Origin of the sequence: Marivita lacus, from assembly GCF_014637725.1 — a bacterium.
In the GTDB taxonomy this organism is placed as follows: Bacteria; Pseudomonadota; Alphaproteobacteria; order Rhodobacterales; family Rhodobacteraceae; genus Marivita; species Marivita lacus.
This window is the reverse complement of sequence record NZ_BMFC01000006.1, coordinates 55,842-171,184: the sequence shown is the minus strand read 5'-3', so window position 1 is coordinate 171,184 and position 115,343 is coordinate 55,842. Positions and strand designations below refer to the sequence as shown.

Sequence of the window (115,343 nt, the reverse complement as noted above, 5' to 3'; positions counted from 1 at the left end):
GGGCCTTGGACATGGTGCTCCAGGCGGTTTTCACGGCAGCCAACAGATCATAATGCCCCGCGAATTGATCCAGCAGCGCCCGGTGTCCCTTGGAGTCCAGCAGACCCCGATCATCGTGCTGGCCGTGCAATTCGACCAAAGTGTCTGACAAGGCGCGCAGCATCTCTCCCGTCACGCGCCGGTCATTGACCCAGCCGGTCTTGCGCCCGTCCACCGTGTTCACCCGCCGCAGGATCAACTCGTCCGCGTCTTCGAACCCGGCTTCGGCCAGCACCTCATGCGCAGGATGGCCGCGCGGCAGGTCGAACACCGCCGTGACCTCGCCTTGATCGGCACCGCTTCGCACCAGTTCCGCCCGACCGCGCCAGCCCAGCACGAAGCCCAGAGAATCGAGGAGGATCGACTTGCCCGCGCCGGTTTCGCCGGTCAACACGTTGAGGCCGGGCTGGAACTCAAGCTCCAGCCGGTCAATGATCAGCATGTCCCGTATTTCAAGTGCGCGCAGCATTCTGTGCAACCGGGTGCGTGGTCAGACGCACCGCCCCCCGATCAAAGCCACTGGCCACGAACCATCTGTCGATAGACCTGCGCCAGCCAGTTGTCGCCGGTGGCCTTCAGCTCGAGTCCGCGCCCGGTCAGCAGTTTGAAGCTGTCCTCGTACCAATCGGTGGACTGGAAATTATAGCCCAGAATGGCACCTGCGGTCTGCGCCTCGTCGGTCAGACCCAGCGACAGGTAGGATTCGACCAGACGGTGCAGCGCTTCGGCGGTGTGGGTGGTGGTCTGGAAATCCTCGACCACGACGCGGAACCGGTTGATCGCCGCAGGATAGTGATTGCGCTTGAGATAGAAGCGCCCGATCTCCATTTCCTTGGCCGCCAGATGGTCGAAGGCCAGATCGAACTTGAGCACCGACGACCGCGCATATTCGCTGTCCGGATAGCGTTCGATCACCGTGCGCAACGCCTGCAACGCCTGGAAGGTCAGGCCCTGGTCGCGGCCCACATCCTCGATCTGGTCATAATAGCTGAGCGCAAGGAGATACTGCGCGTAAGCGGCATCTTCGTCGGTTGGAAAAAAGTCGATATACCGCTGCGCGGCGGACCGGCTGTTCTCGTAATCCTTGTTCTGGTGATGCGCAAACGCCTGCATGATCACCGCCCGCTTGGCCAATTCCGAATAGGGGTACAAGCGCTCGACTTCAGAGAAATAGAACGCGGCATCCTCTGGATCACGACGATCCAGCTCGAACTCGCCACGTTCGAAGATTTGCTCTGCGGTAAAATTCTCGATCGGGACGCCGTCGGGGCCGAATCCCGGACGTTCGCCGCCGCCGCAAGCGGCCAGCGTCACCATCAAGAGCCCCGCTCCGATCACAGCTCTTGCGCTTCTGCCCGCTGCCATGCCCGTCACCTTCGTTAAACCGCTGTGGCTATGTGTGCCACTTGTCTGATGTTGGTCCTAGCACATTAAATCGGAAGGCAAAACGCCTTTAGACACACAAGAGTTTCGTGTGTCTGCGCACCCAATGTCCAGATCGTGTTCCGTGAAAGGCGTTGCCCGGTCAGGCAACCGCCGGAATCTCGTGTGCGCCGACACCGGCACCGGGCAGACGTGCCGCAAGCATGGTGTCGCACTCGCGAACGCGGTAGCCGTCGGGCGTCGCGAAAAGCTCACGCAAGAGCATGTTGGTCAGGGTGTGCCCGGCCTTGTGACCCTCGTAATGGCCCAGCAACGGCGCCCCGGCCAGCGCCAGGTCCCCGAGTGCATCCAGCATCTTGTGCCGCACCGCTTCGTCGCTGTGACGCAGGCCACCGGGGCTGAGCACCTTGTCGCCATCGACGACAACGGCGTTTTCCATCGTGCCGCCCAGTGCCTTGCCGACCGCGCGCATCGCTTTGACATCGGAGGCGCGGCAGAAGGTGCGGCTGTCGCACAATTCCCGCACGAAAGCACCGTTGGCAAGGTCCAGGGACTTGCTTTGCCGACCGATCGCCCTGTCGGCGAAGTCGATGTGGAAATCCATCGTCAGGCCCGCGCCCGGTCCAAGCCGTGCCCAGCCCTGCGCGGTGTGCACTTCGACCGTGCTCAAGACCTCGATTACCCGGATCGGGCTGCGCAACTGCTTGACCCCGGCAGACAGGATGCGGCGCACGAAGGGTGCGGCGCTGCCATCGAGAATCGGCGCTTCGGGGCCGTCGATCCTCACCAGCGCATTGTGCACGCCGCAGCCTGCAAGTGCCGCCATGATGTGTTCGATCGTCGAGACCGACACGCCGGAATGATTGACGATCTTCGTGCACAGGGGCGATTGTTCGACACGGTCGAAAAGCGCCGCGATCCGCGCATTGCCCAACCGGATATCGGTGCGCTCGAACACGATGCCATGATCGGCAGGTGCCGGGCAAATGGCCATGTTCACCGGAACCCCGGTGTGCAGGCCAATGCCCGAAAAACGAACGATAGATTGAACGGTTGTCTGCAAAACACCCTCGCACAAATGCGCCCACAGCCCCCTGCGGCGTTTCGAGATGGGTGATACGCCCTGACCTATCCAGTCTCAAATCAAAGATTGTAACGGCTTGAAACACGGGCCTGATACAGATCGGCGGAATCCCGCCATAAGCCTCAAGGCTCTGATTTCAAACGCAAAACGCCCCCAAAATCGGGGGCGTTTCACAAGCGGTTAACCGCGTTTTCAGTTTGCCTGACGCCGCAGAAAGGCCGGAATCTCGATCCGTTCCTGGTCTTCATCCGCCTCTGGGGCGGGTGCACGGGCCGGAGAAGCACCGCTCGACTGCACGGGCGGCGGCGCTGTGCGACGGACTGGAGCCTCGGGCTGCTGGCCTTGACCGGTCATGCGATTGATCAGGGAATTGATGCCGAAACGGGGGCGTTCGCTGTCCGCCGGTTCCGGTTCGACCTGCATGTTCGGACGTGCTCCGGGGGCCGGACGGGCCCGCGATGCCGCCGCCTGCAACCGTGCAAGAGCCTCGGCGCTGGGTGTGCCCGGTGCCGGGGCACGCGGCGCCACGAACTGCTCGGGATCGGCTTCGATGCTGTCTTCGCGCGGATTGAATTCCGCGACCTGCGGACGGTAGGCCGGGGCCGGAAGCCCGTCTTCCTCGATCAGTTGCTGCCGGGTGGCGGTGCGCTGTTCGAAGATGGTTTCCATCTGCTCTTCAGCCGCTTCGCGCTCGGCATCAAAGAGTGACGGCTCCTGCGCCCTGCGGGCTGCAACCGGCTCATGCACCGGCGCGGCCTTCTCAGCCTGCTGCGCGTCTTCCACGCGTGTGGTCTGCGTCAGCGGTGTGGCCAGCGACCGGCGCGGCACCGGCACTTCGGTGTGCACGTCGACCGCGTCGATGCCGGTTGCGACAACGCTCACGCGCATCATGCCCTGCATGCTGTCATCGAGCGTCGAGCCGACGATGATGTTCGCGTCTGCATCGACCTCTTCGCGAATGCGGTTGGCCGCCTCGTCGAGTTCGAACAGGGTCAGGTCGTGACCGCCAGTGATGTTGATGAGAACACCCTTCGCGCCGCGCAGGCTGATTTCGTCCAGAAGCGGGTTCGCGATGGCCTTCTCGGCGGCCTGGATGGCGCGATCTTCGCCCTCGGCCTCGCCGGTGCCCATCATCGCCTTGCCCATCTCGTCCATCACCGCGCGCACGTCAGCGAAGTCGAGGTTGATCAGCCCCGGACGCACCATCAGGTCGGTCACACCCTTCACGCCTTGATAGAGCACATCGTCAGCCATGCTGAACGCTTCGGTGAAGGTGGTCTTTTCGTTGGCCAGACGGAAGAGGTTCTGGTTCGGAATGATGATCAGCGTATCGACGACCTTCTGCAGCGCCTCGATACCCTCATCGGCCTGCTTCATCCGCTTGTTGCCTTCGAACTGGAACGGCTTGGTGACAACTCCCACCGTCAGAACGCCCAGTTCGCGCGCGGCCTGCGCGATGATCGGCGCGGCCCCTGTCCCGGTGCCGCCGCCCATGCCTGCAGTGATGAAGCACATATGCGCGCCGGCAAGGTGATCCACGATCTGCTCGATGCTTTCCTCGGCTGCGGCTGCACCGACGGAGGCCCGTGCGCCTGCACCCAGACCTTCGGTGACCTTCACACCGAGTTGGATCCGGCTTGTCGATCGGCTTTGCTGCAACGCCTGCGCGTCGGTGTTGGCCACCACGAAATCGACGCCATCCAGCGACTTGTCGATCATGTTGTTGACCGCGTTGCCGCCTGCGCCGCCCACACCGAACACGGTGATGCGGGGTTTCAATTCTTCCTGTCCGGGCACCGAAAGGTTCAATGTCATTTGTTTGTCCGCCTGCTGTCTCAGCCCCGTTCGGAGCATTTTTTTCGCCAATTCTACTAAATATTATCGGGCAATCGCCCAAACGTCACGAAAAATCCGTACTTTAGCACAAAATGTGCTGTTAACTGCCGACCCCCTACGCGGGATTTTGCCGAAACGTCAACATCTTGCGATCACCAGTTATCACGGAACCATTTCACCGCGCGCTTCAAGGAACGCGCCGGATAACGGTCCACGGGAATTTCAAAGTCCCACCATTCGTCCTGCGGATTGGCTGCGAACAGGCACAAACCGACCGCACTGGCGAATCCCGGCCCGGTTGCAGCCTGTGGCAACCCGTGGACCCGCATGGGCCGTCCAAGTCGCACCTGCTGGCCGAGAATCTTGGTCGCAAGCCCGTCCAGACCGGGGATCTGGCTGGCCCCACCCGTCAGCACGATCTGCTGGCTGGGCAGATGCTCGAACCCCGCGGCATCGAGACGTTCGCGCGCCTCTTCGAGGATCTCCTCGACACGCGGGCGCATGATCCCGATCAGTTCTGCCCGGCTGACGGTGCGCCGGTCGTGATGCCAGTCGCCGGTATCGCCACCGATTTCGATCATGTCGCGGTCATCCATGCCCGTGGCCACGACACCGCCGTGGAACGTCTTGATCCGCTCGGCCACGGCCATCGGCACCTGCAGCCCCATCGAGATGTCACTGGTCACGTGATCCCCGCCCATGCGCACGGCATCGGCGTAAATCATGTGCTTTTTCATGAAGATGGAGAGCCCGGTTGATCCACCGCCCATGTCGATGCAGGCCGCACCCAACTCTTGTTCGTCCTCGACCAGGGCCGACACGCCCGACACGTAGGACGAGCTGGCGATGCCCGCCAATTCGAGATCGCAGCGCTTCATGCAATGCGCGAGGTTCTGGATCGCCATCGCATCGACGGTGAGCATGTGCATGTCCACCGCAAGGTCCTGCCCGATCTGGCCGCGTGGGTCGATCAACCCACTGCGATGATCCAGCGCAAAGTTCACCGGTTGCGCGTGCAGCACCTCGCGCCCGTGCCCGAAATCGGGAACGTCGCAGGCCGACAACACGCGCGCCACGTCCTGTTCATCGACCGTCGTGCCCGCCACGTCGACCTTGCCCGCGAGGCCATAGCTGCGCGGATCGGCACCGGCGAAACAGGCGATCACGTGATCGACCCGGATCTGCGCCATCTTCTGCGCAGCCTGAACAGCGGTCCGGATGGCGCGCTCGGTCTCGCCCATCGAATCGATCTCACCAAAGCGCACGCCGCGCGAGCGGGTGGTGGCCGCACCGATCACCCGAAAGCCGGACTGACCGGCCAGCGACCCGATACTGTCACTCTCGACCGCGCGATCGGTCCCGTCGAAACGCAGCACGAGGCAGGCGATCTTGGAGCTGCCGATATCGAGTACCGCGATCACCCCTCTCTGCATCGCCGCCTTGCGCATGTTGCGCATCGCCCGCTGTGACTCGTAAAGCTCGATCATTCTTATTGTTCCCCTGCCTCGATCGCCCGGATGCGGATCAATTCCTGCACCGCTCCGTCTGTCATTCTGAGAGTTGGCCGGTTCGGAAGCCGCAGGTCGACCGCGACCAGATCCCGTTCCAGCATGTTCACCGCGTGATCCATCGCGATCACCCGTTCAAGCGCCCGCACCGCCTCGGTTTCAGGCAGCAGGATGCGCTGATCCCGGTCCAGAACAACGTCCCAGCGCCGCTCGCCCATGCGCACCATACCGCGCAAACGCGCGGCAAGCGGCTCTGCAGCCGCCACAAGTTCCAGGGCTTCGGTCACGAGACCATTCGCGCCATCCCCCACGATCAGCGGCAATTCCGGCCAATCCGACCGCAGGAAGGCCGGGCCGACCAACACGCCCTCGTCATCCAGAAGCTGCAGCCCCTGCTCGTTGCGCCACAGCACCACGGGCAGGCGTTCCACCACCTCCACCTGCAGCACATTGCCCTGCCGCACGTAAAGCCGCGCCGATTTCACCGGATCGAGCGAGACCACCGTTTCGCGCATCGCTTCGAGATCCAGATCGAAGGAGCTGATCGGAAAATCCAGCGGCAGAATCTGGCGGATGCCCTCGGCCACTAGATCGCTGGCGCCATCGACGGCCATCATGTTGACCATGAATTCCGGACGGCTTTCCACCTGTGACCGCAGATCGGCATAGGTGTCGATGATCTTCATCCGGTTATCGTCGTAGGACAGCCACCAGGTTGCGATGCTGAACGTCAAAAGGCAGGGCAACCCGAAGCGCAGCAGCAACCGGAAAAGCGGCGTCAGCATGAGCCGCTCCATCCGGTATTTCAGGCGCGACGGCGCGGGATCGGGACGCAGGCTCATCTGTGACATGATGCGTCCTCGATGATCCAGCGGCACAGTGCGCCAAAGCTCATGCCCACATGCGCTGCCTGTTCGGGTGTCAGGGAGGTCGGTGTCATGCCGGGCTGGGTGTTGGTTTCGAGCAGGATCAACCCGTCCAGCCCGCGGCGTTCGTCCCAGCGAAAATCGGTGCGGCTCACGCCCCGGCAGCCCAGCGCTTGATGCGCCCGAACCGCGTAGTCGAGACAGGCCGCCGTGATCTCGTCGGGCACATCCGCAGGCAACACATGCCGCGACCCGCCCGGTTTGTACTTGGCGTCGTAATCGTACCAGCCGTCGGTCAGGATGTCGGTGACGCACAAAGCCCGGTCCCCCACCACGGTCGTGGTCAGTTCGCGTCCCGGTGCAAAGGCTTCGACCATCACGGTCTCGGGCATGTCATCCGACAGGTGCGGCGGGCCGTTGGCGTCCTCGTTCACGAGGTAGACGCCCACTGACGATCCTTCGTTGAAGGGCTTGACCACGTAAGGCGGCAGCATCACGTGACGCGCGCGCACCTCGTCCCGCGAGGCCAGAACGCTGTCCACAACCGGCAGGCCGTGGCGGCGATACACGTCCTTGCTGCGTTCCTTGTCCATCGCCAGCGCCGAGGCCAGAACGCCCGAATGGGTGTAGGGGATGCCCAGCCATTCCAGCAGGCCCTGCACGCAACCATCCTCGCCCCAGCGACCGTGGAGTGCGTTGAAACAGACATCGGGAGAGAGAGCGGTCAATACGGATGCGAGATCACGGCCTGCATCGACCTCGTGAACCTCAAATCCTTCGTCCCGCAAAGCGGCGGCGCATTCACGCCCCGTCGACAGGGACACCTCGCGTTCGGCCGAGGGGCCACCCATCAATACTGCCACTTTCGGGTTTGCCCTGCTCGACATACCCAAAACCGCCTCAATTCATGGGGTTTGCCCCCATTTCTGCCTGGGGCTATGCCCCTTATTATGTTGTGCAACCTGCCCGGCGCACCGCGTTTACCTGCAGGGGTTCGTCCCCTGTCCGGTCGCGTCGTTTGAACCTATGGTTCACCGACCCGTTTGATTTCCCATTCTAACTCTATTCCAGAGTGTTGGAAAACCTTTTTTCTCACCTCTTCGCCCAATCCTTCGAGGTCGGCTGCAGTGGCGGTGCCGGTATTGACCAGGAAGTTGGGATGCTTGGGCGACATCTGAGCCCCCCCGCGCATCGCCCCGCGCAGCCCGGCGTCGTCAATCACCTTCCACGCCTTGAGGTCATGCACGTCATCCGCCTGCCCGGTCGAGGAAAACCCCGCCGGGTTGCGGAACGTGCTGCCCGCCGTGCGGTCCTTGGTGGGCTGTGTCGCGTCGCGCTTGGCCAGTTGGTCTTCCATCCGGGCATGCAGGTCCGACGGATCGCCGGGTTGGCCATCGAACACAGCCTCGACCACCACCGCACCCTCGGGCACCTCGCTGGAGCGGTAGGTCAACCGCAGGTCCGCCGCTGGCAGCGTGACCAGTTGACCCGAGCGCAGCACCGCACGCGCCTCGACCAGATGATCGGCCACGTAAGTGCCATAGCAGCCCGCGTTCATGCAGACCGCTCCACCGATGGCGCCGGGAATGGTGCGCAAAAAGGTCAGGTCAACTCCCGCATCGGCCGCCTTGCGTGCCACATGCGCATCCAGCGCCGCCGCCCCTGCCGTCACGCGCGTGCCGTCGATGGAGATACCGTTGAACCCGCGCCCCAATCGGATCACAACTGCCCTCAATCCGCCATCCCGCACGATCAGGTTCGACCCGACGCCCATCGGAAAAACGGCGACCTCGCTGGACAGCCCCTGCAAAAACTTCTGCAGATCGGCAAGGTCCGCCGGTTGGAACAGCCAGTCGGCCGGCCCGCCCACGCGCAGCCATGTCAGGTCGGACAAGGGTCGGTCGGGCGTCAATGTGCCCCGGACATCAGGAAAGGTGTTCATGCCCCGCGTTTTGCCCAAAGGTCCGCCGCGCGGCAAGTCTCATTCGGTGCGGCGCGTCACCGTTCGCACAATCCACGCAACGAGATAGCGCAACGGCCAGCGGAACACGCTGATCACGGCGACGGTAAAGGCCAGCCCCCAATAGAGCCCGTCGGACAGGTAGACCCAGACAAGGATCGGCGCGCCCACAGCCATCAGCAGATAGGCCCGGCGCCAATGGTTGTCCTTTGACGGGATCGCCGCGAGGATCGCGGCAAGGATGATCCAGCAACAGGCCGCGCTGAGGGAATAGCTCATCATTGGGGGATCTCCACCATTTGCCCGGTCAGGCGCTTCCAGAAATATCGCAACGGGTTGCGAAACATCGACCCGAAGGCCAACAGCGCGCCGAACGCCGCCCAGACCCCGACCGCAAGCGCGATGTGCGAGATCAGCACAGGCGCCACGCACAGCAGCGCCACGCCCGGCACGTAGTGCCACCGCATCGGCAGCAACGCGACAAGGGCCGAGGCGAAGACCCATCCGATACAGAGCCAGAGAAGCATCAACGCGCATCCCGTCTTGTTGCACACCCTGCGCGGGTATGGGTCGTTTCGGGCCAAATCACGACCCCAAATGGGTAAAGCCAAGGAATTTGACCGCCGAGCGCGTGTTTCGGTCACCCGAAACTCTGGATGCGTTGACGCATCCGCACCCCCCTCAACCCCCGTTCAGCACCCAGAGCGCCGCCTCTTCTGCCGCGGCCAGCGCTCCTTCGAGGTAGCCGCCCATCTCGGGGGCCAGTTCGCTCGAGGCAAAGAAGACGCGGCTGTCCGGCGCACCCTGCAACGCGGCGGGGCGTCCATAGACCGGATGATGCCTGAGCGGCGCGTGATCCGCTGCCACCGCCGTGCCGACCTCCTCGGCCCAATCGGTATAGAAGACCGCGACGGGAGATGCGGCACGCGGACCGAACACCCGCTCCAACTGCGCCAGAGATGCGGCGATCACCGCGTCGCGCTGCCCGGCACGGGCGGCCGCGGGCACGCCGAGAAATCCGAACAAAGCACCGCCGGTACCCGCGCTGGCATCGTGGATTTCCACCAGCGGGCCAAGCTGGCTCGACGCATCGCCGGACAGACCGTCCTCGCGCCAGAACGGCTGGTCATAGACCGCGACGAACTTGGCATGGCCTGCCATCCATGTCGGAATACCGCGCAGCGCGGCCTGTACCAAGGGCGGCAAATCCGGTGCAAAGCGCAGATCGGACGCCACGCGCGGTGGCAACGCCAGCACGACGCGGTCGAACTCGCGCTGAACGCCGTCTGCGAACGCGATCACACCTGTACCCGAGACCGACCGAACCGCGCGCCCGGTGACGACGCTGCCCTCCGGCAGACCCGCCGCGAGCGCGTTGACAATCGCGCCCATGCCGCCGCGCAGACGCAAGGAGCCCTGCATGGACGCAAAGCCGCGATCCCGGATGACCTCGCCCTGTGCAGTCTCGTAAAGCTGCGCGCCATCGGCGAATTGCGGGATCACTTCCAACCCCAGCCGTTGCACCAAAGTGGCCATGCGGGGCTGGCCGGGCCAGAACCACGAAGGGCCCAGATCGAACCATTGCGCATCAACGCGCGCGGTGCTGATCCGCCCCCCCAGCCGGTCCCGCGCCTCGAAAAGCCGAAACCCGACACCCGCCGCGCGCAGCGCATCCGCAAGTGCCAGCCCGGTCAGGCCCCCGCCGATAATGGCGACGTTTCGGGTCACGCTGTCACCGCCGCGTGTAGAGCACGTCCAACCGCTTCCAAACCTATTTCGCCAACCGTTCGGGCAGCCCGTTGGCCCAGGCGCTGATCGTCCCGGCCCCAAGGCAGACCACGATATCGCCGGGGCGGGCCTGTTCGCGGACCAGCCGCTCCAGATCGTCCTCGTTCAGAATGGCCCGCGCGTGGCGGTGGCCGTGGCGAATGAGCCCTGCCACCAGATCGTCGCGCGATGCCCCTGCGATGGGATCTTCGCCCGCCGCGAACACCTCGGCAATCGCCACCACATCCGCCTCGTTGAAGCAGGCGCAGAAATCGTCAAAGAGGCTCGACAGGCGGGTGTAGCGGTGCGGTTGGTGCACCGCGATCACGCGACCGTCCGACGCCTGACGCGCGGCCCGCAGGACGGCGGCAATCTCGACCGGGTGATGGCCGTAATCGTCGATGATGGTCACGTCGTTCCATTCGCCGACCTTGGTGAAGCGCCGGTTCACGCCACCAAAGGCTGCCAGAGCTTCGCGGATCTCGGATTTCTTCATCCCCAGATGCCGCGAGACCGCAACCGCTGACAGAGCGTTCGACACGTTGTGATCGCCGGGCATCGGCAGGGTGCAGCCCTCGATCACATCGCCTTCAGCCTGCAGGGCAATGTCGAAATGCGCCACGCCCTTTTCGTAGGTCAGGTTCACCGCCCGCACATCCGCCTGCGCGTTGAAACCATAGGTGACGACCCGCCGGTCCGTGACCTTGCCCACGAGCCGTTGCACCTCTTCGTGGTCGGTGCAGCACACGGCAATGCCGTAGAAGGGGATGTTGGACACGAAGTCCTGAAACCCCTGCCGCAGCCGGTCGAAATCACCCCAATGCTCCATATGCTCGGGGTCGATATTGGTGACGATCCCGATGGTCGCGGGCAGACGGTTGAATGATCCGTCACTTTCGTCGGCCTCGACGACCATCCATTCGCCCTGCCCCATCCGCGCGTTGGAGCCATAAGCATGGATGACGCCGCCATTGATGACGGTCGGATCAAAGCCCCCGGCCACCATCAGTTCGGCCATCATCGTCGTCGTGGTCGTCTTGCCATGGGTGCCCGCGATGGCGATGTTCGACTTGAGCCGCATCAACTCGGCCAGCATGTCGGCGCGGCGCACCACCGGAAGGCCGCGCAGTCGCGCCTCGTCCAGTTCGGGATTGCCCGGTTTGATCGCGGTCGAGACAACGACAACCTCGGCCCCGTCCAGGTTCTCGGCCTTCTGACCCTCGAAGATGCGCGCGCCCAGATCGGCCAGACGGTTGGTGATCTTGCTGGCCTTCAGGTCAGAGCCCTGCACCGTGTAGCCAAGATTCACCAGCACCTCGGCAATGCCCGACATGCCGATACCGCCGATGCCGACGAAATGGATGGCACCGATATCGACGGGCAACTTGGTGGCGGCGTTCATTCGGTCTGTCCTTCTTGGGTCTGGGTCTGGGATGTGTGGCCGGCCAACTTTTCGACCAGCGCGGCGAGGTCCTGCGCGGCATCGGGCTTGGCCTGCGACAAGGCGGCTTGCGACATTTGCAAAGCTCCTTGGGAATCTTGCAAAACTGCAAAGATCTGCTCGGCGAGCGTATCGACGGTCAGCTTGCTTTCGGGAATGCGGATCGCGGCCCCCGCCTCGACCAGCCCTCGCGCATTGGCAGTCTGGTGATCCGCGGTGGCAGCGGCATAGGGCACAAGGATCGACGGACGCCCGATCGCCGAAATATCCGCCACGCTTGACGCGCCCGAGCGCGAGATCACCAGCTGCGCCTCGGTCATGCGGGTCGGCAGATCGGTGAAAAAGGGCTGCACCTCGGCAGTGACACCCTGTTCCTCGTAATAGGCCGCCACCCGTTCGCCGTCTTCGTCGCGCGCCTGATGGCTGACCCGCAAATGTTGCATCGTCTCCAGCGGCAGGGAGGCGATCGCGGGCGGCACCACATCCGACAGGATGCGCGCGCCCTGGCTGCCACCGATCACAAGGATCGACATGGGGTAATCGCCGGGCGGGATATAGGACGCCCCCGCGCGGTCCTTGACCGCCAGCCGCACCGGGTTGCCGACATGCACGCCCTCGACGCCCTCGGGCAGAACGGTTGGCCATGTGCCGCAGGCCACGCACTGCACCCGCTTGGCAAAGATCGCGTTGACCCGGCCCAGCACGCCGTTCTGTTCGTGGATCATCCGCGGCCGCCGCAGCAGCCACGCGGCACCCAGTGCTGGAATCGACGGGTAACCGCCAAAGCCCACGACCACGTCCGGCCGGTCGCGCAGCATGCGGCCGGACATCGACAGCACACCGCCCAGGACCCGCAGCGGCACCAACAGCTTGGAGAGCACCCCACCCCGCGCGAAGGTCGCACTGACCACCTGTTCGATCTCTATCGAATGGGGAAAGCCACCGGTGTAGCGCGCGCCGCGCGCATCGGTGGACAGTTTTACCCGCCAGCCCCGACGCAGCATGACCTCGGCCAGCGCCTGTGCCGGAAACATGTGACCGCCGGTCCCCCCGGCTGCGATGATCAAGTATGGTTTTTGCATTGTCGCCCCGCGCAACGGTTGCAGGACAGAGACCTGTCCCTGCGCCGTTTGTCAACAAAACCGGACGCATTTGCCCCAGATGATGGCTCTAGCGCAGCCGTCCTCGCAAGATATCGCCGATTTCGCCCTGCGGGCGTGTCCGCGTGAAGGCCAGAAGCATGCCCACCGCGATGCCCCCCGCGATCAGGGATGATCCGCCATAACTGACGAAGGGCAAGGTCATGCCTTTTGCGGGCAGAAGCCGCACCGCGACGCCCATGTTGATCATCGCCTGCACGCCGAACATACAGGCCAGACCTGCGCCCGCCAGCCGGATGAACGGATCGCGCTCGCGCATCAGCCGCAGCAGCGACCGCACCACGATGGTGGTGTAGAGCGCGATAATAATGAGCACGAGCACCAGCCCGTATTCCTCGGCGGCGACAGCGATGATGAAATCGGTATGGGCATCGGGCAGCGACCATTTCACCTGCCCCTCACCGACGCCGACACCCAGAAACCCGCCCTCGCGGATGGCGTTGGTGGCATAGCCAAGCTGTGTGGTCGGATCGACCTCGGGGCTGAGAAAGCCGTCGATGCGGCGGGCGAAGTGTTGGGAATTCTGATAGGCGAGAGTGCCCGCAAAGACGACAAGCCCCGCAACGCCGAAGAGCAGCAGCATCGGCGCACCGGCGATGAAATACATCACGCCCCAGCCGAAGAGCACAAGACAGGCCTGACCGAAATCAGGCTGAAGCGCCAGCATCAGGACGATGCTGATGGTGATCGCAAAGGATAGAATCCGTCCGGGAGGGCCACCCAGATCCTGACTTGCGGCCAGAAACCACGCCGTCACGATCACAAAGGTCGGCTTTAGAAATTCGGATGGCTGCACCGACGCAAAGCCCAACGAGTACCAGCGCACGGCTCCCTTGCCGAAATCGGTGCCGAAAAACGGCAACATCGCCAGGGCGATGAAAGCGGCAATGAACCCCAGAACCGCCAATCGGCGCACGACGACCGGGGCCAGCATGGAGACAAACACCATCACGCCCAGCGCCAGCCCGCCGAACACCGCCTGCCGCTGCACGTAATGGAAGGCGGCAAAGCCGTTGCGCTCCGCCAGGGGCGGCGATGCCGCAAGGCCCAGCAGGATGCCGATGCCGAACAGGATCAGGATGCAGGACAAAGACCATTTGTCGATCGTGCGCCACCACTTGGGCAACACAGGTTCGCCTGCGCGGCTGGGGACCGCGCCATAGACCATTTCCGTCATGGGTTCACCGCTATTTCTGCCTCGATCACCCGTGTTTGCCCGGGCCATTTTGGAAACTCTAACCGATATGATTCGAGCGATCCAGTGGAATGATTCTCGCAACCGCCCTTGAACGCGCCCGCATTCCGTGATGGGTGCGCGTCATGCAGGTGGATTCATTGATCTTGGGCGCTGGCGCAGCCGGCATGATGTGCGCGGCGCAGGCCGGGCCATCGACGCTGATCATCGACCATGCCAAGGCACCGGGTGAGAAGATCCGCATCTCGGGTGGCGGGCGGTGCAACTTCACCAACCTTCACACCGATCCGGCGCGCTTTCTTGGGCAGAACGTGCATTTCCACAAATCCGCGCTCAGCCGCTACACCCAGTGGGATTTTCTGGACCTCGTGACCCGTCACAAGATCGCGTGGCACGAAAAGACGCTGGGTCAGCTTTTCTGTGACGACAAGGCGACGCAGATCGTGGACATGCTGCGCGCCGAGATGGCGCAGGCGGGCGCGCAGCTCTGGCTGCAGACCTCGCTTGTGGACCTGAGCCACGATGGCACGCGGTTCACAGCGCAGATCGAACGCGAGGGCAAACGCCACAGCGTCAGTGCCCGCACCCTCGTTCTGGCCACGGGCGGCAAGTCGATCCCCAAGATGGGCGCGACGGGGCTGGCCTATGATATCGCGCGCCAGTTCGGCCATAGCCTCACCGAAACCCGCCCTGCCCTTGTGCCGCTGACCTTTTCCGACCAGCGCTTCGCGGCCATTTCCGGCGTGTCGGCCCCTGTCGTGGCCACGGCCAATGGCACCGCGTTCGAAGAGGCGCTGCTGTTCACCCATCGCGGACTGAGCGGCCCTGCGGTGCTGCAGGTCTCGAGCTACTGGGCCGAAGGCGATCCGATCACGGTTGATCTGCTGCCCGCGCATGATCTGGCCGAAACGCTCAAGACCGCGCGTCAGACCCACGGCAAACGCAATGTCACAACCACCCTGGCCGAGGTGCTGCCGGAACGGCTGGTCGATCACCTGTCGACCGAGCTGTCGCTGGCGGGCAATGTCGGCGACCTGTCGGACAAGCGCATCGACGAGATCACCACCCGCCTGCGCCACTGGACCCTGACCCCGACCGGCAGCGAAGGCTACCGCACCGCCGAGGTGACGCTGGGCGGGATTTCGACCGACCGGATCGACAGCAAGACGATGATGTCCCGCGATGTGCCCGGCCTCTACATGATCGGCGAAGCGGTGGACGTGACCGGCTGGCTGGGCGGCTACAATTTCCAGTGGGCCTGGAGTTCGGGCGTCGCCGCAGGCCGCGCCATTTGCGGCGCCACTTGAAACCGTCATGAATCCGTTACATTTTGTTCGGCATGTCAGATGCCGCCTATCCTGTTCCGAAAGCTCCGTTCGTCCTGCTGCGTGGTGCGCTGCGGGACGCGCTGAACATCGTGATCAAGGGCGGTGCGGCCCCGCGTGCGCAGGAACGGATCTGGATCGACCCGACCCGGCTGACACGTATCTACACCCGCAACCCGGCGCAGACCCCTGATTACAGGCGACGGCATTCCGCCATGGTTCTGGGCGGAGACTGGGACACGCGCACCGAAGCGATCGATGCATCGTGGAAAATCGCCGCCTGCATCGCGCATTTCCGGGACGGGGTGCCGTGGGAGGAGACCGGCATCTATGACCGCATGGCGCAGATGGTCGCAAAGCGGGGTGCCTTCGACAGTTGCCGCAACATGTCCGACATTATCGCGCGATACCGACAGATCGACGCGCTTTATTCGGATATTCGCGATAATGGCTTTCAGGACCGGTCCGTGCGGAAATTCGGCACGCTGCGCCTGCCCGAAGGTGTCTATGTGCACATCGACCGCCACGGCGCGCCGATCTTCGGGGCCATCGGAAATCACCGCATCGGCATCGCCCGCGCCCTCGGCCTGACCCGCATCCCCGCGCAGCTTGGGGTCGTGCATCCCGGTGCCGTTGCGCGGAATGCGCTTGCCACGCTCCGCTCCATCCCGACATGAGCGCCATTGCACGGGCATTTGCCGCCGGGCTTCCGGCGAAGGTGGCTCGTGACGTGGCCAACCGGCTGCGCTTCGGGCCGGATGCGCCCCAAAGTGACGAGCTGATCTGGATCAGCCCCCGCGACGTGACCCATTGGTACAAAGCCGATCCGCAAGTTGGCGCGCCGCGCTTCCGGCGGCGGCATTCCGGGCGTGTGCTCGGTGGAGACTGGGACCTTTCGCGCAAACCCTTTGGCAGCCAGCTCAAGTTGGACAGCATCCGCGACCATTTCGAACGCGGTGTGCCGTGGCAGCAGACCAGCCTGTTCGGCTGGATGGTGAAACAGCTCGACGACAAGGGTTTGGTCGACGAGTGCACCAGCCGCGAGGAGTTGATCGCACGTTATGAACAGCTTGACCGGATCTACGCAGAGGCGCAGCGCACCGGCACCCTGCGCCCACATGGCGCGGTCAACAAGACCCGCCGCGAACATGGCGGCATTCTTGTCCATATCGCGCGCGATGGCACGCCGCTGCGCGATGGCGGCGGGATGCACCGCTTTGCGATCGCCTACATCCTCGATCTTGAAAAGATCCCCGCACAGCTTGGGGTGATCCATAAAGACGCGGTGGCCTCAGGCCTGCTCAGCACGCTCCGCACGCCACCGCAGCACATTCAAAACGCGCTTCAACCGGCCTGAGCCGCCAGCAGATCGGCGACCCGCTCGGCGAAATCCTCGCCGCGTTTCTCGAAACTGTCATACTGGTCGAAACTCGCCGCAGCAGGTGCCAGCAGCACAACGTCGCCCGGTTCGGCCTCTGCCGCAGCGCGGGCCACCGCGACCTCCATCGTGCCGCAGGCTTCGGTCTCGACCCCAGTCAGTTGCACCGCAAAGGCGTCGGCCTCGCGCCCGATGACATAGGCTTTGCGCACATGCTCGAAACCGGGAATCAACCCGTCCAGCCCACCGTCCTTTTGCAACCCGCCGCAAATCCAGCGGATGTTCTGGAACGCCAGCAGCGCCTTGAGCGCGGAATCGACGTTTGTCGCCTTGCTGTCGTTCACGTAAGTGACGCCGCCCTGTTCGGCGATGATCTGGCTGCGATGCGGCAACCCTCCAAAGCTGCGCATCGCCGCTTCGATCTGACGTGGTGCCACGCCCAGCGCGCGGGTCGCGGCATAGGCGGCGCAGGCGTTCTGGTGGTTGTGCGCACCGGGCAGGCCCTTGATCTCGCGCAGGTCGATCGACGCGACCTGCTTGGCCTTGCGCCATTCCGTCAGAAAGCCCTTGCGCGCATAGACCATCCAGCCGGGACCACTCAGCTTCTGCCCCGAGGACACCCGGATCACCCGATCATCGCCCGGTCCTTCGGCCAGCTGGTTGGCGATATAGAGCCCCTCGTTTTCATCCACGCCGATCACCGCGCGGTCCGGCCCGCCTTCTGCGAACAGACGGCGTTTCGCTGCGAAATACCCACCCAATCCCGCGTGCCGGTCAAGGTGATCCGGCGACAGGTTGGTGAAGACCGCCACATCCGGCGTCAGCGCGCGGGCAAGATCGGTCTGATAGCTGGACAGCTCCAGCACCACCACATCGCCCTCGCCCGGCGGGTCGATGTCCAGCACCCCGCGCCCGATATTGCCAGCCAACTGGCTGTTGCGACCCACGGTTTCGAGGATGTGGTGTATCAGCGCCGAGGTGGTGGATTTGCCGTTCGACCCGGTCACGGCAATGACACGCGGCGCGGTGTCGAACTCGTCCCACTCGTCCGTCGCCAGAGAGCGGAAGAAGAGGCCGATGTCGTTGTCCACCGGCACACCGGCGGCCCATGCCTTGGCGATCACCGGATTGGGTGCGGGGTAGAGATGCGGAATGCCGGGGCTGACGATCAGGGTCGCCACCGCCTCGAACGCTCCGTCGCACGACAGGTCGCGGATCTCGAACCCTTCGGCCTCGGCGGTCTCGCGAGCCTTGGGGTTGTCGTCCCAACAGATTGCCGTTGCACCGCCCTCGCGCAGCGCACGCGCCGCCGAAAGGCCCGACCGGCCCAAACCCAACACGGCCACCTGATGGCCTTCAAAACCCTGAACCGGGATCATTGCGCACCTCTTGATAAGTCAACCAATCGCTAGCGCATCTGCACGCCGCTTGAAAGGTCAGCCGTTGAGCTTGCGCAGACGCGCGGTGACGGACAGGCCGTGTGCCTCGAGCGATTCGGACCGCGCCAACGTTTCCGCCGCAGGACCAATCGCGCGCAACGCTTCGGGTGACATGCGGGCAAGCGTCGTGCGCTTGACGAAATCCAGCACCGACAGCCCGGACGAGAATCGCGCAGAGCGGGCGGTAGGCAGAACGTGGTTCGGCCCGCCGACATAGTCGCCGATGGCCTCGGGCGTCCATTGGCCAAGGAAAATCGCCCCGGCATGGGTGATCCGGGCCGACAGCGCCTCGGGGTCGGCCACGCACAGCTCCAGATGCTCCGGGGCAATGCGGTCACACAGCGTCACCGCCTCGTCCAGATCGCGCACGGTGATGATGGCCCCAAAATCGCGCCAGCTTGTCCCGGCAATCGCGCGGCGTTCCAGTGTTTCAAGCCGCTTTTCCACCGCGTCGGCCACCGCCTGCCCGAAGGCAGCATCGGTGGTGATGAGCAGCGATTGCGCGGATTCGTCGTGTTCCGCCTGTGACATGAGATCCAGCGCGATCCAGTCCGGGTCGTTGTCGCCGTCGGCGATCACGAGGATCTCGGACGGTCCCGCGATCATGTCGATGCCGACCTTGCCGAAGACCCGGCGCTTGGCGGCGGCCACAAAAGCGTTGCCCGGCCCGGTGATCTTGTCCACCGGCGCGATGGTTTCCGTGCCATAAGCCAGCGCCGCAATCGCCTGCGCGCCGCCGATGCGGTAGACCTCGTCCACCCCGGCGATGCGGCACGCCATCATCACCAGCGGATTGATGATGCCATCGGGCGTCGGCACCGTCACGGCCAACCGCCCGACCCCGGCCACCTTGGCCGGAAGCGCGTTCATCAGGACAGAGGACGGATAGCTGGCAAGCCCGCCGGGCACGTATAGCCCCGCCGCCGACACCGGCGTCCAGCGCCAGCCCAGCGTCGCGCCCTGTTCGTCGGTCCACATCTCGTCCTGGGGCAATTGCCGCGCATGATAGGCGCGGATGCGCTCGGCGGCGGTTTCCAAAGCGATGCGCTCGGCCTCGGGCACCCTGGCGATCTCGGCGTCGATCTCGGCCTCGGAGACGCGCAATTGCGCCGCGGTCAGGTCCAGCCGGTCGAATTTCGCGGTCAGCTCCAGCACCGCCGCATCGCCGCGTTTGCGCACATCGGCGATGATGCCCGCGACCACGTCATCCACATCCGGGCTGTCCTCGCGCTTGGCGTTCAGGATCGCGGTAAAGCGCGCGTCGAAATCGGCATCTGTCGTGGACAGGAATTGTGGCATCACGCCCTCCGGATCAGCTTTGCCGGGTACTTAGACCGCGATGCCCGAACCCTCAAGCGCCGCGCGTCAGGTCGGTGCCATCCAGCGCCTTGATCATCAGCAGATCGTCGCGCCCCGTCCCCTCGATCAGTACCGCGCGCGGGCGCTTGCCGAAGGCATGAAAGCCCAACGCACGGTAGAGCTTTTGCGCGCCGGTGTTTTCGACATCGACCACCAGTTCGGCCTGCTGCACACCCGCGTCGATCAACTGTTGCAAAACGGCCTCCATCAGCGCGCGGCCAAACCCCCGACCTTGCGCGTCGGCGCGCACATAAAGCGGGCCGATATCGGCCATGTGCCGCATCCGCTGAGGCCCACCGCGCCGGGCCGAGACAAACCCGACCAGCCGTTTCGCATCGTCGAACGCGCCCAGAGTCATGTTGACCTCGAGCCCGCGCTCCACGTCCCGGTTGGGAATCGCGCGAACCTCTTCCGCGCTGAACAGAAACGCCGTTGGTACGCGCATCAGCCCATCGGCCCAGAGCGCGCGAAACGCGGACAGGTCCTTGGGCGTCAATCGCCGGATGATCATGCGGGGTGATCCGGCACCTTGCCCGACACCGCCGCGTAGGGCCGCGTCACGTCACGCAGCGCAACCTCCAGCTCGGACACCGAAAGGCGGATCGCGCCATCTCCCGCCAGCGTCAGCAGAACCGCGCCGCCGCCCGCCTCGTCCGGCTCGTACGTGACCGACAGCACGGACAGGATCGTGTCGGCATCGCCTTGCGTCACGCCCTGGCTGGCAACGCGCTGCACAGTTTCGACCGCCAGCACGCATTGCACCCGTTCCGGTGTTCTCCTGCCCCGGTCCGCGACGGGAATATCCTCCCAGCGGAATCGGTTGAGCAGGATGCCGAAGCGCTGCCTGCCGCGCTGCCATTGCATTTCGCTGGCCGGAAACACCGCGTCCTGACAAAGCGCCGACAGAACTTGCAGGTCTTCGTCGTCCATCGCCACCAACCGCAGGGGCCTGGCCGCGCCGTCTTCGAATGTCGCGTCCTGCGTCACTGTCCCGATACCCTTTCGATCTTGGCCCCAACGCTTTCCAGCTTGCGGACAACGTGTTCATAGCCTCGATCCAGATGGTACACGCGACTGACGATGGTGTCTCCCTCCGCGGCCAGACCGGCAAGGATCAGCGACACCGAGGCGCGCAGGTCGGTCGCCATCACGGGCGCGCCGCGCAGATGATCCACGCCGGTCACCGTCGCCGTGCCGCCATGCACATCGATCTTTGCGCCCATCCGGATCAGTTCGGGCGCATGCATGAAACGATTCTCGAAGATCTTTTCCTCGAGCACGCTGGTGCCTCCGGCAGTACAGAGCAGAGCCATCATCTGCGCCTGCAAATCGGTCGGAAAACCGGGGAAGGGTTCGGTCGTCACATCGACCGCCGACACCCGCCCGTTCTTGCGCGCCACCTTGAGGCCGTTGGGCGTTTCCTCGACCGAGATGCCCGCCGCGTCCAGCTTTTCACAGAACGCCGCCAACAGGTCGATCCGACCGCCAAGGCATTCGACCTCACCGCCGCAGATCGCGGGGGCCAGCATGTAGGTGCCCAATTCGATCCGGTCGGTGACGACGCGGTGTGTCGCACCACCCAAAGTGTCGACGCCCTGAATGGTGATCTCGGACGTGCCTTCGCCGTCGATCTGCGCGCCCATCTTGCGCAGGCACTGCGCCAGATCGACGATCTCGGGCTCGCGTGCGGCGTTCTTCAGCACGGTTGTGCCCTTGGCCAGCGTCGCCGCCATCAGGGCGTTTTCCGTGGCACCCACGGACACGAACGGAAACTCCACGATGCCGCCACGCAGACCACCGGCAGGCGCCTTCGCGTGCACGTAGCCCTCGCGCAGGTCGAGCTCCGCTCCCATCGCCTCGAACGCCTTGAGATGCAGATCGACCGGGCGCGCGCCGATGGCACAGCCACCGGGCAAGGACACCTCGGCATGCCCGAACCGCGCGAGCAAAGGCCCCAGAACAAGGATCGACGCCCGCATCTTGCGCACGATGTCATAGTCCGCGCGCACCGAGGTGAGGTCATGGCTCGACATGGCCAGTACCTGACCGTCCTGCAGTGCCTGCACCTCGGCCCCCAGCGACTGCAACAGCGTCGTCATGGTGCGGATGTCGCTGAGGCGCGGCGCATTGGTCAGCGTCAGCGGTTCCTCGCTCAATAGCGTGGCCGGCATCAGGGTGAGACAGGCGTTCTTTGCGCCCGCGATGGGAATCTGGCCACTCAGAGGGCCGTTCCCCGTTACGATAATCTGGTCCATCGGTGTTAACTGCCCTTGCTCGTACTCTTGTTGTCCTTGGACTCACCCGAATTGTCCCCTGACCGCGCGCGCGCCTGTGCCTTGCGCTTGGCCATATTCGCCTTGAGCGCGGCCTTGAGCCTGTCGTCGCGCGCTGTTTGGGTCGATTTTCCGGATGAGGGTTTCTTCGTCATGAACACTTCCTATCCCAGAGGCAAAAAAGGGTCCAGATTGCGCTTGCACCGATTTCCGTTTGCGTCTAATCACCCGCCACGTCGCGTGTGACACCCCGGCGCTGTGGTAGCTCAGTGGCAGAGCACACCCTTGGTAAGGGTGAGGTCGAGAGTTCAATCCTCTCTCACAGCACCATCCTCCTCCCTGATATCCACGACTTGCCAATTGGCAGTTGGACGGTGCCCTTCAGACCCGCAGGTCTTTCATCTGCGCGACCACTTCGCGCCTGGAGCCCGTCGCCGCCACGTCCAGCCTTGCTGGTGTCATGATGCGCTGTTACCTAAGACTACGGTTTTCCACGGGACCCCGCTTCATGCGCGCAGCCATCGCAACTGGCGAATATCACCTTGGCGGTGAGACCTTCATCAACCGCCACATCGAGCATCTGTTCGGTGGGGATACGGTTGTGGTCTGTGGCCGGTTCCGGGGCGACAACCCGTATGGCAAGCCATACTTTGTCCGCCGCGACGGGCTTTCTGGCCGCGACATCATGGTGGCCCCGTGGTGGCTCTTGAGCAATCGCGTCCGACACGGCACCTCGCGCCTGCCTTTTGGCGAGGCGAAAGACGCGCTGACCCGCTTCCTGCGGGACGAACAGGTCGAGGTGTTCCTGGCCGAGTTCGGCACGCAGGCATTGGCGCTTGCTCCACTGGCGAACACGCTGGGCATTCCGATCTTCACCTATTTCCGCGGCACCGACGCCTCAAAGGCGATCCGCACCGAACGGATGCGCTCGGCCTATCGCAAGATGATGCCGCGGCTGGCCGGGGTGTTCTCGGTCTCGCGCTTCCTGCTCGACAACCTTGCCAAGCACGGCATCTCGCATCCCAACAGCACGGTCATCCCCTCGGGGGTCGACATCCGCCGGTTCGCACCGCAAGCAAAGGCGCCGCACAGCTTCCTTGCTGTTGGCCGATTTGTCGAGAAAAAGGCCCCCATGACCACCCTGCGCGCCTTTGCAGAAGCCACTGCCGACCTGCCCGGCGCGCGGCTGGATTTCATAGGCGACGGCCCGCTGCTCGAGCCGACCCGTGCCCTCGCGCAGGAACTGGGTGTCGCGGACAAGCTGCGCTTTCACGGCGCGCAACCGCATCACACCGTGCGCGACCGCCTGATGAGCACGCAGTTTTTCCTGCAGCACTCCGTCACCGCCCGCGACGGCAACACCGAAGGCCTGCCCACCGCCATCCAGGAGGCGATGGCCTGCGGTTGCATCACGGTCTCGACCCGGCACGCGGGCATCCCCGAGGCCATCGACGAGGGCGAAACCGGCTTTCTGGTGGCGGAACATGACGCGGACGGTTTCGCCAAGGCCATCGCCGCCGCGATCAATGTGCCGGACCTGCCCGCCATGTCGGCCCGCGCGCGGCAGGTCGCGGAACAGCGGTTCGACAACCATGTGCTGCTCAAGCTTCTGGAGCGTCACATCCAGGAGGCGCTGCTGAACGCGTCGCGCGGTGCGGGTGGCCAGCCCGACCATGCCCCCGCCTAGACGTGTGATGCATCTGCACCGGATTCTGTCGTGCTGACGTATCGCCTTCTCGTGACGCTCCTTGCCGGCGCCGAACTGGCCAAGCGGCTCTGGGCGCGGGACGGTCAGGCGCTGCGCGCGCGGCTTGGTCTGCTGAGGCCAGATCACGCGGCGGGTCGCATCTGGCTGCACGCAGCCTCGAACGGTGAACTGGCCTCTGTGCGTCCGGTGATCGACGCGCTTCTGGCCGATGGGCGGCACCTGCTCATCACCGTCAACACCGACAGCGCGCTGCAGATGGCCAATGGCTGGGGTCTGACGAAGACCGACGTGCATCTTGCCCCGGTCGATCTGCCGGGACCGACCCGGCGCACCCTGCGCAACTGGCGGATCACGGCGCATGTCACGCTCGAATCCGATCTCTGGCCGCAGCGCATCCTCGACACACCCGGCCTCGTTCTTGTGCTGGGTGGGCGGTTGACCGCCCGGTCGGCAAAGGGCTGGGCGCGGTTCGACAGCCTGGTGCGCCGCGTGATGGCACGGATCACCTACCTTTCGGCACAGGATGCCGCCTCGGCCAAACGCTTTGTTGAAGCCGGGTTGCCACAATCGGCGCTGGGTCCGGTTTTCGACCTCAAGGCACTTTACGCGCCACCACCGGACCAGCCCGACACCACCCTGACCAAGGCCTTTGACCGCACGGAGACATGGCTCGCCGCCTCGACCCATGAGGGTGAGGACGACATCCTGCTGACCGCGCACAAGACGGCACTGGTGCAGCGTCCCGCGTTGAAACTGATCCTTGCCCCGCGCCACCCCAGACGCGCCGATGACGTGGCGCGGAGGATCGAGGCCCACGGGCTGACCGGCGCCCGGCGCAGCAGCGGCGACGACCCGGCATCGGCGCAAGTCTACCTGGCCGACACGCTGGGCGAGATGCATCTGTGGTACGCTCTGGCCGGTGTCACCTTTGTCGCCGGATCCCTGACCGACCGGGGCGGCCACACGCCCTACGAGCCCGCAGCGTTCAAGTCGGCCATCCTGCACGGCCCCGACACGGGCAATTTCCGCGCCGCCTATGACCGGCTGGCCGAGGCCGACGCAGCCCTCTGCACACCCGACGCCGCAGCGATCGCAGACGCGCTCATCACGCTCGACAAGGCGGAACAACAGGCGAGGCTGGGACAGGCGGCGCAGGACGCGCTGGATCAGGACACCGACCTCAAGGGGCTGATGCGCGACATCACCCGTGCGCTTGGCGCTTGATGTCCCCCGCCAGACGCTTATCTTTCCACAACTTGAAACACGCAGACAGCACAGCATACGTCGCAGGCATCGCAATGATCCACTTCACACTGAAATGCGCCAATGACCACCAGTTCGACAGCTGGTTCCAGTCCGGAACCGCCTATGACACGCTGCACGCGGCGGGCATGGTCGGCTGTTCGGTCTGTGGCAGCACGGATGTGACCAAGGCGATGATGGCCCCCCGCGTCAGCACCACCGACAAGGCCGAGACACCGACCGCCCGACCCAAGCTGACAGAACCTGCGAATCCGGCAGAAAAGGCGCTGGCCGAGTTCAAGAAATATGTCGAGAAGCACTCGGATTACGTCGGCACCAGTTTCGCCGATGAAGCCCGCGCGATCCATTCCGGCGATGCGCCGCAGCGCCCGATCTGGGGCGAGACGCGCGGGGACGAGGCGAAAAAGCTGATCGACGACGGCGTTCCCATCGCACCCCTGCCCTTTACTCCCACGCGAAAGTCGAACTGATGGACATCCTGATCACCGGCGCCAATCGCGGCATCGGAGCCGCCCTTCTGTCGGCGGCCCAAGACCGGGGCGACACAGCGCTTGGCACCAGCCGCAGCGCCGATCACGGCACGCTCCTGCCGCTGGATGTGCGCGATCCTGCAAGTTGTGCAGCTTTGGCGGACCGCCTTGGGGATACATCGCTTGACCTGCTGGTCTGCAATGCCGGTGTCTTTCTGGAACGGGGGATGGCGGCGGATCGGCTGACCGACCCACAACTTTGGGCTGACACTTTTGCCACAAATGTCACCGGGGTCTACCTGACTGTCATGGCATTCCTGCCACATCTCAAGCGCGCCAAGTCACCGAAAATCGCGATCATTTCGTCACAGATGGGGTCGAACACCCGCGCCAAGGGGCAAAGCTATATCTACAGGGCGTCGAAATCCGCAGCCCTGAACCTTGGCCGCAACATGGCGGTCGATCTGAAACCCCAGGGCATTCCCGTGGGCATCTACCATCCCGGCTGGGTCCGCACCGACATGGGCACCGACGCCGCCGATCTCGGCACGGACCAGTCCGCGCGCGGCCTGCTCGCGCGGTTCGACGCGCTGTCGCTCGACACCACGGGCTGTTTCGAGATGTGGAACGGCGACGCGATGCCGTTGTGACGGTCGCCGCCCCCGCGGATTTCCCATTGGCCTTTGCCGAGGCATGGCACAGCCGCGACGGTCATCGCATCGGGGTGCTGTTTGCCGAAGATGCGGATTTCGTGAATGTCACGGGGCTATGGTGGCGCGATCGCGACGCGATCTCCAGGGCACATGATTACGCGCTCAACTCGTTCTTTGCCGACAGCACGCTCAAACCCGGTGTGATCCGCACGCGCATGCTTGGCCCGGATCATGCCAGCGTCCAGTGCCGGTTCACCCTGACCGGCCAGACAGCCCCCGATGGCAGCACCGCTGGTCCTCGCCAGACGATCCTGTCTTTCACGCTCCAACGCACCTCCGAAGGCTGGCAGGCGGTCGCGGCGCAGAACACCGATGTGGTGCCCGGCAAGGAAACCCACCTGAACGACGGAACCCTCACGGCTGTTGACTATCGGGACACGTAAACCAACCGCATCACGCAGCACTCTTGCGCGGCATCGCCACCCAACGTAAAGCACGCGCTGAGTCTGACCCGGGAGGCACATATGCCCGTTCTCGTGATGAAATTCGGCGGAACCTCCGTCGCCACGCTCGACCGCATCCGTCGTGCGGCCAAACGCGTCGGCGTGGAAGTGGCCAAGGGCTATGACGTGATCGTCATCGTGTCCGCCATGTCCGGCGAGACGAACAAGCTTGTGGGCTATGTCAACGAGACCTCGCCTCTGTTCGATGCGCGCGAATACGATGCCGTCGTGTCCTCGGGCGAAAACGTCACCGCCGGGCTGATGGCGCTGACGCTGCAGGAAATGGATATTCCCGCGCGCAGCTGGCAGGGCTGGCAGGTGCCGGTCAAGACCACATCGGCGCATTCCTCGGCCCGGATCGAAGACATCCCGACCGACAACATCAACCGCAAGTTCGGCGAAGGCATGAAGGTGGCCGTGGTCGCGGGGTTCCAGGGCGTCAGCCCAGAGGGCCGCATCACCACGCTGGGCCGTGGCGGATCGGACACCACCGCCGTCGCCTTTGCCGCCGCATTTGCCGCCGAACGCTGCGACATCTACACCGATGTGGACGGCGTCTATACCACCGACCCCCGCATCTGCGACAAGGCCCGCAAGCTGGACAGGATCGCGTTCGAGGAAATGCTCGAACTGGCCTCATTGGGCGCAAAAGTGCTGCAAACCCGGTCGGTCGAACTTGCGATGCGCTACAAGGTGAAACTGCGCGTGCTCAGCAGTTTCGAGGAACAATCGGACGACGCAGGAACATTGGTCTGCGCCGAGGAGGACATCATGGAAAGCAATGTTGTAGCAGGCGTGGCCTATTCCCGCGACGAGGCCAAGATGACCCTCGTTTCCGTCGCCGACCGTCCCGGCATCGCCGCGGCGATCTTCACCCCGCTCTCCGAGGTGGGCGTGAATGTCGACATGATCGTGCAGAACATCTCGGACGAGGGACGCACGGACATGACCTTTTCCTGCCCCACCGACCAGGTGCGGCGCGCCGAAAAGGCCATGGTCGACGCCAAGGCGCGCGGCGACATCAACTTCCACGACATCGTGGCAGATACGGATGTGGCCAAGGTTTCCGTCGTCGGCATCGGCATGCGCAGCCACACCGGTGTTGCTGCCAAGATGTTCCGCGTGCTCGCCAAAGAGGGGATCAACATCCGGGTCATCACAACCTCCGAGATAAAGATTTCCGTTCTGATCGACCGGAAATACATGGAACTTGCCGTGCAGGCGCTGCATGATGCGTTTGAATTGGAAAAGGCCTCCTGACCACGTGACTCGCGCTGTCACGCAGGGCGGCATTCGAGGGGCAAAACATGGTTGAGCGCGCGGAAAGCGAAAGCCGCAAGCTGCTTGGACGGCTGCGCGACACGATGGCCAGCCAGGCCGCAGGACAGGAACGGCTGGATCAGATCACCCATCTGACCGCCGATTCCATGGGCACCGAAGTGTGCTCGATCTACCTCTTCCGCGACGACGAAACGCTCGAGCTTTGCGCGACCCAGGGTCTCAAGCCCGAATCCGTGCACGAAACGCGGATGAAGCTGGGCGAAGGCCTTGTCGGGCGCGTCGCCCGCACCGGCAAGGTGATCAACGCCGCCGACGCGCCCTCGGCCAAGGGCTTCCGCTACATGCCGGAAACCGGCGAGGAGATTTACTCCAGCTTCCTCGGCGTCCCGATCCAGCGGCTGGGCGAAAAGCTGGGCGTGCTGGTGGTACAATCCAAGGAAGCCCGCGAATTCAGCGCTGATGAAATCTATGCGCTCGAAGTTGTGGCGATGGTTCTGGCCGAAATGGCCGAACTGGGAGCCTTTGTCGGCGAAGGCGCAGCCCTGCAAGCGCGCCACACGCAGCCGGTGCTGATCCGGGGTGTGACCGCGCAGGAAGGCACTGCCGAAGGCTATATCTGGCTGCACGAACCGCGTGTGGTCGTCACGAACCTTGTCGGCGATGACCCCGCCAAGGAACACACCCGTCTCACCGAGGCAGTGGAAAACCTGCGCGTCAGCGTCGATCAGCTGATGGCGGTCGCATCCGGCGATACCGAACAGGTGCAGGTGCTCGAAGCCTATCGCATGTTCGCCAACTCCAAGGGCTGGCTGCGCCGGATGGAGGAAAACATCGACCGCGGGCTGAGCGCCGAAGCCGCTGTCGAGAAAGAACAATCCGACGTGCGCGCCCGCATGTTGCAGGCCACCGACGCGTACTTGCGCGAACGGCTGCAGGATCTCGACGACCTGTCGAACCGCCTGCTGCGCATCCTCACCGGGCAAGGCAACCAGACCGGCGCGGAGCTGCCCGAGAACCCGATCCTCGTTGCGCGCAACATCGGTCCCGGCGAACTGCTCGAATATGGTCGCCAATTGCGTGGCATCATCCTCGAGGAAGGGTCCGTCGGCAGCCACGCCGCCATCGTCGCGCGCGCGCTGGCCATCCCGCTGGTGATCAACGCCAAACGCATCCAGAACGAGGCGCTGAACGGCGATCACGTCATGGTTGACGGCGATCAGGGCATCGTTCACCTGCGCCCGGACGACACCGTGGTGGGTGCCTTCCGCGACAAGATGGCGATGCAGGCCAAGGCGCTCGAACGCTACGCCTCGATCCGCGACAAACAGGCGGTCACGCTCTGCGGCAAGATGATCCGCCTCGACATGAACGCGGGCCTGATGGCCGACCTGCCGTCGCTCGAAAACTCGGGCGCCGAAGGCGTGGGCCTCTTCCGCACCGAGTTGCAATTCCTCGTGCGCAGCCAGATGCCCAAGCGCACCGAGCTTGCCGCGCTCTATGCCCGCGTGCTGGATGCCGCAAAGGGCAAGCGCGTGGTCTTTCGCACGCTCGACATCGGATCGGACAAGGTGCTGCCCTACATGAAGGCGCAGGACGAACCGAACCCCGCCTTGGGCTGGCGCGCGATCCGCGTCGGACTGGACAAACCTGGTGTGATGCGGATGCAGTTGCAGGCGCTCCTGCGCGCCGCGAATGGCCGCCCCCTGTCGATCATGTTTCCCTTCGTCGCACAGTACGAGGAATACAGCGCCGCCCGCGCCGAGGTGGACAAGGCCATCGCCCGCGAGAAAAAGCTGGGGCACATTCTGCCCGAGAAACTCGAAATCGGCGCGATGCTGGAAACCCCGTCGCTCGCCTTTGCCTGCAAGAAATTTTACGAAGAGGTCGAATTCCTGTCGATCGGCGGCAATGACCTCAAGCAGTTCTTCTTTGCCGCCGACCGCGAAAACGAGCTGGTCCGCCGGCGCTATGACACGCTGAACGTCAGCTTCCTGACCTTCCTCGAAGACATCGTGAACCGCTGCAAAGCCACGGGCACGCCCCTGTCCTTCTGCGGCGAAGACGCCGGCCGCCCGGTCGAGGCGCTGTGCCTTGCCGCCATCGGCCTGACCTCGCTCTCCATGCGCCCCGCCTCGGTCGGCCCGGTCAAGCACCTGCTGCTGCGCTGCAACCTCGACGATGTGCGCAAGGTGATCCACGACGCCCGAGATGCCGGAGAGCAAAGCGTCCGCCCTGCGGTGATGGAGTACCTGCGCGGGTTGAGTTGAGATTTGAACGCGGTTGTGGAGAATGGGGGTGATGCGGTCTTTACGGCCGTTCGGCGCAGAACTTCCAAAGTCGGCTTTGTTTCTGCGCTATAGTTGCGTCGGCGGCACCAGTGAGAAGGCAGGAATGCAGCATGACCCAGTCTCTTGATCGGCTCGTGGAGAGACAAATCCAGAAAGCCCTCGCAGAGGGCAAGTTACGCGGCCTTGAAGGCGAGGGGAAACCGCTACCCGACCGCTCGGGCGAGGCGTTTACCGACATGGCGACAGCAGTGGCGGTCCGCATAATGGCCGAAGCAGGCACATTGCCCGAGGAATTCAAGATCAAGAAGCTGCTGGAGGCAGCGAAGCAAAGCTACAAGGAAGCAGAGGGCAATGACGCCAAACGCGTTGCAATGGCCCTGATCGCCGACCTTCAGCAACGCTACAACATAGCCGTAGAGGCAAGACGGCGGTTCATGGGAAGTTAGCCGGAAACGGCCACCCGTCTGCTGCGCAGCATCTGACGAAATGGACCCGCAGCCGACATTACCCGCCAAGGAAATGTCCCACACCACCCCAACAGCACGCCCCAGCCATTCTGGCTGATCAAGCCGGGTTTTCCGACCCGCGTGCTGTTGAAATGTGTGCGGGCGAACGGGTGCGCAATGGTCCGGTGCCGGATCATGAATGGATCACGACGCCCCGTCCGCTCTTGCCCCCGGCTTGACCGGGAACGAGATCAGATTGCGCCATTAACGTTAAGATAGAGTGAACCGCTCCGGCGATTTACGCCAAATTCAGACAGTTTTCACTGCGCGGCGCAATTGTTCGACCAGAAGGGTCTCGGAGGTGCCGCTGTCGATCGCCAGCCGCCGCAGCCCGAAATGCACATGCGCCATTTCCTGGTAGTAGCTGGTATAGGCGTAATTGGTCGCCGCCCCCGCTGCGGCCCCCAGAATCGGCACGGTCTGCGCCGCAAGTTTCTGGCCCAGCACGGTCGCCAGCTTCGGGGCAACCGATTTCAGGATGCCATGCACCGCCGCCCCGTTCAGCGTCACCCGTGTCGTCAGGAAAGCCATGTTGGCCCCGTCATCATCCGCCAGTGGCCCCGCGCTGGCAAAGACGGTCAGGCAATCGGACAGCACATCAGGGTCGTTCGGGTCAAAGCCGTATTCCGCCGCGATGCCCTGAATGGCACGCAAAAGCACGGTTGTCGTGACCGGCAATTCCGCGAGGGCCGTCGGCAACCCGCCTGCCCCGCCAACCGCACCCATCGCCGTCGTCATCGCGGTGTTGAGCCAGCCCTTCTGGTCCGGCACCACGCTGCGCGATTGGCGGGCAGCCTGCAAGGCCACCCGCAACGCGCGCTCGGTCGCGCCTTCGAGCGCCTGCTTCACGCTGTCGGGCAGCCGCTCCAGAAGGTTCTCCGCGCGGCCCCCGATCATGTTCAGCACCTGCAAGCCCACGCCTCCGGCAGCCTTGTGGCGACGGGCAAGAGTGGCGATGGCGGTTTGGGTGTCGAGGGTCACAAGGTATGTTCCGGTCATGACGTACAATTGGGGATGTTTACCGTACGGTTCAAGCGTCCCGCTCCACACGCCCCGTCACACCGTCCCACGCACCCGGCGCAAGCTCCAGCCCCAAAACGCGATCCGGGTTGGTCGGCGGCGGCATCTCGACCCCGTCGAGCCGGGCAAATCCGAACCGCTTGTAATAAGGCGCATCGCCCACCAGCAGCACCCGTGCCCAGCCTTCGGCCGTTGCCTGATCCAGACTGTCGCGGATGAGCGCACCGCCCAGACCCTCGCCCTGCGCCGTCGGGTGAACCGCAACCGGGCCAAGCAGCAAAACCCTTTGATCGCAGACCCTTACCGGCCAATAGCGAATCGCACCGCCAAGCATGCCCTGATCGTCCCGCGCCACCCGCGACAGGCTTGCCACAGGTGGCACCCCGTCCCGCAGGCGGTAGGACGACAGCGCCTCGCGACCCGGCGCGAAACACAGGTCATAGAGGGCTTCGACCTCCCACCAATCGTCTTTGGATTCCGGGCTCAGGGTGAACATGACACCGCTCTTCGTTGACGCGTGCACACCCCCGTGCATTTCGCTGAGAAACCGCCTATCACGCATGAAAACATTCGGCAAACACGGAGCCCGCCCCAGATGTTCTACCGCCCCGAAGACGGCCACGGCCTGCCCCACAACCCGTTCAACGCCATCGTGACTCCCCGCCCCATCGGCTGGATCTCGACGCGCGGAAGCGACGGGCAGGACAATCTTGCCCCCTACTCGTTCTTCAACGCCGTGGCCTATGTGCCGCCGCAGGTGATGTTCGCCTCCACCTCGGCCAAGCCAGATCGCGGCGACACCAAGGATTCTGTGGCACAAATCCGCGACAGCGGCGTGTTTGCCGTCAACATCGTCGAATACGCGATGCGCGATGCGATGAACCTGACCTCGGGCGCATGGGACCGCGACGTGGACGAGTTTGCCCATGCCGGCATCGACAAGGCAGAGTGCGACACCATCAACTGCCCCCGCGTGGCAGCCGCCCCGGCCACGCTGGAGTGCAAGGTGACGCAGATCGTGCAACTGCCCGGAGAGGCGAATTTCGCAGTCTTCGGCGAAGTCACCGGCATCCACATGCGCGACGATTGCATCAAGGACGGCGAGTTCGACGTGCTCAGCTTCAACCCGCTCACCCGCATGGGGTATCGCGACTATTCGGTGATCCGCGACAAGTTCAGCCTCAGCCGTCCCGGCGAATAGGTCACCCCTTGCGCCCTGTTGTTTCGCGCGCGAAACATTGGGGCCGTTCCGGTCCTTTAACAAAAGGTTAACGCGCCATGCCCGTCAAACGTCTGCTCACCGAATTCGGCATGGGATCCTCCCTGCGCCGTCAGGATTACACCGAAACGGCGTCGCGCGCGGTCAAGGACGCGCTGTGGCACAATTCGATCAACCTCGCCGAGCTTTACGGCAAGGACAAATCCGACATGCAGATCACGGTCGAAGTGGGCGTTCAGAACCCCGACGCGGTGGACACCGACGCCATCGCGGCGATCTTCCCTTACGGCCAGGTCACCGTTAGCGCCCGCAAAGGTGGCCTCGACGTGCCGCGCGCCGACGGTGGCAAGCCGACGGTGATCGCCAATGTCGCGATCTCGGTAGCGCTCGATCTGGAGGGTGCGGCATGAATGACCAGCGTTTCATCATCGAAATGGGCATGGGCAACGACCAATACGGCATGGATTACACCAAGGCCGCCGCCCGTGCGATCGAGGACGCGATCCGCCATTCCTCGATCCCGCTGTTCGAGGCCACAGGCCTGCCGCATGACCAGATGCGGGTTCAGGTGACCGTCGGTGTGGCCGAGCCCGACAAGGTGGATTGCGCCGAACTCGCCAAGGGACTGCCGCGCGGCCGGGCCACGGTCACGGCGGTAGAAGGTGGCCTGAACGTCACCAACCCCGACAGCGGTGCGACACTGGTTATTGCGACCGCCGCGGTCGAGGCATTCTTGCCACGACAGGTCGGCTAGGCAGATCACCCGTCACTCGGCGCTGCTTTGTTCTGCGGCAAAGGCCAATTCGCGGGCACTGGGGTGCTCTGACGGGCGGAACGGCACATCGCAGACCTCTGCCACCACGGCATGGCCCGAATCTTCGCTGTAGGATTCCGGCAATTCCACCTTCAACGGCGTGCCGATGTCCGACAACGCGGGCGGCACCTGCACCAAGGCGATGTTGACGCCCAGTTCCGGGGACCACCAGGCCGAGGTCACGTAGCCCACCCGCTTGCCGTCCTTGTCCTGCACCAGCCAGAAATCCGGCGCATAATCGATGATCGGCAGCCCGCCCAGCTTGATCCCTGCCAATTTCAGCTTGAACGGAAACTCGCCCTCCTCGATCACCGCGCGTTGGCGCTCGAGCTCGGTCTTGCCGATGTAATCCGCCGGCTTCTTCTTTGGCACCTGGTAGGCCAGGTTGACCTGAAACGGTGAGGTTTCGTTGTCCATGTCCTGCCCCCAGGACAGGATGCCCGCCGCGATCCTGCGGTGGTGCCCCGGCGCGATGATGCGCAGCCCGTAAGGTGCGCCCTTGCCACGGATCGCGTACCAGACCGCCTCGGCGTTTTTCGACGCGTCCCGAACATAGACCTCGTAGCCCTTTTCACCGGAAAACCCGGTCTGGCTGATGACCACCGGCGCGCCGCCGATGGTGGCCTGCATCATGCCGTAATAGGGCAGATCGCGCAGTTCGGGCCCGACGATGTCGACCATGAGGTCTTCCGACAACGGCCCCTGCACCTGCAACGGGGCAACATCGATCTCGTCGATCTCGACCTGCCAATCGCCCCGGATGTTGACCCCGTTGAGCCAGAGCAGCATGTCGGAATCCGAAATCGAGAACCAGAATTCGTCCTCGTCCAGACGCAACAGGACCGGATCGTTCAGGATCCGGCCCTTCTGGTCACACAGGATGCAGTATTTTCCATGCATCGGTTCGATCCGCGTGGCATCGCGGGTGATGACGAAATTCACGAAATCCTCGGCATCCGGACCGCGCACCCGGATCTGACGCTCCACGGCCACATCCCAGAGCGTGACCCGGTGCACGAGGCTGCGGTATTCGGCCATCGTGCCGCCATCCTTGTCCCTGATGTAGCCGCGCGGGTGATACATGCGGTTGTAGACCGTCGCCCGCCACGCGCCTGCCTCGACCGAAAGATGCCAGAACGGCGATTTGCGCACTCGCGTCGAAATCAGCATCTCGACGGGTGTGGGGCCGGTCTGGCGCAGGTTGATCGGCACAAGACGGTCACTCTGGTCGATATCGGGCACATTCGGGTGGCTGTAGCTTTGTGCGGATGGGGTATGTTTCGGCATTTTCTCCTCCTCTGGACGCAGAAAACCAACGCGATACCGCAGGTGGTGTTCCATCCGGGATGGCTTGAAGCGGCGCGCCCCTGCTGCCAGACTGACCCCGGCGGCAAGGACGGAGCAGACATCATGACAAGCCGGAAACTGGGCGTGATCGGCGGGTCGGGGCTTTATGCCGTGGACGGCGTGCAGGACGCCCGATGGCAGAGCGTCGAGACCCCGTGGGGCGCGCCGTCGGATCAGGTCTTTTGCGGAACGCTGGACGGGCTCGAGATCGTGTTCCTGCCCCGCCACGGGCGCGGACATGTGCACAGCCCCTCGGATGTGCCCTACCGCGCCAATATCGACGCGCTGAAGCGGCTGGGCGTGACGGATGTGATCAGCGTCAGCGCCTGCGGGTCGTTTCGGCAAGAGATGGCGCCGGGCGATTTCGTCATCGTGGACCAGTTCATCGACCGCACCTCTGCGCGCCCCAAGAGCTTTTTCGGTTCGGGCTGTGTGGCGCATGTGTCAATGGCCCATCCGGTCTGCGGCGGCTTGGGTGCAGTCTGCGCCGAAGCGGCGCGTGCGGCCGGTGTCACGGTGCATGAGGGTGGCACCTATCTGGCGATGGAAGGGCCGCAATTCTCCAGCTTTGCCGAATCGACGCTTTACCGCGACCAATGGGGCTGTTCGGTGATCGGGATGACCAACATGCCCGAGGCCAAACTCGCACGAGAGGCGGAGCTTTGCTATGCCAGCGTGGCGATGGTCACCGATTACGACTGCTGGCACCCGGCCCATGATGCGGTCGAAGTGACCGACATCCTGCGGGTTCTGACCGGCAATGCCGACGCCGCGCGCCGCATGATCCGCGGCCTTCCCGCGCTGCTGGGACCGGACCGCGCGCCCTGCCCCCAAGGCTGCGACACAGCACTTGAGCACGCAGTGATCACCGCACCTGCGGCCCGCGATGCCGCGCTTGTCAAAAAGCTGGACGCCGTCGCCGGGCGCGTGCTTTCTGGGTCAGCCGACACCCATCCGGGGTGATCGACCCTGGCTCCTCCCACCCCCACGAGGCTTTCATGACCCCGACCAAGACCGTCAAAGACTACATCCGCACCATCGTCGACTTCCCGCACGAAGGGATCATGTTCCGCGATGTGACCACGCTCTTTGCCGATGCGCGGGGGTTTCGCATGGCGATTGACCAGCTGCTGCACCCCTATGCCGGAGTCCGGTTCGACAAGGTTGTGGGGCTGGAAGCGCGCGGCTTCATCCTTGGCGGCGCGATCGCGCATCAACTCTCGGTCGGCTTTGTGCCGGTGCGCAAGAAGGGCAAACTGCCCGGTGCGGTGATCTCGGAAGAATACACGCTGGAATATGGCGAGGCGGTTGTGGAAATTCACGACGACGCCATTCAGGCGGGCGAAAAGGTTCTGCTGGTGGATGATCTGCTGGCCACGGGCGGCACCGCAGAGGCCGGTCTGAAACTGATCGAACGGCTGGGCGGAGAGGTGATCGGCTGCGCCTTCATCATCGACCTGCCCGATCTGGGAGGGCGCACGCGGCTCGAGGCGATGGGCATGGATGTGCATGCGCTCTGCGCGTTCGAGGGACTTTGACCGCGCCCCTGCTTCTTCTTTTTCCAAATATGCCGGGGGTTTGGGGGTGAAACCCCCAAGACATGACCCCCGCCGCGACAGGCTTGGACACAGGACGCATTCCGTCACCGGAATGCACCCGAATTTTCGAAAATTCGACCCCGCCTCAGACGATCGTGGCCTCGGTTGCGGCGCGCAGTTCGTCCTCGGTGACACCATCCGCCGTCTCGACGATCTTCAGACCACCCTCGACCACGTCCAGAACACCCAGATTGGTGATGATCCGGTCCACAACACCCGCACCGGTCAACGGCAGGGTGCATTCCTTGAGCAGCTTGCTCTCACCGTGCTTGTTGGTGTGGTCCATCACCACGATCACGCGGCCCACGCCCGCGACAAGGTCCATCGCGCCGCCCATGCCCTTGATCAGCTTGCCCGGAATCATCCAGTTCGCCAGATCGCCCTTTTCGTCCACTTCCATCGCACCGAGAATGGCCATGGCGATCTTGCCGCCGCGGATCATGCCAAAGGAGGTGGCGCTGTCGAAGTAGCTGGTATGGGCCAGTTCGGTGATGGTCTGCTTGCCCGCGTTGATCAGGTCGGGATCTTCCTCGCCCTCATAGGGGAAAGGGCCCATGCCCAGCATGCCGTTTTCCGACTGGAGGGTCACCGACACACCTTCGGGGATGTAGTTCGACACCAGTGTCGGGATGCCGATGCCCAGGTTGACATACATGCCGTCCTTGAGTTCCTGTCCCGCGCGTGCGGCCATCTGGTTGCGGTCCCATGCCATAATCGTCTTCCCCTCGTTTGTCGTACAGGCCGCGTGCTGCGGCGCTATCTCTTGAAATCCGTAAAACCGACCGGCACGTCGATCATGATCACCGTTCCGGCTGCGCCGCGCACCACGTTGAGCGTGGCATCCAGACCGTCGAGCAGGGTTTCCACAAGACGGCCCCCGACCGACTCGCCGGACGGAAAATTGAGTTTGCGCGGAATGCCCACACCATCATCCGAAATCGTCATGCGCAAGCCGCCCGCAGCCAGCCGGTTGACCCGCAATTCGAGATAGCCCTGATCCAGTCCGTCAAAGGCATGCTGAAACGCGTTCGACACCAATTCGAACGTGATCAGCGCCACCCGGATGGCAGTGTCGAGATTGACCTCGAGCGGTTCGACCAGCGACACGAAGCGTACGCCGGGGCGGCCTTCGTTATGCGCGATCGTGTGGGAAATGCGCGACAGCAGCGATCCGAGGTCGATGCCGTCGCGGTTCCATTGTGCATCAGCCAGCTTCATCTCTTCATAGACGAATTGCAGGCATTCCAGCCGTCCGGGCAGCACGTCGAGCATGCGCAGACGGCGCTTCAACGCGTCGTCCGAAACCGGTGCCGTGCCATCGGTTTCGCCCACCAGCGACGCGACGATCAACCCAAGATCCTGACCGACCCGCGAACAGACCAAATCCAGATGCCGGCGCGTCGTGTCCGAGGACCGATCCTTTTCGTCGTCGCGCAATTCCTTTTGGATGCCCAGGAAATAGATCGGCTTGCCCGTGTCGTCGATGATCGGTGAGATCAGAAGCCGATTCATGAACGCCTCGCCCGTGGCGCGGTAGTTCAGAATGTCGACACTGACGTTTTCGCCCGCCTCGATCGCGCTGCGGATCATCTGGAGCGCGCTCGGGTCGGTGTCGGCCCCTTGCAGGAAACGGCAGTTGCGACCGATCACACGGGACCGCTGATAGCCGGTGATGCGTTCGAACGCGTCGTTGATGTAGACAATCGGGTTGTCATCCGAATTCGGGTTGGTGATCACCATGGCGACGCTCAGCCGGGAAAACCCGGCAAAGGCCTGGCTATCGTCCAGAATGGAGGTCAGTTTCGGTTTCTCGATCGTGCGTTCCACGGCTTTTGGCTCGTTCCCTGTCCCAGGTCCCGTCTCAGGCTGCGGACCTTGGGCGTGTGGTCCGCTGTTCGATGCGCTTTTCATGTGCGCCCTGAATGATCCTGTGCACGTAGATGCCGGGCAGGTGGATATGGTCGGGATCAAGCTCGCCCGGCTGGACGATTTCCTCGACCTCCATGATGCAGACCTTGCCGCACATCGCGGCGGGCGGGTTGAAGTTGCGCGCCGTCTTGCGGAAGATCGCGTTCCCGGTGGTGTCGGCCTTCCATGCCTTCACGATGGAGAGATCGGCAAAGATGCCCTCTTCCATGATATAGGTCTGGCCGTTGAAATCCTTGTGGTCCTTGCCCTCGGCGATCACGGTGCCCACACCGGTCTTGGTGTAAAAACCCGGAATGCCCGCGCCACCAGCGCGCATCCGCTCGGCCAGCGTGCCCTGCGGGTTGAATTCCAGCTCGAGTTCGCCCGACAGATACTGCCGCATGAATTCGGCATTTTCACCCACATAGGAGCTGATCATCTTCTTGACCTGCCGGGTCTGGAGCAGGATGCCGATACCGAAATCGTCAACGCCCGCGTTGTTGGAGGCAAAGGTCAGGTCTTTCACACCGCTGTCGCGGATCGCGGCCAGAAGAAGTTCGGGAATGCCGCTTAGTCCAAAGCCGCCAGCCGCGATCAGCATGCCGTCCTTGATCACGCCCTCAAGCGCTTCGGTTGCCGAACCATAGACCTTCTGCATCGCGATATTCCCCCGTGTTCAACGCTTCGCTGTTTTGGCCCGTCCCAGCCCCCGAGTCAACGCCACGCAATCGCCTCACGGCCTGTGTCACCTGCGCGCATCGTGGGGTACCGCTCCTGGGCTGAGGCGGCCTTTTCCGTCCGACCCGCAGACCAATGTCGGGACGTCCCGGCGTCAGGATTTCTTGGCTGCGGTTTTTTTCTTCGCGGCAGGTTTCTTGGCCGCCGGTTTCTTGGCCGCCGGTTTCTTGGCCGGAGCCTTTTTCTTGGCACCCGTCTTGGTCGATTTCTCGGCGATCAGGGCCAGCGCCATGTCCATCGTGACGGCGTCGGGCTCGACATCCTTGGGCAGGGTCGCATTGACCTTTTCCCACTTCACGTAAGGCCCGTAGCGCCCTTCCATGACAGAAATCGCGCCACCGTCCTGCGGATGATCGCCCAATTCCTTGAGCGCCTTGGCCGCCGTGCCACGTCCCCGGCCGGGATTGGCGCGCTTCTCGGCCAGCAATTCCACCGCGCGGTTCATGCCGATCTCGAAAACGTCGGTGAAGTCCTTGAGGTTGACGTAGACCGGTTTGGCCTCGTCGGGGAGCTGGTGCATGATGAACGGCCCGAACCGACCGAGGTTCGACTTCACGTCGCCGCCCTCGGGGTGCATGCCGACAACGCGCGGCAGGGTCAGCAGCGTGATCGCCTTTTCCAGCGTCACGTCATCGGGTGACCAGCCGGGCAGGAAATCGCCCTTGGCCTTGGGCAGGCTGGCGCGCGGCGGCTTCTTGTTCTCGGGCGTCGGTTCACCGCGCTGAACATAGGGGCCGAAGCGGCCGGATTTCAGCCATATCTCCTCGCCTGCATCCTCGCCCAACAAACGTTCGTCACCTTCCGCACCCTCACCTGCAATGGGGCGGGTGTAGGTGCATTCGGGGTAATTGCCGCAGCCGACAAAGCCGCCGGTGCGCGAGGTCTTGAGGTGCAGCTTGCCCAGCCCGCATTTCGGACAGACGCGCGGATCGCTGCCATCCTCGCGCGGCGGATAAAGCTGCGGGGCCAGCGCCTCGTCCAGCACGTCGAGCACTTCGGTGATGCGCAGATCAGACGTTTCGGCGATCGCGACAGAGAAATCGCGCCAGAACCGGGCCAGCAATTCCTTGTAATCGCCCTCACCCGCGCTGACATGGTCAAGCTCGTCCTCGAGTGCTGCGGTGAAATCATATTCGACGTAGCGCTTGAAGAAATTGAGCAGGAAGATCGTGACGATCCGGCCTTTATCCTCTGGAATCAGACGGTTCTGTTCCTTGCGGACATATTCGCGATCCTGGATCGTGGTGATGATGCTGGCATAGGTCGACGGGCGGCCGATGCCCAGTTCTTCCATCTTCTTGACCAGCGTCGCCTCGGTGTAGCGCGGCGGCGGTTGGGTGAAATGCTGATCGGGCGTGATGCTGCGCTTCTGGGCCTTTTCGCCCTGCATGATCTGCGGCAGGCGGGCATCATCGTCATCGCCACCGGCATCGTCGCGGCCTTCTTCGTAGACCCGCAGGAAGCCGTCGAACAGCACAACCTGACCGTTGGCGCGCAGCACGACCTGACCATCTGCGCTGCCCACATCGACGGTGGTGCGTTCAAGCCGCGCCGATTCCATCTGGCAGGCAAGCGTGCGCTTCCAGATCAGATCGTAAAGCTTGCGCTGGTCCGCATCGCTGATCTTGAGGCTTTGGGCATCCTTGGCCATGTCGGTCGGGCGGATACATTCGTGAGCTTCCTGCGCGTTCTTGGCCTTGTTCTTGTAGATGCGCGGGCTGTTCGGGACGTAATCGTCGCCGAACCGGTCCTTGATCGCGGCGCGGGCCTCCTGCACGGCTTCGGGGGCCATGTCGATGCCGTCGGTCCGCATGTAGGTGATGTGCCCCGCCTCGTAGAGCCGCTGCGCCGCGTTCATCGTCTGGCGCGCACCCATGCCGAACTTGCGGCTGGCTTCCTGCTGGAGCGTCGAGGTCATGAAAGGTGCGGACGGGTTGCGAGATGCCGGTTTCGCCTCGACCGATTGCACGGTCAGGTCGCGGCTGGTGATCGCCTGCACCGCCAGTTCGGCCTGCGTTCCGTTCTCGAGATCGTAGCGATCAAGCTTCTTGCCCGCCAGAACCGTCAGGCGCGCCTCGTATTCCTGCCCGCGCGGCGTCGAGAGCAGCGCCTTGACCGACCAGTATTCGCGGGCCCGGAATGCCTCGATCTCCATCTCGCGCTCGACGATCAGCCGCAGGCAGACCGACTGCACCCGTCCCGCCGACCGCGCGCCCGGCAGCTTGCGCCAGAGCACCGGAGACAGGTTGAACCCCACGAGGTAATCCAGCGCGCGACGCGCCAGGTAGGCTTCGACCAGCGGCGCGTCGATGTCACGCGGATTGGCCATCGCTTCGGTCACGGCGGCCTTGGTGATGGCGTTGAAGGTCACGCGCTTGACATCGGTGCTGGCCTTGATCGACCGGCGCTTGGTCAGCGCCTCTTTCAGGTGCCACGAGATCGCTTCGCCTTCGCGGTCAGGGTCGGTTGCGAGGATCAGCGCATCGTCGGTTTTGAGCGCCTCGGCAATGGCCGCGACATGTTTGCGCGAGTCGGCCGCAATCTCCCATTTCATGTCAAAATCATTGTCCGTGTCGACCGATCCGTCTTTCGGCGGCAGGTCGCGCACGTGGCCGTAAGATGCCAGAACGGTGTAGTTGGATCCCAGGTACTTGTTGATCGTTTTGGCTTTTGCCGGGGATTCGACAACGACAACTGGCATGTAAAAAAGACCTTTCTGACCGTTCCAAGACCATCTTGGGTGTATCGCATATGGCGGCGTCACAGGTGGGGTGCAAGCGGGAATTGTCAATCGGACATACCGTGCACCCCGGTGTGCACTGGGTGCGGCTGGGTGTTGGAGAGGGTCGATCGGGGCGGGCTTTTCCATGAATGGAAAAGGTCAAAAATTCGGAAATTTTTGATCGCTTGTGTCAGCTGACGCGCGAAATGAGCCCGCCGGGTTGCCGGTTGATGCGGCCTTCAAGCTCAAGATCGGTGAGCGCCGGAGACACGATCCTCGAAGGCGCACCCAGATCGCGGATCAACTGGTCCTCGCCCATCGGAGAAGGGCCGAGCCGGTCCAGAATGGACTGGTGCAGCTTGGCGATGTCGGCAAATGGCCTCTCGCCGGTCGGCTCTGCCAGTGGCAGTTGGGGGCTGGGTGGCTCCTTCGTTTCGGCCAGCGGTGCCAGCGCCTCGATCACGTCTTCGGCATGGCGCACCAGCCGGGCGCCATCGCGGAGAAGCATGTTGCAGCCGCTGGCCCGCGCATCGAACGGGTGACCGGGCACCGCCATCACGTCGCGCCCCTGATCAAGGGCCGTGCGTGCCGTAATGAGTGACCCTGACCGCGCGGCAGCTTCGACGACAACAACAGCACGGGACATCCCCGAAATGATCCGGTTGCGGGCGGGGAAGTGGCGCGCCTGTGGTTGCAGACCCATCGGTTGTTCGCTGATGCGTGCGCCACCCTTCGCCACGATATCTTCGGCCAGTCGCGCGTTTTCCGCCGGGTAGAGCACATCCACGCCGCCCCCCAGAACCGCGATCGTCCCGGTATCGAGCGCGGCGACATGAGCCGCCGTGTCGATGCCGCGCGCCATGCCCGAGGTGACAGTAAAGCCAGCCTGCCCCAGACCGGTCGCCAAGGCCCGCGCCATGCGCCCGCCCAGCGACGAGGCATTGCGTGCGCCGACCAGCGCGACCTGCGGTTTCATCAGAATCCCGGTGCTGCCGATCACCCAGAGCATCGGTGGCGCGTCGTCCAGATCGGCAAGGCCGGAAGGATAGGACGCATCCCCCCGGCAGATCATGCTGGCACGTGCCGCCTGGGCCGCTTTCAGCTCGGCGTGAATCACGCCTTCGGGACAAATCTCGTAATTATCGACACCGGCGGCGCGGGCAATATCGGGAAGATGTTGCAACGCCGTTGCAGCATTGCCGTGGTCGCGCAACAGGCGGTAGAAGGTGCTGATCCCCACCCGACGCGAGCGCAAGAGACGAAGCCAGTCAAACCTTTGGTCTTCCGTGGTGGGTGGGAGTAGGGGGTGAGTGGAAGAGTTCTGTTCCAAGGTCATCCTGTCTCCGTCCGCTTGCAGAAACAGGGATAGTCGGTCAGTGGTTAATCAGTCGTGAACAAGGACAGACGGCAGGCAAGAAATTCACCCGCCGCCCCACAAGCCTCTGATTAAGAGGCAATCTTTCTCAGGTTTGCGCCCCGCCGACGGTCAAACCACCGATCATCACGGTGGGTTGCCCGACACCCACAGGCACCCATTGCCCCTGCTTGCCGCAATTGCCCATGCCCGGATCAAGCGACATGTCGTTGCCCAATGCACGAATCTGTTGCAGCGCGGTTGCGCCATCGCCGATCAGCGTGGCGCCCTTGACAGGCGCGCCGACCTTGCCATCCTTCACGCGATAGGCCTCGGTGCAGGAAAAGACGAACTTGCCATTGGTGATGTCCACCTGCCCGCCGCCGAATCCCACGGCCCAGATCCCGTCCTTGAGGTCGGCCACGATATCGCCCGGTGCGACATCGCCGCCCAGCATATAGGTGTTGGTCATGCGCGGCATCGGGATATGGGCATAGCTTTCACGGCGTCCGTTGCCGGTGGGGGCCACCCCCATCAGCCGCGCGTTCTGGCGGTCCTGCATGAAGCCCACCAGTTTGCCGTCCTCGATCAGCACGTTCTTGGCAGAAGGTGTGCCTTCGTCATCGACAGTGATCGACCCGCGCCGGTCGGGGATGGTGCCATCGTCCAGAACGGTGACACCCCTGGCGGCCACCTGTTGGCCCATCAGACCGGCAAAGGCCGAACTGCCCTTTCGGTTGAAATCGCCCTCGAGCCCGTGCCCCACCGCCTCGTGCAGCAGGATACCGGGCCATCCCGGCCCGAGCACGATGTCCATGACACCGGCGGGTGCAGGCACCGCATCGAGATTGACCAACGCGATGCGCAGCGCCTCGCGGGCCTTGTCCTGCCAATCGGACGGATCAAGCAGACCGTCCAGCAGCACGCGCCCTCCGCCCCCGGCGGTTCCGGCTTCGCGGCGGCCGTTTTCCTCGACGATCACGCTCACATTCACGCGGGTCATCGGGCGGGTGTCCGACACAAGCGTGCCTTCGGGGCGCAGGATCGCCACTTCTTGCAACGACGCGGCGATCGTCGCGCTCACCTGCACGACGCGGGGGTCCAGCGCCCGGGCATAGGCGTCGATCTCGCGCAGCGTGTCGACCTTGACCGGAAAGCTGTGTCCGGCAATCGGATCAGCATCGGTGTAAAGCTTGGTATTGGTGCCCGCAGGCTTATCGGCCAGCGTGCCGCCACCCTCGCCCACGGCAAGACGCGCGGTTTCCACCGCCCGCTTGATCGCCGATTCGGAGATGTCGGTGGAATGGGCATAGCCTGCCACCTCGCCGCAGACGGCGCGCAGGCCGAATCCCTCGGAGGCGTCATAGCTGGCGGTCTTGACCCGGCCATCGTCGAAGACCAGCACCTCGGACCGGCGACGTTCGAGGAACAATTCCCCGTCATCCGCCCCAGCCACAGCCTCTTTCAGCAGGGCCAGCGCGCGGTCCTGATCAAGATGTGTGTCGAATGGTTGGAAAGACGTATCGGTCATGAAACCCCCAGGGTGAAAATTGATCCAGATCAAGGAAAGCGCGTTTTTGCCGCAAGCAAGCTTCTTTCACTGCTGCCCAGAATATGGTTTTAACCGCTCCCAAGACAACGGGAGCTTCGGATTGGCTTATGCCACCCTTGGGCTACCTTGCAACATGACCATATACGCAACCGATCAGGGTAAGACATGCAACTCAAATCTTTGCTCCTGGGTCTGGCCACCACCTTCGCCGCCACCCCGACGTTTGCCCAGCAAACGCTCGAGACTATCGGCCGTCCGGTGGACCGGGGTACAGGCTTTCAACCCGCGGCAACCGAACTCGCGCGCGACCTTCAATGGCTCGACGGGATGATCAACATCATCATCATTGCCATCGTTCTGTTCGTGACGGCGCTGCTGGCCTACTGCATCGTGCGCTACAACCGGCGCTCGAACCCCAACCCCTCCAGCTTTACGCACAACACATCGATCGAGATCGCGTGGACCGTCGGTCCGATCCTGATCCTGGTGTTCATCGGTGCCTTCTCGCTCCCGGTGCTGTTCAAGCAGCAGGAAATCCCCGAAGGCGACCTGACCATCAAGGTCACCGGCTACCAGTGGTACTGGGGCTATGAATATGTGGGCGAAGACCTCGCCTATGACGGCTACATGATCGGCTCGCCTTTCACCGGTGGCGACAACCGCATGAGCCCCGACGTCGAGGCGCAGCTGATCGAAGCGGGTTACCAGAAAGAGGATTTCCTTCTGGCCACCGATACCGCCGTGATCGTGCCCGTCGGCAAGACCGTCGTGATGCAGGTCACGGGCGCGGACGTGATCCATTCCTGGACCATCCCGGCCTTCGGTGTGAAGCAGGACGCGATCCCCGGTCGTCTGGCGGAACTGTGGTTCACTGCCGAGAAGGAAGGCGTCTATTTCGGCCAGTGCTCCGAGCTTTGCGGCCAGGCGCATGCCTATATGCCGATCACCGTCAAGGTCGTGAGCGAAGCCACCTATGACGCGTGGCTCGAAGCCTCCAAGGCCGAGGGCGGGTATGTCGATGTCCGCACGCTTCTGACCAACTGACCACGTTTCGGCGCACGCGGAGTGACCGCGTGCGCCCTATCGACAGGCCAACCTGACCCAACGCAGGCAAGACACACGTGACCGATACAAGCATCAACACCACGGTACGCAGCGCCGAGAACGACGCGCAGTTCAGCGATTTCTTTGCGCTTCTCAAGCCGCGCGTGATGACGCTTGTCGTGTTCACGGCTTTTGTCGGACTGCTGGCGGCACCGACCCCGGTGCACCCGTTCATTGCATTCTGCGCGATCCTGTTCATCGCCATCGGAGGCGGCGCATCGGGCGCGCTGAACATGTGGTGGGATGCCGATATCGACGCCGTGATGAAGCGCACCCAGCACCGCCCGATCCCTGCGGGCAAGGTCACGGGCGAAGAAGCCTTTGCCATCGGTATGGCGCTGTCGGTGTTTTCGGTCGTGTTCCTTGGCCTGGCGACCAACTGGGTCGCGGCGGGGCTCCTGGCCTTCACCATCTTCTTCTACGTCGTGATCTACACGATGTGGCTCAAGCGCTGGACACCGCAGAACATCGTCATCGGCGGTGCTGCTGGCGCCTTCCCTCCGATGATCGGCTGGGCTGCGGCAACCGGCGGCGTGAGCGTCGAGTCGGTGCTGATGTTCTGCCTGACCTTCATGTGGACGCCGCCGCATTTCTGGGCACTGGCGCTGTTCATGCGCAAGGACTACGATAATGCCGACGTGCCGATGCTGACCGTGACCCACGGTCGCCGGGCGACGCGCAACCACATTCTGGTCTACACGGTGCTGCTGGCGATCCTTGCCGTGGCGGCAGGCTTCACCTCGATTGGCGGGCCGGTCTACATCGCCACGTCCGTCGTGCTCAACGCGATGTTCCTTCGCGGAGCGCTCCAGATCTGGCGCCGGGACGAGGACATGTCGGAAGAGGACAATTTTCTTGCAGAACGCAAGTTCTTCAAACTGTCGCTTCTCTATCTCTTCGCGCATTTCGGCGCGATCCTGATTGAAGCGGGTCTCGACAAATTCGGGGTATGGGCATGAGCCTGTCAAAACAACATGACCTGCATGAGCGCCGTTTCGGCCGCAACGTAGGTGTCGGTGTGGTCCTTGTGGGCCTGATCGCCATCGTGTTCGGTCTGACGGTTGTCAAAGTCACAAACGGGGATTTCGAAACCCCGGCAACCACAACGGTGAGTGAATGAAGGCGCTTGATCCGAAGAAGAAAACCGCCCTTCAGGGCATTGCCGTCGTTGTCTTCATGGGCGCGCTGGCCTGGGCCTCCGTCCCGCTATACGACTGGTTCTGCCGGGTCACCGGGTTTGGCGGTACCACCAATGTCGCCGAGGCAGGCAGCGTGGAGATTGTGGATCGTACCATCAAGGTCCGGTTCGACGCCTCCAAGGAACGCGGCATGCCGTGGGAATTCAAGCCGATGCAGTACGAGGTCGAACTGCGCCTTGGCGAAGAGGGTCTGGCCTTCTACGAAGCCTACAACCCCACCGACCGCCCGGTTGCGGGCACCGCAAGCTACAACGTCGCGCCCTATGGCGCTGGCCTCTATTTCTCGAAAATCGCGTGTTTCTGCTTTGAAGAGCAGATACTGATGCCGGGCGAACGGGTGGAGATGCCGGTAAGCTTCTTCATCGACCCCGAGATCATGAACGACACCGACGCGAAATTCGCAAAACACATCACCCTGTCCTACACGTTCCACGAGATCGACCTGCCTGAAGCAACGCAGGCGATGCTCGACGCGGAAACGACCGACAGCGGTTCTCTGAACTAACGCCTAGCCACGAGGGACCAAAATGGCGCACGCAAAAGATCATGACTATCACATCCTGAACCCGTCCGTCTGGCCGTTCCTCGGCGCGGTTGCCGGGTTCGTGATGCTGTTCGGAGCCGTCCTGTGGATGCACGGCAGCGGACCGTGGATGTTCCTTATCGGGCTTGTCGGCGTTCTTTACGTCATGTTCGGCTGGTGGGCCGATGTCGTGGCGGAAAGCCATGTGGGCGACCACACACCGGTGGTGCGGATCGGCCTGAAATACGGCTTCATCCTGTTCATCATGTCCGAAGTGATGTTCTTCGCCGCATGGTTCTGGAGCTTCTTCAAGCACGCGCTCTACCCGATGGGACCGGACAGCCCGGCCATAGACGGTGTCTGGCCACCGGTCGGGATCGAGACATTCGACCCCTGGCACCTGCCCCTGATCAACACGCTGATCCTGCTCTGCTCGGGTGCTGCGGCGACATGGGCACACCACGCGCTGGTGCACGAGGACAATCGCGAAGACATGAAGTGGGGCCTGATCCTCGCCATTGCACTTGGCGCGATCTTCACCGTGCTGCAGGTCTACGAATACACCCATGCGGGTTTCGGCTTTGCCGGTAATATCTACGGCGCCAACTTCTTCATGGCGACCGGCTTTCACGGTGCGCACGTCGTGATCGGGACGATCTTCCTGTTCGTCTGCCTGCTGCGCCTGATGCGCGGGCATTTCACTCAGGAAAAACATATCGGTTTCGAAGCAGCGGCCTGGTACTGGCACTTTGTCGACGTGGTGTGGCTGTTCCTTTTTGCCGCCATCTACGTCTGGGGCCAGTAACCTGACGCATCCGGGGCGTTCCGGCTTGAACGGGGCACCCCAACAAGGATAAAGCAAGGCGCGCCGGATCGGCGCGCCTTTGTCACTCTCAGGAGCCTCCCTTTGTCCCGTATCGCCCTGCCTCTTCTGACCGGTCTGATCGGCACTGCCATCCTTGTCTGGCTGGGTGCATGGCAATTGCAGCGGCTGGATTGGAAACAGGGCATCCTGAACCAGATCGAAAGCCGTATCGGCGGCGATCCGGCCCCCCTGCCCGCAATCGGCAATCCCGATGCCGACCGCTATCAGCCTGTGCAGTTGACCGGTACGGTTGAGGCGGACGAGTTGTACGTTCTGGTTTCTCAAAAGCGGATCGGCGCGGGCTACCGGGTGATTTCGCCCTTCGTGACAGACGAAGGCCGCCGCATCCTGCTGGATCGCGGGTTCATACCCGTGGCGGACCGCGACACCGCCCGCGACGGCGGCGAAAAGGACGTGACAGGCAACCTGCACTGGCCAGATGACCGAACCTCGTCGACCCCCGAAAATGACATCGCCGGAAACACATGGTTCGCCCGCGACATCGACCTGATGGCCGAGGCGCTGAACACCGAGCCGCTGTTGGTGATTGCCCGCAACATGTCGCCAGCCGATCCCGGCGTGACGCCTCTGCCAGTGGACACGAGCGGCATTCCGAACGATCACCTGCAATACGCGATCACGTGGTTCTCGCTGGCGGCGGTCTGGCTGATCGGAACCATCGCGCTGGTATGGCGCTTGCGAAAGACGAAGGAAGGCTGAAGCCCGATGCAGTATATCTCGACCCGTGGCAAAGCCCCGGCACTTGGTTTCGAAGACACGATGCTGTCGGGGCTGGCCCGTGATGGCGGGCTTTACGTGCCCGAAACCATCCCGACGCTCAGCACCGCCGACATCCGCGCCATGCACGGGCTGTCCTACGAAGAGATCGCGTTCCGCGTGATGCGCCCGTTCGTGGGAGATGCGTTTACCGATGAGGTCTTCGCGGACCTGATCACCAAGGCCTATGCGGGGTTTGGCCATGATGCCCGCGCACCCTTGGTGCAGCTGGGCAATGGCCATTTCCTGCTGGAACTGTTCCACGGCCCGACGCTGGCGTTCAAGGATTTCGCCATGCAGTTGATCGGCCAGATGTTCCAGGAGGCGCTCAGCCGCAGTGGCAAGCGCGTGACCATCGTGGGCGCGACGTCGGGCGACACCGGGTCCGCCGCGATCGAGGCGTTCCGGGGCCTGGATGCCGTGGATGTGTTCATTCTCTACCCGCATGACCGCATCTCGGAGGTTCAGCGCCGCCAGATGACGACGCCCACCGAGTCGAACGTTCACGCAATGGCGCTGGACGGCGATTTCGACGATTGTCAGGCGCGGCTCAAGGACATGTTCAACGATTTCGACTTCCGCGACGACGTGCGGCTGGCGGGGGTGAATTCAATCAACTGGGGTCGCGTGCTGGCGCAGGTGGTCTACTACTTCTCCTCCGCCGTGAGCCTCGGTGCACCGGATCGCAAGATCAGCTATTCCGTGCCCACCGGCAATTTCGGCGACATCTTCGCGGGCTACATCGCCAAGCGTATGGGCCTGCCGATCGACCGGCTGGTGGTTGCGACCAACCAGAACGACATCCTGCACCGCTGCCTCAGCACCGGAGGCTATGTCACCGATCGGGTGACACCGTCGATCAGCCCGTCGATGGACATTCAGGTGTCGTCGAACTTTGAACGCGCGCTGTTCGACGCCTATGACCGCGACGGCAACGCGGTGGCGCAGCTGATGAACGAGCTCAAGGCGGGCGGCTTTCATGTGAGCCAGGGCGCGATGGACGTGCTGCGCGACCATTATGACAGCGGGCGCGTGAGCGAGGACGAAACGCTGGCGACGATCCGACAAGCGCAAGACCACATGGGCGAATTGCTCTGTCCGCATTCGGCCATCGGTGTCGCCGTCGCCGAAGCGCAGCGCGATCCGAACGTGCCGATGATCACTCTGGCCACGGCACATCCCGCGAAATTCCCCGACGCCGTCGAAAAGGCCAGCGGCCTTCGCCCGCCCCTGCCCGACCGAATGGCAGACCTTTTCACTCGTGAGGAACGCGTGACGCGCGTACCCAACGACCTGACCCAACTTGAAACCTTCATCAAAGATCGGATCGCCTCTTGACCGTCCAGACCGCCACACTCTCCAACGGCTTTCGTATTGTGACCGAGCATATGCCCGGTCTGGAAAGCACAGCCATCGGCATCTGGATCACGGCAGGTGGGCGCCATGAACGACCCGAACAGAACGGCATCGCGCATTTCCTCGAACACATGGCGTTCAAGGGCACGGCCACGCGCAGCGCATTGCAGATCGCCGAGGCGATCGAAGATGTGGGCGGCTACATCAACGCCTATACCTCGCGCGAGGTGACCGCCTATTATGCGCGCGTGTTGCGCAATGACGTCAGCCTCGCACTGGATGTGGTGGCGGATATCCTGCGCAACCCGGTCTTCGACCCCAAGGAGATCGAGGTCGAACGCCACGTGATCCTGCAGGAAATCGGTCAGGCGGCGGACACGCCGGACGACATCATCTTCGACTGGTTGCAGGAAAAGGCCTATCCCGATCAGCCCATCGGCCGCACGATCCTTGGTGAAACCGACCGCGTGTCCGGGTTCACGAAAGACGATCTGGCAACCTTCGTGTCCGAACATTACGGCCCCGATCAGATGATCCTGTCGGCGGCGGGAGCTGTCGATCATGACGCCATCGTGGCACAGGCCGAGGCGCTGTTCGCCGACATGGTGCCCCGCCCGTTCCTGCTGGCGGATGCCGCAAGGTTCCAGGGCGGCGAAAGCCGCAAGGTCAAAGACCTCGAACAGGCGCATCTGGCACTGGCATTCGAGTCGCCGGGTTACCGCGATCCGAATTTCTACACCGCGCAGGTCTATTCCGTGGCGCTGGGTGGCGGCATGTCGAGCCGGCTGTTTCAGGAAATCCGCGAAAAGCGGGGGCTGTGCTATACGATCTTTGCCCAGACCGGTGCCTATTCGGACACCGGGATGACAACGATCTACGCAGGCACCAGCGGCGACGAGATCAAGGACCTGGCCAACCTGACCATCGACGAGATGAAACGCGCCGCAGACGACATGTCCCCCGCCGAGGTGGCCCGCGCCCGTGCACAGATGAAGGCCGGGCTGTTGATGGGGCTGGAAAGCCCGTCCTCGCGGACGGAACGGCTGGCCCGAATGATCCAGATCTGGGGCGAGGTGCCATCGCTGGAAGATACGGTTGCGCGCATCGACAGCGTGACCACAGGCGACGTGCGGACCTTTGGCGAACAGCTGGTGCGCGCGGCCCCGGCAGCGCTGGCGCTTTATGGTCCCGTCGGAGACGCCCCCGACCTGACCGCCCTGTCCCAACGCCGCGTGGCCTGATGCTCAGCCTGCGGCGCAAGCTTCGGCTCGACACCGAGCGGATGGTGCTGCGCCCGCCCATGCACAGCGACTTCACCCCCTGGAGCGCCCTGCGGCGCGACAGCGAGGCGTTCCTTGCCAAATGGGAGCCCAGCTGGGCCGAGGATCACCTGTCGCGCCGGGCCTTCACCAACCGCGTCTACTGGGCCAACCGCGCCATCGGCAACGGATCGGCGGTGCCGCTGTTCCTGCAGCGGCGCGGCGACGACATGCTGCTGGGGGCGATCACGCTCGACAACATCCGGCGCGGGCCTGCACAGGCCGGTACGTTGGGCTATTGGATCGGTCAGCCCTTTGCCCGGCAGGGCTACATGCGCGAGGCGATCGACGCTTTGGTGCATTACGCCTTTGACCGGCTGGACCTGAGCCGCATAGAGGCCGCCTGCCTGCCAGAGAACGCGGCATCGCGGGGTCTTCTGGAAAAAGCAGGCTTCAAGTACGAAGGCGTGGCGCAAAGTTACCTTCAGATCGACGGGCGCTGGCGCACCCATGTGCTCTACGCGGCGCTGCGGCGGGATCGGCGGGGGCGCACCGACGTCGGTTAGGGCAAGACCTTTCTAAAGGTCTTGCCGAAGCGGTTTCCCCGGCGTCACACTTTCACTAGACCGGCCGCCAGACTGCGCTATCTTTGCGTCAGGAGGTAGTTGGTATGCGTTTCAAACCACTCTGGATGGCGCTCGCCGTCGCGATCACGGGCAGCGCCGCGTTTGCGCAGGACAGCCGCAGGTCCAGCCATTGCCTCGCCATCGCCGACGCGACGCCCGGCATCGCCTATGTCCAGAAAGCGTCCTGGACTGCGCCGGTGCCCGAATTTTCGGTACGCATCAACTATGTCGCCCATGCCACCTTCCTGTTGCAGACCCCGGGCGGTCTGGATGTCGCCACGGATTTCACCGGGTTTCTGGGCAACACGCGCCTGATCCCTGACGTGGTGACCATGAACCACGCCCATGACACACATTGGACCGCAAATCCCGATCCGGCGATTCCGCATGTCCTGCCCGGCTGGGGGCCATTCGGCGAAGGCATCGACCATCATCTCGATCTGGGCGAAATGCTGGTGCGCAACGTGTCGACCGATATCCGGTCGCAATTCGGCGGGCAGGAAGACAATGGCAACTCGATCTTCATCTTCGAGGTCGAGGGACTGTGCATCGGACATCTGGGACACCTGCATCACGAACCCAACGATCAGCAATACGCGGCCATCGGCAGGCTCGATGTGGTGATGGTGCCGGTGGATGGCGGCTATACCCTGCCCCGCGAGATGATGGTGCGGATCGTCGACCGGCTCAAATCAAGCATCGTGATCCCGATGCACTGGTTCTCGGGCTTTGCGCTCGAGTCGTTCCTTGAGGAAGTGCAGGACAGTTTCGTGATCGACCGCCGCGACAGTTCTTTTATCGAACTGTCATTGCGCGATCTGCCGTCCCGTCCTACGGTCGTGGTCCTGCGTCCCGAATGGTTGCGTGACGCATCAGAGTAACCTTATCGGAGCCTTGTCATGCCTCGCGATTCTGCCGATAGCGGCTTTATTGATGCGCTGTCGCACCATTTTCCCGCGGATATGTTTGCGCACGCGGAACAATCCTATCTCGAAGAGCCCCGTGGCAGGTTCCAGGGCGCCCGCGGCTTCGTCGCCCGTCCCCGCAGCACCGAAGAGGTCTCGGCACTGGTCAAGGCCTGCGCCGAAGCCGGTGTGGGCATCGTGCCCTATGGCGGCGGCACCGGGCTTGTCGCCGGGCAGATCGCACCCGAGGGTGACGCGGACATGCCGTTGATCCTGTCGCTGGAACGCATGACGACGATCCGCGCGGTCTATCCTCAGGAAAACGTACTGATCGCGGATGCGGGCGTGATCCTCGCCAATATCCAGACGGCAGCGGAAGGGGTGGACAGGCTGTTCCCGCTGTCGCTGGCGTCCGAAGGCTCGGCGCGGATCGGCGGATTGCTGGGCACCAATGCGGGGGGCGTCAATGTCCTGCGCTATGGCAACACCCGCGACCTGTGTCTGGGGCTCGAGGCGGTCATGCCCGACGGGTCGATCTGGCACGGGCTGAAGCGTCTGCGCAAGGACAACACGGGCTATGACCTGCGCAACCTGCTGATCGGCTCCGAAGGCACGCTTGCGGTGATCACAGGCGCGTCGCTCAAGCTGTTCCCGCGTCCGGCCAGCATCGGCACGGCGGTGTTCGTCATCCGCGACGCCGAAGCGGCGCTGGATCTGCTGTCGCTGGCCAAATCCCAGCTGGGCGAAAGCATCAGTGCGTTCGAGTTGATGCACCGCACCGGCCTTGATTTCCTGTCCAAGACCATGCCCGAAGTGCGCAAGCCGTTTGGCGATCACCACCCCGAATGGATGATCCTGATGGATATCGGCCTGCCCAAGGGGCTCGAGCCGCAAGAGGCGCTTGAAACCCTGTTCATGTCCGCAGAGGCCGAGGGGATCGTGTCCGACGCGGTGATCGCCCAATCCGAGGCGCAGCGCACCGAATTCTGGGCGATACGCGAACTGATCCCCGAAGCGAACCGGCGCATCGGCGCTGTCTCCAGCCATGACATATCCGTGCCCTTGGGTGAATTGCCCAGCTTCATCGCACGGGTGCGCCAGTCCATTGCGCAGGTGGGGGATTTCCGGATCAACTGCTTTGGCCATGTCGGCGACGGCAACCTGCATTTCAACGTGTTCCCGCCGGATGGCAAGTCGCGCGACCTGTACCTTGACGAGACCAAGCAGATCAAACGGATGGTCCATGACATCGCCAATGAGCTGGGCGGCACGTTCAGCGCGGAACACGGTGTCGGCCGGGCCAAGAAGGCCGATCTGGCGCGTTATGGCGATCCGGCCAAGCTGGCCGCGATGCGGGCGATCAAGGACGCGCTCGATCCCAAGGGGATCATGAATCCCGGTGCTGTCCTATCGTGACGCGACGCGGAAGACGCATCCGTCGGTGACAAGCTGAGGCGGCGTGAGGCACAGCCCTTTCGCCGTCTGGAACGCCTGCAGCACCTTGGGCACATAGGCGCGGGTTTCGGCATAGTCGGGCACCCCCTTGGCGCGCACCACCGCATTCTCGCCGGCATTGTACCCGGCGAGCACGAGAATGACGTCATTGTCGAACTTCTCCATCAGGAAATCGAGGAACGCGACCCCGCCCTTGATGTTCTGTGTCGGCGACAGACTGTCAGCCACACCAAAGCGCTCGGCCGTGGCGGGCATCAATTGCATCAGCCCCTGCGCCCCCACCGAGCTTTGCGCATCGATGCGGCCCGACGATTCAACCGAGATCACGGCAAGCGCCAGTGCCGGAGACACCCGCGTGCCGACGGTGTGCAGCAGAATGTCCCTGCCGTGTCGTTCGGCGATGGTTTGAAGGTCTTGCAGGCGCGGTCCCGCGATGCCCTGCCCGGAGGGGGGATTGGACAGCCGGATCAATGCGGGCTCAAGCCGCCCCGGCCCCTGCGCGTCGATCGAGGGTGAAATATCGCTCCAGAACCAGGCAAGGGTCTCATCCCCTGGTGCGCGGGGTTGCGGCGCTGCTGCTGGCGGAGCTGCCGGCAGGCGCGGTTCTTGCGGAGCGATCTGGACGGTAATGCGTTTCTGAGCGCCCGAAGAGGGCGGTTTGACCCGCTTGGCCGAGAATTCCGGAAACGGCGGAGGCTCTGCCAAAGCACCACCCGTGCCAAGCCACATGGCGACCAGCGCCAGGACAACATACCGTTTCATGATCAGGCTCCTGCTCGATGCCCGTTTTTCTTAAGATAAGTTATGACACAATCCGGCTATCAATGCCATTTCGTTTCGAATGTGACATCAATTGGCTGGGGCTCTCATGCGAAAATACAGCGTTTTTCAACGAAATTAACTTTTATTGAAAAATTGTTTATAACAAAATCAGTTACTTAAATGATTTTTGATCGCTTTTGATCCAAGCTGCAAAATCGGTCCAATGAGGCCAAACTGCTGCCCCAATCCGGCGGGTATAAGTACTCATCCAAGACGGGATGGAGCGAAAGAGAGAGCGCTCAACATACAGTCCCGAGCTTGGCCAACGTGAGCAAACTAGGACAATGGAGATCAAAATGATCAATTTCATCAAAAACTTCCGTAACGACGAAGACGGTGCCGTGACAGTTGACTGGGTCGTTCTGACCGCCGCTGTTGTTGGCCTTGCGATTGCTGCTTACGGCGCGATCCAGACGAACACCGACGCCGTTCTGACATCCACCGGCGGCGCGGTTCTTGGCGCTCAGGCTTGGCTGCCTGCCGCACCGTAATTTCGGTTACATCCACCCAAAAAGGCGCGCCTCGGCGCGCCTTTTTTTTGTCGAGCCACGGAATGACACTCAATGATGCGGTTTCTCAAGACATTTGCCAAAAGCAACTCAGGCGCCGTTGCGATAGATTGGCTGCTTCTCACAGCGACCGCCGTTGGTCTTGCGATAGGCGCGCTATCGATGATGCAAGCAGACACTCGTACCGCTTCGCGGGACACAGCCGAGACTGTGCTTGAAACGTCCCCAAACCAGGATTGAAGCACCCGCTTCACGGCGCACCCAGCGCCAAAATGCAAACGCGTCCAAACGTGGATCCCGATTGTTTGGACGTATTGCTTTGATCCGCGCACTCACAATCGAGCACGCGCAGACATGACAACGCCTTCTCAATTTCGTCACAATCTGCCCAACAGGCAAACATAATTGTCCGGTATTCCAACATATGAACCATGTTTCCGCACGCGTCCGTGCAATCCCGAAGCATGTAAGGAGGCATTATGCGCATCGTTTTTGGACTTGTCCTTGTCGCGGGCCTGGCTTTGGCCGGTTTCGCTGTTTACATGGCACAGAACTATATCGGCGCCTACCAGACCGCACTTGAACAGGAACGCAACAAGGTCACCGAAAGCGTTCCGGTACAGGACATTTACGTGGCCACGCGGGCGCTGGATTACGGCGAACTCATCACGGATGACGATATCGCTCTGATGCCCTGGCCCAAGGCCACCCTGCCCGAGACTTTCTTTGATGCAACCAAACCGCTGAACGTCGAAGGCGCCGACCTGCGGGTCGCGCTGCGCCCGATCGAAAAGTTCGAAGCCATCATGGAAACCAAGGTCAGCGACCCGGGTGCGGATGCCGGTCTGACCTCGCGCCTCGAACGCGGCCAGCGCGCCTTTGCGATCAAGGTTGACGTGGCTTCGGGGGTATCGGGTTTCCTGCGTCCGACCGACCGGGTCGATGTCTACTGGACAGGCCGGGTCAGAAGCAACAATCCGAACATGCCCAACGGCGAAGTGACCAAGCTGATCGAAACAGGTGTCCGTTTGATCGCCATTGACCAGACCTCCGAGACCGAGACCGCGCAAACCACAATCGCCCGGACCGTGACCGTCGCCGCAAGCCCGCAACAGGTGGCGTCCTTGGCGCAAGCGCAGTCCACGGGACGGCTGTCGCTGTCCCTTTTGGGGCGCAACGATGACACGGTTGCCGAGGTGGTCGAAGTCGATCAACGGTCACTTCTGGGTATCGAAGAACGCGCAGAGGTCGAGATACCACGTTCGATCGAGATTTGTACCATCCGAACGCGCAGGGGTGGCGAAGTGGTCGAAGTGCCCATCCCTTGTACAAACTAAAGGGGTCCACACCCTATTTGGTGTAAAACCGAAAATCCAAATTGGATAAGGCGCAACATTATGTTGCGCCTTATCCACATCAAGCCCCCCTCTGAACTCATTGATTCTTGCAATAAAAGCCGACTTGGCGCAGCTTGTGTGCAATATCGGGCGAAAAGACCCATATCTGAGGCGTGATCGGAAAGGCAGGTCACATGTATACGAGCAGTCCCTTCAAGGCCGTCCTGTTGGGCGCGGTTCTTGCTATTTCTCCGATCGCGCAAACAGCTTTCGCCGAAACATTGCGTGTGATCCGGACCAATACTGAATCGACACTGAACGTTCCCATGAACCGTGCAGTCGTGGTCGAGAGCGAAGTTCCCTTTGCGGAACTCAGCATCGCGAACCCGTCGATCGCCGACATCTCGTCTTTGTCGGACAGGACAATCTACGTGCTGGGCAAAACCCCCGGCACCACGACACTCACCATTCTGGACGGCAACGGCCAGCTGATCACAAATGTGGATGTCCGGGTTGCCCCGGATCTTACCGAATTCAAGGAACGCCTGCGCCAGATCCTTCCGGACGAGAAGATCGAGGTGCGGACAGCGAATGACGGCATCGTGTTGTCGGGCACCGTGTCCAGCACCATCCGGATGCAGCGCGCGCTTGATCTTGCCGCACGCTACGCACCGGAACGGGTGTCGAACCTGATGACCGTCGGTGGCGTGCAGCAGGTGATGCTCAAGGTCCGGTTCGCGGAAATGCAGCGCTCCGTGTCCAAATCGCTCCAAGCCTCGCTGGCGACGGGCGGTTCAGTGCTTGATGGCGATCTGGGGCTAGAACTTGGCACCGGCAACGCATCATCGACGGCGGCCATAGACAGCGTGGCGGAAAAACTTCAGCCGACGGTCGGGCAGCAAGGGGCGATCCTGTTCGGGTTCAACGCCGGCGGGCTCGAGGTGGGCATCCTGCTTGAGGCACTTGAGGCCAAGGGCGTTGTCCGGACCCTTGCCGAACCGAACCTGACCTCGCTTTCGGGCCAGGAAGCGACGTTCCTTGCCGGTGGCGAATACCCTGTTCCGGTTTCCCAGGAAGACGGCGCGATCACCGTCGAGTTCAAACCCTTCGGTGTCGAGCTGAACTTCATTCCGCGCGTTCTGGACGGTGATCTGATCAACCTCGAACTCGAAGCCGCCGTGTCGTCGATCGACCCCAGCAGCGGGATCGATATCGGCGCGATCCGGATTGACGGCTTCACCCGCCGCGAAACCACCACGACGGTCGAGTTGCGCGACGGCGAAAGCTTTGCCATCGCGGGGCTTTTGCAGGATGACTTCCGCGACCTGAACAGCCAGGTTCCGTGGCTGGGCGATATCCCGATTCTGGGTGCCCTGTTCCGCAGCGCCGAATATCAGCGCGAACAGTCGGAACTGGTGATCATCATCACCCCGCATCTGGTGACACCGACCCGCGGCGAAGCGCTTGCTCTGCCGACAGACCGGGTGCGCCCGCCCAGCGAAAAAGACCTGTTCCTGTTCGGTCGCGTCGCCAGCGACTCGCGCAATCTGCGCGGTGCCGCGGGCGAAGTCGCCAAGCAGGATTTCAGCGGCTCCTACGGTTATGTGATGGATTGAGGCGATGACACTTGAAAAGACACTTCGCATCCCACTGGCCCTGACCGGCCTTGCCTTCGTCGCCGCCTGCGCGACCAGCGACCCGGTCTACAGCGCCTTCAACCGCGAGGCCGGGGCGCTTCTGGACACCGGCAATTTCGGCGTCGCGACCATGAACAACGTTCAGATCATGAACGGCGAAAAGCGCTATACTTACGATCTGTCGCAACGCTTTGCGAGCGAGGTCATGACCACGGTGAACTTCGCCTTCAACAGCGCGGTTCTCGACAGCGGCGCGCGGGACACCCTGCGGGAGCAGGCGCATTGGATCCGCCAGTTCCCCGAAGTCACGTTCCGCGTCTATGGCCATACCGACGCCGTGGGCAGCGAAGCCTACAACAAGCGGCTTGGCCTGAACCGGGCACATGCCGTTGTGAACTACCTCGCCACGCAAGGGATCAGCAAGGACCGGCTGGAGGCCGTTGTCTCCTTCGGCGAAACCCAACCGTTGATCGTGACCGAAGGACGCGAAGTTCGCAACCGTCGCACGGTGACCGAGGTTTCGGGCTTTGTCGGCTCGCATCCCTCTGTTCTCGAAGGCAAATATGCCGAGATCATTTACCGCGAATACATCACCAGCGCTGTGCCCAGAACCGGCCTTTCCGGCATCGAAGGCACCGATTTCCAAGCAACACAATAAAGGCACGGCCCCGCAAGGGGCCATGCCATCGGCCTGAAATACCGTACAATTTTGGTAATTCGGCCCCAATGTTGCCAAGTTTTCCAACGACTTTCTGACAGTAGCAGTCCTTCCCGACCGAGTCGGGATTGACGCTCTTGATCCGTGCAAAATGCCGGTCACGGGCGTCGCAAGTCAGAGGAAACGAGGCAAATGACGAGTATCCTTCCAAGCACCCCGCAGCCCGCGCCGCTTGTTGCGTGCACGATCAGTCGGGATGTTCAGGAATTCGATCTGCTGATTGAAGACATGGAAGCCGTTCTGGGCGAAGCCTGGGGCGATCTTGGCTTCGATGAGGCCATGCATTTCTTCACGCAGGTAGAAGGCGCCAATCTGGAATTCGTGGCACTGGCCATCGACGAAGACGACGAAGCGAATGTCGAACACCTGTCCGCCATCATTGCAGCAGCCAAGGCCCGCAACATCAAGGTCGTGCTGATCGCCCATGATGTCACGCCATCGGCGCTGCATCATCTCTTGCGCCAGGGCGCCGACGAATTCGTCCCCTACCCGCTTCCCGAAGGTGAGCTCGAAGCGGCCATCGGGCGGATGCGCGCGCCCGACTCTGCCGCCTCTTCCCGCAACGGGTCCAAGGTCAAGCTGTCCCATGACGGCGACGGCGTGATCATCGCGGTTCAGGGCATGGCCGGCGGATGCGGGGCAAGCACTTTTGCGACCAATCTCGCATGGGAACTGGCCACGGTCTCCAAGACCAAATCGCCCAAGGTCTGCATCATCGACCTCGGCCTGCAATTCGGCTCGGTTTCGACCTATCTCGACGTGCAGCGGCGCGAGGCGGTGCTGGAACTCCTCTCCGACATCGACTCGATGGACGAGGACAGCTTTGGACAGGCGCTTGTGACCTTCGAGGACAAGCTGCACGTCTTCACCTCACCCGCCGATCTGCCACCGCTCGACATCATTGGCCAGACCGAGGTGCAGGCGCTGCTGGACACCGCCGCGCGCCATTTCGACTTTGTCGTGATCGACATGCCACCCAGCCTTGTTCAGTGGTCCGAAACCGTGCTCTGCGCAGCGCAGGTCTATTTCGGCGTGATCGAACTCGACATGCGGTCGGCGCAGAACACCTACCGGCTCAAGCGCGCGCTTCAGGCCGAAGACCTGCCCTTCGACAAGATCCGCTTTGTGCTGAACCGGGGTCCGAAATTCACCGATCTCCAAGGCAAAAGCCGCCTGAAGAGGATGCAGGAAAGCCTTGAAATCTCGGTCGATCTGCATCTGCCGGATGGTGGCCGCGCGGTCTCGGAAGCGGGCGATCACGGTCAGCCACTGGGGCTTCAGCAGCCCAAGAACGCGTTGCGCAAGGAAATCGCAAAGCTGGCCCAGTCACTCTACGAAGTCGGCCGTTCCGATGCTGAAGCTGCCTGAGGAGGACAGACATGTTTTCTCGTTACAAGAAATCGACCGTCGAGGTCGTTCCCGCAGCCAAGGCCCCCGCGGTCAAGGCTGAAACTCCGGCGAATTCGTCCGGCCCGGCCAAGGCACTGCGCAAGGTGCTGCCGCAAAAGGCGGCCGTTGCGGAATCGGCGGACCGTGACAAGAAACGCAAGGAACGTCTGGGCGAGATCAAGCTGGAGCTGCACCGCGCGCTTCTGGACAACCTGAACCTCGCCGCGCTGGATCAGGCGACCGAAGCCCAGCTCAAGGAAGAAATCAACGCGATCACCAACGAAAGCCTGCAGGAAAGAGGCATGGTGCTCAACCGCGAAGAGCGGGTGGCGCTGAACCAGGAACTTTACGACGAGGTCAAGGGTCTCGGCCCGCTCGAGACCTTGCTGAAAGACGAAACCGTCAGCGATATTCTCGTCAACGGCCCGCATCAGATATTCGTCGAACGGTCGGGCAAGCTGCAACTCAGCGACGTGACCTTCAAGGATGAAAAGCACCTGATGCGGATCATCGACAAGATCGTGTCCGCCGTGGGCCGTCGTGTCGATGAATCCAACCCCTATGTGGACGCCCGTCTGCAGGACGGGTCGCGTTTCAACGCCATGGTGCCGCCGATTGCGGTGGACGGGTCACTGGTCTCGATCCGCAAGTTCAAGACCGACAAGCTGAGCATCGACGATCTGGTCAATTTCGGCGCCTTCACCGAGGAAATGGCCGTCTACCTGCAAGCCGCCGTGGCGACGCGTCTCAACATCATCGTGTCCGGCGGTACGGGTTCGGGTAAAACCACCACGCTCAACGCGCTGTCTTCGTTCATCGACGACAGCGAACGCATCCTGACAATCGAGGACACGGCGGAACTTCAGCTGCAACAGTCCCACGTGGGCCGCATGGAAAGCCGCCCGCCCAACGTCGAAGGCAAAGGTGCGGTCACACCGCGCGACTGTCTCAAGAACGCGCTGCGGATGCGCCCCGACCGCATCATCGTCGGGGAAACCCGTGGCGAGGAAGTGATCGACATGCTGCAGGCCATGAACACCGGCCATGACGGGTCGATGACCACGATCCACGCCAACTCTGCCCGCGACGGTGTGAGCCGTCTGGAAAACATGATCGCCATGGCTGGCATCGAAATGCCGCTCAAGGCGATGCGATCGCAGATTTCGTCGGCTGTGAACCTGATCGTGCAGGCCTCGCGCCTGCAGGACGGCTCGCGGCGGATGACGTCGATCACCGAGATCACCGGGATGGAAGGCGAGGTCATCTCGATGCAGGAACTCTTCCGCTTCCAGCGTGTCGGCCTGACCCCGGAGAACAAGATCATCGGCCATTTCACGGCCACGGGCGTGCGGTCCAACTATGCCGAACGCTTCAAGATGTGGGGCTACGACCTGCCCCCGTCGATCTATGAACCCTTCAACGGGAACCACTGACCATGACACTCAGCGCAGAACCCATCGTCTACGGCCTGATCTTCATCGCCGTGCTGGTCCTTGTCGAAGGCGTCTACCTTGTTGCCTTCGGCAAGACGATCAGCCTGAACAAGCGCGTCAATCGCCGCCTCGAGATGCTCGACAAGGGCACCAAGCGCGACGAAGTGCTGGCCAAACTCCGCAAGGAGATGGACCAGCACATGAGTTCGCGCGGTCTGCCGCTCTATTCGATTCTCGCGGACCGGGCCCAGAAGGCGGCAATCGCCTTTACGCCGCAACAACTGATCCTCGTGATGATCGGCGTCAGCGTCGTGGCCTTTGTCGGTCTGACGGTCGGAACCGAGGCGGGCTTTGCCGTGCGTGTCGTGATGGGTCTGGCGATGGGTGTCGGCGGCGTGTTCTTCTGGATCAACAGCAAGGCCAAGAAACGCATCAGCCTGATCGAGGAACAGCTTCCCGATGCCGTGGAACTGATGGTGCGCTCCTTGCGGGTCGGACATCCGTTTTCATCCGCGATTTCGATCGTCTCCAAGGAAATCAAGGACCCTCTTGCGACCGAGTTCGGCCTCATCGCCGACGAATCCAGCTACGGCCGCGATATCGGCGAGGCACTCAAGGCCATGGCCGAACGGCTCGACATGCAGGATTTGCGCTTCCTCGCGGTTGCGGTGGCGATCCAGCAGCAGTCGGGTGGTAACCTTGCCGAGATCCTCGAAGGTCTGGCCAAGGTGATCCGCGCGCGGTTCCGCCTGTTCCGCCGCGTGAAGGCCATCACCGCCGAGGCGCAATGGTCCGGCAAGTTCCTGTCCGGCTTCCCCGTGGGAGCGCTGATCGTCATCCAGGTGACCGATCCCAACTACTACGACGATGTGATCGACCACCCGTGGTTCATCCCTGCGTGTTTCGTTGTGGGTGCCTTCCTGATCGTCAACCTGATCGTGATGCGCGCGCTCGTGAATATCAAAGTCTGAGGTCCGAACCATGCAAGCTTTCAACCAATTCGCCTACAACCTGCTGGGACCCGCCGGTCCGATGATCCTCATCGCCGGTCTGGGCATGCTGTTGCTGGTTCTCGCGATCCCGATGTTCTTCATGTCGCGCGCCAACCCGATGGACCGACTGAACAACCAGTCCGGACGCCAGGAGGTCGATGCCGCCACCCGCGCGGTGCTGCGGGACAAGCAGAAGAACCAGAAGCTCAACAAATACGCGCAATTCCTCGAACCGCAGGACGCCAAGGAACTGTCCGATGTTCGTTTGAAGCTGTTGCAGGCGGGCTACCGGACCAAGGACGCCGTTCAGGTCTACTACTTTGCCCAGTTCGTTCTCGGGATCGGTGGTCTGATCATTGGTGTCGCGTATTTCTACCTCGCCCTTGATCCCACGACCGCGACCACCCAGCAGACCGTGATGTATACGCTTGGGCCGGGCGCTGCGGGCTACATGTTCCCGAAATACTGGATCACCAGCCGGGTGCAGAAACGCCAGGAGGAAATCGAAAGCGGTTTCCCCGACAGCCTCGACATGATGCTGGTCTGCGTCGAAGCCGGTCAGTCGATGGATCAGTCCATCGTGCGGGTCAGCAAGGAACTGCGCGCCTCCTATCCCAGCCTCGCGGATGAATTCGAACTGGTCAGCCACGAAATGAAGGCCGGCAAGGACAAGAGCGTGGTTCTGAACGACATGGGCGAACGCTGCGGCGTTCAGGACGTGATGTCCTTTGTCACCGTTCTGAACCAGAGCCAGAGCTTCGGCACCCCGATTTCCGACGCGCTGCGGGTCTATGCGTCCGAAATGCGCGACAAACGCGTTATGCGTGCCGAAGAGAAGGCAAACAAGTTGCCAACCAAAATGACATTGACCACAATGATGCTGACGGTGCCGCCGCTGTTGATCATCCTCGTTGGTCCTTCGGTCCTCGGCATCCAACAACTCGGCAGTCTCGGGAGTTCGGTGGGGCAATGACTTTAGGCCGATTATGGCCCGCCTTCATTCTGATCGGATTGGCCGCCTGTTCACCAGGCGGCTTTTCCACGTCTGACGACGCGGTGTTCGCGCCCAGCGTCGACCCGCGGGGCGCGGTTGTCGATCAGCTGACCGTGGGCCATCGCCTCATGGCGGCGCGAGAATACGAACTTGCGCTCAGCTCGTTCAGCCTTGCGGCGGCGGAACAGGGGCTGACCCCCGAAGTCCTGCTGTCCATGGGGTCTGCAAACCTTGCCCTCGGGCGGCTCAATCAGGCCGAAGACCTGCTCAGACGCGCCACCAAGGACGATCCCGAAAGCCCCGATGCGTGGAACAATCTTGGCGTTGTGCTGATCGAAACCGGCAAGACAGCCGAAGCCGCGCAGGTGTTTCGCAGGGCCTTCGCGCTCGACAATGGCGAAAGTGTTGCAATTCGGGACAATCTGCGCTTGGCTCTCGCAAAAATGGAAAATTCGCAGTACACTGCGGAAATAGAACAAGAATACAAACTTGTGCGGCGCGGCAGCAGTGATTTCCTAATCCGCCCGACACGGTAATGAGGCAGAGCAGTAAAGGACGCAAAAATGCGCCATCCCTTTATAGTAACCCTGTGTCTAACAGGGGCGGTCGTACTGTCCGGGTGCGAAAAAGGCATTGATACCGAAGCGGTTGACCGTGAATTCCAAGGCGTCAACGTCATCGACGGCACCAATCTGAACGAGGTGATGCTGTCTGTCTCGGACCCCAACGAAGCGGTGTCCTATTTCCAGCGCGCCAGCAGCGGCGACCCGGATCGGATCGACCTTGCGCGCGGTCTGGCCCTGTCGCTGATCCGCGCCAAACGCCACACCGAAGGTGTTGCAGCATGGGCACGTGTCGTAGATAACACAGCATCCACCGCCGATGACCGTGTCGAACTGGCCGATGCCCTGATCCGCAACAATGAATGGGAACGCGCGGAAACGGTCCTGAACGCCATTCCGCCCACCCACGAAACCTACAAGCGCTACCGGCTCGAAGCGATGATCGCCGACAGCAAGCAGCAGTGGGACAAGGCAGACAGCTTCTACGAAACGGCGGTGGGTCTCACGACGACACCGGCCTCGGTGATGAACAACTGGGGCTTCTCCAAGCTGACGCGCGGTGATTTTTCCGGTGCCGAACGGCTTTTCACCGAAGCGATCCGCAACGAGGAATCCCTGTTCACCGCCAAGAACAACCTTGTTCTGGCCCGAGGTTCGCAGGGCAATTACGTGCTGCCGGTCGTGCCCATGACCCAGATCGAACGCGCCGAGTTGTTGCACACGATGGGACTTGCAGCGGTCAAGCGAGGCGACGTGGTGACCGGCCAGGGCCTGCTGCGCGAAGCCATCGAAACCCATCCGCAACATTTCGAAGCTGCGGCCCGGAGCCTGAACGCGCTTGAAACCAATGTCGTGAACTGAGCCGCCGCATGGACATCTCGGCGTTCTCGGCTTTGGTTTTCCTGCCATTCGTTCTTCCGCTTTGCGTCTACGTGGCATTTTCGGACATGCGCGACATGCGCATTCCGAACGTGATCGTCGTGATCCTCTTCGTGATCTTTGCCGTAGTCGGCCTGATCGCCCTGCCCTTCGACGCCTACCTGTGGCGCTACCTGCACCTTGTCGTGGTGCTTGTGGCGGGTATCGCCCTGAACGCGGGTGGCGCGATGGGCGCAGGCGATGCCAAGTTCGCCGCCGCTGCTGCGCCGTTCATCCATGTCGGAGACCTGCGGCTGCTGATGGCGCTTTTCGCGGCCAACATCCTTGCCGCTTTCGTGGCGCACCGCATCGCCAAGCATTCGGCGCTGCGCACCATCGCACCTCATTGGAAAAGCTGGACAAACCCCAAGTTTCCGATGGGGCTGAGCCTTGGCGGCACTTTGGCGCTCTATCTCGCGCTCGGGGTGTGGTTCGGCAGGTAGATCGCCAACAACCTGTCCCGCCCCAGCCCTTGTGTTGCCACATTGGCCTGTCAGGGTCAGCCAGAGACGATAACTGGCTGAACCGATCCGGGGCTGATCATGAACATGCAAACAAGTGCCGTCATGGCGCCTCCTCCGCCCAAGCGGATGGAAGACATGAAGCTGCAGACGGTCATGATGCGCGACATCATGCTCAAGACGATGTTCCGCAAGAACGTCTCCACCGCGACCGCGATTGCCCAAGGCGTCTGCCTGCCCGTGCCGATCACGCAGGAACTCATCGATTATGCGCGCGGTCAATTGCTGCTTGAGGCGACGGGCACGCTGAACGCCAACAACGGCTCGGAAATGGGCTACCAGCTCACCGATGCAGGCAAGGCCCGCGCGCTGGATGCGCTGGCTCAATCGGAATATTACGGCGCGATGCCGGTGCCGCTGGCCGTCTATGCCGAACAGGTCAAGCGGCAGTCGATCCGCAACATCCACATCTCGCGCCAGCAACTGACCGACGCGATGGGCCACCTGATCCTGCCCCCGGACCTGCTGGGCAATCTGGGCCCGGCGGTGGGCGCAGGCCGATCGATCCTGATGTACGGTCCTCCGGGGAACGGGAAATCCTCGATCTCGAACGGCATCCGCGACGCGATGGGCGACAAGATCTACATCCCGCACGCGATCGAATATGCCGGACAGGTCATCACGGTCTACGACCCGATCGTGCACAGCGCCGCGGAATCCGCCGGTGCGTCGAGCGGGCTGCGCATCACCAACCGGTTCGACACGCGCTACGTGCTCTGTGCACGGCCCACGGTGATCACCGGCGGTGAACTGTCGCTCGACATGCTGGATCTGGTCTACAACCCGACCGCCCGCACCTACCAGGCGCCGCTTCAGCTCAAGTCCACCGGCGGCATCTTCATCGTCGACGACCTTGGCCGTCAGGCCGAACCGCCGCAGAAGCTGGTGAACCGCTGGATTGTTCCGCTGGAAGAGGCGCGCGACATTCTCGCGCTGCAATCGGGCGAAAAGTTCGAGGTGCCGTTCGACACGTTGGTGATTTTCTCGACCAACTTCCACCCGAACGAGATTTTCGACCAGGCCGCGCTGCGCCGGATCTTCTTCAAGATCAAGATCGACGGACCCGATCAGCAGAACTTCCTCAAGATTTTCTCGATGGTCGCGAAGAAGAAACAGATGGCGCTCTGTGAAAAGGCGCTGATCCACCTGCTGAAGAACAAGTATCCAACCATCAGGAACGTCTACGCGAACTACCAACCTGTCTTCCTGATCGACCAGATGATCGCGGTCTGCGACTTTGAAGGCTGGCCCTACAAGATGACGCCGGAACTGATCGACCGCGCCTGGGCGAACATGTTCGTGAAGGATGAAAAGATCGTCAAGTAAGCGCGACGGGTGGATTTTCAGTCAACTGAAAATCACGGACGCGTCAACGCGTCCGCACCGGCGCAGAACGGTTCGTCCGGCGCAGGTGTCCACGGCATCCCGCGCGGGGCAAAAAACGCAAGATTTGCCCTTGACGCCACCGGGTCACGCTCGTACTCACGCGACGGTTCGGCGCGGTAGCTCAGTTGGTTAGAGCGAACGACTCATAATCGTTAGGTCGGGGGTTCGAGTCCCCCCCACGCCACCAAATTTCCCTGATTACCGAATGGGTTGCGACGCCATGCTGCGCTCTGGCAGGCGCATGGCATGGCAAGCAAACGGCGGCAGCCGTCAGCCCGAGATCACCAACGAAAAGTCGCTCAGGTGGCGAACACCTCAGCGCCGACGGCACTCGTCTGCCAGAGCATCACTCCAAGGCACAGCAGGGCCGCCCACATTTGCGGCGGTCGAAGCCGTCGGAAATACAACGGCACGTCGCCCGCCCGCGCCGCCCTTGGATCGACAATCGCAAGGCTGAGATAGAGCAGGATCAGCAGGCCAAGACTCAGGCGCGGCGGCAGGACCACCGCGACGATCCCGCCGCAGAAGAGCCAGAGCATCATCGCGATCTGACGCGGCTGTGGCCCGCCCACCGTGCGAAAGCTCAAGCCGCGCCGAACCCCGGCCAGGAAGATCGAGATCGCAGCGGCCCAGAACCGGCCGGCCTCGATTGCCATGCCCGCCCAGTCGGAATGGAAGGCCGCCACCGCACAGACCAGCAGCGGCACCATGGCGATCCAGCCCAGCACGAACCCGTCCAGCGGGATCTCTGGATGTTCGGTGATCTCGAAGCGACGGGGCGGGCGCATGTTCGGATAACCGCAGGGCGCGGACCCGGTTCCGAAGGGGTCCGGTCTGCTCCCACCAGAAACGTGTTACCGAAAAAGAATATGATGCGCATCTACGTAACATCCCCATTGCCGGAAAGCCGGTCTTGGCGTAACGTGCGGCCATCACCCGTCCGCAGTCACCACCGAGGTCCGCATCATGTACGCGCAGATGATCACATCCGAAGCGACGCAGGACGATCCTGAAAAGCTCACCACGTTTCAGGCCCGCATCGACTCGGGCGAAAAGATCGAACCCAAGGACTGGATGCCCGAGGGCTACCGCAAGACGCTGATCCGCCAGATCGGCCAGCACGCCCATTCCGAAATCGTCGGCCAATTGCCCGAGGGCAACTGGATCACCCGCGCGCCGACGCTGGAACGCAAGGCGATCCTGCTGGCCAAGGTGCAGGACGAGGCGGGGCATGGGCTCTACCTCTACGGTGCGGCCGAAACGCTGGGGGTCAGCCGGGACGAACTGACCGAGATGTTGCTGGATGGCCGCATGAAATACAGCTCCATCTTCAACTACCCAACGCTGACATGGGCCGATATGGGCGCGGTCGGATTGCTGGTCGATGGCGCGGCGATCATGAACCAGGTGCCGCTTCAGCGCACCTCCTATGGCCCGTATTCCCGCGCGATGATCCGCATCTGCAAGGAAGAGTCGTTCCACCAGCGGCAGGGCTATCACATCATGATGAAGATGGCCCAAGGCACGACCGCGCAAAAGAAGATGGCACAGGATGCGCTCAACCGCTTCTGGTACCCGTCGCTGATGATGTTCGGCCCGTCCGACAAGGATTCGGTGCATTCGGCGCAGTCGATGGCGTGGAAGATCAAGATGAACACCAATGACGAGTTGCGTCAGAAGTTCGTCGACCAGACCGTACCGCAGGCGGAATTCCTTGGACTGACCGTGCCGGACAAGACCCTGCGCTGGAACGAGGACAAGGGCGGGTACGATTTCGCGGAACCTGACTGGTCCGAGTTTTTCGACGTGATCAAGGGCAATGGCCCCTGCAACACCGAACGGCTGGCTGCGCGCAACAAGGCCTGGGATGACGGCGCCTGGGTGCGCGACGGGCTGATGGCCCATGCGGCAAAGAAACGCGCAGCAAAGCTGGCGGCGGAATAGCGCATCAGCCCTCACGGGCATCTTCGCGAAGAGAGCCACAAGGCTCGACAAGCGCAGGGAGGAAAACACATGTCACAGGAATGGCCCCTCTGGGAGGTCTTCATCCGCGGACAGCACGGGCTGAACCACCGCCATGTCGGCAGCCTGCACGCAGCCGACGCCGAGATGGCGCTCAAGAACGCGCGCGATGTCTACACCCGCCGCAATGAAGGTGTGAGCATCTGGGTGGTCGAGGCCGCGCACATCACCGCCTCGTCCCCCTCGGACAAGGGCCCGCTGTACGAGCCGTCGGAAAGCAAGGTCTACCGCCACCCGACCTTTTTCGACATCCCCGACGATGCGGGTCACATGTGATGACCGACCAAGAGGCGCTCTTTGAATACCTCTTGCGTCTGGGCGACAGCACGCTGATCCTCGGGCACCGGATCAGCGAATGGTGCGGCCACGCGCCGGTGCTGGAAGAGGACATCGCGCTTGCCAACACCGCGCTGGACCTGATCGGACAGACGCAGATGTGGCTTGGCTTGGCCGCAGAGGTCGAAGGTGCCGGACGATCTGCCGATGAACTGGCGATGCTGCGCGATGTGTGGGACTTCCGCAACCTGCTGCTGGTGGAACAGCCCAATGGCGATTTCGGCCAGACGATGATGCGGCAATGCCTGTTCGACGCGTTTCACATCGAACTTCTGACCGCCCTGAGCCAGTCCGACGACAACCGGATTGCCGGGATTTCTGCCAAGGCGCTCAAGGAAGTCACCTATCATCTCGACCGCTCGTCCGAGACCGTGATCGGCCTGGGCGACGGGACAGAGGAGAGCCACCGCAGGATGCAGGCGGCGTTGGATCTGCTTTGGCCCTATGTCGGCGAGATGGTCACGCCCGACGCCGTCGACACGGCGATGCACGCGGCGGGCATCGCGCCCGACCTGACCGCCCTGCGCGCCCGGTTCGACACGCGGATCGACGCCATCCTGACCGACGCGACGCTGGTCAAACCCGACAGCACCTATGCCCAAACCGGCGGCAAGACCGGGTTCCGCCACTCCGAACATCTGGGCCACCTGCTGACCCAGATGCAATGGCTGCAGCGCGCCTATCCGGGCGCTGCGTGGTGACATGATCCCGGACGTGGCCACCATCTGGACCTGGCTCGATCAGGTGCCCGATCCCGAGATCCCCGTGATCTCGGTTGTCGATCTGGGCATCGTGCGGGACGTGGCGTGGCACGGCGACACGCTCGAAGTGGCGGTGACCCCCACCTATTCCGGCTGCCCGGCCACTTCCGTGATCGCGATGGACATCGAAACCGCTCTGTACGATCGGGGTGTGCGAAACGTACGGATCAGGACGCAGATCGCGCCTGCGTGGACCACCGACTGGCTGTCCGACACGGGCCGCGCCAAGCTACTGGCTTATGGAATCGCGCCCCCGTCCCCCGCTGGCGGACCCGAGGCCTGCCCGCAATGCGGCGGCACCGCACTCACGCGGATCAGCCAGTTCGGATCGACCCCCTGCAAGGCCCATTGGCGCTGCGACACCTGCCTTGAGCCGTTCGACTATTTCAAATGCATCTGATCCCAAGGCCCTGACATGGCGCGCTTTTACCCCCTGACCGTCACCGATGTGACCAAGACCACCCGCGATGCCGTGGCGATCACGCTCGAGGCGCGGGATGGTGGCGATTTCACCTTCACCCAAGGGCAGTACCTGACCTTCAAGCGCGATTTCGACGGCACCGAACTGCGCCGATCCTATTCGATCTGTTCGGGCATCCATGACGGCACCCTGCGCGTGGGCATCAAGAAGGTTGCCGATGGCGCGTTTTCCATCTGGGCCAATGACGACCTGACACCCGGCACGGTGATCGACGCGATGGAGCCGATGGGCACGTTCCACACCGCGCTTGAGCCGGACAAGGCCAAGACCTACCTCGCCTTTGCGGGTGGGTCCGGGATCACGCCGGTGCTGTCGATCCTGAAAACCGTACTGGTGGCCGAGCCACATGCACGGGCCACGCTGGTCTACGCCAATCGCAGCGTCAGCACGATCATGTTCCGCGAGGAACTGGAGGATCTCAAGAACCTCTACATGGGGCGCTTCACCATCCTGCATATCCTCGAGACCGATGCGCAGGACATCGACCTCTTTCAGGGACGTATCGACGCTGAGAAATGCGCGGCGCTGTTCACCCACTGGATCGACATTGCCAGCGTCGATACTGCCTTCATTTGCGGGCCTGAACCGATGATGAAAGCCATTGCGCAATCGCTTGGCGATCACGGGCTGACCAAGGATCAGATCAAGTTCGAGCTGTTCGCAAGCGCCCAGACCGGACGGCTGGCGCGGCGCACCAAACCTGTTGCCGTCACCACTCAGGCCAGCATCGCGGCCACGGTCACGCTGGACGGAATGACCCGCAGTTTCGACATGGGCCACGACATGACGGTGCTCGAAGCGGCGCTGGACAATGCGCTGGACGCACCCCATGCCTGCCGCGCCGGTGTCTGTTCCACCTGCAAATGCAAGCTGTTGGAGGGCGAAGTGGACATGGTCGCCAACCACGCGCTCGAGGATTACGAGGTGGAGCAGGGTTACATCCTGTCATGCCAATCCTACCCGGTCAGCCCGCGCATCGTGGTGGATTACGACCAGTAACGGTCAATCCGACCGACGTTTGTCCACAACCCGCACCGCCTTGCCCTGCGACCGTGCGACCGAGCCGGGATCACCGACATCGACCGTGACCGAAATGCCGACATGGTCCTTGATCCGTTCGGTCAGCATCGTGGCTGCCGCCTGCCGGGACAGGTCACTTGCGGCATTCGGCATCGCCTCGACCAGAACCCGCATCGCGTCCATACGACCGGCGCTGTAAAGCTCGATCTGGAAATAAGGTGCCAGCCCGCCGGTGGCCATGACCTCTTCCTCGATCTGGGTCGGAAAGACATTCACACCGCGCAGGATCATCATGTCGTCGCTGCGCCCCGTCACCTTTTCCATCCGCCGCATGCTGCGCGCCGTGCCGGGCATCAGGCGCGTCAGGTCGCGGGTGCGGTAGCGGATGACGGGCATGCCTTCCTTGGTCAGCGTGGTAAAGACCAGCTCGCCCTTTTCTCCATCGGGCAAGACTTCGCCGGTTTCTGGGTCGATGATCTCGGGATAGAAATGATCCTCCCAGATATGCAGCCCGTCCTTGGTCTCCACGCATTCATTGGCGACCCCCGGCCCGATCACCTCGGACAACCCGTAGATATCGACCGCGTGCATGTCGAACGCCTCTTCGATCTCCAGCCGCATCGCGTTGGTCCAGGGTTCGGCCCCGAACACGCCCACCTCCAATGACGAGGCGCGGGGATCAAGCCCCGCCTTGTGGAACGCCTCGAGGATGTTGAGGATGTAGGACGGCGTGACCATTATGCCCTTGGGCTGGAAATCGGTGATCAGGCCGACCTGTTTCTCGGTCTGCCCGCCGCCCATGGGCACCACCGTGCCGCCCAGCTTTTCCACCCCGTAATGCGCGCCCAGACCGCCGGTGAAGAGGCCATAGCCATAGGCCACGTGCACCATGTCGCCCGCCCGCAGACCCGACGCCCGTAGCGACCGCGCCACCACGTCGGCCCACATGTCGATGTCGTTCCTGGTGTAACCTACCACGGTCGGCTTGCCCGTGGTCCCCGAGGATGCATGCACGCGTGCGATCTGTTCGCGGGGCACCGCGAAAAGACCAAACGGGTAATTGTCGCGCAGATCGGACTTCTGGGTAAAGGGAAACTTCGCCAGATCGGACAAGTCGTTCAAGTCGTCCGGATGCACCCCCGCCGCATCAAATTTCGCGCGGTACATTGCGACGTTGTCATAGGCATGCCGCAGCGACCAGCGCAGGCGATCGCGTTGCAGGCTGCGGATCTCGTCGATCGAGGCCAGCTCGATCGGGTCCAGATCGGACGGTTTCGGTGACAGATCCTTCATGCGCGACGCCTCCCCTACGCCTCGTCGAACACGGTGCCCCGGATGGCGCGCGACAGCCCGCGAAACTCGGCGATCAGCACGCCGGATTGATTGGTCACCTGCACATCGGTGATGCCGCTGCGCCCGGTGAGAGAGATCTCGGTGGCCTCGGCGCGCAGCCGATCCCCCAACCGGCCCGAGGCGATATAGGTGATGGTGTTGTGTTGCGCGACAGTCACATGGTTGCGGCTGTTGCAGGCAAAGGCAAAGGCGCTGTCGGCCAGCGTAAAGATCACTCCACCGTGGCACATCCCGTGACCGTTGCAATGGTGTTTCTTCACGGTCAGTTCCATGACCGCCACGCCTTCGGCAATATGCACCAGTTCCATCCCCATCCATTGCGAGGCGTGGTCTTGATGCCACATTTTCTGCGCGGCTGTCTGGGCCCGTTCATCCGGTGTCATGGACGCGACGCTTGCATGAAGTTCGGGCCCGGTCAAATACTTAGGCAGGCAAAGGGGGATGAGAATGACAGTTCGGAACGTGGAGAGTTTCATTGCGGGCGCATGGCTTGCGCCGGACAGCAGCGCGCGCGAGATCCGCGATGCCGTGACGGGGTCGGTGATGGCGCGGGCAGGTCGGTCCAGCGTCGATGCGAGCGCGTTGATCGACCATGCCACCGGGGTCGGCGCGCCCGCCTTGCAGGCCATGACGTTCCACGACCGGGCGCGCATGCTCAAGGCGCTGGCGCTTTATCTGCAAGAGCGCAAAGAGGTGCTGTATGACCTCAGCTTCTCCACCGGGGCGACGCAGAAAGATCACCTGATCGACGTGGATGGGGGGATCGGGACGATGCTCGTGATCGCGTCAAAAGGGCGGCGCGAGATGCCGGACGGCCATGTCTATGTCGATGGCGGGGTGGAGCAATTGTCGCGCAGCGGCAGCTTTGTCGGACAGCATGTGTGCACCCCGTTGCAAGGCGTGGCCGTCCATATCAACGCGTTCAACTTTCCCGTCTGGGGGATGCTCGAGAAACTCGCGCCGACGCTGCTGGCCGGAATGCCCGCCATCGTGAAACCGGCGACGACCACCTGTTACGTCACCGAGGCCTGTGTGCGGATGCTGGTCGAGAGCGGAATCTTACCGGATGGTGCACTCCAACTCGTGACCGGCGGTCTGGGGGACCTGCTGGATCATCTTGGCCCGCAGGACGTGGTGAGTTTCACCGGCTCTGCCGAGACCGCCTTTGGCCTGCGCAGCGCACCGAACCTGCTGCGCAACTCGGTGCGGTTCGTGGCGGAACAGGACAGCCTGAACGCGTCGATCCTCGGGCCTGATGCGGTGGCCGGAACGCCGGAGTTCGATCTCTTCGTCACCGAAGTTCACCGCGAGATGACCACCAAGGCGGGGCAGAAATGCACCGCCATCCGCCGGATCATCGCGCCTCAGGCGCAGGTCGATGCGGTGCTTGCCGCCGTGTCGGACCGGCTGCGTGAAACTGTGATTGGCGATCCGCGCGATCCAGCCACTCGGATGGGTCCGCTGGTGTCGGACGCCCAGCGCCGCGATGTTCTCGACAAATGCGCAACACTTGCAACGGAGGCCGAGCGCGTGTTCGGCGACCCCGATACGTTCGACGTACACGGTGCCGATGCGCGCAACGGCGCCTTCCTGCTACCGATGCTCTACCATTGCGCCGATCCCGACGCAGCCCGTCATGTTCATGAGACCGAAGCGTTCGGTCCCGTCGCCACGGTGATGGGCTACCGCGACCTGAGCCACGCGATTGCACTGGTGAACCGTGGCCTGGGAAGCCTTGTGGCCTCGGTCATCACGCATGACCCGGATGTGGCCCGCGAAATGGTGATGGGTGCGGGTGCCTGTCACGGGCGGCTTTATTTCAACAACCGCGACAGCATGGCCGAGGCGACGGGCCATGGGTCACCCCTGCCCCACATGGTGCATGGCGGACCGGGTCGCGCAGGCGGCGGCGAGGAGCTGGGCGGCGTGCGGGGTGTCTTGCACTACATGCAGCGCACTGCTGTTCAGGGCAGCCCGAACATCCTGAGCGCCGTGACCGGCCAATGGGTGCCCGGGGCCACCACGCGCCAAGGTCCGGCGCATCCGTTCCGGCGCAATTTCGACGACGTCCAGATCGGCGAGACCCTGCACACGGCAGAGCGCGAAGTGACGCTCGAGGATATCGAACATTTCGCCGACTTCACCGGCGACACGTTCTACGCCCATATGGATGACGATGCCGCCAAGCGAAACCCGTTCTTCCCCGGTCGTGTCGCACATGGCTACCTGCTCCTCAGCTTTGCGGCAGGACTGTTTGTCGATCCGGACGAAGGCCCGGTGCTGGCCAATACCGGCCTCGACAGCCTGCGGTTCCAGAAACCGGTCAGCGCCGGAGACCGCATCAAGGTACAATTGACGGTCAGGCAGAAGACCCGCCGCACCGAAAGTTATGGCGAGGTGCGCTGGCACGTGATCCTGCGCAATCAGGACGACGCGCCCGTTGCCGAATACGAGCTGCTGACGATGAACGCCTATGCGGACCCGCGCTGAGGCTTGGCGTTTGAGCGTCAAACCCGTATCGCTTCTGCATGGATGATGTCGCGTTCAACCGTCTTGTGATCCGCGTGCTCGGTCGCTCTGCGCCACGGGTGTGGTCGCTGTTGGTGACGATGTTCGGCGATCTGGCGCTGGCCCCTCAGGCCCGGTTGAGCGGGGCGACGGTGAACGCGATCACTGCCGTCATAGGGATCAAACCCGAAGCGACCCGCGTGGCGCTGCACAGGCTTCGCAAGGAAGACTGGATCGACAGCCACCGCACCGGGCGGCAAACCCGCTACGGCCTGACGCCGCATGGCAGGGCGCAGACCAACGCCGCATGGCCCCGCGTCTATGGCCCGCCGCCCGAGGATGTTGCCGCGTTCCTTGTGGTCGAAGACCCCTCGGCGCCGATTGACCGGGCGATGGATGACACGAGGGCGGCGGTTCAGATCGGACCCAGAACCTTTGTCACGACGGCAGGTGAGGCCGGCGGTGACACTCTGCGGTTGCCGCTGGGTGCCGTGGGGCCACTGCCTCGCTGGGTGGCGGACAAGCTGTGCCCTCCCGAGGTGCAAGAGGCGGCTGGGGATCTGGCTCAGCGGCTCGGCCTGCTGCTGACCGAGGACGGATTGCAGCACCTGAGCCTGCTGCACCGCACCGCCCTGCGCGTGACCGTGGTGCATGAATGGCGGCGGCTGATCCTGCGCACTCCGGGGTTTACCGAACCGCTTGTCGCAGGTCATTGGGCAGGCGCAGAATGCCGCGCCGCGGTCCACGATGTGCTGACGCGGCTGCCGGTTCCCGATCTGGCGCAGCTCGAACAGGATGTCGACGCGGCTTAGGCGCGGGTGGGCAATTTGATGCCATGCCCGGTCGATAAAGCGTTGACAGGCTCGCAACCTCGCAGGTTACCTTAAGTCATGTCCAATTACGGACAACGGAGGATGCCTCATGGCGGCCGGACCTGACCTGCTGGATTTTCAGCAAAACCTTCAGACCACGACGACCGATGTTCAGACCATCCGGTCCGACGCGGAAGACCTGGCAGCGGCGCTGAATGCGGCGGCAACGGCCTCGCAAAGCTACCTGACCTTTCGGTCGATCATCAAGGTCGCGGATGCCGCGTTTTCGGCCGCTCTGACAACGCTGAAGCTGTCGGAAAACGTGGCGCCGCTGCAGGGGCCATCGCGCGCGCTCAAGGACGTGCTCGAAATTCTGCAACCGCGTATCGTGCAGATCAAGGATGCCACGGACCGCGCCAAGGCGATCGAACCGCTCCTGCAAAGGATCACGGACGCCGACCGGGCGGTCGATTTGACCATCATGCCCGCAATCGTGTCCACGGATGAAACGCTGGTCAACCTGCGCGACAGCATAGACGAGATCGTCCGCGCCTTCGACCGCGTGTCGACGCCCGACGGCATTCCAGCGCTGAACCCCGACGCGGGCACCAGCCGTCCGGGACGGAGTGATTTCGAAAACCTGTTCACCTCTGCCGATACTCTGGTCCGTCCGGTCAACGTCGCCTTTGGCCCGGCGCAGGATGCCGCTGATGCCTATGACGATGTCAAAGCACGCTTCAACGAGATCCTCGATGTCTTTGACGTGGCCGGGTTTCCCGACCTCAACGAGATTTTCGGCAACCTTGTCGAATTCGATGCGCTGTTCGACGGGCTCGGGGTGGTGCTGGACATCGTGGAATCCGCGCTGCGCCCCATCCAGCCCCTGCTGGACGCGATCGGGCTGGTGTTCGACCTTGTGGTCGGGCCGGTCATCGACTTTCTGAACGAAGAGCTGGGCGTCGACGCGCTGTTTGAGGAGCTGGCGAACCTGCTTGATCCGCTCTTTCCCGAGATTGACCTTTTCGACGGGTTCATCGGTGTGGTCGGTGATCTGGAAAGCCTGCTGGATCAGCTTGAGTTCAATCTCTTCGATGTGCCCGATTTCACCGAGCTGGCGCTGGAGGCGTTCGACATTTTCGATGTCACCTTCCCGACGCTGGAACTGAACGCGCTGGCCCTGCTGAACGGCCCTGCCCTGCGTCTGGGCGATCCGACCGCCGACACGATGTACGGCACCGGCGCCGACGAGGCGTTCGATCCGGCGGGTGGGGATGACCTCGTTCTGGCGAATGATGGCAATGACATCATCGTGGCCAGCGCAGGCGAGGACACGATCATCGGCGGCGACGGGATCGACCGGGTGGTGTTTGCGGGCGAACTGGCCGAATATGATTTCACCCGCAACGATGCCACGAACGAGCTGATCTTCACCCATACGGACGTGGGCGGGCATGGGTTCAACGAGGGCATCGAGATCATCACCGAGGTCGAGTTCTTCGATTTCGGTACCGAGACCTTTACCAAGGAACAGTTCGAAGCCGCCGTTGTCGGTGTGTCGGTGCTTGATGACATTACGGGCCCCAATGGCGAAGCGACCAGCGACGAAAGCGAGCTGATCTTCCTCACTCCCGGCGGCACGCTGGTCGATGGGCTCGAGATCAACGGTCAGGTCCTGAACGGCATGAACGTGGTCTACGGGCTTGGCGGGGATGACCGCATCCAGGGGACGCTGGGGCGCGATTTCATCTTCGGCGGGCCGGGAAATGACCTGATCATCCCCCGCACCGGCGTGGATGCGATAGATGGCGGACCGGGCAGCGACACGTTCCAGGTGTTCGATCTGGGGCGCAATGCGCCGGTGACCGTTAATCTGGAAACCGGCTTTGCCGGTGCGGATGGCGACATCAACCAGGTCTTCGATGTCGAGAATGTCATCATCCAGAATGGCAGTTCGATGCAGATCTACGGCAATGCCAGCGACAACACACTTTTCTCGGGTCGGGGGCGCGACATGCTGTCGGGGCGCGCGGGCGATGATGCGCTGTTCGGCAATGACGGGCGCGATGTGCTGTGGGGCGGTCAGGGCGTCGATACGCTGCGCGGCGGCGACGGCAACGACTTCTTGGGCGCGCTGAACACGTCGGACAATGGCGGGGCCGAGCTTTATGACGGCGAGGCGGGCATCGACACCCTAAGCTATGCGACTGGGCGCGACGAGATCCGCACTTACCTGTCCAGCGACCAGTTCTTCATGGGGATGCTCAACGTCGCGATGCAGGACAGCGCCACCACCGGACCTGTCGTCATTCGCGCCGCCGAGGGCGAGATCGACCGGCTGAACGGGTCGGGACAGGTGATCGCCACGGATATCGCGCTGAATATCGAGCATTTCATCGGATCGGATTCCGCGGACACGATCTTTGGTGCCGGGACGGCACTGAACCGGATCGACATCGGCGGTGGTGGCGGAAATGACACGCTCTTTTCGTGGGGTGCAGATGACGTCATGGGCGGCGATGGCGATGACCTGCTGATCGCGGAACGTGGCCCTCAGGGCGGTCGGATCGCGGGTAATTTCGATGGCGGGAACGGCTTTAACACGCTTGATCTGCGCCCTGTTGGGGATGCGCGGTTCATCCTTCTGACCAGCAGCGGAAGCGGCAACCTTCGCTTTGTCGCCGCCGACAAGGATTACACCGGCCGTGAAATCGACGCGCGGGGCGACGGTTTCGGCATCGACAATATCGATGAATTCTTGCTGGGCGAAAACAACGACTACGTGACATGGGGCACCGGATCAGACGCGATCATTCGCGGCGCAGGCGGCGATGATCATCTGGAATCCGTCGCCAGCGACGGTACCCAAAGCCCGACCTTCCACGGTGATGCGGGCAATGACATCATCATCATCGGCAATGGCGGCAATGCGTTCGGCGGGATCGGTGACGACCGGATCGAGGTCACCTCGGGCGGGAATGTGACCGCTGATGGGGGTGACGGGAACGACACGTTCTTCATCACCCGCATGAACAACGAACTCTTCGGCGGTGACGGATATGACACACTGATCCTCGCGCCGCGGTTCGGCGAAGGCGTGTCGGTCGACCTTGCCGATGGCACCGCGACATCGGACAGGTCCATCGACCTCGACCGCATCACCGGCATCGAGGCGCTGGTCACATCCGATGCGGCAGACACCGTGATGGGCAGCGCCAACGCCGACCGGATCATCACCCGCGCGGGCAACGACACGATCAACGCCGGAGACGGCGACGATCAGCTGTTCGGCGGCGACGGACGCGACACGATCCGGGGCGAAGGGGACAACGACACGATCAATGGCGGCGCTGGCGATGACATCCTCGACGGGGGCGACGGGACCGATACCGTGGATTACGCCTTTGCCAGCTATGGCGGGGCCGAGGGCGAGATCGTGGCACAGGTCTTTGCGGCCGCCACTGTCGATCTGGCCGGGCAGGCAGGCGGTCGCGGCAGCGAAAGCGACACGCTCATCAGCATCGAGAACGTGTTCGCTACACATCTGAACGATGCCATCACCGGCGACGATCAGGCCAACCTGCTGTCCGGGGGCGCGGGCGTCGACACGATCACCGGAGGTGGCGGCAACGACATCCTGATCGCGGGCGGTCACAACTCGACCACGGCGCAGGACGAGCTTTACGGCGGCAGCGGCAATGACCGCATGGTGATCGGGGCAAGCTCGTTCTTCGCGGATGGGGGTGACGGGGCCGATACGCTCGATTTTTCCGGGGGCACCGACCTTGCCGAAGGGGGTGGCCGCACGCTGTCGCTCGAGATCGACCTGCAGGCGCAATCCCTGACGCGCGAGGTCGAGTTGGGTCGCGTGGTCTGGGCCGATGATGGCAGCACGTCCTCGCGCCAGTTCGACGGGCAATCCATCACGCCGCGTGACGTTCTGCTGTCCAACCCGCTTTACGCCCGCGCCGCATCGGACCTGACGCTGCGCCTGCCCACAGGGGCAGAGCCGGAAGACGACGTTCCAAGCTTTGCCATCGAGATCACGTCTGTCACGCAGTCCAACGGCCAGATTTCAAACGTGTTTTCCAGCATCGAAAACGTGCTGGGCACGAGTGGCACGGACGTGATGCGCGGCACTGCGGCGGCAAACCTGCTCGAAGGGGCGAATGGCGATGACATTCTCGAAGGACGCGGCGGTGACGACGACCTGAACGGCGGCGCGGGCACGGACACGGCGTTCTTCGACGGGGATCAGGCGCATTACACGCTGACGCTCAGCCCGACGTCGGTGACGATCACCGACCGGCGTGAGGGGGGCAACGGGACCGACACGCTGACCGCGATCGAAGCACTGGATTTCGACACGGATTTCACCGGCGCGCCCTTCAGCCTCGAGCAATTCGGCGGTCTGGCGCTCTTGTCGCAAGCCGATCTGGAAACCTTCATCGAGCTTTACATCGCCTATTTCAACCGCGCGCCCGACGCGGTGGGGCTGTCCTTCTGGGGCACCGCCTTTGCGAACGGGGTGACGCTGGAACAATCCGCCAGCTTTTTCATCGACCAGCCCGAGACTCGCGCCACCTACCCGTCGGACCTGAGCAATTCCGATTTCGCCACGGCGGTCTATGACAACGTGCTGGGCCGCATCCCCGATCAGGACGGGTTCGATTTCTGGGTCGAAGCGCTGAACAACGGCAGCGTCGGACGCGACCAGTTCATCCTTGCCATCCTCGGCGGGGCCAAGGCCGCGCCACCCGCCGGAGCCAGCCAGGAGTTCATCGATCAGCAGGCGGCGGACCGGCAATACCTGAGCGACAAGACCGATATCGGCGGTTATTTCGCGGTGACAAACGGGCTGTCAGATGTCGGCGATGCGGCTGCGGTGATGGCGCTGTTCGACGGAACCGAAGGCAGCATCCAGACCGCCATCGACGCAACCGACGCGGTTTATACAGACGCGCTTGCCGCAGCGGGCGGCGGGTTCATCCTGCAGGTGGTCGGAGTGCTGGACGATCCCTTCGCGGTTTGATCCGATCCGCCGCATCAGCCGAAAACCACGCCGTCCATCAACTTGCGCGCGGTGCGCAGAACGGCGGCGGATGTGACCTCGCCCGTGTCGGACACTTGCGCGATGATGCTGGTCTCTCCGATCGGGTGTTCGATGGGCATGCGCTTTTCCGCGCCGCTTGGCACCTGCGCCAGACCTTCGGCCACCGACCCCGGCAACAGGCAGGCGGTGGCGACGCTCACCGCGCCCAGCACCCCGATGGAGGCATGGCAGCGATGCGGAATGAAGGTGCGCGTGGCAATCACGCCACCCTGCCGGGGCGCGCTGACCAGTGTCATTTTGGGCACGGTCTTTTGTGCCACATCACCAAGGTTCATCAGCGGGCCGCAGGCAAGGCGGATCGCCTCGAGCTGTGTCCTGAGCGCATCACGCGCCTCGAGATCCTCGCGGCTTTCGGCGCCGGTGATGCCCAGATCGGACGCGCGAAGAAGAACCACCGGCATGCCGTTGTCGATCATCGTGACATCAACGCCCTGAACCCTGTCGCGCGTGTTGCCCGTCGGCAGCAGCGCACCGCAGGTCGAGCCTGCCGTGCCGACAAACTCCAGCGGCACCGGTGCGGCCGTTCCGGGCACCCCGTCGATGGCGGCGTCGCCGTCATAGCAAGGCACGCCGCCCGGTGTCTGGACCGTCGCAATCGCGGTCTGGCCGGTGTTCTCCATGTAGATCGTCACGCGGGTCTGCCCGTCCTGCGCCGCGACCAAACCACGTTCGATGGCAAAGGGCGCAACCCCGGCAAGAATGTTGCCGCAGTTCTGACCTTCCGAGACCAGCGGCTGATCCACATTCACCTGCAGGAAGAGGTAATCCACATCGACGCCGTCGCGGTCCGACCGTTTCACCACCGCCACCTTGGAGGTCAACGGGTCCGCCCCGCCCATCCCATCGATCTGCCGCGCATCCGGGCTGCCCATGACGCGCAGCAGAAAGGCATCGCGGTCAGCGGGCAAATCCTCGGCCAGGAAATAGCCCCCCTTGGACGTGCCGCCGCGCATCCACATGCAGCGGATGCCGTCAGACATAGCGCAGGCCTTTCTCGGCCAGCCGGTCGCGCATCTGGTACATGTCGAGGCCCAACTCGCCCGACGCGAGCCGCTTGCGTTTCGCCTCTTCGTTGGCGACGCGTGCTAGCGCTTTTTCGAGCACGTCCGCCGCGTTGACCCGCTTGACGACACAGACGCCGTCATCATCCGCCACGATCACGTCACCCGGATCAACCGCGGCGCCTGCACAGACCACGGGCACGTTCACAGACCCGAGCGTTTCCTTGATCGTGCCTTGGGCGCAGATTGCCTTGGACCAGACGGGAAAGCCCATCTTTTCGAGGTCGACCACATCGCGCACCCCTGCGTCGATGATGAGCCCGCGACAGCCGCGCGCCTGCGCCGATGTTGCCAGCAGATCGCCGAAATAGCCTGCGTCCGAGGGTGATGTGGTGGCCAACACCAGCACATCACCCGGCTGGACCTGTTCAATGGCCACATGCAGCATCCAGTTGTCGGCAGGCGGTGCGAGGATCGTCACCGCTGATCCACCGATGGCCGCGCCGCGATAGATCGGACGCATGTAGGAGGCCAGCAGGCCAATGCGCCCCTGCGCCTCGTGCACCGTCGCCACGCCACAGCGGGCCAGACCGTCGATCACCTCCGGGTCGGCCCTTTCGATGCTCTGCACCACAACGCCGATCAAAGCTCGTCCACCGTGCGCGGGAACACAGACTGGAAGCCTTCGGCATATTTCGCGGCACGCCCGCCCGACTGGCCGCCGGAATTGCGGCGAAATTGATTGGCCCGGTTTTCAGCCACGTTGGTGTAGTAGTCCCAGAGGTGATGCTGGCCTTCCATACATTCGATGGCGGCGCGTTTCTGGTCCCAGACCTCGGTGATGTCGAGGAACACATCCGGCTTCCAGCCCATCTGTTCGGTCTGGTGTGGCTCGAAGAGATAAAGTTGCGGCGCGCCCAGGACCTTTTCGCCCGGATTGTGCCCCCATGCCTGCGCGATCATCCGCACGTCCAGCGCCAGCGCGCTCGTGTACATGTGATCGGTGTTGTAGGGGTCGTATTTCGAATGGCTGAGCATGAAGTTGGGCTGCACCGCGCGCACGAGGTCCACCAGCCTCATCTTGGCGTCGAGATCGACCACCAACGGGTAATCCCCGAGATCAAAGCACTGGATGTCATGGACATTCAGCGCCTTGGCGGCATTTTCGGCCTCTTTGCGGCGAATGGATTTCACCTCGTCCAGCGTCTTGCCTTCCTTCCAGAGCTTGGCGCTTTCGCCGCGTTCGCCGAAAGACAGGCAGGCCACCGTCACCTCGTATCCCAGCTTCTGGTGCAGCGCGATGGCGCCGCCACAGCGCCAGACGAAATCGGCCGCATGTGCCGAAATCACCAGCACGGTCTTCTTGTCAGTCATGAACCCCTCCATTGGACGACTTTGCGCGCAGATTGCACAGGCTTGGCGGGGAACGCCACTTGAAACGCTCATGGGAGGCGGGGCGACATCATCCCGACGGATCGGCTGGTGCAGGTCAAGGAAACCGACAGGATCAAAGCGCGCCGGAATTGATCCATTCATCCAGTTTCTGGCGGCTTACCTCGAAATGCATGCTGTCCTCGCGGCCCCAGGACGCGCCCCAGACCCAGCCTTCGCTCTTGAAGAAATCGGCCAGGATTGTGAGGCCCAGCTGCGTCCGCCCATCACCCAGCGTGTCCAGCACACCGTCAATGTTGAGATCGACCGCAAGCCCGAACGCGTGGGTCGAGGCGCGTCCGCGCGTGCCGCGGATCTGGCGCACGCAGAGCGATCCGGCGGTGTCGATGCGGGCATAGAGATCCGGGTCTGTCAGGCGCACCTCTTCAAAGACGCGGCGCAGCGAATCTGCGGCGGGTTTCAACATGCGCACCCGGATCGGGCCGACTTCTTCGAGCACCAGCTTGCTGGCGAGCCTCGGGTTGGTCATCTCTTCGCAATCATCCGACATCACCTCACGCGGCGGGCCGAAGACCCGCGTGAGGTAGGAGGGGCCAGCGATGGTCAGACCTTCGTTCACGTTGCGCCGATCAGCAATCAGCACCACCTGCGCATAGGCATCGATGATTTCATTGGTGCCGTTTTGACGGAACACATCCGCCGCTCCGGCGCCTGAAGAGGGCGGGGCAAGCGTCTGGCCGGGCAAGGGCGCCACCGGAGCGCGCGCGGCGGTGGCTGCCACCTGCGACAATTCCTGTGTCATTTCGTCGATACGGATTTGCAGATCCTCGACCTGCTGGCTCAGCATCTCGATCTCGATCCGGGCACCGGAATCGATTGCCGTCCCGGCAAAGCCCGACTCGTCCCCCGATATCAGCCTGGGCACGAAAATCCAGATGACCGGCACCAGAAGGATCGCCACACTCAGGATAATCGCCGGAAGCAGGCGCATGAAGCAAAATTCCCAAAACCAAAATCTTTCGCCATCTAAACCGGATTCTGCACTCCGATCCAGCCAAACCTGACCATTGGACAGGATCGGCCCAAGGAACCGTCAAACCCATTGCCGGGGGGGGAGAGCTAAGGTAACCTTACGGCATCAATCCTTTTTCATTCGAGGACATGTATTGCTATGTCGAATATTCGAAGTGTTTCCGCCCTTGCCCTTGCGATCACCCTTGCGGTCGGCATTGCCGAAACTTCTTTTGCGCAATCCTCAGATGCCAGCGCGATGAGCGCCGAAGAGATCATGCAGGCCTTTGAAAAGCAAAAGACACGCGGTCTGGTGCTCGTGCCGTCGGACAGCACGGCCCCGGCCGCGACAGCCGAGACCTCGACCACGGTCACGACGGCAGAAACCACCTATACCCAGGTCGACAAGGCCGATCAGGTCAACATCAAGATCAAGTTCGATTTCGACAGCGCCACGCTGCGCGACGACCAGAAGCCTCAATTGGCAACACTGTGCGAGGTCATGAAGGCGGTCGATGTCCAGCTGTTCCAGATCGTCGGCCATACCGACAGTTCCGGATCGGCCTCGTACAACGAGAACCTGTCGCTCCTGCGTGCCAAGGAGGTCAAGCGGCATCTCGTGACCGAATGCGGGATTCCCGAAACCCGGCTTGAGGCGATCGGCATGGGTGAAACCGTGCCCTTCGATGAGGACGATCCGCGCAGCGACGACAATCGACGCGTCGAGTTCCAGGCACTGGGTTGATGACTTCGGTCACCTTCTGAAACCGGAGACATCATGACAGACAGCCGTCCAGGAGACCTGTTTCAGGCTGGCGACCTGGTGAACAACACCTACCGCGTGGAAGCCATTCTGGGCCGCGGTGGCACCTCCGATGTTTACCGGGCCCGTTCTGAAATCTCCGGGCGGCTTGTCGCCCTGAAAGTCCTGAAATCGGAATTCTCGACGAACGAGGATTACTTGCTGCTGCTCACGCGCGAAGAGGCGATGCGCGAGATCCGGCATGACGCCATTGTCCGCTATTCCGAAAACCACCGCACGGCGGATGGCCATGTCTACCTGCTGATCGACTATGTCGACGGCCCCGGCATGGACAAGAAGCTCAAGCAGGGGCCGATGTCGGCGGATGACCTTCTGGTGATCTGCAAACGGGTGGCCGAGGGGCTTCAGGCGGCGCACGAGCGCAACATCTTTCACCGCGACCTGTCGCCCGACAACATCATCCTGCGCGACGGCGATCCGGCGCAGGCGGTCATTATCGATTTTGGCATCGCCAAGGACACCAATCCCGGCGCCGAAACCATCGTCGGCAATGAGTTCGCGGGCAAATACGCCTATGCCGCACCCGAACAACTGGCCGGGAAAACCGATGCGCGCACCGATATCTATTCGCTGGGCGCATCGCTTCTGGCAAATTTTCGGGGAAAGTCGCCAAATATCGGCCGCAACCCGATGGAGGTCTTGCAGAAAAAGGCCGACCCGCTGGATACGGAGGGTGTGCCCGAGCCGTTGAAGTCGATCCTCGACAAGATGACCCAGCCCAATCCCGACGACCGGTTCCAAAGCGCGGTCGCGGTTCTTGACGCGCTGGCTGGTGAGCCTTTTGACGCGGCGAACAATGAGCCGCTGTCCGATGCCACGGTCATTGCGCCGCTGAATGCCGCCGCGAAAGCCGCCGCCGAGGCCAAACCTGTCACCGCCCCGCCCCCGTCGCAGGACGCAGAACCCAAGCGCGCCGCAAAGCCTGCCGCTTCGGAACGTCGCAACGGCGGTCTTGTGATTCCGCTTGTCATAGGCGGCGTGGTTGTCGCCGGGGTGGCAGGCGCATTTGCGATGGGGCTGTTCTCGTCCGAGCCCAGTTTGCCGGTGGCCGACCCCTACCGCCTGTCGATTGCCAAAGCCAGCGACAGCGCGCCGCGTGCCGTGGGCTTCGTGCCCGCAGATGACATCGCCTCGGCGCTGCGCGACCAGATGCAGCAACAGGATGGCACGTTCGATCTGACCCTGGCGAGCGGCGCAATTGCCGAAAGCTGGGGCACCGACATGCTGCGCGTGGTCGATGCCATCGACGAGATGGACAGCTGGCGGGTGTCCCTCTCGGGCAACCTTGCCGAGATCGAAGGCAGCACCACCAGCAGGCCGATCTATGATGCCGTGCTGGCCGCCTTTGATGCCGGGGCCATGGGCGCGCTGAACGGCGCGCCGGACCTGCGGCTGGACGAGATCATCCTTGCGCCAGAGCAGCTTGACCCGATCCTGAACACCTTTGCGGATTGCGGTCGTCTGACCCTCGTCAACCGGCCCATCGCGGGCTATGGGCCGGAAAGCCCGGTTGTTGTCGGCGGAGTGATGTCCAGCGAGGAAAGCCGCGCAGCGCTTTCCAGCGCGCTGTCGGAAGTCGTCGGTTCGCGCTCTGTGCGGGTCGATGTGGACATCCTGAACGCGACGCTGTGCCTGATCGAAAGCGTGTTGCCCAAAGCCCCAAGCAGCGCCATCGACGTGGCCTTCTATCAGGGAGATCAGGACAACAACCCGAACCCGACCGGCGAATTCGTGGTGGGTGAAAACCCCGTGATCGATGTGGAATTGCCAGCCGAGGTCACGGACGGGTTCCTGACGGTGTCGGTGCTCGACGTGTCTGGCAACGTGTTCCACCTCCTGCCGAACCTCAACCGCGAGGACAATTCGGTCGCTGCGCTGCGCGATGGCACCGATGGACCGGTCTCGATCCGCGTCGCCTATTCGATAGAGGAATCGCAGCAGAGTGGCGGTCTTGCGTTCCGGGTGGACGATTCAACTCTCGGCAAATCCAAGATTCTCGTGATCCATTCCAGCGAACCTCTGTTCAACGAAATGCGCCCGACCAGCGAATCCGCGATCAGCTATTCCGAAGCCCTGCTCGAAGAAGATCGGAACATGTCGGCACGGATCTATTCTCTCGACAGCCGCATCCTCGAAACGCTCGCGCGTTGACGGCCGTCAGGTCACGTCGACGACGATCACGGTGATGTTGTCGGCCCCGCCCCCGTCCAGCGCGATCTGGATCAGGCGGTCGACCACCGTTTCCAGCGGCTCGGCGTTCATCACGTCTTCGATCATCTTGAATGTCGCGTATTTGGTCAGGCCGTCCGAGCAGACAAGGAACCGGTCGCCGGGTTCGGCAGTACCCCGCACCTTGTCGAGTTCAAGCGCGTCCCCGACCCCGACCGCGCGAGTGATCGCGTTCGATTGCGGGTGATGTTCGGCTTCGTCCCATGTCATCTGACCAGATTCCACCAGCGACGCCACAAGCGAATGATCTGCGGTCAACATCTGGATCGTGCCATCGCGAACCCGGTAGATGCGGCTGTCTCCGGCCCAGATGCCCACGAAATGCCCGTTCGCCAGCATCAGGCTTGCCACGGTCGCGCCAATCGTGGCCACGCCACGGGCGTCTGCTTCGGCACGGATGACGCTGTGCGCCTTCTGGATCGCATGGCGCAGCGCGTGCATGCGATCCGTCGCGGGCAGGTCCGGTGCGATGGTGGCGATCATGTCGGTGATCAGGCGACTGGCGAAATCCCCTGCCTCGTGCCCGCCCATGCCGTCGGACACGACCCAAATATTGTGTTCGGGCAAGGCGAGGACCGAGTCCTCGTTCACCTTGCGCTTGAGGCCCACATGGCTGCGGGCGTTGAAGCGGACCCGTGGCGTGACAACATTCATGTAATGCCCTCTCTCCAAAGATCCGCGTCCAGATCGAACAAGCCTTGCATGTTCGCCCCCTCCGGTAAACCGTCGCAGACCATCAGGCGGCAATCGCCCTCCATGAGCGTGCTCCAGATCGTCGGAGCCTGAAACGACCTTGCGAGCAGACCGGCTGAAACGCGGTGCAGCATGTCTTGCGGATCGGTGCCCGTACAGGCCAACCCCGTTCCCGGTACGATCCGGCAGGATGCTGTTTTCGTGATGACGGGCGGATCAAGCACCGACAGCTTTTCCCCGAGCGCATCCTTGCCGATGTCTTCATCGAGCACCGACAGTGCGATGGTTTCGAGCGAGTCGAACGTGTCCGCATCCGCAAAATGCACCTGGATAACCGGCGTTTCCTGGGTCACTGGCCCCATCAAAGTCAGGGGAAAGCGACGGCCGACACGGTCGACCGACGGCATGAGTACACCCATGATCGCGTTCGGTCCGGCAATTCCGGCAGACAGGCAGAACCGCCAGATCGGACCGGACATGTACAATTCGTCCCACCGCGCGCCGTAGAAATGCGCGCCTGACAGCAGGCAGCGCTGGAGCCATTCGTCCCAGACCGTCGCGAAGCCCGTGGGCGCGTTGATCCGAAAGAAATCCCCGACCGAGGGGATCTTTCCGAAGGCTCCGAACATCGCGGCGGTCATCAGAACGTTTTCGGGCAGCTGAATTTCGAAAGCGCCGGCAGCGCAAACGGATTCCGGACCGATCCGGCCTGCAGCTGGAAGATCGAAATGCGCCCACCGACGTTGAAGATCACGCGCTTGCGGTCCGACACGTTGGTGCGTCGCACCTCTGCCGCGTCCAGCAGCCGGAACCACGCCCAGGGGCCGTCCTTTTGCAGCACGCTTTCGGCATTCGCCGCAGCCGGCTCGAAGGTGATCCGCGCGAGACCAACCCCGCCCGGCCAATCCAGCGCCACTGGCGTCGGCGCGCCACCCCGATGGGCAAAAGGCACCTGCTTGCCGTGAATTTCGAGCGTCACCGCTTCGGCCTTGGGGTCAAGCGCCTGCGGCATCATCTGGAACTGGATGTTCGGTGCAGCACCGCCTGCCGCAAAGAACGCCTCGCGGATCTCGGCGGCGTGCTGCAATTGCTCCAGAACCGCCGGGCTGATCCCGAGATCGACATCGTTCACCTGTTTCCACGACCAGGGCCGCGTGCGGGTGTCGATATACTGGATCAGGTTTTCGTTGACGAAACTGTCGATCAAGCCGGCGGGGGCGAAAAGCTTCTGGAAATCGGCGATCGCCACATCCGCCTGCGCGCGGCGGTTGAACGGGTAGCGATCGGCAAGGGCCTGCTGACAGAAGGGCAGCACTGCCGATTGCCAGCGCGCGTTGATGCCGGTGCGGGTGTTGTCGGAGGTGATCCCGGACGATCCCGACGTGATCTGGGTCGCCCAGCGTTCCAGCGGGCCGTCCACACGGGCTGCCGCCTCCTGGAACCGCTGGATCGCCGCACCCCCTTCGTTGCTGGAGGACGAGCCGGAAAAGCTCATCTTGTTCAGTTCCTGATAGAGTTCGGTCAGAAGCCCGATCAATTCGTCAAGCTGTGACGGCAATCCCGGTTCCGGCGGTGTGGTCAACTGGTGCAACCAGTTGAAGCGGTCGACCACATAGGCACCGGGAGGCTGCGGTGCCGCTTCGCCGGAGGCCACCGCGGATTGGGACAGGGCCTCGAGCAGCAGTCGGGTGCGCGTGCTGGTCTGGCGCAGCACATCACGCTGGGCAATCCCGCCCACATCCGTGGCGAGGTCTTCGGCGCCACCGCCACCGCTGCGGTCCTCGGTGAGCCGTGTTTCGTCGGCAATCGCTTCGAGGAGGTTCACGATGGGTGAGGTCGGGCCAGACAGGACGTTGGTGACTTCGACCGCGTGGCTGAGCGATTCCAGTGGGATGATATCGACATCGCCAAGGATCGCGTCGTAGCGTGCGATGAAGTCGTTGTAATAGAGATCAAGCACATCCCGGCTCAGCGCGGCCAGCGCCTGTTCGGTCTGCTCGGCCTCTCCGCGCGGGCCAAGAACCCAGCTTTCACGCTGGATCCGCTCAGCCACGCTGAGCGCTTCGCCCAGAAAGACCGAGTTGAACCCGTCATGGGTAAAGATGCCTTCGACCCCGTCGGTCAACGGCTTGCCCGAGGACCGCACCAGCACCCGCGAGACCGCAGGGCCACCGGCATCGCTGACCCGCCATGTCGGCAGGGACACCGCCGCGGGGCTGTTGATGATCCCGTTGTACACGCGTTGTGCCAGCGGCATTTCCGACAGCAGCGTCTGCACCTGTTCGACCAGCGGACCGTTCAATTCGATCTGTTGCATCGGCTGATCCAGCAGCGCGTTCATATGGATCTCGAGATCCTGCCGGAACTCCTCGCGGGCAGGACCGGGATAGGACAGTTCCCAATCCAGCTGCATCCATTCCGCAACGAGGTCCGAGTTCATCGGTCCCTGCAAACCCAGCATCAGGTAGATCTTGAGCGCCTCGTAGAGCAGGTCGGGATTGTTCATGTTGCCGCTCATCTGTTCTTCGAGACGCAGCAGCAAGCGAGGGAGCAGCCGTTGGTTCAGAGCGCGCCGATAGGTTTGCGCCGCCTGCGAGCCGATCACCTCGCCCTGGTAAAGACCGTAGGTCAGGCGGCCGTCCGGTGCCGGGTCCGAGATCGTCGGATTGGCAGGCATGTCGCGCAGCACGTTGAGCGCTTCGACAATGGGCACAAGGTCTGTGTCGCCAATCGGGCTGCCCGGAAGCGTCGCGGCGGAGGCGGAATATTCGGTCACATGGGCATTGGCCTGCGCGATCAGTTCGCTGTTGCCCTGGAACGACCGGACCAGAAGCGCCCCTGCGCCTGCCGCGACCATGATGGTTGCCACGATAGCCGCCCATTTGGTGATCTTGTACCGCCGTTCGACCTTGTCATCGGCAGAGACCAGACCCGCTTCGCGAAAGATCACTCCCTCGAAAAGCCGCGTGAGGAAATAGGACCGGCCCGCGCCCTGCCCCGTTCCGATGGCCTGACGGCCAATGCCAAAGGTGCGGGCCATCGACAACATCAGACGGTCGATCGGCGTGCCTTCCTGCGTGCCGGAGGTGAAATACACACCGCGCAACATCTGGCGGTGCTGGTAGCGGTTTTCCTGAAACACTTCGGTCAGGAACGCCTTCGCGACGCTGCGCATGGAGGCCACCTGCGACGGGAACCCGGCGACAAGCGTGCGGCGCTGCGGGTCGCTTTCCGCCTGCATCCGTTCCAGCGACTGCATGTTGAGCCGTTCCAGCAGCGCCGCGAATTCCGTGTCGAAGCTGGCGACAGGCGATGCCTCTGCCTTGCCCTGTTCGAGCGGCAGAGTGAACCCCCAGACCTGTTCGCGGTCTTCCTTGCCGAGATTGTCGTGAAATTCGGTGAATCCGGCGATCAGATCGGCCTTGGTAAAGAGCACGTAGACCGGAAAGCGGACCCCGAGCTTTTCGCGCAACTCGGTCAGGCGCGCGCGCACGGCGGCGGCATGGCCCCTTTGGGTGATCTCGTCCTGCAGGGCCAGGTCACTGAGGCTGATGGCGATGATCGCGCCGTTGATGGGCTGACGTTTGCGGTACTTCTTGAGCAGGTCCAGAAAGCCGATCCAGCCCGCATTGTCGGCCTGCGCATCGCTTTCTTGCGTCGTATAGCGGCCCGCCGTGTCGATCAGCACAGCGTTGTTGGTGAACCACCAGTCACAGTTGCGCGTGCCGCCGACGCCACCGATGGCGGTCTTGCCCATCTCGTCGGCCAGCGGAAACTGCAGCCCCGAATTGACGATGGCTGTGGTCTTGCCCGCACCCGGCGGGCCGATCATGATGTACCACGGCAATTCGTTCAGATGCTTGCGCCCGTTCTTGGACTTGCGCAGTTCCGACATCGCCGTCTTGAGCTTGTCGCGCAGCTCCGAGATTTCACCGCCGACCAGATCGTCACCCGTGTCCACACTGGCGGCGATTTCCTCGGTCATGCGGGTTTCGCGTTTGCGGCGGCTCAGGAAAATGCCCAGACCGATGCCGCCGAAGATCAGCGCAAACAGCCCGACCATCAAGAGCCGCGTCATCACCGACCCGAACGGGCGGACCTGATCATTCCCGATCAGCGGCCCGAGATACCAGACCAGAAGCGACAGGACGAACGCCGCGAAGAACAGGCCGAAATAGATCGATGTAAAGAACCGCAAGACCTTCATGCCTCGTTCTCCCGTACCAGAACCACTTCGATACGGCGGTTCGTGGCCCTTCCTTCGGCGGTGCCATTATCTGCAATGGGTTCGGCATCGGCGCGGCCCTCGGCGCTCAGCCTTGAATCGTCGTCAATCGCGTCAGCCATCTTGTTCATCACCGATTTCGCCCGTGCGAGGGACAGGTGCATGTTGGAGGGAAACCGCGACGACCGGATCGGCACGTTGTCGGAATGGCCTACCACGATCACCTTGCCCGGCTCGTCGTTCAGCGCCTGCGCGACGCGGTCGATGGAACCACGGAACTTGTCGACCAACGCGTCGGACCCGGACCCGAACATGCCCGACCCGGCAATGCGGATCACCAGCGTGTTGCCCTTGCCGAACACGTTGACCAGACCTTCGTCGATTTCGGGTTTCAGGAAGGTTGCAAATTTTTCAAGCTGAACAGCTTGCGCGTCGACCGGGGGCGGAGGGGGCGGTGGCGGCGCGCGGCGTTCAAGCTCGGCCACTGGACCCGCTTCGATGATCGACAACTGCCCTATCAGGTTTTCCGTCCGGTTCGACAGCACATAGCTGAGACTGGCGAATTCGCTGATCAGCAACAGTCCGGTGACGCCCAGCGCGATCCAGACCGGTTTCCACGCCGACAGGGCGCGGTAGGGTTTTTCCACACCCTTCCAGTTGGGTGACAGGTCCCGCTCCATCGCGCCGCGTTGCGCGCGGATGACCGACGCCAGCCCGGCGCGGATGCGTGTGTGCTTGTCCGGCCCGCCCTGTTCGACACGCAGCCGCCCCTCAAAGCCGAGCGACATGCACATGTACATGAATTCCAGCAGGTCGATATTGTTGGCGGGTTCCTTTTCCAGCCGCGCCAGCAGATCGTAGAAGCGGTCGCCACCGACGGTTTCGCGGTGGAACGTGCCCACCATGGATTGCAGGCCCCAGTTGGACTGCCCGCCCCACGGCGTGTTCAGAACCACGTCATCGAGCGTCGCACACAGCGAATAGCGTGCGGCCTTGACCGTTTGCGCAGCAATCCCCGCCTGAAGCGCGCGGTTCTCGAACGCCCGCACCTCGGAGACCACGGATTGGCGCAGCTTGTCGGCATCCATGTGCTGCGCGCGGTTGCGGATGCGGCTGATCAGGGAAAACAGCGGGGCCGCGCAGGCATTCAGCCGGTTCATGCCGGTCAGAACCGGCTCGACCTCCTGCTGCTGCGCGCGCTGTGCAGTGGCATCTTGCAGGCTTGCGGCGGCGGGAATGCCGAACGTGTCCAGCGGCGCGGCGGGCGGATCGGGCGGCGCGTATTGCGGCGCTGCGGGTTGCGCCTGTGTCGGTTGCGGTGGCACCTGCGCGGCCGTGCGCCGGCCTCCCGGATTGGGCTTGATGACGGTTCTGTCCGTGTCATCCGGTTCGGCAAACGGGTCTTCGTCAGACATCGCAGCAGCCTCTCGTTAACTATTTCGGATCGCCCACAGCTCCATATCAAGTCCGGGGTACTGACCTGACACATGCACGGCGATGCCGCCGGATGTCGTCATCTTGCCCCAATACGGACTGTCGGCGTCGAGTTCAAAATACACTTTTCCTGCCTGATATGGCACCTGGCGCGGGGCCACTGGCAGGGGTCTCAATGTGATGCCCGGCAGGGCGGAGTTGACCAATTGCCGAATTTCTTCGACCGGTCCGATCTTGGACTGGCCCGCGAAATGACGGCGGATGTCCTCGGCCGGAACCTCGGCCTTGACCGCAAGGACAAAGCCCGCAGTGGACAGCAGCTTGCGATCGGCGATGAGACCGACGCTGATGCCGTATTTGCGTTCTTCCAGCGCGATCAGCACCGCCGATTGTTCCAGAACGGCGCTCAGGTATTGGCGCAGGATGCGGAACACCGGGAGGAAGGTCGCCGGTTGGTTGTCGTGCTTGTACGGCGGAAGCTTGGGCGCTTCCTTGTTTTCCGCCATGAAGGAGGCCAGTTCGCCCGCCAGCGTGATGCAGGCGCGGTACACGGTCTCGGGGTGGACGTTTTCGATATGGGTGAAATGCCGGAAAAGCGGCAACGCCTTGTTCACCGTCATCAGGAGAAGGAAATCTGAAATATCCGCCGTGCCGCGTGCGGGCCCGCTTTCCGACAGACGCCCGGCAAGGGCGGTCATGCGATGTGACAGCAGCCCTTCAAGCTCGCTCACGAAGCCCGCAAGCGTCGGGGCAGCGCGGATATCGACGCAACTGGGAATGAAAGCACGGTCGAGCAGGATTTCCTTGTCGGGGCGCACTTCGATGATGCGGGCAATCGGGATCACCAGCATGTCGGCGAGGTCATCCACCTCGAGCGCGAATTGCAGGCGCAGCTTGCCGACGCCGATGGTCACCCCTTTGCCGACTGCGCCGGTCACATCGGTTATCTCGATCTCGGCGGGTTTCAGACGGCTGGCCGAATTGCCGCTTTCGGTCAGATCGACCTCGGTGGCACCCTGACGCCGCTGCGGGATGGTCAGAACGACAACGCAATCCTTGATGTTGTCCGGCACCTCGAGCGAGGGCGGGTGGTTTTCGGCCTGCGGCACACGGAAGACGGTGCCATCCTGCGTCAGCCCGGCACAGGATTTCACGGCGAATTTCCCGATCTTGAGCGCTTCGTCGTCGATCTCGAGCTCGCTGAAGCCCCAGGCATAGGGCGTCACACGGCGCGCCAGCCCTGCAACCAGCGCTTCGGTGTAACGGTCTGCTTGCTGGAAATGGTGCGGCTGCAGAAACAGCCCCTCCGTCCACAGCACCTTGTTGTCCCAGGACACGTTAATTCACTCCCGTCACCTTGGCGCGCGAACGCGCTTATTTTAACTTTTCGAGCTGTTCCTTGTAGGCGCGCGCGAATTCGCGGCTGAACAGTTCGTGAAAATCATTTTCGGCCTGATCGGAAATCTGGGCGTACATCTTTTCGTATACTTCCCAATACCGGGCCTTCTTACCTTTAAACATACTTCCAATCGCGGTGGATGTCTCAATCTGTCCTGCAAGCACTTCGGGATCAAGCTTGGCAAGCACACCCTTGATCGCGGCTTCCATTCCGGTGACCATCGCGATCTCGTGCGCCTTGATGTCACCCAACGCCTGTTCGGTCGCGGTTTCGGAACTCAGGTATCCCTTGGCCTTGGGTTTGACCAAGGCCATGACCGCGTCATCCTCGCTGAGCGAGAACTTGAGCGGGTTGTTTCCGCCAGAGGCGATCATGGTCTGGTCAATGCGGAATTCGGACTTGATCGAGGTCCGGGTCATCAGGATTTCCCGCAGCCCGACGATCATCATGCGCATCACGCGGCCCATGCGCGTCATGCTGCGTTCCAGATCGGCATCGTCGATCACCAGATCCTCGACATCCAGCGCCGCGACAAAGGCGCGGGCGGCGGATTGATCTCCACCTGAACCGGCGGGAGGTGCTTGCGGCACCGGGTCCGAAGGGGGTGTCGGCGCGGGTTCCTGCGTCAGGGGTTCTTCGGGGATGAGCGGCGCGACAGGCTCGGGCGCGGGGGGCGGTGTTTCTTCCTTGGCCGGGATCTCGTCATCGGTCGGGGCAAGGAAATCGTCCCAGTCATCCGGGATCAGGCCGGGGCTGCTTTTGCCGGAGGGGGCGAAACTGTCCGACACCGAGGGGTTGTGCATCGGCAGCGATGCGCCTTCACCTTCACGGCCATCCATGGGTTTCTGGAAGAACGGGTCTTCTTCCTCGCCGAGCGGCGGCAGAAGATCGTCGATCGGGTCGGAGGCCCCGAGGTTCTTTGGCCCGGTTGGTCCGCCTTCTGCGCCCAGCAGATCGTCAAGGAAATCACCGCCCTGCCCGGGATCATCGAGCATCGCCAAAGGATCAGGGGCATTGTCGGCATTGCCGTGGGACAGTCCGGTCTGTTCCTGCTTGCGCGGCATCAGGTCATCCAGATCAGCCAGTTCCTGCCCGATCTCGACCACCAATTCATACCCCCCCGCCGAAAGAACATCCCCATTGTTGAGCGTCGTCGGTGCGCGGCCCAACGGTGCCTTGGAATAATTGAGGAAGGTCCCGTTGGTCGAGAAGTCGACAATCACGATCTTGCCGTTGTGATCTTCGATGACAAAATGGCTTTTCGACAACATGCGGTCCGGATCGGGCAGCACGAGGTCATTGCCCGGACCACGCCCCACGGTCAGGCTGCCACCCTTCATCTGCACCGGACGCCCATCGCCCGGCACCATACCGGAGGATTGAAATTTCAGTGTCACCGTCATCACTGGCGGTCAGCCTCCTACAAGCACGGTAAATTCACCCTTCATGATCACGCCGCCACAAGCAACGCTATCCCCGATCCGGGCTGCGGGCATCTTGCCGATCAGCACGGTGGTCGATCCCTTGATGATCGGATGCGGAAAGGCGGGGTTGGTCATGTCCAGTATCCGAGCCGCCGGAAACTTGCCGACAATAACAGTGACGCAGCACGGCGGAATAATCGGGATACCCGGAACCGGTATCGGGACGGGCGGCGCCGGGGGCGGGCCGGGTGTAAAGCACGCATGAAAATCAAGCAATCTGGCCTGCGGAGGTCCTGGCATCTAGGTGCCCCCTTCCTGTTCCTTGCGCTTCCCGTTGCCACCTCGTCCGATATCGACAGCGCGGTCAATAAGCTCTTGAATATATGCGTCGAAATCGTCCGTTCGCGTCGAAATCGCTTCCACATTCATGGCAAAGGCAGCAATTGACGACCCGCCCGGCGGTGCGGGGAGCTGCGCCATGTCGCCAGTGCCCAGAGTGCCATCGCAATACATGACCGCCATCGCGCAATGGACGGTTACATCGTCTTTGTCGGCATGTTCCATACTGGCAATGGCGCTGTCACGTGCTTCGTCACTAGGGCGGAACACCCATGCTTCGGCAGTCTTCAAGGAAGGGGTTTCGTTCTCCACTCCCAATCCAACGATATCGCGGGCAGCAAGGCACGCCCACCAGACCCGTTCGCGCGGCGGCAAGGCGATGGACAGAAGGCGCAGCAGGTCAACATTGGCCCCTTTGGCATCGAGTTCGATCAGCACAGCTTCGACCGACGCGCTTGCCGGTGCGTCCAATTGGGTTTCCAGCTTCACGTTTCCTTGCGCCAAAAGCTTGGCTGCCGGATCGGTGGGGATTTTGGTCAGCTTGCTGAAACGGCCTGCCATGATGTGTCCCCCTAGTTGATCATCACGACGCCACCCTTGAGCGTCAGCATCATGTCACCACTCACTGTGGTCATCGGGCTTTTCACATCGGCCTTCATGTCGGCCTGAACGGTGATTGTCGGGCTCTTTATCTCGATCGACTGCGGGTCCATCTTGATCGTGGACCCACCGCACTTCAATTCGATGGATTTCATCGCCGTGACGGTGATCTTGCCCATATCGACGTCGATGCTCAGGTCGCCCTGTTCGACCACGGTGCTGTGGTCACCGGTATTGACCGTTTCGGACAGATCCTTGTGCACTGTCGTGCTCAGGCTGCCGGGGCTTTTCTTGTCCAGCCCCACGGTGATCGTGGCGTCGTTGTGGACGATCTGTTCGTAATCCTTTTCCGACTGGAACCGCACAAGCTCTTCGCCCTTCTTGTCCTCGAACATCAGCTCGTTGAACCCGCCGCCGCCCTTGGTGCTGTTGGTCTTGACGCCCGACTGTGTCTTGTTCTCTGGCAAGGTATAAGGCGGCATCGTCTTGTCGTTGTAGAGCATGCCGATGCAGACGGGCCTGTCGGGATCGCCCTCCTCGAAGCTGATGACAACCTCCTGCCCGATCCGGGGAATAGCGATCACCCCCCAGTTCTTGCCGGTCCACGGCATCATGGTGCGGACCCAGCAGGTGGTATTGTCATCCTCCTTGCCGTCGCGATCCCAGTGAAACTGCACCTTGATCCGACCATATTCATCGGTGTGAATTTCCTCTTTCTTCGGACCGGTCACGATGGCGGTGTGGATACCGCCGACCGTGGGCCATGGTGTCCGGAACGGCGCACGGTATTGCGTGTTCGCCGCGTCCATCGCCACGAACCGGACAAGGTGCGGTTCCTTGGTGTCGGGCGACACACCGGTCGCTTCGGCGAGTTTGGCGGCACCATCGAAAAAATCCTCGTGGAACGCCTCGAGTTGCACGATCTCATGCGCGCATTCGAGCAGCAGCACCTCTTTCGGCTCCCCCTTGGTGCGCGGCAGGTCCTCGATCTTGAACAGGCAGCCCACCGCCATGTTGATGGCGTCCGAGACCCCCGACACGGTGTGCTGTGCCACCGCCTCGGCCTCCATGCGGACGCGCGCGCGATGTTCTCCCAATCCGGCCTCGCGGAAATGTCCGGGATAATCGTACCGCTCGTGCGCGTCCTCGAGGTAATGTTTCTTTCGCGTCGTCCGGTTTTCCGAGGTCAGCGTCGCCGTCGAATTCGTGAAGTTGTAATCCTCGAGCACCACCTTGGCGCTGCGCACCTTCTCCTGACCGCTCCAGGAAAAGACAAACGGCTCGGAAGTCTCGTTCGTGGAGCGCATGGAGTAGTCGCGGTATTTGAGCGTGGACGGAGCCGCAATATCGACATGCTTGCCCATGTCGTCGATCAGAACCATCTCTTCGGTGTCCGGCGTATGGTTGAAATAGTAGTAGATGCCCTCTTCCTGCATCAGCCGATCAATGAAATCGAGGTCGGTTTCCCGGTACTGGACGCAATACTCGCGGGTCTCATAGGTGTGCGACAGCTTGAGCTTGAGATTGCCGGAAAAGCCGTACTCCTGAAGGACCGACTGGATGATCTCGACCACTTTCATATTCTGGTAAATCCGCAGGTCCGTGCGCCGGGTCAGGAACCAGAGCCACGGGCGCACCTCGGCCTTGAAGTGGCCGCCCACATCCAGAAGTGCCACAAATTCGGCTGACACGCAGGTTCCGCGGAACCAGCGCTTGCTGGAACCATCCTCGCTGACCGCAAGCAGATGCATGCTCTTGCCGACGATATCCTCCAGCGGCAAATCTTCGTTCTCGCTGTAGAAATGCACCTCGATCGTCGGGATCCGGCTGATCCGTTCGGTCACCTTTGCGGAAATCGGCAGCAGCTTCTTGACCTCGGGCGTCCCTTCGAGACGCAAGGGAAAGTTCGAAGGATCGGGCTTCTTGAACATCTCGGTCGCTCCTTCCGTTCCGTCAAAGCCTAACGCACAAAGCCGGGGCTGGCCAATGGTCTGTCAGAAAGCCCCGGTACTGTGCCACGTGCATCGGCATCAATCGAACGCATAGGTGAACTCACCATCCTTGACGTCGATGGCCACCTTGCTGACGGTCTTGCCTTCCATCATGCGGCGCAGGAATTCGCCAGAAATGTCGGGCAACATCGTGTTCGTGACAATCGCGTCGATCATCCGGCCCCCGGATTCAAGCTCCTGGCAGCGGGACACGATCGTATCGACGACGGCATCGGTGTAGTCGAACGGCACGCCATGCGCCTCGGTCACGCGCTTCTTGATGCGGTTGAGCTGAAGACGGGTGATCTTGCCGATCATGTCAGGGTTCAGCGGATAATAGGGGATCGTCACAAGACGCCCCAAGAGTGCCGCCGGGAAGATCTTGAGCAGCGGATCGCGCAGCGCCTTGGCGATGCCTTCGGGTTCGGGCATCAGGTCGGGATCGGAACACATGTCCATGATCAAGTCCGATCCGGCATTCGAGGTCAGAAGGATCAGCGTGTTCTTGAAATCGATCACCCTGCCCTCGCCGTCTTCCATGACGCCTTTGTCAAAGACCTGGAAAAACACCTCGTGCACATCTGGATGCGCCTTTTCGACCTCGTCCAGAAGGACCACGGAATAGGGCTTGCGCCGCACCGCCTCGGTCAAGACGCCCCCCTCGCCATAACCGACATAGCCCGGAGGCGCGCCTTTCAGGCTGCTGACAGTATGCGATTCCTGGTATTCGGACATGTTGATCGTGATGACATTCTGTTCCCCGCCATAGAGCACCTCGGCCAGTGCCAGCGCGGTTTCGGTCTTGCCGACACCGCTGGTGCCCGCGAGCAGGAAAACCCCGATCGGCTTGTTCGGGTTGTCGAGGGCCGCGCGACTGGTCTGGATGCGCTTGGCGATCATCTCCATCGCGTGATCCTGGCCGATGACACGCTTGGCCAGATGATCCTTGAGGTTCAGCACGGTTTCCAGCTCGTCACTGACCATGCGGCCCACGGGAATGCCGGTCCAGTCACCGACGACGCTGGCCACGGCCTGTGCATCGACAATGGGCAGGATCAACGGGTTTTCGCCCTGCAGGTCGGTCAGTTCCTTGTTCTTGGCCCGCAGCTGCGTCAGCAGTTCGGCCCGTTCCTCGGCGGTCATCGGGCTTTTCTTGGCCGCTTCCTCGCCTGCCGCATCGGGTGTGTCGACGGGTGCACCGCCTTCGCGCAGCTTGGCGCGCAGAGCGAGGATCGTGGTCACGACTGTCTTTTCGGCATCCCAGCGCTTGTCAAGTTCGGCCAGTCGCGCTTCTTCCTCTTCCTTGAGCGCCTGAATGGTCTCGCGGCGGGCGCCGATGTCCATGCCTGCGGTCTCGTCGCGGCCGATGATTTCCAGTTCGGTCGTCAGCGCGTCGATCCGCTTGCGGCTGTCATCCACCTCGGCGGGCACCGCGTGCTGGCTGACGGCAACGCGGGCACAGGCCGTGTCCAGAACGCTGACCGACTTGTCGGGCAATTGCCGCGCCGGGATATAGCGCGCGGACAGCGACACCGCCGCTTCGATGCCTTCGTCGAGCACCTGCACCTTGTGGTGGTTTTCCAGCATCGACGCGATGCCGCGCATCATCATGATCGCCTTGGGGATGCTCGGTTCCTCGACCTGCACCACCTGGAAGCGCCGGGTGAGCGCCGGGTCCTTCTCGATATGTTTCTTGTATTCCGCCCAGGTCGTGGCCCCGATGGTGCGCAAAGTGCCACGCGCCAAGGCGGGCTTGAGCAGGTTGGCCGCATCCCCGGTCCCGGCAGCGCCCCCTGCCCCGACAAGCGTATGTGTTTCATCGACGAACATGATGATCGGCACGGTCGAGGCCTGAACCTCGTCGATCACCTGCCGCAGACGGTTTTCGAACTCGCCTTTCATCGACGCACCCGCCTGCAACAGCCCCACGTCGAGCGCCAGCAACCGCGCCTCGCGCAGCGCGGGCGGCACGTCGCCGCGCGCGATCCGCAGGGCAAAGCCTTCGACCACGGCGGTCTTGCCGACCCCGGCCTCGCCGGTCAGGATCGGGTTGTTCTGGCGCCGGCGCATCAGCACATCGACGATCTGGCGGATTTCCTCGTCCCGGCCCACGATGGGGTCGATCTCGCCGTTGCGGGCCTGTTCGGTCAGGTCGGTGCAGAACTGTTTCAGCGCCTCCTGCTTGCCCATGGCACCCGGCGCCATCGCGCCCGAGGCTTCGCCCGGCACGGCACCGCCGCCGGTTTGCGATCCGTCTTGCGGGCGCAGGCTGTCCTCGACCGAGCCATCCGTGACCTTGTGGAAACTGTCCGACAGGTCATCGGCGCCGATCTTGGCAAACTCCTTGGAAATGTTCATCAGGATCGACCGCAATTCCGGCGTCTTGAGCATCCCGAGGATCAGGTGACCCGTGCGCACCTGATTGGAATTGTAGAGCAGCGATCCATAGACCCACGCCCGCTCCATAGAGTCCTGAAGGTGAGAACTGAGGTCCGAGATCGAGCTTGCCCCGCGCGGCAAGGCATCCAGCGCGCGCGTCATGTCCGCCGACAGCTTGGCCGGGTCGAGATCGTAGTGCTGGATGATCTTCTGCACGTCGGAATTGTCGACCTGAACAAGCTGGGCCAGCCAATGGATGATCTCGACATACGGGTTGCCCCGCATCTTGCAGAACACCGTTGCGCCTTCGACGGCCTGATATCCGACTTTGTTGAGCTTGCCGAACAGGGCAACGCGGCTGATCTCGGTCATAATTCACTCTCCTTCGCATATCGCGAAATGGTTTCTTCTAAGCCGCCAGGGCGTCTTTCAATGGAACGTCTGTCAAAGGTGTCATGTATAAATCTGCAACGTCGTCCGGGTGGTCTTCGGATCCGATCCAGCTGGTCAGACCCAGTTGCGTGCCCGCGCCCAACTGCGCTTGCGGCACATCCTGTCCACGCAGGACAAGGTTCACATCCCAGTCCAGCTGATCGCCCACGTAATTGCGCACAATCGCGCGGAACCGCGCCAGCGCGGGCGTGCCGGGAAGGAACCGTTTGTATTCCTCGAGGCTCAGTGGTCCGACCCGCAGGCGGAACTTGGACGAATGTGACCAGACCCGTTCACCGATGCAGGTGGTATGGCCCAGCCCGCCCTGCCCCCCCAATTGCCAGCGGTCATCCGGTTCCAGCACCAGCCATTCCCCGATGAATTCTTCGAGGCTCACCGGCGCGTCGAAAAACCCCTTGAGGATCGACACCAGCCCTTCGGCATTCTTGGGCGCGGCAGACAAGAGACCGGCGAAATGGCGTTTGGCAAGGTCGGGCATGGCGTCACGGTCGCGCATGTGCTCGCCCATATACCCGCCCAGCGCCGCGATCTTGTTTTCCGTTTCGGTATTGGCGCCGCGGTCGAAGGCCGGTGCAGGCTGGCCCCGGACCCATGCGCGGTACAGCAGTTCCATCAACCGGTGCATCAGCATGTCAGTGAAGGCGACAAGCGTGCCGTCCTTGTGGTTCGACTTGCGACCCCGTGCGTATTCGGTCAGGTGCAGCGGCAAGGGGCCATGCGCGCCGTAGAGCCCGAAAAACAGGTTCCTGAGCTTGGCGGGCGCGGTCGCTGTCTGCGGATCGAACGCATGGATGGTGGTTTTCGGAAAGGCCAGCTGGGGCTCCTGCCCAAAGCGCACCTTCTCCTGCCGGGGCCGACGGGCCGTGCCAAGACGGGGCTGTTCGTCGAAATGCGCCTCGAGGACACGCATCGCGAAGAAGATGTGGTGGGACTTGGGATCGCGGACCAGCTGCTCGTAGTGAGTCAGATCACGCGGTTTGTCCCCATCCTTGGTGACCATCGCGCGATCTCTCCTCTTTGCTGGGTTTTCAGGACCGTTTCCGTGAAACTGTTGATCGTCGAATACTTGCGGAAGAACCGTTCGAGCACCGATCCCATCGTGTAGATCGAACTGCCTTCGAACAGGCTCTCGTCGAGCAGCATGGTGATCTCGAGCCCGCGCACCGCGGTGGACAGGACGCCGTCACTGATGCGCCGCACGATGGGGCGGGTGGTGACCGAAATGATGCCCTCAAGCTGACGTTCCATCGCGCTGTCACCAACCGGCGTATAGAGCCCCACAAGCTCGCGCAGCGCCGCCGCACCGCCACCCGGCGCATCGGTTTCATCCGAGATCGACAGGTAGTTCAGGCTCAGGTGGCTGACAGCACGCCATGCCGCGTCGCCCTGCGCGATGCAGGGACGCGGCTTGGTCGGCCCGATCAGGGTGCGAATGGTGGCGACCGGCCCGCCATCGGGAAGATGGAACACATTGTCCACACCGGTGGGCAGGAGCATCGGCAGATCTCGGTTGCTCACCATGGCTTGCACCGCCAATTGCCCCATGTCGCCGGGATACGGCGCCTGGTTTGCATCGACGACCGACAGGTAGCTTTCGGACCCCAGGTAGTTGGTGCGCACCCCGCGCAAGGCTTCGCTTTCGCTGCGCTGACGCAGGTGCCGCGTGTGGGTGTAATACGCCGACCCACCGCCGCCTGCCGCGGTGAATTCGTCGGATGAATAGAACGCCTTGAGGGGTATGTCGTCCTTGCCCTCCTTGCGGATGCCCACGACACTGGTGATCGCGTAGACCTCGAAATCCTTGGGCGCCGTGCGGTCTGGCACGACGTGGTGTTCGGTCTCGCGACGAGAAACAGGCACCCGGTCGCAGCGTTTGGGAAAGAGGTTGATCGCGGGCACGCAATGCAGCTTGAACGCTTCGGGTGTCACGTTCGGCGCGATCTCGGCCTTGTTGTCACGCAGGAGCAGGTAGAGATCCATGCTGTCCGCGGTCGTGCGCTCCAAAGCAGGGGCCAGACCCGACACCTCGACAAAAAGATTGCGTTCCGGCATCGCGAAATATTCCTGCAACAGGCGGTAGCCGTCAAAGGATGGGCGCGGCGTCGGCAAAAGCGCCTCTGCCGGATCAAGCCCGCGCGGCTGCACGGGCGGATCGAGCGCGACCACCCAATCGTCCCGCCGGTCGACCGACCGCGCCACCGCCATCGCAGGCTTGGCGCAGAGCATTTCGAACAATGTCCAGCTTGTGCTGACCTGCCCGCCCAGAAAGAAAGTCAGATGATCCAGCGGCAGTTCCGCAATCGGCAGGCCACCGTGCCGGGTCAATCGCAACCGGACAGCCGCCCGCGCCTTGGGGTCCCTGGCCACGCCCGCCGCGACCAGCGCGCCCCTGCCGTCGATATATTCCGCCTCGGACACCGTGACCGGCCAGAGGTCCAGGTCGCTGGCGGTGCGGAACTGGCAGGCTTTCTGCGCGCCCGGCACCGGCTTTGACCGCAGCACGGTCAACCGGGGCAAGGTATATCCCGCTGCCAGATCGGCGTTTTCCATATCCGGCGTCAGTTCGGCAACCATCATCGACGGGGTGGGCGCAAGGAAATGCGGGAACACCACGTCCAGCAGGTGATTGGTGAAATTCGGGTATTGCAGTTCAAGTTCAAGCTGCACCCGCGCCGTGAGGAACGCCGTCCCTTCCAGCAGACGCTCGACATACGGATCAAGGATCTCCAGCCCGTCCATGCCGAGGCGTGACGCGATCTTGGGATAGCTCTGGGCAAATTCGGCACCCATCTCGCGCAGGAAGGCAAGTTCGGTTTCGTAATGTCTGAGCAGCCTCGTATCCACAGCCGATCACCCACCGTACTCGAGCGAGACGTGCCCGGTCGTGGTGTCGAACTGACTGCGCAGGTAGAGCTCGGTCGGAACCGGTTCGGCCCACATATCGGCGATGATGTCGAACACGATCACGGATTCGCGCTTTTCGTCCGCAGTCCGGCTGACCACGTTGAGTGTCCCGTTGATCAGACGCGGCTCGAACAGTTCGACCGCGCGGCGGATCGCATCCCGCACGTTGGCGGCGCGCTGCTTGTTGGCGAAATCCCCGGTCGAGTCCGGCACGCCGTAATTCACGACCGAGCGAACAACATTGGGATAGCGTTCCGCGTCCAGCGTCGACTCGAGATTGCCGGTGTTCAACAGCCAGGCCAGATCGCGCTGGATGATTTCTCTGAGTCTGCGAATGTCGATCACGCGGTCTGAGGCATGTTCCGACGTCTTCTCGGGATTGTCATCGGTGAGGCGGTCAAGGATGGACGGCTGCAGCCGCTCTGTCAGTGTTCGGTCAGCCATCTACCCCGACCTCGCCTTCGGTATCGGCCGACACCGGGGCAAACTGGAAATTGCGCGTGTCCATCAACGACACCTCGCTCGTGTCCGTCGCCAGCAGACGTTGCCCCAAACCGGCAAATGTGTCGCTGCCAAGGTCTTCCCATTCGGTGACGCGGGACAGTTTCATGCTGTCATTGCCGCGCTCGGCGGTCCCGGCATAGCGGGTCGGGATCAGCCCGACCAGTTCGCCACCGTTCTTCAAGGTGAGGTTGGCGGCGGTCCAGACCGTGTCGCGCAGATCCTGCGGCGGGTCGAGCCTGAGGCTCGACAACACGTTGAACGGCATCCAGAAATACTTGCCGTTGATGATGATTTCCAGAACCGGACCCAGCCGCATGTCGGCATCGGCGATCCATTCGAAATCCTGTTCATCAAGACTGCCTGACGTTGTCGGCGCCTTGTCGAACGCCTGCGCGCGCAGATCGGCGGCGCGATCGGGGTTGCCCTGCGCCAGCGCCTTGAGACCCTGCGCCAGAAGCGCCACCCAATCCTGCGGTTCGCCAAAGATCAGCGGATCCTTGTCACCGGCAAACACCTTTTCGCGGAACACCTCGCAGATGATGGCCTCGCGGTAGGTCTGGGCCATCGGCAAGGCCGCGGCATCAAGCTGTGCCGACAACTTGAGTTGCGCCACGGCGCGTTTCCAGTCGCCCATGACGCAAAGCAACTGGAACAGGAAAATCCTGAGTTTCGCGTCGTCCGGCTTGGCCCGAACGCTGTCTTGCAAGCTCGCCAATGCGCCGGACAGGTCCCCGGCCTTGAGTAGGTCTGTCGCGGTATTCTGCACAGGCGAGCTCCAGTTTGTGTGATTTCAGGCTGTCGCCGCAGGAAGTCTGCGACGACGTTCGAAGCAAGCGGATCAGCTTTCTGCGTTCGCCTCGATGTTCCAGGGGAATTCCTTGGCTGCCTCGCCGGTGCCGTCGTCCTTCTGTTTCTGGTAGGAATACTTGACTTGCGCGAAATTGAGCGAAATGTTCTCGGTCAACTGCTCTTCACCGCCCGATCCACCGGTCGAGACCGACGTGATCATGACCTTCGTCATTTCGATGACGATGTATTCGAGCGGGGTCTTACCAGCCTTGCGCACGATCAGCTTGGCAGATTCGAAGTGGTCGCCATTAGCACAGTACTTCATCAATTCGGCCGACGCGTTGTCGACCCATTTGGTGACGCTGATATCCTGAAAATTCGCCTTCCCGGCGCCGCCGCCACCACCCGTGTGGAACGTGCCAGACTGACTCAATCCCCAGGACCAGGCAAGCACATCAATGGCATTCGCATGGGTTTTATCCTTTGATTCGCCTTCGATTTCGCCTTCGATAATGAGAAACATGTCAACAGCCATGACGGTCTTCCTTTCTTAATGTTTCGCAGCTTTTGCCGCTTGGGTCAGATAAATGGTCCGCGGCGATGCACCCGCCGCGGCTTATGGATTTACGCCTTCTCAGAAGGCAGCTTGGACACCAGCCGCAGTGATACGGACAGGCCTTCCAGCTGGTAATGCGGTCTGAGGAAAAATTGCGACTTGTAGTACCCAGGGTTTTCCGGGTCCGCCTGAACCTTGACTTCGGCTGCCGCCAACGGTTTTTCGGACTTGGTGCGTTCGCTGGAACTGCCCGGGCTTCCATCGACGTATTGGAGAATCCAGCTGTTCAACCACCGCTCCATGTCGGCGCGCTCTTTGAACGATCCGACTTTGTCACGCACCATGCATTTCAGGTAATGTGCAAAGCGGCATGTGGCGAACAGATACGGAAGCCGGGCGCTCAGGTTGGCGTTCGCCGTCGCATCCGGGTCATCATAGACCGCTGGCTTGTGCAGGGACTGCGCGCCAATGAAGGACGCGTTGTCGGTGTTCTTGCGGTGCAAGAGCGGCATCAGCCCCGCCTTGGCCAGTTCCGCCTCGCGGCGGTCCCCAATCGTGACCTCGGTGGGACACTTCATGTCGACACCGCCGTCATCGGTCGGAAAGGTGTGGGTTGGCAACCCTTCGAGCGTGCCACCCGATTCAACACCCCGGATACGGCTACACCAGCCATATTTCTTGAATGACCGGTTGATGTTGAACGCCATGCCATAGGCGGCGTTCACCCATGCAAACTTGTCGGAATCGCCATTCCCAGTGTCTTCTTCGAAAGCGAATTCCTCGACCGGGTTCGATTTCGCTCCGTATGGTTGACGGCCAAGGAACTTCGGCATTGCAAGACCGATATACTTGCTGTCTTCGCTTTCGCGCAGGCTGCGCCAACCGGCATATTCCGGAGTCTGGAAAATCTTGGTCAGATCGCGCGGATTGGCCAACTCGCTCCAGCTTTCGAAATTCATCAGCGACGGTGCGGCAGCAGCCAGGAAAGGCGCATGTGCAGCGGCACCGATCTTTGCCATTTCCCCCAAAAGCTCGACATCGGGGGGGGTGTGATCGAAGTAATAGTCACCGACCAGGCAGCCATACGGTTCTCCACCGATCTGGTCAAATTCCTCGCCATAGAGCTTTTTGAAGATCGGCGACTGATCCCAGGCGGTGCCTTTGAATTTGCGAACCGTTTTGTGCAAATCCTTTTTGGAGATGTTAAGCACCCGGATCTTCAGCATCTCGTCGGTTTCGGTGTTGTTCACCAGGAAATGCAAGCCTCGCCACGCGCTTTCGAGTTGCTGGTACTCGTCGTGGTGAATGATCTGGTTGATCTGCTCGGACAGCTTTCGGTCGATCTCGGCGACCATCGCCTCGAGCGATTGCAAGACGTCTTCGGAAATCAGGTTCGCGTTCTCGAGCGCCTGCTGTGCAAGCGTCGTGACAGCGGATTCGACCGCGGATTTCGCTGTGTCCGTGCGCGGCTTGAATTCCTTCTGGAGCAGGCTTGCAAAGTCGGAGTCGGAGGTTTCGGTTGCGCCGCCTTCGACTTGTGCTTCTGTTGCTTGTTCAGCCATCTCTTATCCCTCGTCCTTTGCGGCGTCGTCCCCGTCCGTTGGTGCAGCCTGGGCTGCCAGCGACTTGAGAAGAGCCGGATCATTCATCGCCTTGGAAATCAGTTCTTCCGCGCCGGGCTTGCCGTCCATGTAGGTCATGAGGTTGGACAGCTCGTTGCGCGCTTCGAGCAGCTTGCGCAGCGGTTCGACCTGCTTGGCGATCGCACCCGGAGTAAAATCATCCATGCTTTCAAAGGTGACATCGACCGACAGGTTGCCTTCGCCCGTCAGCGTGTTCGGAACCGTGAAGGCCACGCGCGGCTTCATCGACTTCATCCGGTCGTCAAAATTGTCGACATCGATTTCCAGAAACTTCCTGTCCGCGATATTGGGCTGCGGGACTTCCGATTTGCCGGCGAGGTCCGACATCACACCCATCACGAACGGGAGCTGGACCTTCTTTTCCGAGCCATAGAGTTCGACGTCATATTCGATCTGAACCCTTGGGGCGCGGTTTCGTGCAATGAACTTCTGAGAACTGGACATATTATTTCCCCGTCTGTTGTTCGAATTTCAAAATCTTTTCCTCCACGGCCGCGATGCAAAATTCGACGGCGTCTGCCAGTCGACAAGTCAGTCGCTGGTCGCTTCGTCTTCCTCCACTCCCCCGCTGACAAGCTTGACGCTTTCTGCGCCAGATGGGGCCAAGTCGTTGATAATGGTCATGAAACTCGCACCGACCAAACGTTTGGCGCGCTTCAGGATGATCGGCAGCGGGCTCGATGGCTCATGCCGTTTGTAATAGACCATGATGCGGTCCAAAGCCGCGATGACATCCGCTCGCGTCGTGATCTCTCCGGGCACACCAGCGCTTTTTGCAGCCGGGCGCGGATCGCCCTCCGTGGCAGCACCCTCGGCTTCGGCCGTGTCCGCGGGAGCGTCCGCTTCGACATGCGCGGACAGGGCTTTCACGATCCGGGCCAGCATACGCTGCAGGTCATCCAGCGCTGGTCCGAACCCCGGTGTTTTTTCATAGAACACCGCGTCTATGGCGCGCACATCCTCTAGAGCCGAAGTCGCTGAACGGAAATACTCCTCAAGGTCTTCGGTTGGTGTATCGGTAAAGGCCGCGTCGATCTCATTCGTCGATTTCGGCGTTTCGTCCTCTCGTGGCTGCGCCTCGCCATTTGCGATCTCTATGTCGCGCAGGGTGATCCGTCCGACAGCCCGGCTGTTGGTCAGAGGGGCCGCAGTCCGCAGTCCACGCAGGATTGTCGTCCGTCCGCCCAACCCGCTGACCGCGTTGATCCGCATCATCGGATCGTTGTCGTCATCCGCGTCAAGCTGCGGGTGGCAGGTGTCCCAATACTCTTCGAGGCAACCGCGAAGATAAGCCGTGATCTCGGCAAACCCGACCAGTCCCTTGAGACGCAATTCACTGTCCGCAAGGTAGACCGCCGCGCGGAGGTCATGGCTGCGTTCAAGAACGACACGTGCTTTCTTGGCGAGATCCTTGTAGTCGGGATCACTGCCCTCAACGATCTCTTTTCCGGCCTGTCTCTCTTCCTCGGGTTGCCCTGCAAGCTCCATGGCGATGAAATCCGGATCATACTCCAGATTTTCGCCACTGGGCGCAGTTTCACCATGGGGTTTGAGGATGTCTGACAACTTGGCAGCCTTCGAAACAATAAAAATGTTTAAATACGCCCGCGTTCGGGCAACAAAACTATCTAAAGGTTATCAAGTCTTTGTGAAAAATCCAGCACTAGAATGTGACCTAGGGTAAATTTCTTTTTTGAGAGGTCCGCTGCCCGGCGGTTCAGATGAGCGGCTTGAACCGTTCGACATCGTAGCCCGAGTTGCGCGATGCCTCGAGCAGCGGCGTCCAGATGGTTGCGACCCGTTCGTCTTCGGCATGCACCACAGCGACACCGGTCTGTTCGGCCTTGCGCCGCCACCGGTCAGCGTCTTTCTGAGAGGTCTTGGCCAGATAGACTGACCCGGCAACCCGGCCGCAGCCCAAGCCTGCAAACCGCGCTTCAAACCCGACATAGGGCGCGATCAGAACCGTGCCGGGCCGCACCAGTTCGACGATCCTCTGCTCCATTTCGACAAGCTTCTGATCGTCCCGGATCGGCCTGTAGAAATAGATGACATCATAATCGCCATAGCCATCGAATGTCAGCGCATCTGCCTGGAACGCCTTCGCGTCATCGGCCTTGGCCCGTTCGAGCAGACTGCGCGCCGTGTCGACATAGCTGTCTTGGTAATCCAGCCCCTCGGATCGCGTGAAATAGCGCCGCGCCGACAGCACCTTGAGCCCGCCGCCGCATCCGACATCCAGAAACCGCATCGGCTGGGTTCGGCCCTGCGCCAGCACCACCCGGTAGCCCGCGTGCAAATGCTCGTGAAACCGGCTGTTGGGCAGGGCGATATCGGGAAAACACCCGCTTTGGAACGCGTCATCCGACTGGCTTTCCGGGTTGAGGATGGCATGCACCCAGTCGAACACGTCGTCGCTCGCCGATGATTGCGCCACGCCAAGACCCGAGGGTCGCGCCTCGTATAGCGGCACACGTTTTTTCCGCGATGCGACCTGCTTGGCGACAAGCGCTTTCATCAGCGACCACTGGTTCAACTCGACTTGGAACAGGTTGGTTCTCGCATGGGCGATGCCCCATTCCCGGCGCAGGTCGACGACTGCATCGCGGTCTTGGGCCTCGGCCTCCTCGGCGCCGCGCAGTGTGTTGAGCCGCCTGAGAAATCCGGAATAGTCGCGGACCACGAGGTCGATCCGGGCGCAAAGCGTTTCGACAGCCTTTTGGTTCATCTTGTCCCGCAGGACGATTTCTTTCGTCACCTCTGCGACATGCGTCCGGAGCGTCTCGCGGAACACCTGCAACTCGGCAAGCGCGTCGTGCGGACCCTTGACCCGATCAAGCATAAGACCCTCCAATAAAAGTGATCATAACAAAGACTTGGCGTTCAAAATCGAGGCGCGCAGGTGCGCCCGACGACACCCTGCACTGATGTATCCTTCGCACAAACGCACTGCCGGACAAAGATTTTTCGAAACCCGCCGCGGTCGATGAGGCTGTGATCCATCCGTCCTGAATGCGTGCCACAGGGGTGAGCGGGCTTGACCGAAACACCGACTCGGCGTTTCCTTGGCAGGACAGAAGACACTTCCGGGCAGCGGCAACCGCCCTTGCCCACTACGTTTAGTATTTTTGAATCAACGTTTTACGTCAGCACGCTGACACAAACCCAGCAGATTGGAACGCCTGGAAAGAACAGGCGACATTTCAGGAGGTCGATGTGAAGAAAACCCCAAGCAGGCTCTCGGCCGTGGCGCTGTGCCTGATGACATCGGGTGCATGGGCGCAATCCGGTACCTTGTCGGTCGAACTGAACAAGGTCGAACCGGGCGAGCCAAGCGGATGCCAGGCCTATTTCCTGTTTCGCAACGACACAGGCAAGAGTTTCGAAGGCTTCGAGATGAGCCTCGCCATTTTCGACAGCAACGGCGTGATAGACCGCCTGCTGTCCATCGACGCGGCCCCCCTGCCCGTGCAACGCACCACGCTCAAGCTGTTCGCCATTCCCGAGATCGCCTGTTCGGACATTTCCGAGATCGTTCTGCACGACATGCCGGTCTGCAAACCGCAAAACGAAGAGAACACCGACTGCTTCGCCTTCCTCGAACTGGGCAGCAAGACCGACGCCGCACTGGTGAAGTGACGTGCCGGACGCATTTTCCGATATCGGGACCGGCGGGCCGATCATTCTTCTGCTGGCGATCCTGTCGGTGTTTTCGCTGGCCCTGATCGTTTACAAGATCGTGCAATTGTCGCCGGTCACCAAGGGTGAGGCCAACCGGGACGCGGCGCTGGCCAGTTTCGAGGCGGGCAAGATCGACGACGCGCGCCGGGCAGCCGAAAGCGGCCCTGCCCCTGCTGACCGCGTTTTGGCCTTTGCGATCAAGGCGCTTGGCAACGGACGGTCCGGCAGCGCCCTGATGGCCGAACTGATGCGGCGCGGCAACGAGGAACTCAGCCGCATGACCCGGCATATCCGCCTGCTGGAACTGATCGCGATGACCTCGCCCTTGCTGGGGCTTCTGGGCACGGTTCTGGGAATGATACAATCGTTTCAGGAACTTGAAATGGCAGAAGGCGCGGCCAACGCCTCGGTTCTGGCGGGCGGCATCTGGCAGGCGCTGCTGACCACGGCGGCTGGGCTTCTGGTCGCGATCCCCGCAGCGGTTGGCGCATCGCTTCTGGCGGGACGCGCGGAACGCGGCGCGCAGCTGATCGAAGGTGCCATTGCGCAACTCATGCTGATCGCGGATCAGCCGTCAAAATAGGGGCGGAGCATGCAGGACCCCGGCACATTCGGCATCCGGCGACCCGCCCCGTCCAAGGCGCTGATTTCGCTTGTGCCGCTGATCGACGTGATGCTGATCCTGCTGGTCTTTTTCATGGTGACCTCGACCTATCTGAACCTCGACATGATCCCGGCGGTCAAACGGGCGGATGATCCGCTGGACGCAGCACCCGTGACGACACAGGACACCGGCGCGCCCCTGTTGATCCGGATCGGTGCAGACGGTGTGCCCACCCTGCGCGGCGTCGGGATGGACCTGCCAGCGCTCGAGGCGATGTTCCGCGACCGGCTGCAAAACACGCCCGCTTTGCGCGTTCTGGTCCTGCCTTCGGGTGCCGCGGACATGCAGGCGCTCGTTTCGGTCATGGACGCGGCCACCCGTGCGGGCGTGACCGGCCTGCGCGTCGTCCGGCTCGAGGTGGCGCAATGAGACTGGCGCGCCCGGTCACACGGCAACCGCCTGAAACCATCGTCGCGCTGATCGACGTGGTCTTCTTTCTGCTGGTCTTCTTCATGCTGATCGGACGCATGGACGCCACGGCCCCGTTTGACGTCACCCCGCCTACCACGGAAACCGGGGCTGACATGCCGTCGGGCGGGATCACGGTCTCGGTCTCGGCCA

General features: G+C 62.5%; 109 protein-coding genes and 2 tRNA genes (2 of these 111 cut by a window edge). 55 read left to right on the top strand and 56 right to left on the bottom strand.

What is annotated here, in order from left to right; genetic code table 11:
• The 14 genes from recN to ftsW form a co-directional block, all read right to left on the bottom strand.
• On the bottom strand, positions 1–508 hold the start of the coding sequence (gene recN / locus IEV82_RS13370) for a DNA repair protein RecN (RefSeq protein WP_188482535.1). 1,151 nt of this gene lie to the left of the window's left edge; only the first 508 of its 1,659 coding nucleotides appear in the window; its start codon is at positions 506–508; its stop codon lies beyond the left edge, outside the window.
• Between the two features lie 41 nt (positions 509–549).
• A complete protein-coding gene (locus IEV82_RS13365) occupies positions 550–1,404 on the bottom strand; it encodes an outer membrane protein assembly factor BamD (protein ID WP_188482534.1) in 855 nt (284 codons plus the stop codon).
• A gap of 160 nt (positions 1,405–1,564) precedes the next feature.
• On the bottom strand, positions 1,565–2,485 hold the full coding sequence (gene lpxC / locus IEV82_RS13360) for a UDP-3-O-acyl-N-acetylglucosamine deacetylase (RefSeq protein ID WP_188482533.1): 921 nt from the start codon (positions 2,483–2,485) through the stop codon (positions 1,565–1,567).
• Positions 2,486–2,698: 213 nt separating this feature from the next.
• The gene (gene ftsZ, locus IEV82_RS13355; RefSeq protein ID WP_188482532.1) at positions 2,699–4,321 is read right to left on the bottom strand and encodes a cell division protein FtsZ; all 1,623 of its coding nucleotides are present in this window, start codon (positions 4,319–4,321) and stop codon (positions 2,699–2,701) included.
• 173 nt (positions 4,322–4,494) lie between these two features.
• Positions 4,495–5,829, bottom strand: coding sequence for a cell division protein FtsA (gene ftsA, locus IEV82_RS13350; RefSeq protein ID WP_188482531.1), 1,335 nt, complete (start codon positions 5,827–5,829; stop codon positions 4,495–4,497).
• A 2-nt stretch (positions 5,830–5,831) separates the two neighbouring features.
• Positions 5,832–6,701, bottom strand: a complete 870-nt coding sequence (locus IEV82_RS13345) for a cell division protein FtsQ/DivIB (protein ID WP_188482530.1) — start codon at positions 6,699–6,701, stop codon at positions 5,832–5,834.
• A complete protein-coding gene (locus IEV82_RS13340) occupies positions 6,689–7,603 on the bottom strand; it encodes a D-alanine--D-alanine ligase (RefSeq protein WP_188482529.1) in 915 nt (304 codons plus the stop codon). The genes IEV82_RS13345 and IEV82_RS13340 overlap by 13 nt, the downstream gene beginning before the upstream one ends.
• A gap of 137 nt (positions 7,604–7,740) precedes the next feature.
• Positions 7,741–8,658 (bottom strand): UDP-N-acetylmuramate dehydrogenase, encoded by a 918-nt coding sequence (murB, locus tag IEV82_RS13335; RefSeq protein WP_188482528.1) that lies wholly within the window; start codon positions 8,656–8,658, stop codon positions 7,741–7,743.
• Positions 8,659–8,697: 39 nt separating this feature from the next.
• Positions 8,698–8,958, bottom strand: a complete 261-nt coding sequence (locus IEV82_RS13330; RefSeq protein WP_308420437.1) for a DUF2484 family protein — start codon at positions 8,956–8,958, stop codon at positions 8,698–8,700.
• Complete coding sequence (locus tag IEV82_RS13325; protein WP_188482527.1) at positions 8,955–9,203, bottom strand: DUF2484 family protein; 249 nt, start codon at positions 9,201–9,203, stop codon at positions 8,955–8,957. The genes IEV82_RS13330 and IEV82_RS13325 overlap by 4 nt, the downstream gene beginning before the upstream one ends.
• Positions 9,204–9,357: 154 nt before the next feature.
• Complete coding sequence (locus tag IEV82_RS13320; protein WP_188482526.1) at positions 9,358–10,404, bottom strand: flavin monoamine oxidase family protein; 1,047 nt, start codon at positions 10,402–10,404, stop codon at positions 9,358–9,360.
• A gap of 43 nt (positions 10,405–10,447) precedes the next feature.
• Positions 10,448–11,845, bottom strand: a complete 1,398-nt coding sequence (gene murC, locus IEV82_RS13315; RefSeq protein ID WP_188482525.1) for a UDP-N-acetylmuramate--L-alanine ligase — start codon at positions 11,843–11,845, stop codon at positions 10,448–10,450.
• Positions 11,842–12,966: a UDP-N-acetylglucosamine--N-acetylmuramyl-(pentapeptide) pyrophosphoryl-undecaprenol N-acetylglucosamine transferase gene (locus IEV82_RS13310; protein WP_188482524.1), complete on the bottom strand. Its 1,125-nt coding sequence runs from the start codon at positions 12,964–12,966 to the stop codon at positions 11,842–11,844. Before IEV82_RS13310 ends, murC begins: the two co-directional genes overlap by 4 nt.
• Before the next feature lie 88 nt (positions 12,967–13,054).
• Entirely contained in the window at positions 13,055–14,221 is a 1,167-nt protein-coding gene (gene ftsW / locus IEV82_RS13305; RefSeq protein ID WP_188482523.1) for a putative lipid II flippase FtsW, read from the bottom strand.
• A gap of 143 nt (positions 14,222–14,364) precedes the next feature.
• Between ftsW and IEV82_RS13300 the strand changes: the two genes are divergently transcribed.
• Genes IEV82_RS13300 through IEV82_RS13290 form a run of 3 tightly spaced genes read left to right on the top strand, consistent with a single transcriptional unit; the run spans position 14,365 to position 16,921 of the window.
• The gene (locus tag IEV82_RS13300; protein ID WP_188482522.1) at positions 14,365–15,546 is read left to right on the top strand and encodes a BaiN/RdsA family NAD(P)/FAD-dependent oxidoreductase; all 1,182 of its coding nucleotides are present in this window, start codon (positions 14,365–14,367) and stop codon (positions 15,544–15,546) included.
• Between the two features lie 23 nt (positions 15,547–15,569).
• Entirely contained in the window at positions 15,570–16,241 is a 672-nt protein-coding gene (locus IEV82_RS13295; protein WP_188482521.1) for a hypothetical protein, read from the top strand.
• On the top strand, positions 16,238–16,921 hold the full coding sequence (locus IEV82_RS13290) for a hypothetical protein (protein WP_188482520.1): 684 nt from the start codon (positions 16,238–16,240) through the stop codon (positions 16,919–16,921). Before IEV82_RS13295 ends, IEV82_RS13290 begins: the two co-directional genes overlap by 4 nt.
• Here the strand turns inward: IEV82_RS13290 and murD are convergent.
• The 6 genes from murD to IEV82_RS13260 are packed head-to-tail and all read right to left on the bottom strand — an operon-like array spanning position 16,909 to position 22,168.
• On the bottom strand, positions 16,909–18,321 hold the full coding sequence (gene murD / locus IEV82_RS13285) for a UDP-N-acetylmuramoyl-L-alanine--D-glutamate ligase (protein WP_188482519.1): 1,413 nt from the start codon (positions 18,319–18,321) through the stop codon (positions 16,909–16,911). The two genes, IEV82_RS13290 and murD, sit on opposite strands and share 13 nt — an antisense overlap.
• A gap of 57 nt (positions 18,322–18,378) precedes the next feature.
• Positions 18,379–19,680 (bottom strand): histidinol dehydrogenase, encoded by a 1,302-nt coding sequence (gene hisD, locus IEV82_RS13280; RefSeq protein ID WP_188482518.1) that lies wholly within the window; start codon positions 19,678–19,680, stop codon positions 18,379–18,381.
• 52 nt (positions 19,681–19,732) lie between these two features.
• Positions 19,733–20,251: a GNAT family N-acetyltransferase gene (locus tag IEV82_RS13275; RefSeq protein ID WP_188482517.1), complete on the bottom strand. Its 519-nt coding sequence runs from the start codon at positions 20,249–20,251 to the stop codon at positions 19,733–19,735.
• Positions 20,248–20,727 carry a DUF2948 family protein gene (locus IEV82_RS13270; RefSeq protein WP_229747792.1) on the bottom strand — a complete coding sequence of 160 codons (480 nt, stop codon included), beginning with the start codon at positions 20,725–20,727 and terminating at the stop codon, positions 20,248–20,250. The genes IEV82_RS13275 and IEV82_RS13270 overlap by 4 nt, the downstream gene beginning before the upstream one ends.
• Positions 20,724–21,995, bottom strand: a complete 1,272-nt coding sequence (murA, locus tag IEV82_RS13265; protein ID WP_188482516.1) for a UDP-N-acetylglucosamine 1-carboxyvinyltransferase — start codon at positions 21,993–21,995, stop codon at positions 20,724–20,726. The genes IEV82_RS13270 and murA overlap by 4 nt, the downstream gene beginning before the upstream one ends.
• Positions 21,996–22,000: 5 nt before the next feature.
• Complete coding sequence (locus IEV82_RS13260) at positions 22,001–22,168, bottom strand: hypothetical protein (protein ID WP_188482515.1); 168 nt, start codon at positions 22,166–22,168, stop codon at positions 22,001–22,003.
• Positions 22,169–22,268: 100 nt separating this feature from the next.
• Here IEV82_RS13260 and IEV82_RS13255 point away from each other — a divergent pair.
• The 9 genes from IEV82_RS13255 (at position 22,269) to IEV82_RS13215 (ending at position 30,625) form a co-directional block, all read left to right on the top strand.
• Positions 22,269–22,343, top strand: a tRNA-Thr gene (locus IEV82_RS13255).
• 178 nt (positions 22,344–22,521) lie between these two features.
• On the top strand, positions 22,522–23,700 hold the full coding sequence (locus IEV82_RS13250) for a glycosyltransferase (protein WP_188482514.1): 1,179 nt from the start codon (positions 22,522–22,524) through the stop codon (positions 23,698–23,700).
• A 30-nt stretch (positions 23,701–23,730) separates the two neighbouring features.
• Positions 23,731–24,945, top strand: coding sequence for a 3-deoxy-D-manno-octulosonic acid transferase (locus IEV82_RS13245; protein ID WP_188482513.1), 1,215 nt, complete (start codon positions 23,731–23,733; stop codon positions 24,943–24,945).
• A gap of 74 nt (positions 24,946–25,019) precedes the next feature.
• The gene (locus tag IEV82_RS13240; protein ID WP_188482512.1) at positions 25,020–25,454 is read left to right on the top strand and encodes a DUF1178 family protein; all 435 of its coding nucleotides are present in this window, start codon (positions 25,020–25,022) and stop codon (positions 25,452–25,454) included.
• The gene (locus IEV82_RS13235; RefSeq protein ID WP_188482511.1) at positions 25,454–26,104 is read left to right on the top strand and encodes an SDR family oxidoreductase; all 651 of its coding nucleotides are present in this window, start codon (positions 25,454–25,456) and stop codon (positions 26,102–26,104) included. The genes IEV82_RS13240 and IEV82_RS13235 overlap by 1 nt, the downstream gene beginning before the upstream one ends.
• Positions 26,101–26,550: an SgcJ/EcaC family oxidoreductase gene (locus IEV82_RS13230; protein ID WP_188482510.1), complete on the top strand. Its 450-nt coding sequence runs from the start codon at positions 26,101–26,103 to the stop codon at positions 26,548–26,550. Before IEV82_RS13235 ends, IEV82_RS13230 begins: the two co-directional genes overlap by 4 nt.
• Before the next feature lie 81 nt (positions 26,551–26,631).
• On the top strand, positions 26,632–27,870 hold the full coding sequence (locus IEV82_RS13225; protein WP_188482509.1) for an aspartate kinase: 1,239 nt from the start codon (positions 26,632–26,634) through the stop codon (positions 27,868–27,870).
• 47 nt (positions 27,871–27,917) lie between these two features.
• A complete protein-coding gene (ptsP, locus tag IEV82_RS13220) occupies positions 27,918–30,158 on the top strand; it encodes a phosphoenolpyruvate--protein phosphotransferase (RefSeq protein ID WP_188482508.1) in 2,241 nt (746 codons plus the stop codon).
• A 131-nt stretch (positions 30,159–30,289) separates the two neighbouring features.
• On the top strand, positions 30,290–30,625 hold the full coding sequence (locus IEV82_RS13215; RefSeq protein WP_188482507.1) for a DnaJ family domain-containing protein: 336 nt from the start codon (positions 30,290–30,292) through the stop codon (positions 30,623–30,625).
• Between the two features lie 309 nt (positions 30,626–30,934).
• Here IEV82_RS13215 and IEV82_RS13210 read toward each other — a convergent pair whose 3' ends face one another.
• Entirely contained in the window at positions 30,935–31,684 is a 750-nt protein-coding gene (locus IEV82_RS13210; protein WP_188482506.1) for an EcsC family protein, read from the bottom strand.
• Between the two features lie 31 nt (positions 31,685–31,715).
• Positions 31,716–32,201, bottom strand: a complete 486-nt coding sequence (locus tag IEV82_RS13205; RefSeq protein WP_188482505.1) for a GNAT family N-acetyltransferase — start codon at positions 32,199–32,201, stop codon at positions 31,716–31,718.
• Between the two features lie 99 nt (positions 32,202–32,300).
• Here IEV82_RS13205 and IEV82_RS13200 point away from each other — a divergent pair, with 99 nt between their 5' ends.
• From IEV82_RS13200 to IEV82_RS13190, 3 genes are all read left to right on the top strand, one after another.
• Complete coding sequence (locus IEV82_RS13200; protein WP_188482504.1) at positions 32,301–32,906, top strand: flavin reductase family protein; 606 nt, start codon at positions 32,301–32,303, stop codon at positions 32,904–32,906.
• 77 nt (positions 32,907–32,983) lie between these two features.
• On the top strand, positions 32,984–33,334 hold the full coding sequence (locus tag IEV82_RS13195; protein ID WP_188482503.1) for a Lin0512 family protein: 351 nt from the start codon (positions 32,984–32,986) through the stop codon (positions 33,332–33,334).
• Positions 33,331–33,678, top strand: a complete 348-nt coding sequence (locus IEV82_RS13190) for a Lin0512 family protein (protein ID WP_188482502.1) — start codon at positions 33,331–33,333, stop codon at positions 33,676–33,678. Before IEV82_RS13195 ends, IEV82_RS13190 begins: the two co-directional genes overlap by 4 nt.
• Positions 33,679–33,690: 12 nt before the next feature.
• Here the strand turns inward: IEV82_RS13190 and IEV82_RS13185 are convergent, their stop codons facing one another.
• Positions 33,691–35,025, bottom strand: a complete 1,335-nt coding sequence (locus tag IEV82_RS13185; protein WP_229747791.1) for a glycine cleavage T C-terminal barrel domain-containing protein — start codon at positions 35,023–35,025, stop codon at positions 33,691–33,693.
• 123 nt (positions 35,026–35,148) lie between these two features.
• On the opposite strand from IEV82_RS13185, the gene IEV82_RS13180 reads away from it, so the two are divergent.
• Positions 35,149–36,048: an S-methyl-5'-thioadenosine phosphorylase gene (locus IEV82_RS13180; RefSeq protein WP_188482501.1), complete on the top strand. Its 900-nt coding sequence runs from the start codon at positions 35,149–35,151 to the stop codon at positions 36,046–36,048.
• A gap of 35 nt (positions 36,049–36,083) precedes the next feature.
• Positions 36,084–36,623: an adenine phosphoribosyltransferase gene (locus IEV82_RS13175; RefSeq protein ID WP_188482500.1), complete on the top strand. Its 540-nt coding sequence runs from the start codon at positions 36,084–36,086 to the stop codon at positions 36,621–36,623.
• Between the two features lie 145 nt (positions 36,624–36,768).
• Here IEV82_RS13175 and IEV82_RS13170 read toward each other — a convergent pair whose 3' ends face one another.
• From IEV82_RS13170 to tldD, 6 genes are all read right to left on the bottom strand, one after another.
• Complete coding sequence (locus tag IEV82_RS13170; RefSeq protein WP_188482499.1) at positions 36,769–37,395, bottom strand: CoA transferase subunit B; 627 nt, start codon at positions 37,393–37,395, stop codon at positions 36,769–36,771.
• Positions 37,396–37,439: 44 nt separating this feature from the next.
• Entirely contained in the window at positions 37,440–38,510 is a 1,071-nt protein-coding gene (locus IEV82_RS13165) for a PAS domain-containing protein (RefSeq protein ID WP_229747790.1), read from the bottom strand.
• A gap of 34 nt (positions 38,511–38,544) precedes the next feature.
• Complete coding sequence (locus IEV82_RS13160; protein WP_188482497.1) at positions 38,545–39,249, bottom strand: CoA transferase subunit A; 705 nt, start codon at positions 39,247–39,249, stop codon at positions 38,545–38,547.
• A gap of 174 nt (positions 39,250–39,423) precedes the next feature.
• Positions 39,424–42,030 (bottom strand): type I DNA topoisomerase, encoded by a 2,607-nt coding sequence (topA, locus tag IEV82_RS13155; RefSeq protein ID WP_188482496.1) that lies wholly within the window; start codon positions 42,028–42,030, stop codon positions 39,424–39,426.
• Positions 42,031–42,241: 211 nt separating this feature from the next.
• Positions 42,242–43,387, bottom strand: coding sequence for a DNA-processing protein DprA (gene dprA / locus IEV82_RS13150; RefSeq protein ID WP_188482495.1), 1,146 nt, complete (start codon positions 43,385–43,387; stop codon positions 42,242–42,244).
• A 127-nt stretch (positions 43,388–43,514) separates the two neighbouring features.
• Complete coding sequence (tldD, locus tag IEV82_RS13145; protein ID WP_188482494.1) at positions 43,515–44,936, bottom strand: metalloprotease TldD; 1,422 nt, start codon at positions 44,934–44,936, stop codon at positions 43,515–43,517.
• Positions 44,937–45,122: 186 nt separating this feature from the next.
• Between tldD and coxB the strand changes: the two genes are divergently transcribed.
• From coxB to IEV82_RS13090, 11 genes are all read left to right on the top strand, one after another.
• Positions 45,123–46,001: a cytochrome c oxidase subunit II gene (gene coxB / locus IEV82_RS13140; protein WP_188482493.1), complete on the top strand. Its 879-nt coding sequence runs from the start codon at positions 45,123–45,125 to the stop codon at positions 45,999–46,001.
• Between the two features lie 77 nt (positions 46,002–46,078).
• A complete protein-coding gene (gene cyoE / locus IEV82_RS13135) occupies positions 46,079–47,020 on the top strand; it encodes a heme o synthase (RefSeq protein WP_188482492.1) in 942 nt (313 codons plus the stop codon).
• The gene (locus tag IEV82_RS13130) at positions 47,017–47,181 is read left to right on the top strand and encodes a cytochrome c oxidase system small membrane protein (RefSeq protein WP_188482491.1); all 165 of its coding nucleotides are present in this window, start codon (positions 47,017–47,019) and stop codon (positions 47,179–47,181) included. The genes cyoE and IEV82_RS13130 overlap by 4 nt, the downstream gene beginning before the upstream one ends.
• Positions 47,178–47,765, top strand: coding sequence for a cytochrome c oxidase assembly protein (locus IEV82_RS13125; protein ID WP_188482490.1), 588 nt, complete (start codon positions 47,178–47,180; stop codon positions 47,763–47,765). Before IEV82_RS13130 ends, IEV82_RS13125 begins: the two co-directional genes overlap by 4 nt.
• 22 nt (positions 47,766–47,787) lie before the next feature.
• The gene (locus tag IEV82_RS13120; RefSeq protein ID WP_188482489.1) at positions 47,788–48,588 is read left to right on the top strand and encodes a cytochrome c oxidase subunit 3; all 801 of its coding nucleotides are present in this window, start codon (positions 47,788–47,790) and stop codon (positions 48,586–48,588) included.
• 102 nt (positions 48,589–48,690) lie between these two features.
• Entirely contained in the window at positions 48,691–49,368 is a 678-nt protein-coding gene (locus tag IEV82_RS13115; protein WP_188482488.1) for an SURF1 family protein, read from the top strand.
• Between the two features lie 6 nt (positions 49,369–49,374).
• A complete protein-coding gene (gene thrC, locus IEV82_RS13110) occupies positions 49,375–50,763 on the top strand; it encodes a threonine synthase (protein WP_188482487.1) in 1,389 nt (462 codons plus the stop codon).
• Entirely contained in the window at positions 50,760–52,022 is a 1,263-nt protein-coding gene (locus IEV82_RS13105; RefSeq protein ID WP_188482486.1) for a M16 family metallopeptidase, read from the top strand. Before thrC ends, IEV82_RS13105 begins: the two co-directional genes overlap by 4 nt.
• Complete coding sequence (locus IEV82_RS13100) at positions 52,022–52,606, top strand: GNAT family N-acetyltransferase (RefSeq protein WP_188482485.1); 585 nt, start codon at positions 52,022–52,024, stop codon at positions 52,604–52,606. Before IEV82_RS13105 ends, IEV82_RS13100 begins: the two co-directional genes overlap by 1 nt.
• Before the next feature lie 104 nt (positions 52,607–52,710).
• Complete coding sequence (locus IEV82_RS13095; RefSeq protein WP_229747789.1) at positions 52,711–53,547, top strand: MBL fold metallo-hydrolase; 837 nt, start codon at positions 52,711–52,713, stop codon at positions 53,545–53,547.
• A gap of 18 nt (positions 53,548–53,565) precedes the next feature.
• The gene (locus IEV82_RS13090; RefSeq protein ID WP_188482484.1) at positions 53,566–54,987 is read left to right on the top strand and encodes an FAD-binding oxidoreductase; all 1,422 of its coding nucleotides are present in this window, start codon (positions 53,566–53,568) and stop codon (positions 54,985–54,987) included.
• On the opposite strand, the gene IEV82_RS13085 is transcribed toward IEV82_RS13090, so the two are convergent.
• A complete protein-coding gene (locus tag IEV82_RS13085) occupies positions 54,979–55,788 on the bottom strand; it encodes a lytic transglycosylase domain-containing protein (protein WP_188482483.1) in 810 nt (269 codons plus the stop codon). The genes IEV82_RS13090 and IEV82_RS13085 overlap by 9 nt on opposite strands.
• Before the next feature lie 356 nt (positions 55,789–56,144).
• Here IEV82_RS13085 and IEV82_RS13080 point away from each other — a divergent pair, with 356 nt between their 5' ends.
• The 13 genes from IEV82_RS13080 to IEV82_RS13020 all read left to right on the top strand — a co-directional run bounded on the left by IEV82_RS13080 (position 56,145) and on the right by IEV82_RS13020 (position 68,432).
• Entirely contained in the window at positions 56,145–56,339 is a 195-nt protein-coding gene (locus tag IEV82_RS13080; protein ID WP_188482482.1) for a Flp family type IVb pilin, read from the top strand.
• A 497-nt stretch (positions 56,340–56,836) separates the two neighbouring features.
• Positions 56,837–57,694: a Flp pilus assembly protein CpaB gene (cpaB, locus tag IEV82_RS13075; RefSeq protein WP_188482481.1), complete on the top strand. Its 858-nt coding sequence runs from the start codon at positions 56,837–56,839 to the stop codon at positions 57,692–57,694.
• 194 nt (positions 57,695–57,888) lie between these two features.
• A complete protein-coding gene (locus IEV82_RS13070) occupies positions 57,889–59,310 on the top strand; it encodes a type II and III secretion system protein family protein (RefSeq protein WP_188482480.1) in 1,422 nt (473 codons plus the stop codon).
• A 4-nt stretch (positions 59,311–59,314) separates the two neighbouring features.
• Complete coding sequence (locus tag IEV82_RS13065) at positions 59,315–59,989, top strand: OmpA family protein (protein WP_188482479.1); 675 nt, start codon at positions 59,315–59,317, stop codon at positions 59,987–59,989.
• A 192-nt stretch (positions 59,990–60,181) separates the two neighbouring features.
• Complete coding sequence (locus IEV82_RS13060; RefSeq protein ID WP_188482478.1) at positions 60,182–61,417, top strand: CpaE/TadZ family protein; 1,236 nt, start codon at positions 60,182–60,184, stop codon at positions 61,415–61,417.
• A gap of 11 nt (positions 61,418–61,428) precedes the next feature.
• Entirely contained in the window at positions 61,429–62,871 is a 1,443-nt protein-coding gene (locus IEV82_RS13055; protein WP_188482477.1) for a TadA family conjugal transfer-associated ATPase, read from the top strand.
• A gap of 2 nt (positions 62,872–62,873) precedes the next feature.
• Positions 62,874–63,842 carry a type II secretion system F family protein gene (locus IEV82_RS13050; RefSeq protein WP_188482476.1) on the top strand — a complete coding sequence of 323 codons (969 nt, stop codon included), beginning with the start codon at positions 62,874–62,876 and terminating at the stop codon, positions 63,840–63,842.
• Positions 63,843–63,852: 10 nt separating this feature from the next.
• Positions 63,853–64,836: a type II secretion system F family protein gene (locus IEV82_RS13045; RefSeq protein WP_188482475.1), complete on the top strand. Its 984-nt coding sequence runs from the start codon at positions 63,853–63,855 to the stop codon at positions 64,834–64,836.
• Entirely contained in the window at positions 64,833–65,393 is a 561-nt protein-coding gene (locus tag IEV82_RS13040) for a tetratricopeptide repeat protein (RefSeq protein WP_188482474.1), read from the top strand. The genes IEV82_RS13045 and IEV82_RS13040 overlap by 4 nt, the downstream gene beginning before the upstream one ends.
• Before the next feature lie 27 nt (positions 65,394–65,420).
• A complete protein-coding gene (locus tag IEV82_RS13035) occupies positions 65,421–66,281 on the top strand; it encodes a tetratricopeptide repeat protein (protein WP_188482473.1) in 861 nt (286 codons plus the stop codon).
• Between the two features lie 8 nt (positions 66,282–66,289).
• Entirely contained in the window at positions 66,290–66,781 is a 492-nt protein-coding gene (locus tag IEV82_RS13030) for a prepilin peptidase (protein WP_188482472.1), read from the top strand.
• Positions 66,782–66,880: 99 nt separating this feature from the next.
• On the top strand, positions 66,881–68,185 hold the full coding sequence (locus IEV82_RS13025) for a DUF8689 domain-containing protein (RefSeq protein ID WP_188482471.1): 1,305 nt from the start codon (positions 66,881–66,883) through the stop codon (positions 68,183–68,185).
• A 170-nt stretch (positions 68,186–68,355) separates the two neighbouring features.
• A tRNA-Met gene (locus tag IEV82_RS13020) sits at positions 68,356–68,432 on the top strand.
• A 112-nt stretch (positions 68,433–68,544) separates the two neighbouring features.
• Here the strand turns inward: IEV82_RS13020 and IEV82_RS13015 are convergent.
• Positions 68,545–69,033 carry a DUF3429 domain-containing protein gene (locus IEV82_RS13015; protein WP_188482470.1) on the bottom strand — a complete coding sequence of 163 codons (489 nt, stop codon included), beginning with the start codon at positions 69,031–69,033 and terminating at the stop codon, positions 68,545–68,547.
• 178 nt (positions 69,034–69,211) lie between these two features.
• On the opposite strand from IEV82_RS13015, the gene paaA reads away from it, so the two are divergent.
• The 5 genes from paaA to IEV82_RS12990 all read left to right on the top strand — a co-directional run bounded on the left by paaA (position 69,212) and on the right by IEV82_RS12990 (position 72,844).
• Positions 69,212–70,189 carry a 1,2-phenylacetyl-CoA epoxidase subunit PaaA gene (gene paaA, locus IEV82_RS13010; protein WP_188482469.1) on the top strand — a complete coding sequence of 326 codons (978 nt, stop codon included), beginning with the start codon at positions 69,212–69,214 and terminating at the stop codon, positions 70,187–70,189.
• Positions 70,190–70,258: 69 nt separating this feature from the next.
• Complete coding sequence (paaB, locus tag IEV82_RS13005) at positions 70,259–70,543, top strand: 1,2-phenylacetyl-CoA epoxidase subunit PaaB (RefSeq protein ID WP_188482468.1); 285 nt, start codon at positions 70,259–70,261, stop codon at positions 70,541–70,543.
• Positions 70,543–71,304, top strand: a complete 762-nt coding sequence (gene paaC / locus IEV82_RS13000; protein WP_188482467.1) for a 1,2-phenylacetyl-CoA epoxidase subunit PaaC — start codon at positions 70,543–70,545, stop codon at positions 71,302–71,304. Before paaB ends, paaC begins: the two co-directional genes overlap by 1 nt.
• Position 71,305: 1 nt before the next feature.
• Positions 71,306–71,764 (top strand): 1,2-phenylacetyl-CoA epoxidase subunit PaaD, encoded by a 459-nt coding sequence (gene paaD / locus IEV82_RS12995; protein ID WP_188482466.1) that lies wholly within the window; start codon positions 71,306–71,308, stop codon positions 71,762–71,764.
• Positions 71,765–71,779: 15 nt separating this feature from the next.
• Positions 71,780–72,844, top strand: coding sequence for a 2Fe-2S iron-sulfur cluster-binding protein (locus tag IEV82_RS12990; RefSeq protein WP_188482465.1), 1,065 nt, complete (start codon positions 71,780–71,782; stop codon positions 72,842–72,844).
• Positions 72,845–72,847: 3 nt separating this feature from the next.
• Here the strand turns inward: IEV82_RS12990 and paaK are convergent, their stop codons facing one another.
• Both paaK and paaI read right to left on the bottom strand, forming a co-directional pair.
• Positions 72,848–74,158, bottom strand: a complete 1,311-nt coding sequence (gene paaK / locus IEV82_RS12985) for a phenylacetate--CoA ligase PaaK (RefSeq protein ID WP_188482464.1) — start codon at positions 74,156–74,158, stop codon at positions 72,848–72,850.
• Positions 74,159–74,172: 14 nt separating this feature from the next.
• Positions 74,173–74,601, bottom strand: coding sequence for a hydroxyphenylacetyl-CoA thioesterase PaaI (paaI, locus tag IEV82_RS12980; RefSeq protein ID WP_188482463.1), 429 nt, complete (start codon positions 74,599–74,601; stop codon positions 74,173–74,175).
• Between the two features lie 64 nt (positions 74,602–74,665).
• On the opposite strand from paaI, the gene paaZ reads away from it, so the two are divergent.
• The 3 genes from paaZ to IEV82_RS12965 all read left to right on the top strand — a co-directional run bounded on the left by paaZ (position 74,666) and on the right by IEV82_RS12965 (position 82,567).
• Positions 74,666–76,708: a phenylacetic acid degradation bifunctional protein PaaZ gene (gene paaZ, locus IEV82_RS12975; protein WP_188482462.1), complete on the top strand. Its 2,043-nt coding sequence runs from the start codon at positions 74,666–74,668 to the stop codon at positions 76,706–76,708.
• Positions 76,709–76,746: 38 nt separating this feature from the next.
• Entirely contained in the window at positions 76,747–77,538 is a 792-nt protein-coding gene (locus IEV82_RS12970; RefSeq protein WP_188482461.1) for a PaaX family transcriptional regulator C-terminal domain-containing protein, read from the top strand.
• A 109-nt stretch (positions 77,539–77,647) separates the two neighbouring features.
• Positions 77,648–82,567, top strand: a complete 4,920-nt coding sequence (locus IEV82_RS12965; RefSeq protein WP_188482460.1) for a DUF4214 domain-containing protein — start codon at positions 77,648–77,650, stop codon at positions 82,565–82,567.
• A gap of 14 nt (positions 82,568–82,581) precedes the next feature.
• On the opposite strand, the gene IEV82_RS12960 is transcribed toward IEV82_RS12965, so the two are convergent.
• From IEV82_RS12960 to IEV82_RS12945, 4 genes are all read right to left on the bottom strand, one after another.
• A complete protein-coding gene (locus IEV82_RS12960; RefSeq protein ID WP_188482459.1) occupies positions 82,582–83,628 on the bottom strand; it encodes a 4-oxalomesaconate tautomerase in 1,047 nt (348 codons plus the stop codon).
• The gene (locus tag IEV82_RS12955; protein WP_188482581.1) at positions 83,621–84,292 is read right to left on the bottom strand and encodes a 4-carboxy-4-hydroxy-2-oxoadipate aldolase/oxaloacetate decarboxylase; all 672 of its coding nucleotides are present in this window, start codon (positions 84,290–84,292) and stop codon (positions 83,621–83,623) included. The genes IEV82_RS12960 and IEV82_RS12955 overlap by 8 nt, the downstream gene beginning before the upstream one ends.
• On the bottom strand, positions 84,292–85,023 hold the full coding sequence (locus tag IEV82_RS12950; protein WP_188482458.1) for a PIG-L deacetylase family protein: 732 nt from the start codon (positions 85,021–85,023) through the stop codon (positions 84,292–84,294). Before IEV82_RS12950 ends, IEV82_RS12955 begins: the two co-directional genes overlap by 1 nt.
• A gap of 133 nt (positions 85,024–85,156) precedes the next feature.
• Complete coding sequence (locus IEV82_RS12945; RefSeq protein ID WP_188482457.1) at positions 85,157–86,032, bottom strand: M15 family metallopeptidase; 876 nt, start codon at positions 86,030–86,032, stop codon at positions 85,157–85,159.
• Positions 86,033–86,212: 180 nt separating this feature from the next.
• On the opposite strand from IEV82_RS12945, the gene IEV82_RS12940 reads away from it, so the two are divergent.
• A complete protein-coding gene (locus IEV82_RS12940) occupies positions 86,213–86,797 on the top strand; it encodes an OmpA family protein (protein WP_188482456.1) in 585 nt (194 codons plus the stop codon).
• 33 nt (positions 86,798–86,830) lie between these two features.
• Positions 86,831–89,026: a serine/threonine protein kinase gene (locus IEV82_RS12935; protein ID WP_188482455.1), complete on the top strand. Its 2,196-nt coding sequence runs from the start codon at positions 86,831–86,833 to the stop codon at positions 89,024–89,026.
• Positions 89,027–89,032: 6 nt separating this feature from the next.
• On the opposite strand, the gene IEV82_RS12930 is transcribed toward IEV82_RS12935, so the two are convergent.
• The 19 genes from IEV82_RS12930 to IEV82_RS12840 form a co-directional block, all read right to left on the bottom strand.
• Positions 89,033–89,758 (bottom strand): PP2C family protein-serine/threonine phosphatase, encoded by a 726-nt coding sequence (locus IEV82_RS12930; RefSeq protein WP_188482454.1) that lies wholly within the window; start codon positions 89,756–89,758, stop codon positions 89,033–89,035.
• Positions 89,755–90,438 carry a type VI secretion system-associated protein TagF gene (gene tagF / locus IEV82_RS12925; protein ID WP_188482453.1) on the bottom strand — a complete coding sequence of 228 codons (684 nt, stop codon included), beginning with the start codon at positions 90,436–90,438 and terminating at the stop codon, positions 89,755–89,757. The genes IEV82_RS12930 and tagF overlap by 4 nt, the downstream gene beginning before the upstream one ends.
• Positions 90,438–94,004 carry a type VI secretion system membrane subunit TssM gene (tssM, locus tag IEV82_RS12920; RefSeq protein ID WP_188482452.1) on the bottom strand — a complete coding sequence of 1,189 codons (3,567 nt, stop codon included), beginning with the start codon at positions 94,002–94,004 and terminating at the stop codon, positions 90,438–90,440. The genes tagF and tssM overlap by 1 nt, the downstream gene beginning before the upstream one ends.
• A complete protein-coding gene (tssL, locus tag IEV82_RS12915) occupies positions 94,001–95,437 on the bottom strand; it encodes a type VI secretion system protein TssL, long form (protein WP_188482451.1) in 1,437 nt (478 codons plus the stop codon). Before tssL ends, tssM begins: the two co-directional genes overlap by 4 nt.
• 15 nt (positions 95,438–95,452) lie before the next feature.
• Positions 95,453–96,793, bottom strand: coding sequence for a type VI secretion system baseplate subunit TssK (gene tssK, locus IEV82_RS12910; RefSeq protein ID WP_188482450.1), 1,341 nt, complete (start codon positions 96,791–96,793; stop codon positions 95,453–95,455).
• 37 nt (positions 96,794–96,830) lie between these two features.
• Positions 96,831–98,258 carry a type VI secretion system-associated FHA domain protein TagH gene (tagH, locus tag IEV82_RS12905; RefSeq protein ID WP_188482580.1) on the bottom strand — a complete coding sequence of 476 codons (1,428 nt, stop codon included), beginning with the start codon at positions 98,256–98,258 and terminating at the stop codon, positions 96,831–96,833.
• Positions 98,259–98,267: 9 nt separating this feature from the next.
• A complete protein-coding gene (locus IEV82_RS12900; protein WP_188482449.1) occupies positions 98,268–98,579 on the bottom strand; it encodes a PAAR domain-containing protein in 312 nt (103 codons plus the stop codon).
• Positions 98,580–99,179: a DUF6931 family protein gene (locus tag IEV82_RS12895; RefSeq protein ID WP_188482448.1), complete on the bottom strand. Its 600-nt coding sequence runs from the start codon at positions 99,177–99,179 to the stop codon at positions 98,580–98,582.
• Between the two features lie 11 nt (positions 99,180–99,190).
• Positions 99,191–101,149: a type VI secretion system Vgr family protein gene (locus IEV82_RS12890; protein WP_188482447.1), complete on the bottom strand. Its 1,959-nt coding sequence runs from the start codon at positions 101,147–101,149 to the stop codon at positions 99,191–99,193.
• A gap of 99 nt (positions 101,150–101,248) precedes the next feature.
• A complete protein-coding gene (gene tssH / locus IEV82_RS12885; protein WP_188482446.1) occupies positions 101,249–103,960 on the bottom strand; it encodes a type VI secretion system ATPase TssH in 2,712 nt (903 codons plus the stop codon).
• A gap of 37 nt (positions 103,961–103,997) precedes the next feature.
• Complete coding sequence (gene tssG, locus IEV82_RS12880) at positions 103,998–105,041, bottom strand: type VI secretion system baseplate subunit TssG (protein ID WP_188482445.1); 1,044 nt, start codon at positions 105,039–105,041, stop codon at positions 103,998–104,000.
• Positions 105,005–106,885: a type VI secretion system baseplate subunit TssF gene (tssF, locus tag IEV82_RS12875; RefSeq protein WP_188482444.1), complete on the bottom strand. Its 1,881-nt coding sequence runs from the start codon at positions 106,883–106,885 to the stop codon at positions 105,005–105,007. The genes tssG and tssF overlap by 37 nt, the downstream gene beginning before the upstream one ends.
• Before the next feature lie 6 nt (positions 106,886–106,891).
• Positions 106,892–107,389 (bottom strand): type VI secretion system baseplate subunit TssE, encoded by a 498-nt coding sequence (tssE, locus tag IEV82_RS12870; RefSeq protein ID WP_188482443.1) that lies wholly within the window; start codon positions 107,387–107,389, stop codon positions 106,892–106,894.
• Positions 107,382–108,215: a type VI secretion system accessory protein TagJ gene (locus tag IEV82_RS12865; protein ID WP_188482442.1), complete on the bottom strand. Its 834-nt coding sequence runs from the start codon at positions 108,213–108,215 to the stop codon at positions 107,382–107,384. The genes tssE and IEV82_RS12865 overlap by 8 nt, the downstream gene beginning before the upstream one ends.
• Before the next feature lie 72 nt (positions 108,216–108,287).
• The gene (locus IEV82_RS12860) at positions 108,288–108,773 is read right to left on the bottom strand and encodes an Hcp family type VI secretion system effector (RefSeq protein ID WP_188482441.1); all 486 of its coding nucleotides are present in this window, start codon (positions 108,771–108,773) and stop codon (positions 108,288–108,290) included.
• 89 nt (positions 108,774–108,862) lie between these two features.
• A complete protein-coding gene (tssC, locus tag IEV82_RS12855) occupies positions 108,863–110,356 on the bottom strand; it encodes a type VI secretion system contractile sheath large subunit (RefSeq protein WP_188482440.1) in 1,494 nt (497 codons plus the stop codon).
• 3 nt (positions 110,357–110,359) lie between these two features.
• Complete coding sequence (gene tssB, locus IEV82_RS12850) at positions 110,360–110,881, bottom strand: type VI secretion system contractile sheath small subunit (protein ID WP_188482439.1); 522 nt, start codon at positions 110,879–110,881, stop codon at positions 110,360–110,362.
• Between the two features lie 87 nt (positions 110,882–110,968).
• Positions 110,969–112,003: a type VI secretion system protein TssA gene (tssA, locus tag IEV82_RS12845; RefSeq protein WP_188482438.1), complete on the bottom strand. Its 1,035-nt coding sequence runs from the start codon at positions 112,001–112,003 to the stop codon at positions 110,969–110,971.
• A 151-nt stretch (positions 112,004–112,154) separates the two neighbouring features.
• Entirely contained in the window at positions 112,155–113,279 is a 1,125-nt protein-coding gene (locus tag IEV82_RS12840) for a class I SAM-dependent methyltransferase (RefSeq protein WP_188482437.1), read from the bottom strand.
• Positions 113,280–113,653: 374 nt separating this feature from the next.
• Here IEV82_RS12840 and IEV82_RS12835 point away from each other — a divergent pair, with 374 nt between their 5' ends.
• The 4 genes in view from IEV82_RS12835 to IEV82_RS12820 are tightly spaced (at most 9 nt apart) and all read left to right on the top strand, a layout consistent with a single transcriptional unit that may run on beyond the window.
• On the top strand, positions 113,654–114,076 hold the full coding sequence (locus IEV82_RS12835; protein WP_373285219.1) for a hypothetical protein: 423 nt from the start codon (positions 113,654–113,656) through the stop codon (positions 114,074–114,076).
• Between the two features lies 1 nt (position 114,077).
• Positions 114,078–114,701, top strand: coding sequence for a MotA/TolQ/ExbB proton channel family protein (locus IEV82_RS12830; RefSeq protein WP_188482436.1), 624 nt, complete (start codon positions 114,078–114,080; stop codon positions 114,699–114,701).
• Positions 114,702–114,710: 9 nt separating this feature from the next.
• Positions 114,711–115,151 carry an ExbD/TolR family protein gene (locus IEV82_RS12825; RefSeq protein ID WP_188482435.1) on the top strand — a complete coding sequence of 147 codons (441 nt, stop codon included), beginning with the start codon at positions 114,711–114,713 and terminating at the stop codon, positions 115,149–115,151.
• Positions 115,148–115,343 carry the 5' portion of an ExbD/TolR family protein gene (locus tag IEV82_RS12820; RefSeq protein WP_188482434.1) on the top strand. 221 nt of this gene lie beyond the right edge of the window, so the window shows 196 of its 417 coding nt (coding positions 1–196); its start codon is at positions 115,148–115,150; the stop codon falls past the right edge of the window. Before IEV82_RS12825 ends, IEV82_RS12820 begins: the two co-directional genes overlap by 4 nt.

Bases quoted from the DNA above. Each gene is read 5' to 3' on its own strand.
- IEV82_RS13365 (WP_188482534.1), bottom strand. From the start codon at position 1,404: ATGGCAGCGGGCAGAAGCGCAAGAGCTGTGATCGGAGCGGGGCTCTTG.
- ftsZ (WP_188482532.1), bottom strand. From the start codon at position 4,321: ATGACATTGAACCTTTCGGTGCCCGGACAGGAAGAATTGAAACCCCGC.
- ftsA (WP_188482531.1), bottom strand. From the start codon at position 5,829: ATGATCGAGCTTTACGAGTCACAGCGGGCGATGCGCAACATGCGCAAG.
- IEV82_RS13345 (WP_188482530.1), bottom strand. From the start codon at position 6,701: ATGTCACAGATGAGCCTGCGTCCCGATCCCGCGCCGTCGCGCCTGAAA.
- IEV82_RS13340 (WP_188482529.1), bottom strand. From the start codon at position 7,603: ATGTCGAGCAGGGCAAACCCGAAAGTGGCAGTATTGATGGGTGGCCCC.
- murB (WP_188482528.1), bottom strand. From the start codon at position 8,658: ATGAACACCTTTCCTGATGTCCGGGGCACATTGACGCCCGACCGACCC.
- IEV82_RS13330 (WP_308420437.1), bottom strand. From the start codon at position 8,958: ATGATGAGCTATTCCCTCAGCGCGGCCTGTTGCTGGATCATCCTTGCC.
- IEV82_RS13325 (WP_188482527.1), bottom strand. From the start codon at position 9,203: ATGCTTCTCTGGCTCTGTATCGGATGGGTCTTCGCCTCGGCCCTTGTC.
- murC (WP_188482525.1), bottom strand. From the start codon at position 11,845: ATGAACGCCGCCACCAAGTTGCCCGTCGATATCGGTGCCATCCATTTC.
- IEV82_RS13310 (WP_188482524.1), bottom strand. From the start codon at position 12,966: ATGCAAAAACCATACTTGATCATCGCAGCCGGGGGGACCGGCGGTCAC.
- ftsW (WP_188482523.1), bottom strand. From the start codon at position 14,221: ATGACGGAAATGGTCTATGGCGCGGTCCCCAGCCGCGCAGGCGAACCT.
- IEV82_RS13300 (WP_188482522.1), top strand. From the start codon at position 14,365: ATGCAGGTGGATTCATTGATCTTGGGCGCTGGCGCAGCCGGCATGATG.
- IEV82_RS13290 (WP_188482520.1), top strand. From the start codon at position 16,238: ATGAGCGCCATTGCACGGGCATTTGCCGCCGGGCTTCCGGCGAAGGTG.
- murD (WP_188482519.1), bottom strand. From the start codon at position 18,321: ATGATCCCGGTTCAGGGTTTTGAAGGCCATCAGGTGGCCGTGTTGGGT.
- hisD (WP_188482518.1), bottom strand. From the start codon at position 19,680: ATGCCACAATTCCTGTCCACGACAGATGCCGATTTCGACGCGCGCTTT.
- IEV82_RS13275 (WP_188482517.1), bottom strand. From the start codon at position 20,251: ATGATCATCCGGCGATTGACGCCCAAGGACCTGTCCGCGTTTCGCGCG.
- murA (WP_188482516.1), bottom strand. From the start codon at position 21,995: ATGGACCAGATTATCGTAACGGGGAACGGCCCTCTGAGTGGCCAGATT.
- IEV82_RS13260 (WP_188482515.1), bottom strand. From the start codon at position 22,168: ATGACGAAGAAACCCTCATCCGGAAAATCGACCCAAACAGCGCGCGAC.
- IEV82_RS13250 (WP_188482514.1), top strand. From the start codon at position 22,522: ATGCGCGCAGCCATCGCAACTGGCGAATATCACCTTGGCGGTGAGACC.
- IEV82_RS13240 (WP_188482512.1), top strand. From the start codon at position 25,020: ATGATCCACTTCACACTGAAATGCGCCAATGACCACCAGTTCGACAGC.
- IEV82_RS13235 (WP_188482511.1), top strand. From the start codon at position 25,454: ATGGACATCCTGATCACCGGCGCCAATCGCGGCATCGGAGCCGCCCTT.
- IEV82_RS13225 (WP_188482509.1), top strand. From the start codon at position 26,632: ATGCCCGTTCTCGTGATGAAATTCGGCGGAACCTCCGTCGCCACGCTC.
- ptsP (WP_188482508.1), top strand. From the start codon at position 27,918: ATGGTTGAGCGCGCGGAAAGCGAAAGCCGCAAGCTGCTTGGACGGCTG.
- IEV82_RS13215 (WP_188482507.1), top strand. From the start codon at position 30,290: ATGACCCAGTCTCTTGATCGGCTCGTGGAGAGACAAATCCAGAAAGCC.
- IEV82_RS13210 (WP_188482506.1), bottom strand. From the start codon at position 31,684: ATGACCGGAACATACCTTGTGACCCTCGACACCCAAACCGCCATCGCC.
- IEV82_RS13205 (WP_188482505.1), bottom strand. From the start codon at position 32,201: ATGTTCACCCTGAGCCCGGAATCCAAAGACGATTGGTGGGAGGTCGAA.
- IEV82_RS13200 (WP_188482504.1), top strand. From the start codon at position 32,301: ATGTTCTACCGCCCCGAAGACGGCCACGGCCTGCCCCACAACCCGTTC.
- IEV82_RS13195 (WP_188482503.1), top strand. From the start codon at position 32,984: ATGCCCGTCAAACGTCTGCTCACCGAATTCGGCATGGGATCCTCCCTG.
- IEV82_RS13190 (WP_188482502.1), top strand. From the start codon at position 33,331: ATGAATGACCAGCGTTTCATCATCGAAATGGGCATGGGCAACGACCAA.
- IEV82_RS13185 (WP_229747791.1), bottom strand. From the start codon at position 35,025: ATGCCGAAACATACCCCATCCGCACAAAGCTACAGCCACCCGAATGTG.
- IEV82_RS13180 (WP_188482501.1), top strand. From the start codon at position 35,149: ATGACAAGCCGGAAACTGGGCGTGATCGGCGGGTCGGGGCTTTATGCC.
- IEV82_RS13175 (WP_188482500.1), top strand. From the start codon at position 36,084: ATGACCCCGACCAAGACCGTCAAAGACTACATCCGCACCATCGTCGAC.
- IEV82_RS13170 (WP_188482499.1), bottom strand. From the start codon at position 37,395: ATGGCATGGGACCGCAACCAGATGGCCGCACGCGCGGGACAGGAACTC.
- IEV82_RS13160 (WP_188482497.1), bottom strand. From the start codon at position 39,249: ATGCAGAAGGTCTATGGTTCGGCAACCGAAGCGCTTGAGGGCGTGATC.
- topA (WP_188482496.1), bottom strand. From the start codon at position 42,030: ATGCCAGTTGTCGTTGTCGAATCCCCGGCAAAAGCCAAAACGATCAAC.
- dprA (WP_188482495.1), bottom strand. From the start codon at position 43,387: ATGACCTTGGAACAGAACTCTTCCACTCACCCCCTACTCCCACCCACC.
- tldD (WP_188482494.1), bottom strand. From the start codon at position 44,936: ATGACCGATACGTCTTTCCAACCATTCGACACACATCTTGATCAGGAC.
- coxB (WP_188482493.1), top strand. From the start codon at position 45,123: ATGCAACTCAAATCTTTGCTCCTGGGTCTGGCCACCACCTTCGCCGCC.
- IEV82_RS13130 (WP_188482491.1), top strand. From the start codon at position 47,017: ATGAGCCTGTCAAAACAACATGACCTGCATGAGCGCCGTTTCGGCCGC.
- IEV82_RS13125 (WP_188482490.1), top strand. From the start codon at position 47,178: ATGAAGGCGCTTGATCCGAAGAAGAAAACCGCCCTTCAGGGCATTGCC.
- IEV82_RS13120 (WP_188482489.1), top strand. From the start codon at position 47,788: ATGGCGCACGCAAAAGATCATGACTATCACATCCTGAACCCGTCCGTC.
- thrC (WP_188482487.1), top strand. From the start codon at position 49,375: ATGCAGTATATCTCGACCCGTGGCAAAGCCCCGGCACTTGGTTTCGAA.
- IEV82_RS13100 (WP_188482485.1), top strand. From the start codon at position 52,022: ATGCTCAGCCTGCGGCGCAAGCTTCGGCTCGACACCGAGCGGATGGTG.
- IEV82_RS13095 (WP_229747789.1), top strand. From the start codon at position 52,711: ATGCGTTTCAAACCACTCTGGATGGCGCTCGCCGTCGCGATCACGGGC.
- IEV82_RS13090 (WP_188482484.1), top strand. From the start codon at position 53,566: ATGCCTCGCGATTCTGCCGATAGCGGCTTTATTGATGCGCTGTCGCAC.
- IEV82_RS13085 (WP_188482483.1), bottom strand. From the start codon at position 55,788: ATGAAACGGTATGTTGTCCTGGCGCTGGTCGCCATGTGGCTTGGCACG.
- IEV82_RS13080 (WP_188482482.1), top strand. From the start codon at position 56,145: ATGATCAATTTCATCAAAAACTTCCGTAACGACGAAGACGGTGCCGTG.
- cpaB (WP_188482481.1), top strand. From the start codon at position 56,837: ATGCGCATCGTTTTTGGACTTGTCCTTGTCGCGGGCCTGGCTTTGGCC.
- IEV82_RS13070 (WP_188482480.1), top strand. From the start codon at position 57,889: ATGTATACGAGCAGTCCCTTCAAGGCCGTCCTGTTGGGCGCGGTTCTT.
- IEV82_RS13065 (WP_188482479.1), top strand. From the start codon at position 59,315: ATGACACTTGAAAAGACACTTCGCATCCCACTGGCCCTGACCGGCCTT.
- IEV82_RS13060 (WP_188482478.1), top strand. From the start codon at position 60,182: ATGACGAGTATCCTTCCAAGCACCCCGCAGCCCGCGCCGCTTGTTGCG.
- IEV82_RS13055 (WP_188482477.1), top strand. From the start codon at position 61,429: ATGTTTTCTCGTTACAAGAAATCGACCGTCGAGGTCGTTCCCGCAGCC.
- IEV82_RS13050 (WP_188482476.1), top strand. From the start codon at position 62,874: ATGACACTCAGCGCAGAACCCATCGTCTACGGCCTGATCTTCATCGCC.
- IEV82_RS13045 (WP_188482475.1), top strand. From the start codon at position 63,853: ATGCAAGCTTTCAACCAATTCGCCTACAACCTGCTGGGACCCGCCGGT.
- IEV82_RS13040 (WP_188482474.1), top strand. From the start codon at position 64,833: ATGACTTTAGGCCGATTATGGCCCGCCTTCATTCTGATCGGATTGGCC.
- IEV82_RS13035 (WP_188482473.1), top strand. From the start codon at position 65,421: ATGCGCCATCCCTTTATAGTAACCCTGTGTCTAACAGGGGCGGTCGTA.
- IEV82_RS13030 (WP_188482472.1), top strand. From the start codon at position 66,290: ATGGACATCTCGGCGTTCTCGGCTTTGGTTTTCCTGCCATTCGTTCTT.
- IEV82_RS13025 (WP_188482471.1), top strand. From the start codon at position 66,881: ATGAACATGCAAACAAGTGCCGTCATGGCGCCTCCTCCGCCCAAGCGG.
- IEV82_RS13015 (WP_188482470.1), bottom strand. From the start codon at position 69,033: ATGCGCCCGCCCCGTCGCTTCGAGATCACCGAACATCCAGAGATCCCG.
- paaA (WP_188482469.1), top strand. From the start codon at position 69,212: ATGTACGCGCAGATGATCACATCCGAAGCGACGCAGGACGATCCTGAA.
- paaB (WP_188482468.1), top strand. From the start codon at position 70,259: ATGTCACAGGAATGGCCCCTCTGGGAGGTCTTCATCCGCGGACAGCAC.
- paaC (WP_188482467.1), top strand. From the start codon at position 70,543: ATGACCGACCAAGAGGCGCTCTTTGAATACCTCTTGCGTCTGGGCGAC.
- paaD (WP_188482466.1), top strand. From the start codon at position 71,306: ATGATCCCGGACGTGGCCACCATCTGGACCTGGCTCGATCAGGTGCCC.
- IEV82_RS12990 (WP_188482465.1), top strand. From the start codon at position 71,780: ATGGCGCGCTTTTACCCCCTGACCGTCACCGATGTGACCAAGACCACC.
- paaK (WP_188482464.1), bottom strand. From the start codon at position 74,158: ATGAAGGATCTGTCACCGAAACCGTCCGATCTGGACCCGATCGAGCTG.
- paaI (WP_188482463.1), bottom strand. From the start codon at position 74,601: ATGACACCGGATGAACGGGCCCAGACAGCCGCGCAGAAAATGTGGCAT.
- paaZ (WP_188482462.1), top strand. From the start codon at position 74,666: ATGACAGTTCGGAACGTGGAGAGTTTCATTGCGGGCGCATGGCTTGCG.
- IEV82_RS12970 (WP_188482461.1), top strand. From the start codon at position 76,747: ATGGATGATGTCGCGTTCAACCGTCTTGTGATCCGCGTGCTCGGTCGC.
- IEV82_RS12965 (WP_188482460.1), top strand. From the start codon at position 77,648: ATGGCGGCCGGACCTGACCTGCTGGATTTTCAGCAAAACCTTCAGACC.
- IEV82_RS12960 (WP_188482459.1), bottom strand. From the start codon at position 83,628: ATGTCTGACGGCATCCGCTGCATGTGGATGCGCGGCGGCACGTCCAAG.
- IEV82_RS12950 (WP_188482458.1), bottom strand. From the start codon at position 85,023: ATGACTGACAAGAAGACCGTGCTGGTGATTTCGGCACATGCGGCCGAT.
- IEV82_RS12945 (WP_188482457.1), bottom strand. From the start codon at position 86,032: ATGCGCCTGCTTCCGGCGATTATCCTGAGTGTGGCGATCCTTCTGGTG.
- IEV82_RS12940 (WP_188482456.1), top strand. From the start codon at position 86,213: ATGTCGAATATTCGAAGTGTTTCCGCCCTTGCCCTTGCGATCACCCTT.
- IEV82_RS12935 (WP_188482455.1), top strand. From the start codon at position 86,831: ATGACAGACAGCCGTCCAGGAGACCTGTTTCAGGCTGGCGACCTGGTG.
- IEV82_RS12930 (WP_188482454.1), bottom strand. From the start codon at position 89,758: ATGAATGTTGTCACGCCACGGGTCCGCTTCAACGCCCGCAGCCATGTG.
- tagF (WP_188482453.1), bottom strand. From the start codon at position 90,438: ATGACCGCCGCGATGTTCGGAGCCTTCGGAAAGATCCCCTCGGTCGGG.
- tssM (WP_188482452.1), bottom strand. From the start codon at position 94,004: ATGAAGGTCTTGCGGTTCTTTACATCGATCTATTTCGGCCTGTTCTTC.
- tssL (WP_188482451.1), bottom strand. From the start codon at position 95,437: ATGTCTGACGAAGACCCGTTTGCCGAACCGGATGACACGGACAGAACC.
- tagH (WP_188482580.1), bottom strand. From the start codon at position 98,258: ATGACGGTGACACTGAAATTTCAATCCTCCGGTATGGTGCCGGGCGAT.
- IEV82_RS12900 (WP_188482449.1), bottom strand. From the start codon at position 98,579: ATGCCAGGACCTCCGCAGGCCAGATTGCTTGATTTTCATGCGTGCTTT.
- IEV82_RS12895 (WP_188482448.1), bottom strand. From the start codon at position 99,179: ATGGCAGGCCGTTTCAGCAAGCTGACCAAAATCCCCACCGATCCGGCA.
- IEV82_RS12890 (WP_188482447.1), bottom strand. From the start codon at position 101,149: ATGTTCAAGAAGCCCGATCCTTCGAACTTTCCCTTGCGTCTCGAAGGG.
- tssH (WP_188482446.1), bottom strand. From the start codon at position 103,960: ATGACCGAGATCAGCCGCGTTGCCCTGTTCGGCAAGCTCAACAAAGTC.
- tssG (WP_188482445.1), bottom strand. From the start codon at position 105,041: ATGGTCACCAAGGATGGGGACAAACCGCGTGATCTGACTCACTACGAG.
- tssE (WP_188482443.1), bottom strand. From the start codon at position 107,389: ATGGCTGACCGAACACTGACAGAGCGGCTGCAGCCGTCCATCCTTGAC.
- IEV82_RS12860 (WP_188482441.1), bottom strand. From the start codon at position 108,773: ATGGCTGTTGACATGTTTCTCATTATCGAAGGCGAAATCGAAGGCGAA.
- tssC (WP_188482440.1), bottom strand. From the start codon at position 110,356: ATGGCTGAACAAGCAACAGAAGCACAAGTCGAAGGCGGCGCAACCGAA.
- tssB (WP_188482439.1), bottom strand. From the start codon at position 110,881: ATGTCCAGTTCTCAGAAGTTCATTGCACGAAACCGCGCCCCAAGGGTT.
- IEV82_RS12840 (WP_188482437.1), bottom strand. From the start codon at position 113,279: ATGCTTGATCGGGTCAAGGGTCCGCACGACGCGCTTGCCGAGTTGCAG.
- IEV82_RS12825 (WP_188482435.1), top strand. From the start codon at position 114,711: ATGCAGGACCCCGGCACATTCGGCATCCGGCGACCCGCCCCGTCCAAG.